Below are 115,343 nucleotides of genomic sequence, written 5' to 3' on the forward strand. Positions count from 1 at the left end.
TCCCACAAGGGGAGAGGGGAGAAAAAAGCTGAATCACTCACCCTTCGGGCCAGCCTGCGGCTGTTCTGCGCTTCGCTGGTCTCACAAGGGGAGAGGGGAGCAAGAGCGCTTCGCGCCCCCTCGGGCCAGACCGTGGCTGTTCAGTGCAAAAGATCACGGAATCCAAAAATCTCACCGGTTAGTATTTTCCAAGGGCACATTGAAAGCTGGGCATCAGGACAATCTCCGCTCGATCAATTACACGGCAGAAAGGAATCAGCCACGGCCCGCTGCTATTTGCCCACAGCCTGCATTTTAGCCCCTCTCCCCTTGTGGGAGAGGGGTTGGGGAGAGGGGAGATTATGGCGGGAAATATACACTCGGCACTTGATCTGGAACGAAACTGGATAATACTAGGTATTTTTTTGGCTGTGGGATTTTTATAAAAATTTCTACTGAAGGTAAGTGAAAGTAGTGAAACAGGTAGCAGGTGTCGTGACAGCTGAAAGTTCGTCGCCCCCTCTCCCCAAACCCCTCTCCCACAAGGGGAGAGGGGAGAAAAAAGCTGAATCACTCACCCTTCGGGCCAGCCTGCGGCTGTTCTGCGCTTCGCTTGTCTCACAAGGGGAGAGGGGAGCAAGAGCGCTTCGCGCCCCCTCGGGCCAGACCGTGGCTGTTCAGTGCAAAAGATCACGGAATCCAAAAATCTCACTGGTTAGTATTTTCCAAGGGCACATTGAAAGCTGGGCATCAGGACAATCTCCGCTCGATCAATTACACGGCAGAAAGGAATCAGCCATGGCCCGCTGCTATTTGCCCACAGCCTGCATTTTAGCCCCTCTCCCCTTGTGGGAGAGGGGTTGGGGAGAGGGGGCGGTCCTGGCACCAGCCTTCCCGATAGCTCTGATTCCAAAACGGAATCATAAAAAAACAAAATCTACTCACACCCCCAATTCAGATAAAAGTCACAGAATAAAAAAACTCTACCCGGTAATATTTCCCAAGAGGACTTCGGAAAAGTAAGTGCCCAACCAACCCCTCAAATAATTCCCCAGCCGAAAGATAACCCGCCATGGCAACTCTCCTGCACCACGGCGCCGTAGACGGCGTTACTGGCTCAGCACATGAGCTTGTGTTCGATCAGCACAACAGCCTGCTGATTGACTGCGGGCTGTTTCAAGGCAGCGATCGCTCGGCCAGTGGCAACGCCGGCGCCGCCAATCTGGCTATTGATTTCGATACAAGCCGCATCCAGGCTCTGATCGCCACCCATGTGCATATCGATCATGTAGGCCGCATCCCCTGGCTACTGGCCAGCGGCTTCGAAGGGCCGATCCTGTGCAGCATACCGTCAGCGAAACTGCTGCCCATCGTGCTGGAAGATGCATTCCGGCTAGGCTTCAGCCGCCATCCTGGCGACGTGGCCCGCTACCTGAAAATCATCGCAAGCCGGCTCGTGCCACTGGCCTACGACACCTGGCACACCGTGCTGGATAGGAAAGAGGTGCAGGCACGCATCCGGCTGCAACGCGCCGGCCATATCCTTGGCTCCGCGTACGTCGAATGCGATATAACCTACGGCGCCAACACGGCAGGCAGCGGCTCAGGCAGTAGTTCGAACAGCAAATCGAACAGCGGCACACAGGCAAACCACCGCGTGGTGTTCAGCGGCGATCTCGGCGCGCCACACGCGCCACTGCTGCGCCCACCGCAGCCGGCAGAGTTTTGCGATAGGCTGGTGATCGAGAGCACCTACGGCGACCGCAACCATGAATCCCGCGAGCACCGCCGCCAGCGGCTGGAACGCGTGCTCGAGCGCGCCCTGGCCGACAAAGGCACTGTGCTGATCCCGGCCTTCAGCATCGGCCGCACCCAGGAGCTGCTCTACGAGCTGGAAGACATCATTCACCAGCACCAAGGCAGCCCCATCGGCGACACCGGGCTGAGCTGGAACGAGCTGCCAATCATTCTTGATTCACCGCTGGCCAGCCGCTTCACCGAAGTCTACCGCAGCCTCAAACCCTACTGGGATGAAGAGGCCATCGAGCGCGTGCTGGCAGGCCGCCGCCCGCTGGCTTTTGATCAGCTGCTCACCGTCGACGAACACGACGCCCACCTGCGCATGGTGCGCCACCTGGCCGACAGCGCACGCCCGGCAGTGGTAATCTCCGGCAGCGGCATGTGCACCGGCGGGCGCATCGTCAATTACCTCAAAGCCATGCTGCACGACCCCCGCCACAACGTCCTGTTCGTCGGCTACCAGGGCGCCGGCACGCCGGGCCGCACCATCCAGCGCTTCGGCCCACGGGGCAACGGTTATGTGGAGCTGGACGGCGAGCGATTCGACATCAGGGCAGGGGTGGAGAGCATCGGCGGCTACTCCGCCCACGCCGATCAGGCCGGCCTGGTTGCTTTTGCCACCGGCATGCAACGCCCGCCGCAAGAAATCCGCATCCTGCACGGCGACACCGCCGCCAAACAGGCCCTGGCAGCACGGTTTGCCGAAGCCTTCCGCAGCCATGCGCCCCCGGTGCGCATCACCATACCGTGAGCGAACCAGCTGGTAATCAGGCGCTCTATTCAAGCCCTCCCGCACGAAGCCACCTTTCCCGTCGTGGAGGGTGGTTGGAGGAGAGCGTGGGGCGGCCGCAGTACCCAGCCCCCGGCAAACTGCCTCTTACTGATAAAAATGAGCTGTTCCGTGAATATATGCCACAAAAGACCGGTATAAGGGCGATTTGAGGCATATATTCACAGCTTGAGCATCTGGATGAGTAGCTCGCGGCCATGGGCAAACCGCAGGGCCGCAGAAAAATAGCACTTGGTGATGCCCCTTTGAGCCGGGAACGCATCCACCGGATATGCGGTTTACTCATATAAACCGGGCTATTTCGTGAATATATGCTACAAATTGCTGATTAAAGGCTAGTTTGAGGCATATATTCACATGCATTTGAGCGATCTGGGCAAGCAGTTTGCAGCCATGCGCAAACAGCATGGCCACAGCCAGCAGGAGGTTGCCACCCTGAGCGGCGTGGATCGCACCACTGTGTCGCGTTTCGAATCCGGCCGGCTCGCGGAGTTGGGCTTCAACAAGATCCAGCGGATGTTTGCTTTGTACGAACAGGAGCTGGCCCCGCGCACCCGCAAGCCACCCACGCTGGATGATCTGTTGAGGGAGCGCCAATGGAAGGGATGAGCGAGCTCGACGTACTTGTTGGCAGAGAACCGGCGGGTCGATTGGGTAAAGCCGTGCTGCCACACCGTCGTGAAGACTACGTATTCACCTACCGTACAGATAACCCCGAGCGGGCGATATCCGTAACCATGCCGTTGCGTGCCGGCTCCTATGACGCGCCCCAGTTACACCCGATCTTCGTCCAGAACCTGCCGGAGGGTTATCTAGGCGATATCATCCGACGTACCGTGAGCAAGCTTTACGGCTCCAGCGAACTTGCCCTGCTTGCTGCCCTCGGCCCATACCAGATAGGTCGTCTGAGCTATGAGCCTCCGGGCCAGGTTCGAGATGCGGAGCATTCCACAGAACAGTTGGAAACGCTCCTGAGCGCTGAGAATCCTGACTTATTCGCCGAGCTGGTGGAAAAATATGCGCTACATTCCGGCATATCCGGCGTACAACCGAAACTGTTGATCGCCGCGACCAGTGAGCCGCCACGGGGCAAGGCTGCTATTCGCTCCCACAAACTGATAGTAAAAGCCTGGGGGCAGGATTTTCCGCATCTGGCCTTGAATGAGTACTTTTGCATGTCCGTTGCCAAGGCGGCGGGGCTGCGGGTGCCGCACTTTGACGTGTCCCGCGATGCCCGCCTGTTCATCATGGAGCGCTTTGACGTGAGTGAGGCGGGTGGCTATCTGGGCTTTGAAGACGGTTGCGTAATGCAGGGCCGCGCACCTGCGGAAAAATACGACAGCACGTACGAGCGCTTGGCCAGGTCCATAAGTGATTATGTGTCGCCATTGCGCCGGCAAGCAGCGCTCGCTGAGCTGTTCGGCTCCATTGTCGTCTCTTGGGCCGTGCGCAACGGTGATGCGCATTTGAAGAATTTCGGCATACTTTACGACCGCCCCGGAGGCACAGTCGATATTGCGCCAGCCTATGACATCGTGACCACTACAGCCTACCTTCGTAACGACGTGCCTGCATTGCATATGGCGCGGAGCAAACGCTGGTGGCCAATCGGTTGGCTCGCTCGTTTCGGCACGAACCATTGCGGGCAGAGCCCCAACCAGACGAAGGTGATCATCAAGGCAGTTGCAGGAGCGCTGGTGAAGGTGCTGCCTGAGCTGACGCATGCTGCGCCACGGTTTCCCGACGTGGCGGAACCCATGATAGAAGCTTGGGAGGCGTCACTAAAAGAAATCAGCGCCTGGCTTTAGTGCCCGGCACGCCGGCTTGCAGGGTCATCATGCCGCTTAATGCACCTGGGAGTGGCGGCGTCACCGAATTACACTTAGGCACATCCCGCTGTGTCAGCAACAGACGTCGAGCACACTGCGTTCGCCGCAACGTGCGTACACACACCCAACCCAAACCACCCCTAGGTAAAACAACCGTAAAACCCCACCACAACCTTACTTGCCGCACAGGCTCTGCTCTGTCCAACCTCTAGACTTTGGCCCTTCGTTCAGGCGCCGTTTTGCGCCACAATATGGCGTTGTGATAGCTCGCGCTTTCATACAGAATTCACACAGTTGTTCAACGATTGAACGCCCCCTGCCGCAGGCCCGAACCGGGCAGTAGCAGGGTAGGGAAGCGGCCTGTATCGGCCTCGCCATCAGGGAAAGGCGGCAAATCCTGTGGCGGTAGCGTGCCTGAAGGCTGCCGGAGGGCGCCAGCGGCTCACCAGAAGTGGTTATTTTGTGACGTTCGTCAGTTCTTTTGTTGAAATGCGTCACACTTTGAAGCAGGATTCGCCTCTTCAAATGTTGCTGTGACCCACCCGTCACAAGCTGTCGCAGCGTCGCCCTCGAAGAATGGTTTGCTACTTCGGGGCGGTAGCGTGCGCGGCGCACAGGCTGAGGGCGATGGCTCGCGCCGTGCGCTCAAGGAAGGCTTCAACACGATAGGGGAAGTGAGGTGATGCAATTCACCAAGGCATCAGCGGAGCTGCTGAACAGTATAGCTGGCGCGAACCAGAATGCTCCCGGCGTCAGCAGGCCTGAGCGACGCGCCCCAAGCCCACACTACAGCAAAAGCCCCCACAGCCCAGCCGGCCTTGTCGCCGATAACCGAGCAGAAGCCTACGCCCACACCTTGAGCGGCGCCCCGCCATGGCAGCGGGCGCTCGCCGCTGACACAGTAGCAAAAACGTTTGCCGGCCGGTTTGCCCAGGCGCCGGCCACACGGCCCGCTGCCATGCCGGCCAAAGCCGCAGCACAGGCAAGGCCAGAACAAAAGAAGCACAAGAAACAGCGGTGCGCCAGCGCCGCAAAGCCTCAATGACTGAATCAGATATCAATGAACGCGAGCCAGCGCGGTATCGAGTGAGCTAGCCGCTCCACCCATGCCGGCAGGCGCTCTTAAGGCGTGTTGTGAGGGAAAAATAATGACAGAAGTAATTGCCACCGTTGAGCTACGCAAGAGCGATGGCGCTCTGCTCAGAACAGAGGAAATCCGCATTCCCACCGGCTCGACAAAAATTGAAGACATCGACCTCATCGCCAAGCTCTTCATCCGCAACGCAAACTTGTCTGATCCACGGCAAGAGCTTTGGTATTCGGGGGAGCACACGTTCAGGCCGGTAGAGGCGTAAGCCTAGCCACAAGCCCGTACCATGTGGCGTTGGCCGCCGCTACGGACAGCAACCCCAAAAGCAAACAACCGCTCAGGACCAAAACGTAATGCACAAAATGGAAGACATCCGCCTTGCAGTGATCGGCCTAGGCTACGTTGGGCTGCCATTGGCCGTGGAATTCGGCAAAAAACGCTCCGTGATCGGCTTCGATATCAGCCAGCCCCGGATCGATGCCCTGCGAGAAGGCCACGACAGCACACTGGAAGTGGAAGACGAAGAGCTGAAACAGGCCAGGCACCTGAGCTACACCGCCAACCCAGCGGATCTCGAGGCCGCCAACGTCTACATTGTCACCGTGCCCACGCCCATCGATGAGCACAAGCGCCCCGATCTCACCCCGCTGTGCAAAGCCTCCGAAACCATCGGCAAAACACTCAAGAAGGGCGATATCGTCGTTTACGAATCGACCGTCTACCCCGGCGCCACAGAAGACGAGTGCGTGCCCGTGCTGGAGCGCGTCTCCGGCCTGAAATACAACGTGGATTTCTTCGCCGGCTACAGCCCCGAGCGCATCAACCCCGGCGATAAAGAGCACCGCGTCACCAACATCAAAAAAGTCACCGCGGGCTCCACGCCGGAAGTGGCCGATCTGGTCGATGCGCTCTACAACGAGATCATCATCGCCGGCACCCACAAAGCCAGCAGCATCAAAGTGGCCGAGGCCGCCAAGGTGATCGAAAACACCCAGCGTGATCTGAATATCGCCCTGATCAACGAACTCGCCATCATCTTCAACAAGATGGGCATCGACACCGAAGCCGTGCTACAGGCAGCCGGCACCAAATGGAACTTCCTGCCATTTCGCCCCGGCCTGGTGGGCGGCCACTGCATCGGCGTCGATCCGTACTACCTCACCCACAAGGCACAGGCCATCGGCTACCACCCGGAAATCATCCTCGCCGGCCGCCGCCTGAACGACAGCATGGGCGGCTATGTGGTGGCCCAGCTGGTCAAGTGCATGATGAAAAAGCGAATTCATGTGGACGGCGCCCGCGTGCTTGTCATGGGCCTGGCCTTCAAGGAAAACTGCCCCGACTTGCGCAATACCAAAGTGGTAGACGTCGTGAAAGAGCTGACAGAGCTCAATATCCAGGTAGACGTATACGACCCCTGGGTGTCCCCGGCCGCCGCCGAGCACGAATACGGCATCACACCCGTGAACGAGCCGGCCATCAACAGCTACGATGGCATCGTGCTGGCCGTGGGCCATGAACAGTTCAAGGCCATGAGCGCCAGCGACATACGCCAGTTCGGCAAGGAAAGGCATGTGCTGTACGACCTGAAATACCTCTTGCCAGCAGAAGACACCGACCTGCGCCTTTAAGCAAGGCGCAGCAAGCAAGGCGTACCTAGTAAGACACGCCCAGTAAGGCGCGCCCAGCAAGACGCACCGCCACACTGGCGCCTGCCAGCCTGATTCAGGAAAACCAGATTAATGACCCGTTACGAACAACTGCTCCAGCAACTCCCGCAAAGCCCGAAGGTGTGGCTGGTGACCGGCGTCGCCGGCTTCATCGGCTCCAACTTGCTGGAAACCCTGCTCAAGCTCGATCAGCAGGTGATCGGGCTGGACAACTTTGCCACCGGCTACCAACACAACCTTGACGAAGTACAAGGGCTGGTAACGCCCGAGCAATGGGCACGGTTCCGGTTTATCGAAGGCGACATCCGCAACCTGGAAGACTGCCGCGCAGCGTGCGAAGGTGTGGATTACGTCTTGCACCAGGCCGCCCTCGGCTCAGTGCCGCGCTCCATCGATGACCCCATCACCACCAACGCCGCCAATATCGACGGCTTCCTGAACATGCTGGTGGCAGCACGGGATGCCAAGGTGGAAAGCTTCACCTATGCGGCCAGCAGCTCCACCTACGGCGACCACCCGGCACTGCCCAAAGTGGAAGACCAGATCGGCAAGCCGCTTTCACCCTATGCCGTGACCAAATACGTCAATGAGCTTTACGCCGATGTGTTCGCCAGAACCTACGGCTTCAACTGCATCGGCCTGCGCTACTTCAACGTATTCGGCAAACGCCAGGACCCGAACGGTGCCTACGCGGCTGTTATTCCCAAATGGACAGCGGCCATGATCAAAGGCGAGCCCGTGTTCATCAATGGCGATGGCGAAACCAGTCGCGACTTTTGTTATATCGACAACGCCGTGCAGGCCAACCTGCTTGCTGCCACCACTACCGACGAGAACGCCAGAAACCAGGTGTATAACGTGGCAGTGGGGGACAGAACGACCTTGAATGAGTTGTTCGAGGCGATTCGGGCAGCGCTGAAAGAGAATGGGGTTGAGTACGACGTTGAGCCGGTGTATCGAGATTTCAGGGCGGGGGATGTGAGGCATTCGCAGGCGGATGTGGGGAAGGGGAAGATGCTGCTGGGGTATGCGCCCCAATGGAAAATTAAGAACGGGGTTGCCTCAGCCATGGTCTGGTATTTGAAGTCATCAGATATAGTACAAAATATGGTCAAGTAGGCCAAGCTGGCTAGGGCCGGGATTCTGGACGTCAGCATCGAGCAGCGGTGAAAAAGAGATGAGACTTTGAAAGTTAATCTAGCCGTGAGAAAGCTTGGGGCATGGCGGCGTGGCTTTCTGTTAAGTAAATGTTTATAGACGGATTTTAGAGCCGAAGAGATTTTAATCGAAACAGGCTTATTCAATGCAAAAGAGAAAGATCATGTCTCAGGATAGCTCTTTTTGGCTCGTCGCTGCATCTATCCTGTCATTGCTTTTGGGTGTTGCAAGCGTGCCTTTTCTTAGTCGGTACTTTTCTGGCGAAGAGCTTGGTTTGTATCAAGAGTTCCTCTCGTATGGGTTGATTTTTGGCCCATTGGCATGTTTGAGATATGAAACAAGTATTGTTTCTGAAGAGGGTGCCGGCTTTTTCTATGAGGCTTACGCCGGAGCTGCCTTTGTTATGGCCGTTCTCTGTGGTCTCCTAATACTTCTTCTGCCCGTGGGATTTTTTTTTGAGTTGCCTTCTTGGGTTGCAAGTTTTCCCATATTTATTTTTTCGTATGGATTAATGATATTGGCTAGCGCCATTGCGTTGCGCGAGAAGAAATTCAGAAGCCTGGGGATATATAAGGTAATATATTTTTCTATATATATGGTGGCACCAATTGGCTTTCGGATTGGTTTTGATGAAAGTAGCTATATGTGGCTAATTTGGTTTATGATTCTCGGACAGTTGTGTTTTGTTTTTTTGCTCCCAAGGTCTAGGGTTATATCGATAAAACTTGCGACTGATTTTATTAGAAATAATCAGTCTTTTTTTATAACGTTGACTCCGTTGACATTGCTGAGTGGGCTTACGGTTCAGCTGCCCGTTCTATTCATGTCTCTCCACTTCGATTACAGATACTTGGGGGCATACTTGATCGCCTCTCGCTTTTTGAATTTACCTATAAGCTTAGTGGCGACGCCAGCGGGGCAGTATTTTCAATCTGTTTACCTGAATTCGGGAAGGTTGCATCTGAGAAAGATGCTTCTTGCCTGCTTGATGGCCGTCTTCTTGCTTTACGGCGCTATATTACTGCTCTCTGTTCTGGATTTGAGTCGCTACTTCGGGGCTGAATGGCGGTTGATTCAAGAGATAGTCTGGTTTCTTTCGATTGCAAAAATTTTGCAGGCGATTAATCTCCCACTAGCAAACATGCTAGCGCTTATAAAGACTAGGCGTGTGGGGCTTGGTATTGTGATTTTGTTTCTACCAGTCAGGTGGGTACTAATGGGGCTACTGGGGCCGGGATGGGAAGAGTTTTTGATAGGCACCCTGGTCGGAACTGCCCTTTTCTATATCACATATAGCTATTTTTCGTACCGCTTTACTATTGCGGAGGTAAAATGAACTTTTGGAAGATGGCAGGATTCCTTTTTTATCTGGTAGAGTACGTCAGAAACAAATCCTTAGGAGCGTACTGGTCTGATAGAATAAAAAAGCGGGCGGGACTAGTAGGCTCGATATCTATCAATGGCCCAGTCCAAGTTTATGGGTGCGAGAATATTCAAATCGGAGATAATGTACATATAGGTGGTGGTGCATTCATTGTCGGGGACGGTGGTTTGTCTATAGGAGACAATACACATATTTCTCGAAACCTTACTCTCTACACGCGAAACCATAATTATAAAGGGAAGAAACTGCCTTATGACGAGACGCAGATGCTGCGTGAGGTAGTTATTGGTAGAAATGTTTGGATTGGCATGAATGTAACAGTCCTTCCTGGGGCAAGGATTGGTGATGGCTGCATCATCGGTGCCGGTAGCGTAATTTATGGCGAGCTAGATAAATACTCTATCGTAGGTGCTGCCAGCTATAATAAGTTAGGCGCGCGCGATGAAGAACACTACAAAAAACTGGATTCCAATGGCTGCTACGGTAGACAAGATGGTAAGTGAGGAATGTCATGAGATTCAAGCAAGTGCTTGCTTTAAGCGCCGGTCGTGCCGGTAGCAAAACGTTTGCAAATGCGTGCTCTTATATAACCAACTACACGTCAGGCCATGAAACAAGACTGGCAATGCCTGCCGCGGAAAAAATAAATTATCCTGACTTTCACATTGAGTCGGACAATCGCCTTTCTTGGATGTTAGGTTTGCTGAACGAACGGCTATCAGATAGCGTCTTCTACGTTTATTTGTATCGTGATGAGGAGAAAATAGCAAGATCTTACAATAGGCGGTGGGCAGTAAAGAACGGGATTATGCCAGCCTATGCGCAAGGGGTTTTGATGATGCCAACTTCCCGAAATGATATCGTAACGTGCCGCGATTATGTAAGTTGCGTCCACGCTAACATAAAAATGTTTCTAAAGGATAAGCAGTATGTGGTTATTGATATTGATAACCCGCAAGAAGGATTTGAGTGCTTTTGGGAAAAGATATCTGCGCAAGGCGATAAGAAAAAGGCTTTGCAAGCCTTTGAACAGGCGGATAACACTTCTTCTAAAATGAATCTTTACCGGCGGTTGCGTTACAAAGCCCATCTTCTATTAGATAAGGCTGAACGCACTATTCGGTCGTAGGGCGCTGGATGAAATTTTCAATTGTAACGCCGACATACAACAGGGCTCATTTGATAAACCGAGTATACAGATCGTTGTGTGACCAAGGGTTTCGCGATTTTGAGTGGTTGGTCATCGATGATGGTTCGTCTGATAACACTGAGGAGAAAGTTACCGCCTTTTCTGAGGATGCGGACTTTCCGATTAAATACTATTGGAAAGAGAATGCAGGGAAGGCTGCGGCGCTAAACGATGCTCTCGATCATGCAGAGGGAGAATGGTTTGTAGTCTTCGATAGCGATGACTGGTGCGTGCCCAACGCTTTAGAAAGGTTGGCAACTATCATCCAAACTATCGCTCTAGATGATAGCGGAACAGAAGTTGCTGCTATCTCGGTACTCAAAGTTGATAGGAGCGGCAAAGTGATTGGGGACGAATATAAAAGGTATGGTGCGCGGTTGTCCAGCTACACCGACCGGTTTAACTTGTCGGTGAAAGGCGATAAGTGGGAAATAATCCGAACAGACGTTCACAGAGCTCATCGTTATGATATTTTTCCTGGCGAGAAGTATATGGCCCCCGAGTACGCGTGGCTAAAGATTGGCGTGAACTACCGCACTCTGTTCCTGGACGAAAGACTGAGTATTGTCGAGTACCAGAGTGATGGCATATCGCAGAATAATATCTTTCACAGGTCGAAAAGCCCGAACAATACGATGCGATTCTACCGCCTTGGATTTAGTCAGTCGCGCTCTTTATTAAAAAAAATGAAGATGATAACTAACTACTTTAGGTTCATGTTGCATAGGGGGAGGACACCCCTGGATTATCTTTCGTTCTTGTTTCTTCCTGCGTTTGTTTTTTATATTAAAGACTTGTATGATTTGAAGAAAAAGGCAAAGAAATAATGGAAGGCTTCGAAGAGAGATCAAGAGGAAGCCTTTTCTTTGCAATATCATTGCTTCTTTGTCTTCCAACAAATTTTCGTTTTTCCGAGAGCGTTGGATTTGGCGAGCTTGGTTTGCTTTTATGCATTTTGTTGTTCTTTTTTCGTTATTTTTCATTGAAACATAGACGAAGAGGTATGAGGGCAGCAGCCTCTATGCCAATGGCTTTGCTTTGCTACTTAATATTCGTACTTCTCCCGGTTACATTTTTCAATTCGTTATATGAAAACGGGGCTTTGTTCCGAGATTACTTGGCGTTCCTCTTTTGCGGGCTAGTAATTCTTTCTTGTGCGCTGTATGGCTTGGATGTTCGAAAGTCCATGCGTATATTTTGCTCGCTGTTGTTAGTTTATCTAGTGGCCACTTATTTTTTTGGAGGCGATGCTTTCTGGTACTCAGTCCGGTTTACGGGTGGAGCGAAGAACCCCAATCAGCTGGCGCTTTATATTGTGTGCGCAGTCTTCGCTGCGGTGATCTCCTACGATAGTAAGGCGGCAAGATATTTTTTTGGGTTTACTTTAGGGCTTATAGGCCTTGCCACTGTCTCAGACGCTTATTATTTATTCTTGGGCGTCATCTTTAGTTGCTATGCCGCTGTCGCCCTATTTCCCTATAGGTTTTTCTTTTTGACCTTTCCTATTGTTCTTTTGCTGTTGATGAGTGCTATATTTCTATTTTTCCCCGATTCATCAGAATACATCTCTGAAGTTTGGGAGACTGCGGATGAGGGTGGGTCAAGGGTCAGCTTGTATCTTCACGGGTTAATGGCATGGCTGAATGATTTTTACACGTTTATCTTGGGTAACGGTGCTGGAGCTTTTTCAGGAGCCTACATGCCTTATGAGGGAGCAGAGGCGCACAATACCCCAATAGACATGCTTTCGATAGGTGGTTGTGTAGCGTTTGTTTTATTTTACTCCTATTTTTTCTACATTGTCTGGAGCTACTATAAGCTGGGTCGCAAGATGGAAGTTTCCATTTTGATTGGGATTTTCGTCTTTTCATTTTTTCACTTCGTTCTGCGGCATCCGGTTTTTTGGGTAGCAATTTATCTTGCCGGACTAAACTTGACTGTTTATTTAAAGAGAAGTCGCGATTTATGTGTGGAATAGCATTGTTTATTGGAAAAAAATCCGGCGACGAAGTGAAATATGTTTTGACAGAAATGATTTCTACGCTCAATCACCGTGGGCCAGATGGTGCTGGCGTTTGGGTAGACCAGTCTTCGCGTTTTGGAATGGCGCACGCACGTCTATCAATCAACGATTTGACAGAAGCCGGCGCCCAACCAATGATCTCAAGGTGCAAGCGCTATGTCATTTCTTTTAATGGTGAGATTTATAATCATATCTCGTTAAGAGAGAAGTTGGGTTCGCGAGTTGGAGGTATACCTTGGGTTGGTCACTCGGACACTGAAACGCTACTGGAGTTATTTTCCGTTTTGGGGGTTGATCGAGCGTTAAATGAAATTAAAGGAATGTTTTCTATAGTTTTGTACGATGTTCTGGATAATGCGATTTATTTGATTAGGGATCGAATCGGTGAAAAGCCCTTGTATTGGGGTGCGCAAAACGGTCGCTTTTTCTGCGCTTCAGAGTTAAAGAGTATCATCAGGTCGCCTTTGTTTAAAGGTGAGATTAATAGAGATGCTTTGGAGCTGTATACTAATTATGGCTATGTTCCTTCTCCTTACTCAATATATGCTGATTTGCAAAAGCTTCCTCCGGGCTGCTACCTAAAGTTTAAAGTAACGGACATCGACTCGGGTATTACACCTAAGCTGACGCGTTACTGGGATCTCGTCGCTATATCCAAGTTGAAAAAGAAGGAGATGAGTGAGAAAAGCTTTACGCATATCTCCGGCGAGGTCGAGGAAAGGCTCCGGAACGCTGTCAGTTCACAGCTGATGTCAGATGTTCCCCTGGGTGCTTTTCTAAGTGGCGGTGTAGACAGCTCCTTGATTGTTGCCTTGATGCAGCAGGAGAGCCCGAACCCCATAAAGACTTTCACCATCGGTTCTTGCGACAAAGCATATAACGAGGCGGAGCATGCTAGGGAGGTCGCTAAATTTATTGGTACTGACCACACCGAGCTTTATATATCTGAAAAAGAAATGCTGGATGTTTTACCTGGAATTTCGGATGTTTATTGTGAGCCTTTTGCCGACAGCTCTCAAATACCGACTATGATGGTCAGTGAGCTGGCAAAGACTAAAGTTTCGGTTGCTCTCAGTGGGGACGGAGCTGACGAAATATTTGGGGGTTATAATAGATACTTGGAAGGTTATGCGCTTTGGAAGGCGACACAGTCCATCCACGGGAGCCTGAGACGATCTGGTGCGCGAATAATAGAAGCGTTGCCGCCAAAATTTATAGACCTCCTTTTCTCTAGACTTGGCCCTATGCTCCCTGCGAAGTTTCGAGTCAGGAATCCGGGCGACAAAGCGCATAAGCTTGCAGGTGCACTCTTGGCCGACACACTAGATGAATACTATTCTAGCCTTGTCTGTCATTGGGGGGCGGACTCAAATATATTTGTCAGCGGAAGGCAAGACTTCAGCTTTGGAAGCTCTTTTAGCGATTTCTCCGGATTTGACCCGCGGGAAATTATGATGGTAACCGATGCAATAACCTATCTGCCTGACGATATTATGACGAAGGTGGATCGTGCGGCAATGGCATACGGTCTTGAGGTCAGGGCTCCTTTTCTCGACCATGAACTGGTAGAGCTCTCTTTAGGAATTCCGTTGAAATTTAAGATTTCTGGCAATTGCGGAAAGGTCGTTCTGCGAGATATTTTGTACAAGCACGTCCCCAAAGCTCTCATTGAAAGACCGAAAACCGGGTTTGGAATTCCGCTAGCTGAATGGCTTAGGGGCCCGCTACGCGAATGGGCACATTATTGCTTGGACGATGAACGCATCCGACAGCAAGGGCTTTTCGACCCGCACATGGTTAGGAAAGCTTGGGAAGAACACCTTCAAGGAAAAAGAAACAACAGCCAGAAGTTGTGGAATATAATCTGCTTTCAGGCTTGGATGGAAGGAAAGGATTTTGGTTAAAGTCGGACGGTAGAGGTAAATGAAAGCACTGATAGTGGCAAGCTATGCCGACTCCCTTCGCAACTTTCGTGGGCCGCTCGTAGAGGCGCTGGCTGGAAAGTTGGAAGCCGTACATTTGGCCGCACCGATGGATGACGGCTGGAATTCTTTGGCTGAACACTTTGAAGCAATGGGCGTTGAGCTGCATGATGTAGCTATACAACGAACAGGCTTGAATCCCTTGCGGGACTTACAAGCGCTCTGGCAGCTTTATCGGTTGATGAGACGTGAAAGACCACAACTTATGTTGGCTTACACGGTAAAACCAGTTATCTGGGGTCTGCTAGCCGCATGGTTGGCAGGGGTTCCCAAGCGTTGCGCCTTGATTACAGGGCTCGGTTATGCTTTTACCAGCGGCCGAGAGGGTTTTACAAGCTACTTGGTGAGATTTTTGTATCGATTGGCGCTGAGCCGGGCAGAGAAAGTTTTTTTCCAGAATCCGGATGACGAAGCTTTATTCAAGGAGCTACACATACTACCGTCAAGCACGCCTTCTCTGGTGGTGAACGGATCAGGCATCGACTTAGATCAATTTGCAGTTGCGCCCAAGCCTGCTGAGCCGGTTTTCTTACTTATCGCACGGCTTCTAGGAGATAAGGGCGTGCGAGAATATGTGAATGCTGCACGAAAGGTCAAAGTTGCTCATCCAGACACTGTTTTTAAACTGGCGGGTTGGATCGACGAAAATCCTAATGCAATTGAGCAGTCTGAGTTGGATTCCTGGATTGATGAAGGGATAGTGGAATATCTTGGTAAGCTGGCCGATGTGCGACCGGCGCTCGCCACGTCTTCTGTCTATGTTCTACCAAGCTACCGCGAGGGCACGCCAAGAACTGTGCTGGAGGCCATGGCTATGGGTCGGCCGATCATAACGACTGATGCGCCGGGTTGCCGTGAGACCGTGGTCGAAGGCGTGAATGGCTACCTGGTGCCGGTGAAATCCGTAGACTGCTTGGCGGGTGCAATGCTGCGTTTTGTAGAAGATTCTTCGTTGATCGAATCCATGGGGCGCGCTTCTCGAAGGATTGCGGAGGAAAAGTATGACGTGCATAAAATCAACGAGATAATGCTGACCGAAATGGGAGTTCGGACTTCGGCCAGATGAACTGGCGGTCTTTTCAAGCAGAATGATGCTGGCCTTGGGAAGGCGTGAACGCAAGATCTATAGATGGCTCATGCTAAGATCAGGGGTGAATATAGGCTGTCATTTATCGCTAAGCGGCACGAAAAGTCAAATTTACCTCATTGAGAACCCTTCTCTCTCGGTGGGCACAAGGCCGCTTTCCCGGCGCATCAAGGGTGCGGTTTTCTGTGGTAATGCGGGGCGCCTTCAACGGATACCACTGTTGGTTTCCGCTATACGCGATTACTTAGACGCGGGCGGAATATTACGGTTCACATTCGCAGGCGGGGGAGTGTATGCGCAAGATATTCGGATTCTTGCAGAGCAGTATGAGGAAGTCGAATACCTAGGAGTTATCTCTGCAAGCGACGCGGCAGCGTTGGTGGCCGAGCATTGGTGGGCCTTGTTACCAATTGACGATGAAGTTACTCGGTATGCGTTTCCGAGTAAATCATCTGGTTACGCGCTAGCGGGGGCTGCGGTTGCTGCCATATGTGGGGATGAGACGAGTGTTGCTCGCTGGGTGAAGAGAGAGGGTGTCGGGCTGGTCTGCCCGCCACATAAATCCGCTCTCGTGAGATTTTTTTCAGAGCTGGAAGATATTTGCATAGAGAAATTCGGCGCGTCCGATCAATTGAAGAAAAGGTTGGCAATATCTTCTTTCTCTGCTTCGCTTCGTGAGGTGGCAGATAAATTGTCTTCGGCATGAGCAAAGCGTCTTATATTTGGCCCTGATATTGTCTATTTGTCGGTTTCGGGATGAGAAGATATAGGCTGCGGCTGTTTAAGGGAGTTTCCTGTGAAAATACTTGCGATGCTAGGCGCCAGTGGCCACGGCAAAGTCATCGCCGATCTCGCCGAGTTGCTTGGCTACCAGGTGACGTTCTTCGACGCACGCTGGCCGCAAGTCAAGCAGAACGGCTGCTGGCCTGTTGAAGGCGACGAGCAGGCGCTCGTTTCCCGCCGCGCCGAGTTTGCCGCTCTCGTTATCGCCATTGGCAATAACCAGGTGCGCGCAGAGCGCCAGCTACACCTTGAAAAAGAGGGCTTTCCCCTCGCTACTCTGATACATCCCTCAGCCGTTGTTAGCCGCTACGCCAAAGTTGCCCCTGGCTCCGTTGTGTTTGCCAATGCGGTTATCAATGCCGATGCACAGATAGGTAAGGGCGCGATAATCAATACTGGCGCTACCGTGGATCATGATTGCCAGTTGGGTGATTTTGTCCATATTTCCCCTGGTGCTCACCTTGCGGGCAATGTGGTCGTGGGCGCAGGCTCCTGGGTCGGTATCGGCGCTGCGGTGCGGCAAGGCATCACCATAGGCAAAGATGTGATGATCGGCGCCGGCGCGGCTGTGGTGAGTGATATACCAGATGGTTTATGTGTGGTCGGTGTTCCCGCTCGGCCCTTGGCTCGTTAACTTCTTTCGGATGTCCCTTTGTGAAGCGCCTTTTTGATACCTTGCTTATAGTACTGTCGCTCCCGGTTCTTCTACCGGCATGCCTTTTGCTCGCTCTGCTTGTTTCCATCAACCTCGGCCGCCCCGTGCTGTTCATCCAGACCCGCCCAGGCAAGGATGGCAAACCCTTCCGCATGTACAAGTTCCGCACCATGACAGATGAGCGTGACGAGCACGGCCAATTGTTGCCGGATGATGTGCGGCTCACTCGCTTCGGGCAGCTATTGCGTTCCACCTCGCTGGATGAGCTGCCCGAGCTGCTTAACGTACTGCGTGGCGAAATGAGCCTGGTCGGCCCGCGCCCGCTGCTGATGCAATACCTGCCCCTGTACAGCCCCCACCAGCGACGGCGCCACGAAGTGCGCCCCGGCATCACCGGCTGGGCACAGGTGAATGGCCGCAACGCCATCAGCTGGGATGAAAAGTTTGATCTGGATGTGTGGTACGTCGATAACCAGTCCCTCTGGCTGGATATCCGCATCCTGTTCAAAACCATCTGGAAAGTGGTCAAGCGCGATGGTATCAGCCAGGACGGCGAAGCAACCGCAGCGCCGTTTGCGGGGAGTGAGCGAGGGGTGGGGGAGCGGGATTGAGGTGGAGGCCTGGACGGTAGGAGAGAAACACCGCGCATCCCTCCCTCAGCGCGTGGCGACCGAGGCAGAAGGTGATATGAGCGGTTGTGTCGGGTATGGTCTAGTGTCGAGCCGCATGGGACGGCGGTGCAAGGTGGTGGCGTTTTGCTGTCGCGTTGAAAGATAGTTCACATTTGGGGAAGGGGCAGCAGAGATTCTGCGCGCCCTCACGTAATGGAAATGGACATACCATTATGGTAAGCGGTAGAATTCATAGCAGGTATCAAGGGCCGCCGCCTCCACCAGCCGAGAGCGACGGTGACCGGACCATATCGACGCGTGAGCCTCTGTATCAGGAAAGTGAGATTGCTCAAGCGCTGGAGGCGCCTCTAGCGTTCACCTCTGACAAATGCCGTAGTGGCTGGCAGGGGCTGATGGAAACACTAGAGAAGCAGGAGCCTCCAATCGATTTTCCCAGTTTTTTGCGGGATGCAATAAAACGTGGCGACTGGAAAAAAGCGGAATGGTGCCAAGGCAGCGCAGGCGGCTGGTTCGCATCAGATGTGTATCTTTATGAGTTCAGTTACGAAAGAGCCGTGGGCCGTTCCTGGCAAGAGTTCTCTGTGACCTATTATCTGAAGTTCTGCATAGGGGCCAAACACGTGCTGATCCACATGGTTTCTTGTCATACTTCTTCGTGAGGCTGCATATGACAATAAATAAATGCCTGGTATGCGACAGCGATCAGATCGCCGAGATGCTGGATGATGTGCCGCTGAGGGTGGGGGAATTTGAGCGCACGATGCAGATGCGTGTTACGGCCTGTGCATCGTGTGGATGTAGCTTTCATACGGCTGAGCAGGAGCGCCATAACAAGCGGCAGCGCTTGGCTTTCCGCAAAATGGTGGAAGGACTACTGACTGGCGCAGAGATCAGAGCTATTCGGCAGCGCCATGGCTTGAGCCAGAAGCAAGCCGCGGAAATATTCGGTGGCGGCCCGGTGGCTTTTTCGAAGTACGAAGCGGACGATGTGGCCCAATCGCAGGCAATGGACCGCTTATTGCGAGTGTTTGATGCAGTGCCTGAAGCGAAGGCAGCCTTGTTGGGGGAGAAGGTCGAAGCTCTACCTGTCGAGAGCCTTTTTGAGGACGAGAATTGGCGGCTAGTTTGCCTTGATATGGGCCATAGATTGACCACTCGCTCCAATGACACTCATGCCTATGCTTTCATGCGCGTCCTCAGGCGTTCCCTGGTTGATGAGGAAGCGCTGAAAGAGCCCCTTTCTTCCGTGTTGAAGCAGCACGAAGCTGGCACCGCAACACGCGATGTTGAATGGCGGCCGGCGACGCACAACGCGCCGGAGTGGAGGCACTGATGCAGTTGAGCCTGATAGATATTGCTCTCCGTCGCCATTCACTGAACATGCAGAACGACTTTTCTCCTGCGGTGGTGGATTGGTCGGACTATGTGGTTGAAATGAAAGCGGGGGTGGCCTCCTGCACGCTGTTGCCCAAGGAGAAGGGGCGCACCCTCGTTCGCTATATAGTCACTACAGGGCTTAGATGGAAGCTGGCCGCAGATACAGAGAGCGTCGCTGTTACCGTAGAGGCCGAATACGGCTTGGTTTTTGCGGGGCCGGAGGATTTTGATATCCAAGCCCAGGGTGAGGGGACGCTACGCGAAGCGCTGTGCGCAGCCTGGCCCTACTGGCGGCAAGATTTCTTGCAGATGGCCACCAAAGCTGCGTTGCCCGCGATCCCCATTTCCGCTTACCCCGACTTTGAGAAGGGAATTTTTTAACGTGTGACCTTTGGCGTTGAGATCAACGGTGTGGCGCTTCTGCAAAGTCAGATCAGGCATATGAAGTAAGTAAACATGCTCTCTGGCAGGCCTTCATGTGGCGCGTTTTACACTCAGCAAATGAGCCTGGTCGGCCCGCGCCCCCTGTTGATGCAATACCTGCCCCTGTACAGCTCCCACCAGCAACGGCGCCACGAAGTGCGCCCCGGCATCACCGGTTGGGCACAAGTGAATGGCCGCAACGCCATCAGCTGGGATGAAAAGTTTGATCTGGATGTGTGGTACGTCGACAACCAATCCCTCTGGCTGGATATCCGCATCCTGTTCAAAACCATCTGGAAAGTGGTCAAGCGCGATGGCATCAGCCAGGACGGCGAGGCAACCGCAGCGCCGTTTGCGGGGAGTGGGCCGGAGGGGCAGGGGAGCGGGATTGAGGTATCGAGTCTAGGGCACGCGGGGGTGAGGTGGCGCGGATGGTGTCGCCTAAGCTATTGATTTTACGTGTGGTTGATGTGGTTTTTTGTTATATAAAGGAAAAGATGTGAACTGTGTTGCTCGTCAGGCTGCATATTTCCTAAAATGGCGCGGCATTTCGGGTATAAGATAGAAGCTGCGCCGGGAAAGGGCGCAGTGATGAAGCCTTCGGAACACGCAGTATTCGCATAATAAATATCGTGGCGCCGGATAGGGATTATGGCGTAGCACCGTGGCTAGGGTGGAATATGATAAATGTAATTTATTTTGTTCTCATTGCTTTAGGAGGCTGCGTGTTAGCCTCGTTAGCAGCTTTTTTCTTCGTATTAGCAGTCAAGACAAGCAGGGTTAATCCCGCTGAGTATGAACGCCTGAGAGAGCTTACCGGCAGCTATCGCGACGCGCTCAACGGTACTGTGGGTGGCTTGAGCGGGGTCGCTTCAACCGCCGAACTTGAGAACGATGATCGCCTCCAGGCAGGCATTGCTTTTGATCGGCGGCGAAAGGTGCTGGTTGCGCAGGCTGCGATCTCTGACGATACCATTTCTGCCGTTTTCAAATAAATTAAGCCGGCGGTAAGTGAGCCTCACTACAGTCTTGGCTCGGGGCATTGGTTGATACCGTACTAGGGAAGGTTGATTAAATGCGGTTGAGAGGGTGGGTCCCGACAGTCGGGGGGAGGCTGTCGTTCTCCGTTATTGGGCAATTCGAGCACCTGAAGCCTGGATGCTATAACCACGCCTCCCATGGTGTCCGCACTATCATTTGCCAACAAGTCCGTGAAAATACTGATATAGCGCTTCCCGGTGGAGCGGTGAGAAGGTTTTATGCTCGCTATCTGCAAAAGAGCGATCTGCCACTATTGCTGAAGACAGCGCATTGTTTACGCCCTGAACATTCGCTGCTGTCGCCGGTTATCGCTTACCTTTTCATGCGGCAAACGCTTACAGATTGTAGCTGCACTCGCTGACAGACAGCCCCGTTCTCCCCCTGCATGATGATCGCTCTTGAAATGGAGATGGAGCGATCATGGACGATCATGACCACGGCTATCGTTTGTTGTTTTCGCACCCGCAGATGGTGCGTGATCTGCTGCTGGGCTTTGTGCCCGGCGAGTGGGTGCAGGAGCTGGATTTCAGCTCGCTGGAGAAGATGAACGGCAGCTACGTCACGGATGATTTGCGCAGCCGCCATGCGGATGCGATCTGGCGGGTGAAGTGGGGCGGCCAGTGGCTGTATGTGTATCTGCTGCTGGAGTTTCAGTCCACGGTGGATGGCTTTATGCCAGTGCGTATTTTGTCATACACCAGCTTGCTGTATCAGGATCTGATCCGGCAGAAGGCGTTGGGTGAGAGGCGCAAGCTGCCGCGGGTGATGCCGATCGTGCTGTACAACGGCAAGGCGCGCTGGCGGGCGCCGACGCGGGTGTCCGACTTGCTCGAAAGCGGCCCACCGGGGCTTGAGGGGTTTCAGCCGGAGCAGTCGTTTCTGCTGCTGGATGAAGGGGCCTTTGATCTGGATGCCCTGTCGCCGCTGCATAACCTGGTGGCGGCGCTGTTTCGGCTGGAGCACCAGCGCTCGCTGGATGAGCTGACGGAGGTGCTGGGGCTTTTGGTAGACTGGCTGAAAACACCGGAACAGGCCAGCTTGCGCCGTGCGTTTGCAGAGTGGCTGCGCCGTCGGTTGCGCCACTGGGTGCCAGAGGCGAATATCTCCCACATGCATGATCTGCAGGAGGTGCATGACATGACACAAAGCATGGTAGAGATCTGGAAAGAGAAGCTCCGCCAACAGGTGGTTCAGGAGGTGCTTCAGGAGGGTAGGCTGGAAGGCCTTCAGGAGGGCCGTCAAGAAGGCCGCCAAGAGGGCGAATTCAGCCTGCTGCTGCGTCAGCTGACACGGCGATTCGGGCCTCTGCCGGATGCTGATATCGCTCGCATGAAGCGAGCTGGTCTGGATGAGCTGGAGCTTTGGGCTGACCGGGTGCTGGATGCTGCTTCGCTGGAAGACGTGTTCCGCTGAATAGCCGTGTGGTGCCTTTTGATCCCTTGTCGCTGGGTGAGGGCACCTCGGCTCAGGCTCGGGATGGCCGCTTTTTCTGGATCAGTTGGCCGCTTGGCTGGATACACTTTCATATGACAAGAAGTGCCGTTCTTTTATTCGGCACTTTTTTACCCGGCAAAGGCTGATATTGCCGTGCGGGTGGACGGCAGTTTCGAGGTGGTGTGTGAGGCTGGCTGCGAGGCTGGCGTTTCGTTGATTTGATTATGCCCGACGGCAGATGGATTAATTTATGTTGAATACCGCCTTTTCTCCCTGGCCTTCTTTCACACAGGAAGAGGCTGATGCTGTTTCCCAGGTGCTGCTTTCCAACAAGGTCAATTACTGGACGGGGCAAGAGTGCCGCGAGTTTGAAAAGGAGTTTGCAGCTTTTGCCGGCACAGAATATGCCATTGCACTGGCCAACGGCACCGTAGCGCTTGATGTGGCGTTGCAGGCCATGGGCATCGGTGCTGGTGATGAGGTGGTGGTTACGCCACGTACTTTTCTGGCGTCGGTATCGTCGGTGGTGAACATCGGCGCTGTGCCGGTGTTTGCAGAGGTGGATCGCGCTTCACAGAACATCACCGCAGAAACCATTCAGGCCGTGCTCACGCCGCGCACGCGTGCCGTAATCTGCGTGCATCTGGCGGGTATGCCCTGTGATATGGAGCCGATCATGGCGCTTGCCGATCAATATGGCTTTTATGTGATCGAGGATTGCGCACAGGCCCATGGCGCTCGCTATCAGGGCAAGCCGGTGGGGAGCATTGGTCATGTGGGCGCGTGGTCGTTCTGCCAGGACAAGATCATGACCACGGGCGGCGAGGGCGGCATGGTCACCACCAATGATCGCGACTTGTGGTCGCGCATGTGGAGCTTCAAGGATCATGGCAAGAGCTGGGAAGCCGTTTACGAGCGTGAGCACGCGCCGGGCTTCCGCTGGCTGCATGAAAGCTTCGGCACCAATTGGCGCATGACAGAAATGCAGGCGGCGATAGGGCGCATTCAGTTACGGCGAATGCCCGCCTGGCTGGCTGCTCGCACTGCCAACGCCGAGCGCATCTGGAATACTGCTGCTGCGCTGCGCGGGTTGCGCGTGCCCCGTGCGCCACAGAGCATGGTGCATGCCGCATATAAATGCTACGTGTTCGTAGAGCCTGAACAACTCAAGCCCGGCTGGGATCGTGATCGCATCCTCAACGAGATCAACCAGCGCGGTGTGCCGTGCTATTCCGGCTCCTGCTCCGAGGTGTACCTGGAAAAAGCCTTTGACGGCACCCCGTACCGCCCCGCGGAACGCCTGCCCGTCGCCCGCGAACTGGGCGAAACCAGCCTCATGTTCCTGGTGCATCCGACACTCACCGACGCCGAGATCGCGCTGACCTGTGAGGTGCTGCGGGACGTCATGGCGTTAGCCGCTTGAGGGGCCGCTCGCGGCGATTGACACCTGGCGCGTGGCTGCCACGCGGCGCTGGAATGGCGAGATCGCTTGCTCGTATCAGGCTGGCCGGACGCTCACCAAACTCAATATTCAGGATCAAAATGGTTTGGAAGAAGCTTAGTGCGAGACCACCGAAGTTGCGTGACCGGGCGCTGTCAGTTTTGTTCTGATGTGGGGCAATTGGGGCGTTGGTTGCCGTGATCTCCCCCCTCTCCCCAACCCCTCTCCCGCGAGGGGAGAGGGGCTAAACTTGCTATATTCGTTGTGCGCCGCTCACCCTTCTGTTCAGCTGGGCGCTTGCTAGTGGCGGAGGCTGGGCGTGGCCGGCCGGATGTTTTGGCGCGCACGGCGCCGAGTGATCTTGATTTTGCACTTTCCTTTGATCTGTTGCGGAGGGGCCTGGTTCTCTAGAGCCACTGCCCGCTATCGCGCTCCTGCTTTTACTTTCATGCTTGGCTGAACTTCATGACATTTGAAATAGCCGTTTCGCTTTTTACTGTTGTTGCTGTGCTGGTGTTACTGGCTACCAACCGCTTGCCCGCTGATGCGCTGATGATGTCTGCGCTGGCGCTGTTGTTGCTTACGGGTGTGGTGTCGCCGAGTGAGGCCCTTTCCGGTTTTGCCAACCCTGGGTTGATGACTGTTGCGGCATTATATGTAGTGGCGGCGGCGCTGCGTGATACGGGCGCGATCTACTGGATGGCAAGCCGCTTGCTGGGGCAGCCTTCCACCTCTGGTCGCGCTTTGGGGCGGGTGGTGATGCCGGCGTCGCTGCTCAGTGCTTTTTTGAACAATACCACTGTGGTGGCGATGATGATTCCTGCGGTGCAGGAGTGGGCGCAGCGGTTACGTCTCTCGGTGTCGCAGTTGCTGTTGCCGTTGAGTTACGCGGCGATTCTTGGCGGCACTTGTACACTGATTGGCACCAGTACCAACCTGATTGTGGATGGCCTCGCCCAGAAAAGCGGGCTGCCGGCCTTTGGCATCTTTGATATTTCTGTGGTGGGTGTGCCGCTGTTGCTGGTTGGTGGCGCCTACCTGGTGTTGCTTGGGCCGCGCCTGCTGCCCGCTCGTGAAGGACTGGTGGAGCAATTGGAGCGGGCGCGGGAATACCGGGTTGAGATGAAGGTGCCGGTGAAAAGCCCGCTTGCCGGGCGGACTATTCGCGATGCGGGCCTGCGTAATCTTGGCCATGGTTATTTGACTGAAGTGCGGCGCGGCGATCAGCTTTTTACGGCGGTGGCGCCGGATATGGTGCTGGCCGAAGAAGATCGGCTGGTGTTCATTGGTGCGCCGGATTGCGCTCGCGAGCTGCAACGCATCAACGGCCTGGTGGCGCCCAGCGGTGGGCACAAGTTGAAGCTGCGGCACTCGCAACGGTGCTTGGTGGAAGTGGTGTTGGGCAAGGAGTTTCCCAGCCTGGGCAAAACTGTGCGGGATGCGGCCTTTCGCACCCACTATCAGGCGGCGATCCTGAGCGTTAACCGGCACGGTGAACGCTTATCGGGGAAGGTGGGCGATATTGTGCTGCGCATGGGCGATACGCTGCTGCTGGAGACGAGCCATACTTTTGTCGAGCAATACCGCTACCGCCGCGATTTCATGCTGGTGAGCCCGTTGCAGGATTCATCCCCGCCGGATTTCCGCAAGGCGCCGGTGGCGGTGGCCATTCTCGCCGGCATGGTGCTGGTGAATGTGGTGGGTTGGCTGTCGGTGCTGGAATCTGTTTTTGTGGCCTGCGGCGCGCTACTTGCGACGGGCTGCGTCACGGTGAACCGTGCCCGGATGATGGTGAGTGTCAATTTGCCGGTGCTGGTGGTCATTGGTGCCTCATTTGCATTAGGCGAGGGCATGACCAATAGCGGCGCGGCGCAGTGGGTGGTTGAAGGGGTCTTCGGGCAGCTCCCGGTTTCCCCCTTGGCGGCGCTGATCCTGATCTACCTGATGACGGCGATGGTGACGGAGCTGGTGACCAATAATGCCGCTGCTGTGCTGATGTTTCCGCTCGCGGTGAGCGTGGCAGAAATGGCCGGGGCAAGCCCGCTACCCTTTGTGGTCGCTGTGATGATCGCCGCGTCGGCCAGTTTTCTGACGCCGCTGGGCTATCAGACCAACATGATGGTGATGGGGCCTGGCGGCTATCGGCTGTGGGATTATCTGCGGCTGGGTATTCCGCTGAATATCATAGCCGCCATCGTGACAATCAGCCTGACCCCGCTGTTCTGGCCCTTTTGACGTGTGATGTTTTGTCAAACCTCCGGGTGTGGCACTATGCCGGCACTCTCTACGTAGACTACATGGATCCGTAAATATGAGCACTCCTTACGAGCGACGTGAAAACGCGAGCGAGGCAGAGGTCGTCTGGCACCGGGCAAGCGTAACCCGTGCAGACCGAGCAAGGCTGAAAGGCCAGCGTGGTTGTTGCATCTGGCTGACCGGGCTTTCAGGTTCGGGGAAATCCACCATCGCCAACGCGCTGGAAGTTGCTCTGCACCAGGCTGGCCGACATACCTACCTGCTGGATGGCGATAACGTGCGCCACGGGCTGAACAAGGATCTGGGTATGTCCGACGATGACAGGACCGAGAATATCCGGCGTGTGGGGGAGCTCTCCCGTTTGATGGTGGATGCGGGTCTGATCGTCATCAGCGCTTTCATCTCGCCGTTCCGCGTGGATAGGGAATCCGCACGGGCATTGTTTGAAAGTGGCGAGTTTATCGAGGTTTACGTCAATGCCTCCCTCGACAAATGCGAAGAGCGCGACCCGAAAGGCCTCTACCGCAAAGCCCGTGCCGGGCTCATTTCTGATTTCACAGGCATCGACAGCCCCTACGAAGCCCCCGAGCGCCCCGAAGTGCAGGTCTGCACCGATACCAACTCGGTGGACGCCTGCGTCCAGCAAATCCTCGCCTACCTCACAGACTGCCGCCGCCTGACAGCGTGATAGCCGAGCGGCGCGTTGCGCCAGTGGGGCTTGGCGGCAGGCAGTCGTAGCCTATCCCCCCACACCCGCCCCCCAACGGCCCCGATCACATTCGGGGCTGCGGCGCGGCCTGCCTTCCAGGTTAACCATCAGGGGCTGCAATCTCGGGTTGACCCCGTGAGCTGCCTTCCGCGCCACTGAATTCAATCGTATTCGAAAGCGTGCGCCTGCCCGCGACGTTTTGCTTTTCGCGAGATAGTAAAAGAGCTTGCGACCAGCCCGCGTTCACCATCGGCTGGAAACGAAAGCCGCTGAGCAGAAACTGAAATGCCAGAATAGGCAGGTTGTGGGTTGCGCCGGAATCCAGTCGAGGCTGCCTTGCCGGCATGCTCAAGGCCGCTCGACTCGGCACATGGTGACAACTCAAACGGCTCAAGCTCTCGCAGATGCCGTGCTTGCACCTCGCCTCGTTTGCCGCCCACCCGGTGGGCCGTTGGTTTTCACTTACCTTTTCATACGGCAAACGCTTACAGATTGTAGCCGTACTCGCTGACAGACAGCCCCGTTTTGCCCCTGCATGATGATCGCTCCTGAAATGGAGATGGAGCGATCATGGACGATCACGACCACGGCTATCGTTTGTTGTTTTCGCACCCGCAGATGGTGCGTGATCTGCTGCTGGGCTTTGTGCCCGGCGAGTGGGTGCAGGAGCTGGATTTCAGCTCGCTGGAGAAGATGAACGGCAGCTACGTCACGGACGATTTGCGCAGCCGCCATGCGGATGCAATCTGGCGGGTGAAGTGGGGTGGCCAGTGGCTGTATGTGTATCTGCTGCTGGAGTTTCAGTCCACGGTGGATGGCTTTATGCCAGTGCGCATTCTGTCGTACACCAGCTTGCTGTATCAGGATCTGATCCGGCAGAAGGCGTTGGGTGAGAGGCGCAAGCTGCCGCGGGTGATGCCGATCGTGCTGTACAACGGCAAGGCGCGCTGGCGGGCGCCGACGCGGGTGTCCGACTTGCTCGAAAGCGGCCCACCGGGGCTTGAGGCGTTTCAGCCGGAGCAGTCGTTTCTGCTGCTGGATGAAGGGGCCTTTGATCTGGATGCCCTGTCGCCGCTGCATAACCTGGTGGCGGCACTGTTTCGGCTGGAGCACCAGCGCTCGCTGGATGAGCTGACGGAGGTGCTGGGGCTTTTGGTAGACTGGCTGAAAACACCGGAACAGGCCAGCTTGCGCCGTGCGTTTGCAGAGTGGCTGCGCCGTCGGTTGCGCCACTGGGTGCCAGAGGCGAATATCTCCCAAATGCATGATCTGCAGGAGGTGCATGACATGACACAAAGCATGGTAGAGATCTGGAAAGAGCAGTACAAGCAAAGCTGGCGTCAGGAAGGCCTTGAGGAGGGACTTGAGGAAGGTCGGCAAGAAGGTCGGCAAGAAGGCGAACTCCGCCTTCTGCTGCGGCTGCTGACACGGCGATTCGGGCCTCTGCCGGATGCTGATGTCGCTCGCATGAAAAGTGCTGGGCCGGATGAACTGGAGCTGTGGGCTGACCGGGTGCTGGATGCTGCTTCGCTGGAAGACGTGTTCCGCTGAATAGCCGTGTGGTGCCTTTTGATCCCTTGTCGCTGGGTGCGGGCACCTCGGTTCAGGCTCGGGATGGCCGTTTTTTCTGGATCAGTTGGCTGCGTTAGCTGGATACACTTTCATATGACAAGAAGTGCCGTTTTTTTATTCGGCATTTTTTTTACCCGGCAAAGGCTGACCACCGGGGCTTGAGGGGTTTCAGCCGGAGCAGTCGTTTCTGCTGCTGGATGAAGGGGCCTTTGATCTGGATGCCCTGTCGCCGCTGCATAACCTGGTGGCGGCACTGTTTCGGCTGGAGCACCAGCGCTCGCTGGATGAGCTGACGGAGGTGCTGGGGCTTTTGGTAGACTGGCTGAAAACACCGGAACAGGCCAGCTTGCGCCGTGCGTTTGCAGAGTGGCTGCGCCGTCGGTTGCGCCACTGGGTGCCAGAGGCGAATATCTCCCAAATGCATGATCTGCAGGAGGTGCATGACATGACACAAAGCATGGTAGAGATCTGGAAAGAGAAGCTCCGCGAACAAGTGGTTCAGGAGGTGCTTCAGGAGGGTAGGCTGGAAGGCCTTCAGGAGGGCCGTCAAGAAGGCCGGCGAGAGGGCCGTCAAGAAGGCCGGCGAGAGGGCCGCCAAGAAGGCCGGCGAGAGGGCCGCCAAGAGGGCGAGTTCAGCCTGCTGCTGCGTCAGCTGACACGGCGATTCGGGCCTCTGCCGGATGCTGATATCGCTCGCTTGAAGCGAGCTGGTCTGGATGAGCTGGAGCTTTGGGCTGACCGGGTGCTGGATGCTGCTTCGCTGGAAGGCGTATTCCGCTGAAATGGCGTGCCGGGCCTTTTTCAAGGCCATCGCAGGTTGGCGAGAAGGCGTTATTGCTGTTGGTGATTGAGCGGCCGCCCGAGAGCGGCCGCTTTTTGATGCACAGGCTGACGCTCCTGCCTGTCGCTGGCGAAGATGCTCGAAACCGGTGGGGTGTAGGGCGGTAGCGGTATTTCCCAGGCAGGCCGGGGGCGTGGTGACGCCGGTGGTGATGAGTATTGAGTTTCACCGCGACTTTCACTTTCACTCTGTCCGCTGCGCACCGGCGAAGTTACAGGCCGAGCATTATCTGGAAAGCCCCGATTTACTCGTCTGGCTGTACTCAGGCTACATTATTGGCTGCCCGAGCTGAAATCAGTCAACGTCAGCGCTATCCAGAGCCTTGAGAGCGCGGAAGCCGGGCCCGGTCAGTTGATCAAGCACCAGGCCGTTTGCCCATCAGTCATGTTCTGCCCGGCCGGCTGTGAAGCAGGTGTGGCTGGCTGATGATATCAGCCGCTGCGGGGCCGATGCGCAGGCGGGGTGTGAGCAGTTGAATCGGTGGCTGCTTGCCTTGCTGGCAGGTAGCCGCTGGCCCGGTTTGAGTTCAACCTGCTTGCTTGATCCCCAAACGGCGCCCACGGGTTTTGCCCGGCTGGGCGCGGTTCCTGATCTCTTCCTTCCTTTGGTGGCTGGTTTGCCTGACGCGGCGGATCTGAGTGCGTCGTGTTGGGGCGGAGCCTTTCTCTTCGTTGCCGCTCTCTTTTTGCTGGCACCCTCTCGTTACTTAAGTTTTTACAGCGTTTTATTAAACAATTTCAGTGCTGTTTGGCGAGTGCGTTTGCGCTGAAGGGGCTTTTTTTTGCGGTGCGTGCCCGGCGAGCGAGACGTTAGCGCCACGGCTGGCATTTTACATAGCTTTGGTTACGCCAGTGGGGTGCGTTGACAGCTTTTCTTGTGGCGCACAAGGTTCGGATGTGGGTGGCAAGGATGCTGCTTGAGGGAGCAGGGCGCAGGATGCGCCCGCAGCGGTCCGCAATCTTGTTGCAAGGAGATGACATATGCTGGGTTGGGCTCTGATATTTCTGATTGTTGCCATTATCGCCGGCGTGGCCGGTTTTTCCGGTGTTGCGGGCACGGCATCCTGGATTGCTCAGGTGCTGTTCGTGATTTTTATCGTGCTGTTGATTGTGTCTTTGATAACAGGCCGCAAGCGACCGTGACATGGACGAAAGCGGGCCGATGCCCGCCGCCGGCCTGACGCAGTGGTCGGCTGATCGCATGGCCGGTGTTGTAGCCGGCATGTGGTTTTTCTCGGGTTTACAGGAGGTTATGGATTATGTCGAACAAGGGTTCTTCTCACGACACCACGGACAAGGTAGCAAAAACAGCTCACGAGGTGGTTGATACGGTTGCGGAGCGTGCTGCACCCGCGGAAGAGCGGGTGCGCGAAAGCGCAGCCAAGGCAGCAGAGCGCGCCAGGGAAGGCGCTGAATATGCCCGAGCGCGAACGCACGACATGACAGAACGCGTCTGCGATTACGTGAAGGAAAATCCGCTCATGGCGCTCGGGATCGCCTTTGCAGCGGGCACCGTCGTCTCTTCAATCTTGCGCCGTCACTGATGCCTGCGGAAGAAAGACGTACCTCGGACCGGGCTGCGACGGATCGCGTTTCGGCTGCTGCGGAGGCTGGGGGTGGGCCCCATGACACGGCGGCCGAAGAGCCGGTTTCTGATGCAACGCGACAGGCGGCTGAAACGCGGGTTCAGGAAGAAATTGCGGCGCTGGGCCAGTTGGGTGGTGATGCGCTGAGCTGGCTTCAGGGCAGCGTGAAGCTGATGGGCACGGAAGCTCGCTTGTTTCTTGCGTCTTTATTGCTGGTGGTGGCGCTGGCGGCGATGGTCGGGTTGCTGATTGCCGGAGCGTTCATTTTTCTGGGTGCTGCGGCGGTGCTGATGTTGGTGCGTGAGGGTGGCATCAGCCCTCCGCTGGCTGCTTTTATCGGCGCACTGGCGTTGTGCGTCAGTGCGGTGGCGGCGTACGCCTGGATCAGGCGCGTGGCGCGCGAAATGGGTTTCACCCGCACCCGCAAGAGCTGGGCCGCACTGTTTCGCTCTTCAGGCTCCTCAGCCTCAGACAGTACCGATAACACTGATGCCAGCGTACCGGCAGGGAGGCGAGAATGATCATGCGGCAACGGCGCTTGCGCCGGGCGGCGGACCAGGTCGAGTTGTCGGTGGCGTTGCGGCGGGCCGAGCTGGGGCAACACGCAGCTGATATGGCGGAGCGCTGGCAGGCGCGGCTGCGCTCGCCTTTGGCGGTGCCGGTGGCGTTTGGTGCCGGGGTGGTGTTCGGGCAGTTGCGCGGTGCGATGTCGTTGAGTGCGTCGGCGGTACGGCTCACTGCTGCGCTGGTGCGCTTTGAGCGCATGGCGGCGACGTTTACATTATTGGCCGCCTATGCTGCGGATCGCGTGCATCTTACTGTGGAGCACCTCGCGGCAGTGCGGGGTGATACGCCTCGGTCGGATTGATTCACTTCCATTGATATCTCCCTCCATCGCAGCGGCCACGGCAGGCTGCAATGTCAGTCTCCTGCGTCTGGCTTGAGGCCAGGCACTCACAGCGATGGGCGCCTTGCCAGAAGTTGCGTGTGGGCGGGCTCTCCAGCGGCGATAGTGCCTGTGCGTGGTGCGAACAAGAGGCAAATATGCCGTGGTAGCACGCAGAGCGTATTTTCCTGCACGGGCCGCATTCTCAATCCGGTGCGCAGGGTTTAACGTTGAACCAGAGCGGTTGCAGTGGCTTCGCCACAGGTGTGGCGGGGCTGGGCAGCAGCCGAGGTGGAGTGGGAGTGCGCTATGAGTGGCAGGCAGGAGTATATTGATCGGGTGCAGCGCAAGCTTGCTGAATGGGACGATGAGATTGATCGTCTGGAGATGAAGGCGCGCGAGGCCAACGAGGTGTTGCAGCAGCAGTGGGCGAGCCGGCGGCTTGAGTTTGAAGAGCGGCGGGCAGAATTGCGGCAGCGTTTGGCGGCGCTGCGTGCGGAGGCCGACGATGCCTGGGCCGAGATGAAGAAGGGTGTCGAGGACGCCCGCGAGGCGGTGGCAAAAAGTGTCCGGGAGATGAAGGACAAGCTGTTGGGCTGATCAGCCGTTCGTTAGCCTTTTATTGCGCCTTGCATCAGCGGCTGTAGCCAGCGGATCAGATCCCGGTGCACTTGAGCCCGGCAGCAATCATTGAGAATTTCATGGCGGCCGCCGGGGTATTCGCGCAGCGTGACGGACTGGTTGCCGGCTGCTTTCAGTGCGCGGGCCAGGGCTGGCACGCCTTTGCCGCAGCGGCTCATGGGATCGCTGTCGCCGGCGATCAATAAAATGGGCAGTTGCGGGGGCAGTTGTCTCATGGCAGCTTTGCTGTGTGAGGCGGCGAGGCCGCCGAGCAGATCGAGCCACAGCTGAGTGGTGCAATCGTGGCCGCACTGGGGGTCGCTCAGATATTGCTGGACGTGCGCTGGTTCTGCACTGAGCCAGTCGAAGTCGGTTTTTCTGTCCGGCACTTGCCTGGCCCAGCTGCCGAACGTGAGCTTGCGCATCAGCGCGCTGGCGCCGCGTGGTCCACGGAGCATTTTCTCCAGTAACACGGGCAAACGGCCCAGCCGGAATATCCAGGATGGGCTGTGATCACTCCCGCACAGGATCAATCCATCCAGTGCCAGCATGTTGGCGTGGCGTTCGGCCCAGGCCAGCGCAGCGAAGCTGCCCATGCTGTGCCCGGCAAGCACCTGTGGCAGCGCCGGAAAACTGTCGCGCAGATACTGTTGCACTTGCGTAATGTCGCCGAGCAGCTGTTGCCAGCCGTCCTGATCACCAAAATGCCCTCGCGGGCTGACGTCCGAGACGGATTCACCGTGGCCGCGGTGATCGTGCACGCACAGATGCCAGCCGGCGGCATTCACTGCCTCGGCCAGCGGGCCATAGCGGCCGCCGTGTTCCGCCATGCCATGCATCCAGTGCAATACGCCCTGCGCGGGGACGCTGGCTTGCCACAGGCGCACGCCGATGCGGTGGCCGTCGGGCGTATCAAGGTGGGTCAGGGCCGGTTGCGTCATGTTGTCGTTCCCGTGGCGCGCCGGAGCGCGGGCAATGCCGGGTCTTTTGTGGCATCTGTTGCGGCCCGGCTTGCACGCACGTTGCAGCATTCGTGAGATACGGTCAAGGTGGCGCGGGGATTTCGGTATACTGTCTTTCCTGGCGTTATCGAGCGCCGGGTTATATGCCCAGTTATTGAGGAGCCATCGTGATTCACTACCGCATCCAGCCGTTGCGCCCTGAAGCTCATTTGTTTGCCGTGGAAGTACGGGTGCCGGAGCCGACCCCGGAGGGCCAGGCGTTTGCGATGCCGGCCTGGATTCCGGGCAGTTATATGATTCGGGATTTTGCCCGCCATGTGGTGGCCTTTGAGGCGACCGCCAATGGCGAGCCGGTGGGTTGGCAGAAGCTGGACAAGCACACCTGGCAGCTGGAGCCGGTCGATGGTGAAGTGCGGGTGCGCATCGAAGTGTATGCGTGGGACTTGTCGGTACGCGGTGCGCATCTGGATACCACGCATGGTTATTTCAATGGCAGCTGTGTGTTTCTCGCGGCCAAGGGCCATGAAGACCAGCCCTGCGAGGTGGACATTCTGCCGCCGGAGGGTGCGGCTTATGCAGGCTGGCAGCTCGCCACGGGTATGCCGCGCATCAGTGGCAATGAGTTGGGTTTCGGGGTGTTCCGGGCGGAAAACTATGATGCGCTGATTGATTACCCGGTGGAGATGGGCGCCTTTACCCATGCCAGTTTCGATGCCTGCGGTGTGCCTCATCGGGTGGTGCTCAGTGGCCGCCATCAGGCGGATATGGCGCGCTTGTGCCGCGACCTGGCGTTGATCTGCGAGCAGCATATCAAGCTGTTCGGTGAGCCGGCGCCGATGGAAGATTATCTGTTCATGACGCTGGTGACCGGCGATGGTTATGGCGGGCTTGAACACCGGAATTCCACCAGCCTGATGTGCGCGCGGGCGGATTTGCCGCGCCGCACGGATGCACCGGATGTGGTGCGCGATGCCTATCGCAATTATCTGGGGCTGTGCAGTCACGAATATTTCCACACCTGGAACGTCAAGCGCATCAAGCCGGAAGCGTTCACGCCTTTTGATCTGAATCAGGAGGTGTATACCGAGCTGTTGTGGGCGTTTGAAGGCATCACCAGCTACTACGATGATCTCGCGCTGGTGCGTGCCGGGCTGATCACACCGCAGGCGTATCTGGAGGTACTGGGGCAGACTATTTCGCGGGTGCAGCGTGGCAGTGGCAGCCGCCGCCAGACGGTGACGGAATCCAGCCTTGATGCCTGGACCCGGTTCTACAAACAGGATGAAAACGCGCCCAATGCAATTGTCAGTTACTACGCCAAAGGCGCGCTGGTGGCGTTGGCGCTTGATCTGACATTGCGCGATCTCACTGGCGAGCAGAAATCACTGGATGATCTGATGCGGTTGCTGTGGCAGCGCTACGGCAAAACCGGGCTGGGCGTGCCGGAACACGGCGTGCAGGCACTGGCGGAAGAGCTGGCCGGGCAATCCATGGCGGCATTTTTCGATCTGGCGTTATACAGCACCGAGCCGCTGCCCCTGGCGCAGCTGCTGCAATCCCGTGGTGTGGCGTTGCAGTGGCGGGCGCCGGCCAACCATGGCGACAACGGCGGCAAACCGGCTGCCCACGCGCCGGTGAATCTGGGTGTGCGGGTGGCGGATGATGTGCTCGGTGCGCGGGTGGCGGTGGCCTATGACCAAGGCCCGGCGATGGCGGCAGGGCTGTCTGCGGGTGACGTGATTGTGGCGCTGGACGGCCTGAAAACCGATGCGCGGAAATTCGATGAACAATTGGCGGCGTATCAGCCGGGCGAACGGATTACCGTGCATGCGTTTCGCCGTGATGAGCTGATGCAATTTACCGTCGCGCTGGAGGTGGGCGAGGCGAGCCTGGCGTGCCTGAGCATTGTGCCGGAGGGCTTGACCCCGGCCGGCCTGGATTGGCTCGGCCAGCGCCGTTGATCGCGCCTGCATGATGGAATCTGCTCCCGTTTCTCCCGTTTCTCCGGCGGCCCTGCTGCGCTCGCTCAGTGCCCGGCTGGATCAGGCGATGCTGGCGGATCAGCCGCGTCTTGCCCGGCGTCTGGCTGGCCTGCGCAAGCGTTTTGATGCCCGTGCGGCGCAGCAGGTAGAGGCGGCGCTGGCGGCTTCTGTGGCGCTGCGCGAACGGCGCGCTGCGCTGACGCCGCGCATCGACTGGCCGGATTTGCCAGTGGTACATTCGCTGGATGCGTTGCAAGAGGCGATCGAGTCCCATCAGGTGGTGGTGGTGGCTGGCGAAACCGGCTCCGGCAAGACCACGCAGTTGCCGAAGTTGTGCCTGGCGTTGGGCCGTGGCCGTGCCGGCATGATCGGGCACACGCAGCCTCGGCGCCTGGCGGCGCGGGCGGTGGCGGCGCGGATTGCGGAAGAGATCGGCTCCAGTGTCGGCGCCATGGTCGGTTTCAAGGTGCGGTTTCAGGATCAGGTGGGGCCGGAATCGCTGGTCAAATTGATGACCGATGGCACCTTGCTGGCGGAGATTCAGCAAGATCGGTTGTTGCGACAATACGACACGCTGATCATTGATGAGGCGCATGAGCGCAGCCTCAATATCGATTTTTTGCTGGGCTACCTGAAACAACTGCTACCACGGCGGCCCGATCTGAAAATCATCATTACCTCGGCCACCATTGATCATGAGCGGTTCGCGGCGCATTTTTCCGGGGCCCCGGTGCTGGAAGTGTCCGGCCGCACTTACCCGGTGGAGGTGCGTTATCGCGACAGCGCCGACGAAGGCGAGCGTGATCTGCGCCGTGAAGTGGAACTGGTGCTGCGCGAGATCGAACAAGAGGAGCGCGGCCAGCTCCCCCCGGCGCGAGACGTGCTGGTGTTTCTCAGTGGCGAACGGGAAATCCGCGAGTTGCATCACCATCTGCGCCGCTGTGAATTTCGCGATACGGAATTTCTGCCGCTGTACGCGCGCTTGAGCCAGCAAGAACAGCATCGGGTTTTTTCACCTCACCGTGGGCGCCGGGTGGTGCTCACCACCAACGTGGCGGAAACTTCGCTGACTGTGCCGGGCATTCGTTACGTTATTGATGCGGGCACGGCGCGCATCAGCCGCTACAGCGTGCACAGCAAGGTGCAGCGCTTGCCGGTGGAGGCGATCTCCCAGGCCAGTGCCGAGCAGCGCAAGGGGCGCAGCGGGCGGGTGATGCCGGGTATCTGTTATCGCCTTTACAGTGAAGCTGATTTTCTCTCCCGCCCGGCATTTACCGACCCGGAAATCCGGCGCACGAATCTGGCCGCCGTGATTTTGCAGATGGCCGATCTGGGCCTGGGCGAGCTGGAAGATTTTCCTTTTATTGATCCGCCGGATGGGCGCCTGGTGCGCGATGGCTATCGCTTGCTGGAAGAGCTGGGTGCCATTGAAGGCCGCACCCTGACGCCAGTAGGCCGCGAGCTGGCGCGGCTGCCAGTAGACCCGCGCCTGGCACGAATGGTGTTGCGCGCAAGCGAAACCGGCGCGTTGCGTGAGGCGCTGATTATTGTCGCGGCGCTGGCGGTGCAAGATCCGCGAGAGCGGCCGCACGAGCAACAGCAGCAGGCGGATCAGGCGCACCAGCCGTTTGTGGACAAGCAATCGGATTTTCTGCTTTTCCTCAAGCTGTGGGAGTGGGCGGAGGCGCAGCGTGTGGCGCTGACGCGCAACCAGTATGAGCGCCTGCTGAAGAAAACTTTTTTGTCGCCCACGCGAATGCGTGAGTGGCGCGATACGCACCATCAGCTGCTGCTGTTGTGCAAACAGATGAAGCTGCCGTTGTCGGATGTCCCCGCCAGTTATGACGCGCTGCATCGGGCGCTATTGTCGGGTTTGTTGGGCCACGTTGTGCGGCGCACAGACGAAGGCGAATGGTTGTCCACTCGCAATCGCAAGCCAGTGGTGTGGCCGGGTTCGGCGCTGGCCAAAACGCGGGCGAGCTGGCTGATGGCGGCAGAGCTGATCGACACCAGCCGGCTGTTTGCCCGTTGCGTGGCGCAGATTCAGCCCGAGTGGATCGAGCAGGAAGCCGCGCATCTGGTGAAACGCCAGTATGTGGAGCCGTACTGGTCGAAAAAACATGGCGCTGTCTGGGCGCGAGAGCAGGTCAGTCTGTTCGGGCTGCTCCTGGTAGCAGGGCGCCGGGTCAGCTTTGGTGCCCATCAGCCGGCGCTGGCGCGAGAGCTGATGATTCGTGAGGGGCTGGTGGCCGGCGAGTTGCCTCGGGAGCCGGATTTCGTGCGCGCCAATCGGGCGTTGCGCGCGCAGCTGGAAGAGTATGAGCACAAGCTGCGCCGCCGTGATCTGCTGGCGGATGAAGAAGACTGTTTTGCGTTTTACGATGCACGCTTGCCAGCAGAGGTTTACAGCCTCAAACATCTGGAAAGCTGGTATCGCCGCGCAGCGGAGCCCGAGCGCAGGGCGCTGTTCATGACGCAGGAAGACCTGCTGGTGCGTGAGCCTGAGCTGGGCCAGGAAGCGTTCCCGGATCATTTGCAGATTGGCGAATTGCGGCTGCCGCTTTCCTACAGTTTTGATCCCAGCGGCAGCCACGATGGCGTGACGCTCACGTTGCCGGTGGCAGCCTTGAATCAGGTATCGCCCGAGCGGCTCGATTGGTTGGTGCCAGGCCTGCTGCGGGAAAAACTGGAGGCGTTGCTGCGCGGTTTGCCGAAGGCGCGCCGGCGCCATTTTGTGCCGGTGCCGGATTACGTCAGCGCTTTGCTGGATGTGCTGGTGCCGGGCGATACACCGCTGATGCCTGCTGTCACTCGCGAGCTGGCGCGCATCACCGGCGTGCGAGTGGAGCTTGAGGAGTGGCAGGCGGTGCAGTTGCCGCTGCATCTGCAATTCAATTTGCGCATCACCGATGGCGATGCGTTGCTGGCCGAGGGCCGTGATCTGGCGGCGCTGAAGGTGCGCTTTGCCGATCAGGCGCTGGCGGCAATCACGCCTGCGGCCGATGAGCCTGAGCGAGCGGGTACGGACTGGGTTTTTGGCGAGCTGCCGTTGGTCAGGGAAATGCCACGGGACGGGATCGTGGTGCGGGCCTGGCCGGCGCTGCAAGATCGCGGCAAGGACGTGGCGGAAACCCTGTGCGCAGACGCCGAGGAAGCTGGCTGGCAGCACCAGTGGGGTGTGGCGCGGCTGCTGTTGTTGCGGCTGGCGGAGCAGCAGCGGCTGCTGCGGCGCTTTGCCGGCCAGCAGCCGGGTTTTCAGAAAATGGCGGCGGAAAAATCTGCGCTGGGGCGGAGTGTGCTTGAGGATGTATTGCTTCAGGTGACCGCGCAGCACTTCGGCGATTTACAGCCTGTCCGTGATGAAGCGGCGTTTCGTGCCTGCCTGGATCGGGGTCGCGGCAGTTTTGTGAAGGCCGCCGAAGCGGCACTGAGCGGCTGGAGCGGTGTGCTGGCGAGCTACCGGGATATCGCAGCGCGGCTGGATCGGCAGTTTCCGCTGGCCTGGGCGCACGCCCACCGGGACATCAAGCGGCAATTGGGTGAACTGATGTTTCCCGGTTTTCCGCTTCAGGTGCCGGCCCGGTGGCTGGCGGAATACCCGCGCTATTTCAAGGCATTGGCCCATCGGCTGGAGAAGCTGGGTGGCCAGATTGGCCGTGATCGGGCGCTGGTGGCTGAGCTTGAGGCGCTGTGGGAGCAGTATCAGACGCGTGCCGGCGAGCAGCCGTTGTGGCAGCAGCCGGAGCCGTTACAGTTGTACCGTTGGATGTTGGAAGAGTACCGGGTAAGCCTGTTTGCCCAGCAGCTGGGGACGCGGATGCCGGTGTCGGCGAAACGTCTGCGCCAGCAGTGGGAGCTGTGTTGACCGAATAATACGCTTTTCCGTCTTGTGGCACTTTGCCTGCCGGGCCGCAAGCGGTGATAATCACCGGTTAAGATTCCCGCCAGTGGCTTTTTGCGTGCCGCTGGCCTTCACGCGAGGAGCGATTTGTGACCCAGCAGGCAGTAGTCATCAGCGGCACCGGTCTGTGGACACCGGAGCTGGTCATCACCAATGAGGAGCTGGTGGCGTCCTTCAACCAGTATGTCGATCAGCATAACGAGCGCTACGCGGCGGAGATCGACGCTGGCGAGAGACAGGCCCTGCAACACTCCAGCGCGGAATTCATCGAAAAGGCATCTGGCATCAAGCAGCGCTATGTGCTGGACAAGGAAGGCGTGCTGGACCCGGCGCGCATGGCGCCGCGTATCGCGGAGCGCAGTGACGACACTATTTCCGTGCAGGCCGAGATGGCGGTGAAGGCGATCCAGGATGCGCTGAAGCAGGCCGGCCGCACGCCGGCAGATGTGGATGCAATTCTGGTGGCATGTTCCAACATGCAGCGCCCGTACCCTGCGATGGCGGTGGAGATCCAGCATTATCTGGGTATGGAGCGCGGCTGGGGCTACGACATGAACGTGGCCTGTTCGGCGGCGACATTCGGATTGCAGGCGGCCTCGGATGCGATTCGCTCCGGCAATGCGCGCTGCGTGGTGGTGGTGAACCCGGAAATCTGCTCCGCGCACCTGGCGTGGGAAGATCGCGACTGTCATTTCATCTTCGGCGATGTGGCTACCGCGCTGGTGCTGGAAGCGGCTGATGCGGCCACCTCGGAGAATCAGTGGGAAATTATCGGCACGCGGCTGCAAACCCGTTTCTCGAATAATATCCGCAACAATTTCGGTTTCCTCAATCGGGCGGATGAAAGCGGCGTCGGGGCGCGCGACAAACTGTTCCGGCAGGAAGGCCGCAAGGTGTTCCGGGAAGTTTGCCCGATGGTGGCCGAGCAGATCACTGATCACCTCGGCGAATTGTCGATAGCGCCGGATTCGCTTGATCGCATGTGGCTGCACCAGGCCAATCTGGGCATGAATCAGTTTATTGCACGCCGGGTGCTCGGGCGGGATGCCACGCGGGAAGAGGCGCCGGTGATTCTGGATGAATACGCCAACACCAGCTCGGCCGGCTCGATTATCGCGTTTCATAAATACAACGCAGATCTGCAAGCGGGCGATGTGGGCGTGATTTGCTCCTTTGGTGCCGGTTACTCCATTGGCTCCATTGTGGTGAAAAAACGCTAAAGGTTATTTGATCACGCTAAAAAAAGCGGTTCATTGTCGATTTCCGTGGAGGCATTCCGGTTGTCCGCGAAAGCGCCAATAGATTTTCCAGAATACCGATCATTTTTATCCCCCTCTCCCCCAACCCCTCCCCCGCAAGGGGAGAGGGGCAAAAAAGACCATCGTCAATTCCCGTAGAGCCGTTTCCGCTGTCCGCGAAAGTATCAATGGGTACCCAAAATATCGGCTTTTTGCTCCCCTCTCCCCTTGCGGGACAAGCGAAGCGCAGAACAGCCGCAGGCTGGCCCGAAGGGGGAGCGAAGCGAATAAGGGGTTGGGGGAGAGGGGAGATTATGGCAGGAAATATATATGCGGCACTTGATCTGGAACGAAACGGACTGGCGCCAGGTGTTTTGGGGCTGTGGAATTTTCAAGAAAATTTCTTCTGGAGATAATTGGAAGTAGTGCAACATGTAGCTGGTATCGTAACAGCTGCATATTCGTCGCCCCTCTCCCCAACCCCTCTCCCACAAGGGGAGAGGGGCTAAAAAAGCCCATCGTCGATTTCCGTGGAGGCATTCCGGTTGTCCGTGAAAGTATCAATGGGTGCCCAGAATACCGGATTTTTTGCTCCCCTCTCCCCTTGCGGGAGAGGGGGGAAAAGCTGATTCGCTTGCCCCACGAGGGAGAGCGGCTAAAGGGATCGGTATTTTTGACAACCCCCTAGGTGCTTTCACGGACAACCGGGGTGAAGCGGGGGTGGTCCGGTGGGGGCACGGGCGGGCAGTTATGATGCGCGTATTGCCGCAAAGAGTGCGGGAAGGGCCAGGTGTTTGCGCCGGGGAGGCGGTGCAGTGTGTCTGGCAGTGATGCGGCCAACGGGTTGTGGCCGTGGCAGGTGTGATGGCGGTGGCAATCCTGGTGGTTGTCGTGGGTGGTTTCGTGCGTGCTTCTTCGATGAGCGCTGTCGTTTGTACCTGCGTCCGCACTGTCACTTGAATATGCGTTGGTATACGCGTCCGTACTTGCGTCGGCGTTTCTGTTTTTATTGGTACTTTGGTTGAGGTGCCTTTCGCTCTCGTCTTCGGGAAGGTGCGTGCCGCTTTGCACGATGCTTCCTGTAACGTTGATGCTGGCGACGTGCCTGGCCGCAGTATATTTCTCTCCGGCGCGCTGGTGCCATCGCAGATGCTCGCTGCTGATCGCCCAGGCTGGCTCCATGGCGGCCAGCACAGTATTAGCCAGCATCAGCGCTGCCAGTATCAAGGCGGTCAGTAATCGTGTCGAGCGGCCCATCGGCATTGCGTCGTCGCTATGTGGTGTTGAAGCTGACCGCCGGCAGCTCTGGTGAATCGTGAGGCGGTTTGCGGTAGCTGGTCATAATGCATGGCACAGCCGCTACTGTGAAGGCTCAGGCAGGTGGAGGTTCAATAACCTGGCAGGAAAATTTACAGATTTGATATTGGGCGCGCGACCGGAACGTTTCTGCGGTTGGTGTGAACTGAGCAACTATCCCGAAAAAAACCGCCACAGGCCGGGAGCAACATCGGAACGTCACGGCTTCCTCTCTGACAAACATTACGCAAGGGATGATTTTGTTCGCTCATGGCAACCAAGGAGATATATATGAATACGATCAAACGCTTCAGCCCGCTGGCGCTGTTTTCTGCTTTTGCTCTGGTGATGTCGATGCTGGCCGCGCCGGTTCATGCGGCGACTGGTATGAACACGGCAGCCGGCGCTGATCAGGTGCTGCACGCCAATGATCACGATAAGGACCGGGACGATCGTCGGGATGATCGCCGTGATGATCAACGAGATGACCGTCGTGGCGATGGTATGGGCACAGGGACTGGTACTGGCACTGGCACAGATGGCCGTGGGGGCCAGGGCGGCACCGGGCAGCCAGGCTGGTAACACGAGCCTGATGCCTGCCGCAGCGGCCTGCCTGTAGGTGGCTGCGGTACGAAGGCCCGGCAGGGATGCCGGGCCTTCGTTGTTTTCGCCGTGCTTTGCTAGCGATGTGACATGGCGGTGCTATACTGCGCCGACCACCCATCTAGCTGGAGGCGGCGTGTCGGCATTTTTGCAAGGGTTCAAGGAAGAGCAGCGCACCCGGAGCAGCACGGGTATCGGGCGCACCGCGAGCATCAGCCTGGCGCTTGGCAGCCTGCTGTTGGCGCCGCTGGCCTCTGCCGATTACAGCCAGGCTGCGCAGGCCGCTGAACGAGGTCAGACCTACCAGGCGCTGGAGCATCCACGCGATCCGTGGGAGGGGTGGAACCGCAAGGTGTTCAGTTTCAACGAAACTGTCGATACCTATACGGCAAAACCTGCCGCCCAGGCTTACCGTAAGGTGACGCCGGGCTTTTTCCGTCGCTCGGTCGGTAATTTTTTCAACAATCTGCGCGATCTCCGCAGTGGTGTGAACAATATCCTTCAGTGGCGCTGGGGCGACGCCGGGCACAATCTGGGCCGTTTCGGGCTCAATACGACGCTGGGTGTGGCGGGGCTGTTCGATGTGGCCACCTCCGCCGAGCTGGATAAACGGGACAGTGATTTCGGTATCACGCTGGCTCGCTGGGGCGCGCCGCAGGGGCCTTACATGATGCTGCCGCTGATGGGGCCGTCTACCGTCCGCGATACGGTGGGGATGTTCCCCGACGATTATCTCGCCTTCCGCCGCTATGTGGATCACGATCTGACATCCTGGACGGTGCTCGGCCTGTATGTGCTTGATGTGCGGGCCACAGTGCTCGATTACGAGGCCGCGATCACGGGTGATCGCTACGTGTTCATTCGCGACTTTTATCTCAGCAGCCGTGACCGGCTGGCAGGCCAGAGTGATGCCGAGGCGGATTTCGAATTCGGTGACGATCTGGATGAAGATTGGGACGACGCCTGGTAATCCGGGAACGGCTATTTGCTGGTGCTGAGATGCCTTGCGCGAATGAAAGCGCTGTGCGGCACATAGAGTAAATCGGCCACTTTGCGGATCACGAATTCTTCCCGAGGATGGGCGCTGCCATCGGCGTGCGCGATGGCCCACATGTCTTCGATCAGTGCGGCGCGTTGCTCCGCTGACCAGTGGTTGCGCAGGGGCAGGGTGAACTGGAAATAGTCGGTCGCTTCTTCAGCTTCCTTGCGCGCTGCTTCGATCAGCTCGCGCACGGTGGCGTCGTCCATTTCCCAGCGTCGTTGCAGGCCACGCATCAAGGTGTCCAGTTCGTCATCGGCCAGGTGGCCGTCGGCGCGAGCCACTTCATACAGCAGCGCGGCGGCAGCACGGTGCAAATCTTCACGCGTGGCACCAGCATCGGCAGCCCGCCCGAACAGGGAATCAAGCAGTGGTTTCAGCATAATATTACCCGGCGCCGGGGAGCGGCCGGCGCTATGATCTGGTTCAGTTTTCAGCCTGCAAAAGCGCTTCCAACGCTTCCTGGTCCCGAGCAAAACGGCGGATGCCGTCAGCCAGCAGGTCGCAGGCCATGGGATTGTCATTCAGCGACCAGCGGAAGCTGGCTTCGTTCATTTGCGGCTGCTCGGGCACCAGCTCGATATCGGTGGCATCAAGGTGGCGCGTCAGAGTGCCGGCATCGTCAGCCAGTTTTTCCAGCAGCGCGGGGCTGATGGTCAGGCGATCACAGCCTGCAAGGGCTTCGATCTGCCCGGTATTGCGAAAACTTGCGCCCATCACGATGGTGTCCAGACCCAGCCCTTTCAAGGTGCGGAAAATGGCGCGTACGGAGATCACACCCGGATCTTGCTCGGGGCTGTCGATGACCATGCCACGGGAGGCGTACCAGTCGTGAATGCGGCCCACGAACGGAGAGATCAGGGTGGCGCCACGCTGGGAGGCAGCCAGCGCCTGCTCCAGGCTGAACACCAGTGTCAGGTTGCAGTGAATGCCTTCCTGCTCAAGAATCTCGGCAGCACGGATGCCTTCCCAGGTGGCGGCGATCTTGATCAGCACTCGCTCGGTATCCACGCCCAGCTCGCGATAAAGTGCCATCAGCCTGCGTGCCCGCTCCACGGTAGCGGTGATGTCGAATGAGAGCCGCGCATCGACTTCAGTGGAGACCAGCCCCGGGATCAGCTCCAGCACGGTTTGCCCGGTGAGCGTGGCGAACGCATCGCAGCACAGTGCCGGGTCATCGTCACCTTCGAGCTGGCGGGCCAGACGGCGGGCTTCATCCAGCAGCGGGCTCCCCTGTTTTGCCAGCGCCAGTAACAGCGACGGGTTGGTAGTGGCATCTACCGGGCGCAGCGCCCGAATGGCGGCCAGCTCGCCGGTGTCGGCTACCAGCGTGCTCCAGGTTTCAAGTTGTTCGCGCTTGCTGCTCATGGTGTTGCTGCCCCGCCCTGTGATCGTTGCCTGATTGGCTGTTTTTTCCCTGAACCATCCAAGCGTGCGTCAATGCGGCACAAGCCGCAAGGCGTCTCGCAGCACTTGCGGGGTGGCATCGGCCAGATGCGCCCGCGTGCTCAGGTGGCGCCGGAAGGCACGCGCTCCTGGCACGCCCTGAAAAAGATTCAGCACATGCCGCAATACGTGCTTGGGATGGACACCTTCTGCGTAACGTTGTTCCAGATAAGGCATGAAGGCATCCAGCAATGCGTGCGGATCGGTAAACGGAGCGGGGCGGCCGAACAGCTCCGGGTCGGCTTGGGCCAGCACCCACGGATTGTGGTACGCCTCGCGGCCGATCATCACCCCGTCCACCTGCTGCAAATGCTCACGCGCTTCCGCCAGAGTGCGCACGCCACCATTGAGGATCACCTCGCAGTCGGGGAAATCCTGTTTCACGGCGTAGGCGCGCTGATAGATCAGCGGCGGGATCTCCCGGTTCTCTTTCGGGCTCAAGCCTTTGAGAATTGCCTTGCGCGCGTGGATGGTGAAACTGCGACATCCGGCGGCGCGCACGGTGTCGATAAAATGATGCAGGAAGGCGTAATCGTCCTGATCATCAATACCGATCCGGCTCTTGACCGTCACCGGAACATCGACGACCGCCTGCATGGCGGCCACGCACTCGGCCACCAGCGCAGGCTCGGCCATCAGGCAGGCGCCAAAGCGCCCGGATTGTACGCGGTCAGACGGGCAGCCCACGTTGAGATTGATTTCGTCATAGCCGTAATCGGCGCCAATGCGCGCTGCTTCGGCCAGTTGCGCCGGATCGCTGCCGCCCAGTTGCAGCGCCACCGGATGCTCCGCTGCATCAAAACCCAGCAGGTAATCGCGCGCGCCGTGAATCACCGCGTGGGCAGTAACCATTTCTGTGTACAGCAACGTATGCCGCGTGAGCAGACGCACGAGATAACGAAAATCCCGGGTCGTCCATTCCATCATTGGCGCAACGCTGAGGCGGCGCGCCAGCGGCAGCGAGGTTGCCGTGGGCATCAGCTGGCTTGCTGTCGTGTTGTGTTGAATGTGCATACTGCCTTTTCGCCTGTTGCTGGCTGGGTAGATAAATTTGTTGCGTCATGCGTATCCAGGCGGGCCTGCACCAGGCTCGCCCGTTCGCGCAATGCGCCTCGGCGTTGTGCACCGCTCGCGTGCCCGGTTTCATGCCTGTGCATCGCCCAGCAACAGGGCAGAGGGTGAAAAACGCTGCCCGCACCCGTGTGGGAGCAGATCAGGCCCATTAGCGTCACCAGGTTACCGCAAGCTTCCTTGAGCAGAGGTATTTTAACGTACTGCTGACAGCTTTGCGTCCTGGGCTGTGAGTTCAAGGCGATCAATATTGCCGGCGTCGCCTGTGGCTCATGCAGGGTAGACGTGGGAGCTGCTGGCAGGCAGCTCTGTTTTCAGAAGAACTTTACCGCCTATGGCCTCGTGGTATCGCGTGATCGGGCGTAACAGAAGATCACGGCCATCTATCAAGGAACGCATTCCATCAACACGGCGTGGGGGCGATCAAGATAAGCCCGCAGGGCGGCGGGGGCCTGGGCGCTGGTGGGGTAGGCGGCGGGGCGCGGGTGATGAAACTGCACGTTGCGAAAGCCGGCTTCCTGCATCGCCTGCCGCAGTGTCGCCTCGGGCCAGTAGTAGGCGGTGACTTCCGAGCGTTGTTCGCCTTCGTATAGCGCCAGCGTGACTTCGGCGCCATCGGTGTAAGGCTGTTGTGCGCTCAGGGTGAAGCCGTAGGAGCGATAGTAGTCGGGTTCGGTGGCGTAATCGGGGTGCAGCGGCAGGGTGAGCATCGGCGGCGCCGTTCTGTTTCAGCAAGCGCGAATAAGTGCCGGCGCCGCAGCCGTAATCCAGCACACAGAGGCCGCATATGTCACCGAGTCGGGCGAGTACGCAAGGGGTTTCGATATCGCGCCGGAACGGCCATTCGCTGATGTTTTCGTAAAGCGGTGCGAGCGTATCGAACTGGCTGGGGATGTTCGTCATGGTCAAGTGCCTCAGGCAAATTGCATGACGAAATTAGAGGCCAGATTCAGGCGTGGGGTAAGTCAACAAAGGGACAGCGGCAACTCTGCCACCAGCTGAATATCAGTTTGCCTGCCGTTGCTGTGCGGTTGCACAGCAACGGCAGGTGGGCGTTATTCGACGGTAATGGTGATGGCGTCGGACATCACGGGTGGGTCGTGTGGAATGTGCAGATGGTCGCCGAGCACCAGCTGCAGGCGGTATTCGCCGGGCGCCAGCTCAAGGGTGGCTTCTGTCTGGCCACCGCCGTAGTGGATCACTTGTTCGGTGGCGGGAAGCGGGAAATCCATCGGCGGCAGATCGGTGACATTGATCAGCAGATGATGGTGGCCGCTGTCAGGTTTGTTGGTGCCCGCGGGCACCACATCCATGCCCTCCAGGCCAAATTCGAGTGTGACCGGGCTGGTGACGCTGGCGCCGTCAGCAGGCTCGATAAAGAACACCCGAGCGTCGGCTGGCGCGGTGCTGCGTGGCAGGCCCTGTGGTTCAAGTGCGTGGCGTGCATGAGCATCATCGCCGCCAGTTTCAATCTCGACTGCGCTGGCGGGCGCCTGGGCAGGCTCCGGGCTGTCGGAGCAGGCTTGCAGCAGCAAGGCACTTGCGGCCAGTGCCAGCAGGGCAGCGGCGTTGCGATGGATCTCGGGCATCTGCGTTTCCTCCCTGGATTGGGTTGGGGGTATAAAGGTGGCCTGATGGTAGCAGAAGATTCTGCGCCGGGCGGGATTGCTGCGCACAAGCTGCGTATAATGCGCGCATCCTGAATGCTTGACGGAGCCAGCATGACTGTTCGTACCCGCGTTGCCCCTTCGCCTACTGGCGATCCCCATGTGGGCACGGCTTATATCGCCTTGTTCAATGCCTGCTTTGCACGCCAGCACGGCGGGCAGTTTATTCTTCGCATCGAGGATACCGATCAGCAGCGCTCGACCGCCGAATCAGAGCAGGCGATCCTCGATTCGCTGCGCTGGCTGGGCCTGGCCTGGGACGAAGGCCCGGATGTGGGCGGCCCCCATGGCCCTTATCGGCAAAGCGAGCGGGGGGATATTTACCAGCGTTATGCACAGCAGCTGCTCGATAGCGGCCATGCGTTTCGTTGCTACCGCACCCCGGACGAGCTGGATCAGCTGCGCGACAGTTTGAAAGAGCAGGGTGTGCAGCGTGCGCTGAAGCCCTCTGATCTGGAGCTGCCAGCCGAGGAAGTGGCACGGCGCGAAGCCGCAGGTGCGCCCTCGGTAGTGCGCATGCGTGTGCCGGAGGAAGGCCGCTGCGAGGTTGACGACATGCTGCGCGGCACCATGGAGCTCGACTGGGGCCCGGTGGATGCACAGATACTGCTGAAATCCGACGGTATGCCCACCTACCACCTCGCCAATGTGGTGGATGACCACCTGATGGGCATTACCCATGTGTTGCGCGGCGAGGAGTGGATCAACTCCGCACCCAAACATAAATTGCTCTATGAATATTTTGGTTGGGAAATGCCACAGCTTTGCCATATGCCGCTGCTGCGCAACCCGGATAAATCGAAACTCTCGAAGCGCAAGAACCCCACCAGCATCACTTATTACCGCGACAAGGGATACCTGCCGGAAACGCTGCTGAATTATCTCGGCCGCATGGGCTGGTCGATGCCGGATGAGCGGGAAAAGTTTTCGCTTGAAGAAATGCAGGCGCAGTTCGATATTCAGCGCGTCTCGCTGGGCGGCCCGGTGTTCGATGTGGAAAAACTGGCATGGCTCAACGGGCAGTGGCTGCGCGAGCTGAGTGACGAGCAGTTTCTTGCCCGGCTGCAAGGCTGGCTTTTCAACCGCGAATACGCGTTGAAAGTCATTCCGCATATCAAGAGCCGGGTGGAAACGTTGAGCCAGGTGGTGGAACGGGCCGGGTTCTGTTTCGGCGACGCACCGGCTATTTCGGCGGCGTCCTTCGAGCATACCCAGCTTGCCAGCGAGGATATGAAGGAGTGGTTGCAATATCTGCTCTGGTCACTGGATGCGTTGCGCACCTGGGAGCGTGATGCGTTGTTCGGAGTTGCGCAATCACTAGCCAGGGCGCTGGGTGTGAAGGTGAAGGATTTCCTGCATCCGGTGTTTGTGGCGATTGCGGGCACGCCGGCGAGTTTTTCGGTGGTGGACGCCATGGCGATCCTCGGGCCGGATCTGACCCGTATGCGCCTGCGCAGTGCCATCGAGGCGTTGGGCGGGGTGTCCAAGAAGCAGACCAAACAGCTGGAAAAGCGCTGGCTGACAATGCAGCAGCCAGCAGGGTAACGGCTTGACAAGGTGTGGGCAGAGCGGCTGATGGCACCCTGCCTGCTCACACAACAAGCGATTGATTAGGAAAGATGTTTCACGCGCTTGACAGCCCTTTCGCGGCTGCTACAATGCGCAGCCTCGACGGGGCGTACCGCTTCATATAGAACGGCTGCCACCACCCAGGTCGAGAAGTTTCAAGGGGCCATAGCTCAGCTGGGAGAGCGCTACAATGGCATTGTAGAGGTCGGCGGTTCGATCCCGCCTGGCTCCACCAGGTTCCACAGCGGTCTTGTTTCCGAGATCGAGTTCCAGGAAGGTTTAGTCCCCTTCGTCTAGAGGCCTAGGACACCGCCCTTTCACGGCGGTAACAGGGGTTCGAATCCCCTAGGGGACGCCATGAAGAGAAGCCCGCTGCGAAAGCAGCGGGCTTTTTTTATGTTGTCCCCTGAGGGGTTCGAACCGTCCTTACAGGGGTTTGACCGGCGGCTTGTCCGCCGGAACGCCGCGTAAGCGGCGGCCCGCAGGGCCAGCGGCGCAGCCGTGCAGTCATCCCCTAGGGGACGCCATGAAGAGAAGCCCGCTGCGAAAGCAGCGGGCTTTTTTATATTTTCCCCTAGGGGGTTCGAACCATCCCTGTTCAATCGCGAATAAGTTCTGAATGAGGCGCAAGGGGTCGCTGCAGATTGAGCCGCGCATCCCGGATGGCGACGCGGCGGCTCGGCAGCCGCCGCCCAGGTTGTTCACGCCTGCTTGTCCGCAGGCTTTCGTTGTGCCTGCATACGGCGCAACAGGCTGGAAGTATCCCAGCGGCCGCCGCCCATAGCCTGCACATCGCGATAAAAATCATTGACCATCTCGGTAAGGGGCAGGTCGCTGCCGTTGTGCCGGGCTTCTGCCAGGCAGATATCCAGATCCTTGCGCATCCAGTCAACGGCGAAGCCATGTTCGTACTCGTCGGCGATCATGGTGCGGTGGCGGTTCACCATCTGCCATGAGCTGGCGGCACCCTGGGAAATCACATCGATGACGCGCTGCACATCCAGCCCGGCGTTCTCGGCAAAGGCCATGCCTTCAGCCAACCCCTGTACCACTGCACCGACGCAAATCTGGTTGACCATCTTGGTCAACTGGCCGGCGCCACTGGGGCCCATCAGCGTGACAGCGCGGGCATAGTGAGCAAGCAGGGGCCGGGCGCGCTGGAACTCCTGCTCGGTGCCGCCACACATGATGGTCAGGCTGCCTTGTTCGGCGCCTTGCTGGCCGCCCGAGACAGGTGCATCCATAAACCCGCAGCCGTGTGCCTGAGCGGCCTCTGCCAGCTCGCGGGCGACTTTTGCCGAGGCGGTGGTATGGTCCACAAGCAAGCTGCCGGGAGTGGCGCCTTTGAGAGCGCCGTGCTCGCCGCTGACAACGGCGCGCAGGTCGTCATCGTTGCCGACACAGATCATGATCAGGTCGGCGTTGCGTGCGGCCTCTGCGGGCGTGGCGGCATGATGGCCGCCGTACTCTGCCGCCCATTGTTCGGCCTTGGCGGTAGTGCGGTTGTAGACGGTGACCGGGTGCCCGGCGCGTTGCAGATGGCCGGCCATGGGATAGCCCATCACGCCGAGGCCGATAAAGGCAATTCGCGTGCTCATGTGTGTTGTCCTTCGGTTGCGACGTGGTTCCGGCGTGGAACCTGAAAACGGAAAGACAGTGTACCCAACTGTGCCACATTGCGCTTGGCGCCAAAGCAGGCCGGAGCGCGGTGGGACAAGATCCGAGAGCCGGGAGGAAAGGCAATGGATATGCCGTTTGTGGCTGATGTGGCTGACGTGACCGGGCGCCTGCTGACGGCTCTGGCGTGCCAGATGATGGAGCGGGGCGAGTGCGGCGAGCGCGAGTGGCCGGTGCGGGTTGCCGGCACTGATTATCGCTTGCCTGATTATCGCTTGCCTGATTATCGGGTGCGTGCCACGCAGGCTTCCCCTGTAGCGCTACGGGGGCAGCGGCGGCCGGGTGCGCCACAGTGTGGCGCGGGTGCGACGGCGATCTCCGTGATTCAGGGGCGCTCGGACACGTCACCGATGGTTGGTAAGGCGCTCGAAGTGGAGGCGGTGGTGTCAGCCGTTTTTCCGGGCCTGAACGGTTTTTTCCTGCTCGAAGACGAGGCGGATCAGGACGACGATCCGCTTACGTCAGAAGGCTTGTTCGTTTATCTGCGAGAAGCTGCAGTGGCCCCCGGCCAGCGTGTGCGCGTGCGGGGCAAGGTGACGGAATACCACGGCCAGACGCAGATAAGCGCTGCGGCCATCCGTCAATGCGCTGCTGCGTTGGAGGCGGAGCCGCTGGCAGCGCTGCCATTGCGCTTGCCGCTTGAGAATCTTGAGGCGCTGGAAGGCATGTTGGTGCAGGTACCGGAGGGGCTCACGGTACTTGATGTCAGCGAGTGGGGGCGTTACGGCAGCGTGCTGCTCGGCACCGGGAGGCATATGGCACCGACGCAGCTGGCGCCACCGGGTAAGGCAGCTGACGCGCTGCACGCCGATGCTGCCCGGCAGCAAATTGTGCTGGATGACGGCAGCACGGCGGTGAACCCCTCATCAATTGCCTACCTGGCGGGCGGGCTGTCGCCGGGCGCTGCTGTACGAGCTGGCGATAGGGTGGCGGGCTTCACTGCGGTGCTCGGTTTCGGTTTTGATGCCTGGCGGCTGCACCCGGTAGAGCCGGTGCGTTTTCAGGCGCACAATTTGCGCCCTGAGCCACCTCCGCGACATGCGGAAGCAAACCTGCGCGTTGCCGCTTTCAACGTGATGAATTTTTTTAATGGCGACGGGCGTGGTGGCGGTTTTCCCACAGCGAGAGGCGCGCGCAGTGCGGCCGAGCTGAAGCGTCAGAAAGCGCAGCTGGTGGCGGCATTGCAGCAGCTGGATGCGGATATTGTGGCGCTCGCGGAGGTGGAGAACGATGGTTACGGCGAGCATTCGGCGCTCACCGAGCTTGCCGCTGCACTGGGTGCGCAGTGGCGCTTTGTGAACCCCGGTATCGCGCGCCTTGGCGGTGATGAGATTGCGGTCGGCCTGTTGTACCGCAGCAACGTGGTGGCGCCGGTGGGCAAGACAGCCTGGCTGGCCGAGGGCACCTTCAAGAGGCTGAACCGTGTGCCGCTGGCGCAAGGGTTCAGGTTGCGCGAGCAGGGTGGGGTGATCGTGGTGGTGGCCAACCACTTCAAATCGAAGGGCTGCCGGGGCGCCACGGGCGCAAATGCCGACCATGGCCAGGGCTGCTGGAATCCGGTGCGCGAGGCAGCGGCGGCGGAGCTGGTACGCTGGCTTGCGCAAGACCCTACCGGGCTGGGCGAAAGCGCAACCCTGATCGCTGGCGATCTCAACAGCTATGCGCGTGAAAGCCCGGTGCAGCGGTTGCAGCAAGCGGGCTACCGGGATTTGCTGGCGCGTTTTCAGGGCGAGCAGGCGTATACCTATGTGTATGCAGGCCGGGCTGGTTATCTGGATTATCTGCTGGCCACCGAGGCGCTCGCTGCGCAGGTGCTGACTGCCGCTACCTGGCCCATCAATGCCGATGAGCCGCGTGCGCTGGGCTATGGCTATATCTCGCAGGCCGCCTCGCAGGTGTGGTTGCCGGCAGGCAGTGCGGTATTTCGCTCCAGCGATCACGATCCTGTGTACGCGGATTTCCATCTTCGTGACGTGCCTTGAGCCTGTTGTCCTGCGCGTCGGCGCTGGGGCGGCAAAGTCTGTCGGAGGTGACAGGTTTCAGCAGGTCACGCTGTTTTTAAAGCTTTGTTTCGAGTTCTTGGAGCGTATAAAGTTTTTCCGGTAGGCGGGCAGAGCCATATGCGATGGAGTTAGATATAAAAAGGTTCATCGTCGATTTCGGTGGAGACATTTCCGATATCTGCGAAAGCACCAATGGGTTGTCCAAAATACTTTTTTTACTCCCCTCTCCCCTTGTGGGACAAGCGAGGCGTAGAACAGCCGTAGGCTGGCCCGGAGGGTGAGCGAATCAGTTTTGCCCCCCTCTCCCCTTGTGGGAGAGGGGTTGGGGGAGAGGGGTTGGGAGAGAGGGGCTGCGGACATGCAGCTGTCAAGATAGCTGCTACATGGTGTACTACTTTCACTTATCTTCAGTAGAAAATTTCCATAAAAATTTCACAGCCAAAAAAACCGAGCGCTAGCCAGTTTCGTTCCAGATCAAGTGCCGAGTATATATTTCCTGCCATAATCTCCCCCTCTCCCCAACCCCTCTCCCACGAGGGGAGAGGGGCTAAAAAAGGGTTCATCGTTGAATGCCGGGGAAGGCGGCACGGATTTTGAGGAAGAAATACTCCTGATCCCGGTAGCCGTAGGCCCTGCGTTTGATCATCTTGATGGTGTTATTGATGCCTCGACGATGCTGGTGTTCATCGGATGTCGGCAACCCGATAGCTGGCCCAGCCGCGCAGTGTCTCTATCGTCTTCCTGTCCAGCATGGCTCGCTCCAAAATCCATGAAATCTGGGCTTGAGAGTACGAATCCACCGATAAAGGCTCCACGGGAATCGACGATGAACCATAAAAAAGCCCCCGCAGATTGCGCCGCGGGGGCCTGTGCAAACCGCTGTGGAAAGCGATTTACTTGCGATCGCCCGCCGGGATGAACGGGCGCTCGGTTTCGCCAGTGTAGAGCTGGCGCGGGCGGCCGATCTTGTACGGATTGGAGATCATTTCGTTCCAGTGCGAAATCCAGCCCACGGTGCGCGACAGGGCGAAGATGACGGTGAACATGGAGGTCGGGATACCCAGCGCCTTGAGAATGATGCCTGAGTAGAAATCCACGTTCGGGAACAGTTTTTTCTCGATGAAGTACGGGTCGGACAGGGCGATTTCTTCCAGCTTCATCGCCAGCTCAAGTTGTGCGTCCTTGATGCCCAGCTCGGCCAGCACTTCGTGGCAGGATTCGCGCATGACGCTGGCACGCGGGTCGTAGTTCTTGTACACCCGGTGGCCAAAGCCCATCAGCTTGAACGGATCGTTTCTGTCTTTCGCCTTGGCAATGTATTTGTCGATGTTGGAGACATCGCCGATCTCGTCCAGCATGTTCAGCACCGCTTCGTTGGCGCCGCCGTGAGCAGGCCCCCAGAGTGCTGAAATACCCGCTGCGATGCAGGCAAACGGGTTGGCACCCGAAGAGCCGGCCAGGCGCACGGTGGACGTGGAGGCGTTCTGCTCGTGGTCGGCGTGCAGGATGAAAATGCGATCCATGGCGCGCGCCGCGACCGGGCTGATTTTCGATTCCTCGCACGGGGTACCGAACATCATGTGCAGGAAGTTTTCGGCGTAGCCGAGATCATTGCGCGGGTACATGAACGGCTGGCCCGCCGAATATTTGTAGCACATGGCGGCAATCGTCGGCATCTTGGCAATCAGCCGCATGGCGGTGATTTCGCGGTGCTGCGGATTCTTGATGTCGGTGGAGTCGTGGTAGAACGCCGACAGCGCGCCCACTACACCACACATGACGGCCATCGGGTGTGCATCCCGGCGGAAGCCACGGTAGAAAAACTGCAACTGCTCATGAACCATGGTGTGGTTCTTGATCGTCTTGACGAACTGTTCCTTCTGTTCCTGTGTCGGCAGCTCGCCGTGCCACAGCAGATAGCACACTTCCAGGTAATCGGAATTGCTGGCCAGTTCTTCAATCGAGTAGCCGCGATGCAGCAGCTGGCCTTTCTCACCATCAATATAGGTGATCTTGGACTCGCACGAAGCGGTGGACGTAAAGCCCGGATCGAAGGTAAACAGGTTCTTGGCAGTCAGGGGCGCGACGTCTACAACGTCCTGGCCCAGGGACGGGGAGTATACCGACAGCTCGATATCCTCGCGGCCGTCCACCTTGAGGATGGCTTTCTTCTCGGTCATGGAGTTCTCCTACACGGAGGCGGTTCAGGGAGCCCACCTGTGATATCGCGTGTGTTCGGGCGGCGAAGCACGCCGGGCGCGGGGGACGTTAAGGTTTTGGTGCTTTCTTGTCAACGCGAAGCGTCTTTCATCGGCGGATCATCAACTGCTTATCAGCCAGTGGCGACAAATCACCAACTAAACAGCATGTTACGCCAATCTCTCTGGAAATGCGTGGTTACATTCGCCTGCCGGATAACGTATCTGGCCCCCGGCTCGCCTCAAGCGGCCTTGAAAAACAGTATGTTGACCGGTTCCTCTCGCTTGAAGACGTTTGTTTTCATGCAGGCGCGGCGATATACTCGCTGCCCGTCGCGCGTCGGCTTACCCCGGCCTTCGTGCGGAGAACCCGCTCCGGTTATGACTTCCGAACTGTCTGCGGGTTCCGTTCCCGACAACCGCTCCTTTTTTGGAGCCCGGCTATAAGTGATGGCTACCGTGAACGATAAGCGACCTGTAAATCTGGATCTGACGACGATCAAGTTCCCGGTCCCCGCCCTGGCTTCCATCTCCCATCGCATTAGCGGTATTGCCATCTTTGTGGCCCTGCCGATTCTGCTCTGGATGCTGGATCGCTCTTTGGCGTCCCCGGAAAGTTTTGCGCAACTGAAGGCCTGTCTGGCCAACCCCTGGGCCAAGCTCGTGCTCTGGGGTGTGCTGGCTGCGCTGTCTTACCACCTCGTGGCAGGCACTCGACACCTCATCATGGACCTTGGCTTTGGTGACACACTGGAGGCCGGCCGCCGTGGCGCCGTTCTGGTGTTCATTATTTCCATTGTTCTCATTGTTCTGGCGGGAGTCTGGGTATGGTAACCAGCGTCACAAGTCTCGGCCGAAACGGCATCTCCGACTGGCTTGTCCAGCGTGTCAGTGCGGTGCTGCTCGGCGTCTATCTTATCGGCCTGGCCGGTTATCTGATCTGCACCGGCAGCGATCTGGAGTATGCCACCTGGCATGCCCTGATGACCTCGCTGCCGATGATGATCATCAATACTCTGGTGGTGTTTGCGATTGCCGCACACGCCTGGATCGGGCTCTGGATCGTAACGACTGACTATCTGACCAGCCTGCAACTCAAGGGTGCGGCAACCGGCCTGCGCCTGCTTGTGCAATCAGTGTTGGCATTATTGCTGTTGGTCTACGTCCTGTGGGGCCTGTGGATGATCTGGGGAGGCGCATAAGCCATGTCGATCAGAACCATTACCTTTGATGCCGTCATTGTGGGCGGCGGCGGCGCGGGCATGCGTGCTTCGCTGCAACTGGCGCAGTCCGGTTTCAAGACTGCGCTGATCTCGAAAGTCTTCCCGACCCGGTCGCATACGGTATCTGCCCAGGGTGGCATCACCTGTGCCATCGCGAGTGCCGATCCGAATGATGACTGGCGCTGGCACATGTATGACACGGTCAAGGGCTCCGACTACATCGGTGACCAGGACGCGATCGAGTATATGTGCTCCGTTGGCCCGGAGGCGGTGTTCGAGCTGGATCACATGGGCCTGCCGTTCTCGCGTACCGAAGAGGGCCGCATCTATCAGCGCCCGTTCGGTGGCCAATCGAAGAACTTTGGCGAAGGTGGCCAGGCGGCGCGTACCTGTGCGGCAGCCGACCGTACCGGCCACGCGCTGCTGCATACCCTGTATCAGCAGAACCTCAAGCACAACACGCAGTTCTATAATGAGTGGCTGGCGATCGAGCTGGTGAAGAACGCACGTGGCCAGATTTGCGGCGTGATCGCCATGTGCATCGAATCCGGCGAAGTGGTGTTCTTCAAATCCAAGGCGACTGTGCTGGCCACCGGTGGCGCCGGCCGCATTTACGCCTCCACCACCAACGCCCTGATCAACACTGGTGACGGTGTCGGCATGGCGATTCGTGCCGGCGTGCCGATGCAGGATATGGAAATGTGGCAGTTTCACCCGACCGGTATTGCTGGCGCCGGGGTGCTGGTCACAGAAGGGTGCCGTGGTGAAGGTGGCTATCTGGTGAACAAGGACGGCGAGCGCTTCATGGAGCGTTATGCGCCGAACGCGAAAGACCTGGCCGGCCGTGACGTCGTTGCCCGTTCGATGATGATGGAAATCCTCGACGGCCGTGGCTGTGGCCCCAATGGCGATCACGTTTACCTGAAGCTTGATCACCTGGGCGAGGAAGTGCTGCATAGCCGCCTGCCGGGTATCTGTGAGCTTTCCATCACCTTTGCCCACGCCGACCCGGTGAAAGAGCCGGTGCCGGTTGTGCCCACCTGCCACTATATGATGGGTGGCGTGCCGGCCAACATTCATGGCCAGGCGCTGCGCCTGAGCGGCGGCCACGAGGGTGATGCCGAAGTGATCGACGGGCTGTTTGCCGTCGGCGAGGTCGGCTGCGTGTCGGTACACGGCGCCAACCGTCTGGGCGGCAACTCGCTGCTGGATCTGGTGGTGTTCGGCCGTGCTGCGGGTCTGTTCATCGAAGATGCGCTGCGCCAGGGCATGGAACAGCCGGAGCCGGGCCGTGACGATATCGAGCAGGCCATGAGCCGCTATCGTCGCTGGGACGATTCCACCAAGGGCGAGTCCGTCACCGATCTGCGCAAGGAGCTACAACAGACCATGCAGAATCACTTCGGTGTATTCCGCAAGGGCGATCTGATGGCGGAAGGGGTTTCCATGCTGGCCGATCTCCGTGGCCGGATTGCCGAAGCCCGTCTGGATGACAAATCTGCCACCTTCAATACGGCACGGGTCGAGGCGCTGGAGCTGGATAACCTGCTCGAAGTGGCCGAGGCGACCGCGATTGCCGCCGAGGGCCGCAAGGAAAGCCGTGGCGCGCATTCCCGCTACGATTTCCCGGATCGTGATGATGAGAACTGGCTGTGCCACTCGATCTATGATCCGACCACCAAAAAACTGGGCAAGCGGGCGGTGAACTTTGCGCCGAAGACCGTGGAAGCCTTCCAGCCCAAAGTGCGGACCTATTAAAGGAGGCCGGGATCAATGAAAGTCAGTATCTATCGCTACAATCCTGAGACCGACCGCGAACCGTACATGCAGGAATACGAGGTCGATACCCAGGGCAAGGACCTGATGGTGCTGGATGTCCTGGCGCTGGTAAAAGAGCAGGACTCCACGCTGGCCTACCGTCGTGCCTGCCGTGAGGGTGTGTGTGGCTCCGATGGCCTGAACATGAACGGCAAGAACGGCCTGGCCTGCGTGACGGCGCTGTCGAGCGTGGCGCCGGGCGTGCTGGAAGGCCGCAAGACGCTGGTGATCCGGCCGCTGCCGGGGCTGCCGGTGATCCGCGACCTGGTGGTCGATATGGGCATGTTCTACGAGCAGTATGAGAAGGTGCAGCCGTACCTGATCAACGATACGCCGGCACCGGCCATCGAACGCCTGCAAAGCCCCGCGGAGCGGGAGAAGCTGGACGGCTTGTACGAGTGTATTTTGTGCGCGTGCTGCTCGACCAGCTGCCCGTCGTTCTGGTGGAACCCGGAGAAGTTCCTGGGCCCGGCCGCGTTGTTGCAAGGCTACCGGTTCATGGCGGATAGCCGTGACACCGCGCTGGAAGAGCGTCTGGCTGGCATGCAGGACCCGTTCTCGCTGTTCCGCTGCCGCGGCATCATGAACTGTGTGGCGGTGTGCCCCAAGGGGCTGAACCCGACCCGCGCCATTGGCAATATCCGCAATCTGTTGCTGGACAGAGCCATCTAAGGTGCAAAAAAGCGGCCTCCGGGCCGCTTTTTTTTGGCTTCGAGCCGGGCAGAGTGGCTTGCAGCGCTGCGGAACAAGCGTGCCGGCACCGTTACGCCAGAGCAGAAGGGTGGCGAGCGCCATGAAGTGGGCACGGGCGTTTCTGCTGAAAGACCGCCAGCAAAGCAGCACGATGGCGAAGGGCATTCCGGCCCGGTTGCTTGCGCCGCCCCGCTATGGCGACGGGCGAATCGCTGTCAGTGTGACGCTGCACGAGACAGGTTCCGACAGACGGGCGGCAATAGCCCTTGTAAATTCGACGGGTGCCCCCATGACACTAAGGTGGACGCTGGCCTGATACTGGCGTAGGTTCACCTTGAGTAACAAGTGGTTGTCAAATTTTTTGCCTTTTGCGTCTAACAATCCGGCGCCAAAGTGGCTACACTGAGGGCCGTCTGGGGTCATCCCCCGGACGCAAAAAATGTATCGGGAGAGTCGGCGCTTACAAGGCGCCGTCTCTGTAATCTAAACGCGGGAAACGGGCGATCCCCCTGCGAACACCTGGCCAGGGGGCCGGCTCCTTCTCCCGAGAAGGAACAAGACACGATGCAAGACAGTTCCATGCAGCGCCAGTTGGCGTCCTCTCACATCGGGGGCAGCAATGCGGCCTATGTTGATGAACTGTACGAAGCCTACCTGACTGATCCCAACGCGGTGCCGGAGGACTGGCGCGCGTACTTTGAAAAATTGCCGAGCGTCGAGGGCAGCGTCGAATCCGACCTGCCGCACAGCGCGATTCGCGAATACTTCCTGTTGCAAGCCAAAAACCGTTCCCGTGTGCAGAAGTTCGGTGCCGGTGCTGTCAGCACTGAGCATGAGCGGCGCCAGGTGCGGGTATTGCACCTGATTGCGGCATACCGCAACCGGGGCCATCAGGTCGCCAGCCTCGACCCGTTGGGCCTGATGGAGCGGGAGCAGGTACCTGATCTGGAACTGGCCCACCACGGCCTGAGCCAGGCGGATCTGGAGACGGTATTCCAGACCGGTAACCTGTTCATCGGCAAGCCGGAAGCAACTCTTCGCGAGATCGTCGATTGCTTGCGCGGCACCTATTGCACCTCAGTCGGTGCCGAGTACATGCACATCGTCAATACTGCGGAGAAGCGCTGGATCCAGCAACGGCTGGAGAGCGTGCGCAGCCATCCGCAGTATGGCGCCGATATTCGTACCCATATTCTTGAGCGTCTGATCGCCGCCGAAGGGCTGGAAAAGTACCTGGGCAGCCGTTATCCGGGCACCAAGCGCTTCGGCCTCGAGGGCGGTGAGTCGCTGATCCCGCTGGTGGATGAAGTGATTCAGCGTGCCGGTAGCTATGGCGTGAAGGAGATCGTTATCGGCATGGCCCACCGGGGCCGCTTGAACGTGCTGGTGAATACCCTGGGCAAGAGCCCGGCGGATCTGTTCGGCGAGTTCGAAGGCAAGACCTTCAACGAGCGTGGTTCCGGCGACGTGAAATATCACCAGGGTTTTTCTTCCAACGTGCAAACACCGGGTGGCGAAGTTCATCTGGCGATGGCGTTCAACCCGTCGCACCTGGAAATTGTTTCGCCGGTGGTGGAAGGCTCGGTGCGGGCTCGTCAGGACCGCCGCAGCGATGCCAATGGCGATCAGGTGGTGCCGTTGCTGATCCACGGTGATGCCGCGTTTGCCGGCCAGGGCGTGGTGATGGAGACATTCCAGATGTCCCAGACCCGCGGCTTCAAGACCGGTGGCACTGTTCACGTGATCGTCAACAACCAGGTGGGCTTTACCACCAGCCGCCGCGAAGATGCACGTTCCACCGAATATTCCACTGATGTGGCAAAAATGGTGCAGGCACCTATTTTCCACGTCAATGGCGATGATCCCGAGGCGGTCTTCTTTGTCACGCAGGTGGCAATGGATTACCGGATGCAGTTCAAAAAAGATGTCGTCATCGATCTGATCTGCTACCGCCGCCTGGGCCACAACGAAGCGGACGAGCCGTCGGCAACACAGCCGCTGATGTACAAAAAGATCAAGTCGCACCCGACTACGCGTACGCTCTACGCAGAGCGGCTGATCAAGGAAGGCGTGCTGAGTGAAGACGCAAGCACGGAGATGGCCGAACAGTACCGCAGTATGCTCGACCAGGGACTGCACGTTGTGCAGGCGCTGGTGCGCGAGCCGAACAAGGCGTTGTTCGTCGACTGGTCTCCTTATATCGGCCATGAGGTGGTCGATGACTGGGACACCGGTTTCCCGCTGAAGAAGATGCAAGCGCTGGCGGCGCAACTGGAAACCTTGCCGGAAGGCATGGTGGCCCAGCGCCAGGTGAAGAAAATTGTCGAAGACCGCAGCAAGATGACAGCCGGCGCGTTGCCCATCAACTGGGGGTATGCCGAAACCATGGCATACGCCACACTGCTCGACCAGGGCTTTCCGGTACGCCTGACGGGTCAGGATGTGGGGCGTGGCACTTTTTCACACCGCCACGCAGTGCTGCATAACCAGAAGAATGGCGAATCGTATGTGCCGCTGAAACACCTCTACGAGGATCAGCCGCGCTTCGAGATTTACGACTCGCTGTTGTCCGAGGAAGCAGTGCTGGCGTTCGAATACGGTTACGCCACCACCACGCCGAAGGCGTTAGTGATCTGGGAAGCCCAGTTCGGTGATTTCGCCAACGGTGCGCAAGTCGTGATCGATCAGTTCATTTCGTCCGGCGAGGCGAAGTGGGCACGGATCTGCGGTTTGACACTGTTGCTGCCGCACGGTTACGAAGGGCAGGGGCCGGAGCATTCTTCTGCGCGTCTGGAACGTTTCTTGCAGTTGTGTGCCGAACACAATATGCAAATTTGTGTGCCCACCACGCCGGCACAGATTTTCCATCTGTTGCGGCGCCAGGTGATCCGCCCGTTGCGTAAGCCACTGGTGGTAATGAGCCCGAAGAGCCTGCTGCGCCACAAGCGCGCCACTTCTTCGCTGGAAGAGCTGGCAGAGGGCCGCTTCCAGACCGTGCTGGGCGAGCAGATTCTGGTGGACGATCCGGCCAGCATCAAGCGGCTGATCCTGTGCAGCGGCAAGGTTTACTACGATCTGCTGGAGAAGCGAGAAGCCGACGAGATCACTGATACCGCCATCGTGCGGGTGGAGCAGCTCTATCCGTTCCCGGAAGAGAAGCTTTACGAGGTGATCGAGCAATATCGTAATCTGGAGACGGTAGTCTGGTGCCAGGAAGAGCCCATGAACCAGGGCGCCTGGTATTGCAGCCAGCATCACATGCGTAATGTGATCGGGCGACTCAATCCGAAGCTGAGCCTGCGTTATGCCGGCCGTGTTTCGGCGGCAGCACCAGCAGCGGGGCTGATGTCACAACATGTGGCGCAGCAGCAGAAGCTGGTACAGGACGCTTTCGAGCAGTAACAAGCAGAATCAAACTCGGGACCAAGGGCAGAACATGTCAATCGAAATCAAGGCGCCACAATTTCCGGAATCGGTAGCAGACGGCACCGTTGCCACCTGGCACAAACAGGAAGGCGACGCGGTGAAACGCGATGAGCTGCTGGTCGACATTGAAACGGACAAAATCGTGCTGGAGGTGGTGGCTGCCTCGGACGGCGTGATGGGCAAAATTCTCAAGGGCGAAGGCGAGACCGTTGAGAGCGAAGAAGTACTCGGCATTCTGGAGGCGGGCGGCGCCAAGCCGGCTGCTGCTGCCGCCAAACCTGCCGCTGAAGCGCAGGGTGAGCAGGCAGCGAGCGCAGATGCGGACGACGCCGGCGCAGAGGCGGACGCTGTTGCCGGCCCGGCCGCACGCAAGCTGATCAGCGAGCACGGCCTGGATGCGGCAGCGATCAAGGGCTCCGGCAAGGGCGGCCGGATCACCCGCGAAGATGTTGAAAAGGCGCTCAAGGAGCGTGAAGACGCGAAACGTTCGAGCGCGGCTTCGCCGGCCCCGCAGTCAGCCGCCGCAGAAGCACCGGCTGCACCGGGGCAGCGTGAAGAACGCCGCGTACCGATGACGCGGTTGCGCAAGCGTATCGCCCAGCGTCTGGTGGAAGCGCAACAGACGGCCGCCATGCTCACCACCTTCAACGAAGTGAACATGAAACCGATCATGCAGATGCGCAAGGATTACCAGAGTGCATTTGAAAAGGCGCACGGTGTGCGGCTGGGCTTCATGAGCTTCTTTGTGCGCGCCTGTGTGGAAGCACTCAAGCGCTACCCGGCGGTGAATGCCTCCATCGACGCCGACGATATCGTTTATCATGGCTTCTACGATATCGGCGTCGCGGTTTCTTCCGAGCGCGGGCTGGTCGTGCCAGTGCTGCGTGATGTGGACCAGAAAGGCCTCGCCGAGGTGGAAACGCAGATCATCGAATACGGCAACAAGGCGCGTGACGGCAAGCTCTCCATCGACGAGATGACCGGCGGCACCTTTACCATTTCCAATGGTGGTGTATTCGGTTCGCTGCTGTCGACGCCGATCCTGAACCCGCCGCAAACAGCAATCCTGGGGATGCACAAGATCCAGGAGCGTCCGATGGCGGTAGACGGCAAGGTGGAAATCCTGCCGATGATGTACCTCGCCCTTTCCTATGACCATCGTCTGATTGATGGCAAGGAAGCGGTGCAATTCCTGGTCGCAGTGAAGAACTTCATCGAAGACCCGGCACGCCTGCTGCTGGATATCTGATAGCCGCGGCTGACTTCTGATGACCCGCCGCGCCGTCCTGGCGCGGCGCTGGATCGCAAGGACAAGATGATGAGCGAGAAATACGACGTAATCGTGATCGGAGGTGGCCCCGGTGGCTACGCAGCGGCGATTCGTGCTGCGCAGCTGGGCCTGAAAACCGCCTGTATTGAAAAGCGCATCAACAAGCACGGCAAGCCGGCCTTGGGCGGTACCTGCCTCAACGTGGGCTGCATTCCCTCCAAGGCGCTGCTGGATTCCTCCTGGAAGTATCTCGAAGCCAACGAAAAGCTGGCCGCGCACGGCATTGAAGTGGGCAAGGTGAAGCTTGATGTCGCGCAGATGCAAAAGCGCAAGGATGACGTGGTGGTGCAACTCACCAACGGCATCAGTGCGTTGTTCCAGGCCAATAAAGTGACCTGGCTGCAAGGCACCGGGCGGCTGCTGGCAAACAAGCAAGTGGAATTTACCGCCAACGACAAGGAAGAGGCGGAAATCCTCGAAGCCGAGCACGTCATTCTGGCGGCTGGCTCCGTGCCGGTGAATATCGGTGTTGCGCCGCTGAAAGATGATCTGGTGGTGGATTCCACCGGTGCGCTGGAGTTCGACAGTGTGCCCAAGCGCCTCGGCGTGATCGGCGCTGGCGTCATCGGCCTGGAGCTGGGTAGTGTCTGGGCACGGTTGGGCGCGGAAGTGATCGTGCTGGAAGCCGTGGACAAGTTCCTGCCGGCAGTCGATGCGCAGGTGTCGAAAGAAGCGCTGAAAATTTTTCAGAAGCAGGGCCTGGATATCCGCCTCGGTGCACGGGTAACCGGCAGCGAAGTGAAAGGCAAGAAAGTCACGGTGTCCTATTCCGATGCCAAGGGCGATCAGCAGGAAACCTTTGATCGCCTGATCGTTGCGGTGGGTCGTCGCCCTGTGACGGAAGAGCTGCTTTCGGCCGACGCAGGCGTATCGCTGGACGAGCGCAATTATATCTACGTGGATGGCCAGTGCCGCACCAACGTGCCCGGCGTGTATGCCATCGGCGACCTGGTGCGTGGCCCGGCGCTGGCGCACAAGGCACTGGAAGAAGGTGTGATGGTGGCGGATGTGATCGCGGGTGAGCACACCCAGATCAACTACGATGCCATTGCCTCCGTGATTTATACCCACCCCGAAGTGGCCTGGGTCGGCAAGACCGAAGAAGAGGCCAAGGCATCCGGTGAAGCGTACAAGACAGGCGTGGTGCCGTTTGCGGCCAATGGCCGGGCCCTGGCTGCGGCGGATGCCGAAGGGCTGGTCAAGTTCGTGGTGGATGAGAAAACCGATCGCGTGCTGGGTATGCATGTGGTCGGCCCGCAAGCCTCCGAGCTGATCCAGCAGGGGGTGATCGCCATGGAATTCGGCTCCACCATTGAAGACTTGCAGTTGATGGTCTTCAGCCACCCGACACTGTCGGAGACAGTGCACGAGGCAGCGCTTGCTGCGGATTATCGGGCTATTCACATCGCCCAGCGGCGGCGCAAGAAGTAATCCGGGAAGCCGGGCGCGCTGCCGCAAGGCGGGCGCGGGCCGGCTTGTTTTCAACGTGTTTATGACGACGGAAACTGCACATGAACCTGCACGAGTATCAGGGCAAGCAGCTATTTGCTGAATACGGGCTGCCGGTGTCCAAAGGCTATGCCTGTGACACGCCTGAAGAAGTAGCGGCCAAGGCGAAGGAAATTGGCGGCGATCGCTGGGTGGTAAAAGCCCAGGTACACGCGGGCGGCCGAGGCAAGGCTGGTGGCGTGAAGCTGGTGGAGAGCCCTGAAGAAGCGGCTGAATTTGCCAAGAAGTGGCTGGGCCAGCGCCTGGTCACCTTCCAGACCGATGAGCACGGCCAGCCCGTCTCGAAAATTCTGGTGGAGAGCTGCACCGATATTGCAGATGAGCTGTATCTGGGTGCGGTGGTAGACCGCGCCACGCGTCGCGTGGTGTTCATGGCATCTACCGAAGGCGGCATGGACATTGAAACCGTCGCGGAAGAAACACCGGACAAGATTCTCAAGGCCACCATTGATCCGCTGGTAGGCGCGCAGCCGTTCCAGGGCCGCGAGCTGGCGTTCAAGCTCGGCCTGAAAGGCGATCAGATCAAGCAGTTCGTGAAAATTTTCATGGGCCTTGCAAAGCTGTTCGAGGAAAAAGACCTGGCACTGCTGGAAGTGAACCCGCTGGTGGTGACGCCGGAAGGCAATCTGCATTGCCTGGATGCCAAGATCGGCATCGACGGCAGTGCACTGTATCGCCAGCCGGCACTGCGCGAAATGGATGATCCCACTCAGGAAGACGCACGCGAGCGCCGTGCTGCCGAATGGGATCTCAACTATGTGGCGCTGGAAGGCAACATCGGTTGCATGGTGAACGGCGCCGGGCTGGCGATGGCCACCATGGACATCATCAAGCTCAAGGGCGGTGCCCCGGCCAACTTCCTGGATGTGGGCGGCGGCGCTACCAAGGAGCGCGTTACCGAAGCCTTCAAGATCATCCTTTCCGATGATCAGGTGAAGGGCGTGCTGGTGAATATTTTTGGCGGCATCGTACGCTGCGACCTGATCGCTGACGGTATTCTTGCTGCAGTGAAAGAGGTTGGCGTGCAAGTGCCGGTCGTGGTGCGCCTGGAAGGCAACAATGCCGAGCTGGGTGCGAAGAAACTCGCAGAAAGTGATCTGAACGTGATTGCGGCCAGCGGCTTCGATGACGCCGCCGAGCAGATCGTCAAGGCAGTCGGGGGTGCAGCGTGAGCGTACTGATTAACAAAGATACCAAAGTCATCTGCCAGGGTTTTACCGGCTCGCAAGGCACCTTCCATTCCGAGCAGGCGATTGCTTACGGCACCAGGATGGTTGGCGGAGTCACGCCGGGCAAGGGCGGCCAGACGCACCTCGGCCTGCCGGTGTTCAATACCGTGCGTGAAGCGGTGGAAGCCACTGGCGCAACGGCGTCGGTGATCTATGTGCCGGCTGCATTCTGCAAAGACTCCATCATTGAAGCGGCTGACGCGGGTATCGAACTGATTGTTTGTATCACCGAAGGTATTCCGTCACTGGATATGCTGTATGTGAAGGAATACATCGAGCAGAAGGAAGGCGTGCGCCTGATCGGGCCGAACTGCCCCGGCATCATCGTGCCGGGCCAGTGCAAGATCGGCATCATGCCGGGGCATATCCACCAGCCGGGCAAAGTGGGCATCGTGTCGCGTTCCGGCACCCTGACCTACGAAGCGGTACACCAGACCACCGCGCTGGGCTTTGGCCAGTCCGCCTGTATCGGTATTGGCGGTGACCCGATTCCGGGCACCACCTTCATTGATGCGCTGAAGCTGTTCCAGGATGACCCGCAAACCGAAGCGATCATCATGGTGGGCGAAATCGGTGGCACTGCCGAAGATGAAGCCGCGGCTTACATCAAGGAGCACGTCACCAAGCCGGTAGTCTCCTACATCGCCGGTGTGACGGCCCCTGCTGGCAAGCGCATGGGCCACGCGGGTGCCATCATCGCGGGTGGTAAAGGTACGGCAGATGAAAAGTTTGCCGTGCTGGAAGCCGCCGGTGTGAAGACTGTTCGCAACCCGGCGCAGATCGGCCTGGCACTGAAAGAACTGACAGGCTGGTAACAGCGTCTGCTGGCCGGCAACGGCCAGCCTGCGTACGAGAACCCTCCGCCTGCTAGCCGGGCGGAGGGTTTTTCATGCCTGACTTGTTCGTGCGGTCACGTCGCCTGACGCGGGCTGCCGGCCGAGGGGACGCCATCCAGTCGCCACAAGCTGAGCCCATAAAAAAACCGGCACGAGGCCGGTTTCTTCTGTCGGGAAAGACGGAGCGCGCTATCCTGGCGCGCTGGCTACGACCCGTTCAATGGAGCGTGTCGTCGTCGTCCAGATCAAAGAATTCATAATCACTGAGTTCTCGCGCAAGGCGGCGTTGTTCCAGCCGATCCTCGATGCGGTGTCTCATGTCGAGGTTGAAGGCACGGCTGCGTGGTGCCGGTTCGTCCCGCTCTTCCTCGGAGTCATCTTCGTCAAGAAACTCGATATCGTCGTTCATCAGCGCATCATCCGTTTCATCATCATAATCCCGGTCAGTGTGATGATCGGCCATTGCAGACCCTCCTGCGTTGCCCACTCAACAACAAGCGTGACTGTGTGATTGCCAGCTACCTGATCCAGGTTCCGGCAGAGCAATCGGTATTGCCGTGGGCTCCCGCAGGGAAGCCCACAGCGCCTGTATACCGTCGGTTTTCCCTTCTGACAAGCACTTTTTCCCCGGTGCCGGACAGTTCGTGAGCAATGGCTCGCTGTAGATGCGGCATACACCATAGCGGGCGAGTGTTTTGCGGGATATTGTTGCCGGCCAACGGGGTACGATGCAGGATGCGTTGCCGTGCAAGCACTGCGTTTTTCGGTGATGGCAGGGTGCCATGAGGGTGTCATGACAGGCTGCATGGCGCTGCACTGGCGCCGCCCGGTGCGAGCAATTCTGGCCAGCGCCGGCATTGCTTTGTAGAGTGTGCCGGAGAGCGGCCTGACTCTTGTCGATGCCGGCGCTGAACAAGAATAGAAACGAGACAAAGCAGGCTGAAGCAGGCATGGGGGGAACGTCGTTGATGGCCGGAGCAATGCTGCTGGTGGGGATAACGGGGCTGCTGCTCGGTACGGCTGCGCTGATGCGCGACGCCGCCGGCCGGGGCTACTCGCCGCTTTGGTTTCTGTTGCCTGGTGTGGGGCTGGGCTATGTGCAGGAAAACTGGGCAGAGATCGGCTGGGCTGCGCTGCTGCGCGTGTTGGGCCTGGCCTTGATACTGCTCGGCGCGGGGCTGATGGTGGCGCGTGACCCGCTACTGCTGAGCCATCCGCAGCGGTTGTTCGGCACCCCGACCTCCGCAACGATGGCGGGTAGCCAGCACGCGGAGCTGAACTCCTATATTGGCTCCGAGGAGGCCATCCTGCTGGCTATCCGCAATGACGCCAATCCGCATTTGACCGGACGTGTGAACGGCCAGCATTTTCATTACCAGCGGGTCGAGCTGGTAGACGGAGTGCTCAGTGCTCAGCAGGGTGAAGGTTTTATTCCCGAACTTGAGGTGCGTGTGTTGCTCCCGGAAGACCCGCTGCCGGTGCACGAACGCAAAACGATTTATGTGCGGCCGGGTGACGAACAGGCCCCCGAAATCCACTTGTCCTGGCTGCCAGCGGGGCAGGAGTTACCGGAGACGCGCATCATCACAGGCGGCTATCGCATGGAGCTGCATCTGGCGCCGCTGGATCGTTATCAACTGAAAGGTTTTCTGCAACTGCTGCTACCGGATATCGAGCGCAGTTTTCTCTCGGGTGAATTCATCGCGCACACCAACCGCCTGCGCTATGTGGATGGGCAGGTGGACTTGCGTTTTGATCATCCGGATACGCTGGATTATCTGGCAGAGCAGTACCTGGCAAGCCAGTTTCCGGCCGGCATGATCCGCCAGACGGAGCTGCTCGGCACGACCATGCGCCGCCGGGAGGGTACAGGCACCAGCCATGTGCGAATCGCTTTGACGAACGGCCGTGTGGAGGAGCGCACATTGCACATGGAGCGCACGGAAGTGGGTTGGGTGATGCGGCCTGGCAATGTGGCGGTGGTGGTGCTGGAGCCGGGCGAGACGGCAGACGTGCGCGCACCGCAGGTGCGTCGGCCGGAGCGCCGCGACGATACGCCGGAGGTGCCGGCTTCGATCACGGTGACGTTTGCTGAGCTGGGGCGTTACAGGGGCCAGCAGGTGACGGTATTGCGAGAGGCTGCGGCCCCGCAACAGCAAGGCATCGTGCGCGGCCTGGAGCGCAATCGCTTGCTGTTGGAAACAACCCTGGGCAGCGGCACGCTGGAATATTTCGTCGAGCAGCCGGAGCTGTACGGGCTGCGCCTGGCGAACGGCCAGCAGGTGCTGATCAGCGATGGGGCGCGGCGCCCGTCCACTGACGCCAGCCCAGCCGGGAAAAACGCCGGTGAGAGCACCCGTGGAAATATCAGTGGAAACGCCGGTGAAAGTACCGACGACAGTGCGCTAGCGGAGCCGTCCCCCTACGCCGGGCTGATCGGCCGGATGGTGCGCATAACCGGGCACGACGGCCGTAGCCGCACTGGAGTGTTGAGCCGCGTCACCGCTGCGCATCTCACGCTTGAGGTTCCAGTCGGTTCCGGTACGCTGGAATACTACTACCGGCCCGAGGAGGTCGCTGCGCTGGAGCAGGTGGTTCGCCCATGAACATCCTGGTTACTGGCGGTACGGGTTTGTCGGCCGCCAGCGGTGTCTATAACGCGGTGGCGCAAGGCCGGTAACTCGCGCTCGGTTCTGTCGGGCGCTGGCCGCGCCGGCCAAACGGGCTGCGCGAGCCGGCGTTGCCGTTGAAGCTGGCTCCGGGCGAGATGTCAGGGCTGTTGCCTGGTGGTCAGAAAGTGCTTCCGGCAAGGCTGCCGGAACAGGGTTTTGCCTTTCGTTTTCGCGAGATCGAGCCTGCTCTGGCCGATCTGCTGGCGGCGAGCACTTGATTGCGAGCCAGCCAGGGGATACCTATGATGCGCGCTGGTGGCGAAGCCTGATAGCCGCACGTGCATATCCCGGCGCAGGGCTTCGCAAAGGGCATCGGCCCGATTCCAGCCCGATTTCAATCTGAAGAGGCAGCGCCCGCTCATGACACAACAACCGGAAGTCGCGGCAGTTCTCGGGGGTGGCAGCTTCGGCACGGCCATTGCTTCAATCCTGGTGCAAAACGGGCATCAGGTGCGGCTGTGGGTGCGCGATCCCGAAACAGCGGCGGTCATCAATAACGAGCGGGAAAACCCGCGCTACCTGCCGGGCACGGAGCTGCCCGAAGGCATGCAAGCCAGTGAAGACCTGATCGAGTGCCTGACCGGCGCGACCATGGTGTTCATGGCAGTGCCGAGCAAGGCGTTCATGGAGGTGCTGGACCAGGCGCGGGACCATATCCCCGAAGGCACGCTGGCGATCAGTTGCACCAAAGGCATTCACGCCGATGGTTTTCTGCTGATGAGCCAGCTGTTGCAGCGCGAATGGCCGCATACGCGGGTGGGTGTGCTCAGTGGCCCGAATCTGGCCCGCGAGATCGCCGAGCGAAAATTCACCGGCACCGTGATTGCCAGCGCCGATGCGGAGCTTTGCAAGCGCGTTCAGGACGCGCTCAGTTGTGATTATTTTCGCGTCTACGACAGTAGCGACATGTTCGGCGTGGAGCTGGGCGGCGCGCTGAAAAACATTTATGCAATCGCCACTGGCATGGCCGCAGCAGTGGGCGTGGGCGACAACACCCACGGCCTGTTGATTACGCGCAGTCTGGCCGAAATGAGCCGCTTTGCGGTGCAGATGGGCGCCAGTCCGTTAACGTTTCTCGGCCTTGCCGGGGTGGGCGATCTGATCGTCACGGCGTCTTCCAGCCTGTCGCGCAATTACCGGGTGGGCTATCAGATCGGCCAGGGTAAATCACTGGACGAGGCCGTGGCGGCGCTGGGGCAGACCGCCGAAGGTGTGAATACCGTGCGGCTGGTGGCCGAACGAGCCCGGCAGCAGGGCATTTATATGCCGCTGGCCACCGGCCTTTACGCGATCCTGTTCGAGGGCCAGCCACTGGAACAGGTGATCGCGGGATTGATGCGTGGCGAACATAATCATGATGTCGAATTCACCATGGGCGGAGATTGATCCCTATGCGTCTGTATGTGGTACGGCATGGCGAAGCGGAGCCGGCAAGCCGCTCCGATGCAGAGCGCCCGCTCACGGAGCGCGGCCGCCGTGATGTGCGCGGCCTGTGGCAAGCGCTGGCGGCGAGGGGCGAAGCACCCACCACCATCATCAGCAGCCCCTATGTGCGTGCGGTGCAGACAGCCCAGGAAATCGCCGGCGTGTTCAACGGCAAGGTGGCACGCACGACAGAGCTGCTGGTGCCGGAGGCCCGACCGCAAGAGGTGTTCGACTGGCTGCTGAGCGAACCACTGCGTGATGGCATGATGCTGGTAAGCCATATGCCGCTGGTATCACTGCTGGTGGGCAGGCTGGTGGATGGTGCCGAGGCACGGGTGCCCATGAGTGTGGGCGCAGTGGCGCTGCTGGATATCGACGTGCCGGTCGCGGCTGGTGGCCGGCTGGTATGGCTGCGCTCGCCCGGTGAGGCGCTCTGAGGCAGCCGCGGAAAGGAGAAGGCAAATGGCAATCTGGCGTGTGCCGGTGGATATCGACCGTATCAATGCCTGGCAGGCCGAGACGATCAACGGCGTGCTCGGGATCACCGTGACGGAAGTGGGGGAGGACAGCATCACTGGCACCATGCCCGTGGACCGGCGCACCCACCAGCCGATGGGCATCCTGCATGGCGGGGCCTCGGTGGTGCTGGCGGAATCGCTGGGCAGCATGGCGGCAAATTATTGCGTTGACCCCGCCACGCACTACTGTGTGGGCCTGGATATCAACGCCAACCACCTGCGCTCGGTGCGCGCCGGGCTGGTCACGGGCGTCGCCAGCCCGATCCACATCGGGCGCACCACCCAGGTGTGGGAAATCCGCATTAGCGACGAGGCAGCCAAGCCGGTCTGTATTGCGCGCCTGACGTTGGCAGTGCTGGCACATGACCGCTCGTCGCCCTGAGCCGCCCGGCGGCAAGGCAAAGCGGGCAATTGTGATACGTTTGGCATGCCAAGGGCTGAGCCATTGTATTAGTATTGGTACTTAATCATTAGTGGGCGGGGCGCCAGCAGGCTTCCATCATGGCGATCAGGACAGAGCGAATCAGCACTGCGGATTTACAGCTGGGCATGTATGTGGCCGAGCTGGATCGCCCATGGATCGAAACCCCTTTTCCGCTGCAAGGCTTTCACCTGCGCACCCGTGAAGAACTCCAGCAGTTGCAGCACTGGTGCCGCCACGTTTATATCGACCGCCAGCTTGGTAAAGTTGCCCTTGATCCGGTGACGCACCCCCGTGCGGCGGCCCCCGCTACACCCGTACAGCAACAGCCGCGCATTCGCGGCGGGCTGGGCAAGTTCACTCCGGTGAAATATGCAGTAACGCAGCCACTGAAACAGGAAGTAGTGGCGGCGACCCTGTATCACCGGGAGATCACCCGTGCTGTCATCCACCTGTTCAACGATTTGCGCGCCGGCAAAGGGTTGAACGTGCGCGTGGCACGCAAGGCCGCCACGGTGATGGTGCAGAGCATCCTGCGCAACCCTGATGCCATGGTCTGGCTGGCGCGGATCAAGGATGCCAGCAGCTACGGCTATGCCCATGCCATTCGTAGCTCCATTCTCGCTACGGTGTTTGGCCGGCATCTCGGCTTGCCGAAGGATGTGCTGGAAAATCTCGCCACCGGCGTGTTGCTGATGGATGTGGGCAAGACACGCTTGCCGCGTGCCATGCTGAACAGCCCCGAGCCGCTTGATGAAGCAGGTTGGGCCGCCATGCGTCGCCACGTGGATTACGGTGTCGAACTGCTCCAGCACAGCGCGGGCATCAATGAGCAAATGCTGGCGGTGGTGCAGTATCACCACGAGCGGCACGATGGCAGTGGCTATCCGTTTGGCCTCAGCGGCACACAGATTCCGCTGCTGGCGCGTATCGCCGGGATCGTCGATAGCTACGACGCCATCACCAGCGAACGCCCCTGGGCGCCGGCGCGCACCGCTACCGAAGCAGTGTCGTTGCTGTACGAGCAACGCGACACCGGCTTCCAGGGTGCGTTGGTGGAGCAGTTCATTCAGGCTATCGGCGTGTATCCGACCGGCACCGCCGTGGAGCTTTCCACCGGGCAGACGGGGGTAGTTGTCGCGCAGAACCCGGCTCGCCGGTTGCGGCCACAGGTCATGGTGGTGGCCGAGGCCAATGGGCAGCCACTGGCAAGGCCCAGGATTATTGATCTGCTGGCTGTGCAGCAGGACGCCGAAGGCCGGCCGCTGTCAGTGGCCAGCTGCCTGCGCCGGGGTGGTGCGGGCATGGATCTGGCGAATGTGCAGATCAACGCCGTCTGATCGCCGCGCCGGCTGAGGCTGCGCGCTTGCCACGCTCATGGTTTCTGTGCTGATTTTTATTTCCCGGTGATGATCTGTTTCGCTGCGGCGGGCTTTGGCTCCCGGCGGTGTTTTCCATGCGCCGCCATTTCCCCTGAAGCCTCCGCAGGCCGTGTGCTGCTTGCATTTGGCTCCGCTACTTTTTATTTATTGTCAGCGCGTGTTTTATTTCCTGCGGTACATTTATTCCCGTCGATACTTTTTATTCCCTTCGGTTTGTTTCCCTCGGTGCGTCCCTGATTCTGTGGTACTTTCCTTCCGCTGCGGCGCTATCTCAATCGCTCGCGCAAAGGGCGCGGGATGCTCGTACAGTGGTGCTGTGCTCAGGCGCCGGCTCAGGGCTGAAAATCGCGCTCGGCACCTTCCGGCAACAGATCACCGTAGGCGGCGAACAGGGCCTCGCGGGATGCGCGGCTGCGTGCCAGCTTGGCTTCCAGGCGGCGCTTTTGCTGATCCAGTTGCAGGAAGAAATTCACTTTTGCCCGCAGCACGTCCGGGGCCAGGGGCTTGAACAGATAATCGACCGCGCCGGCAAGATAACCTTGCCGGATGAAGCGTTCTTCCTTGGAAATGGCGGTGACAAAAATGATCGGCACCGTGCTGGTGCGCTGATGGCTGCGCATCAGCTGGGCGACTTCAAAGCCATCCATGCCGGGCATTTGTACGTCGAGCAGCACCAGCGCGAAGTCACGCTTGAGCAACTCACGCAGCGCGGCCTGCCCTGAGGTGACACTGACAGGGTCGCAATCGAGGTCTTCCAGCACCACTTCCATGGCAACGAGGTTTTCCGGCGTATCGTCAACAAGCAATACGCAAGCGCGGGGCAGGGGAGTATTGTCCTGCTCCGCCAGTAATGTGTTATCCATCTCAGACATGGCCCATCCGAATGCAAGGCGGCAGGGAAATTGCGACGTGCGTGCTCATTCTACGCCGGGCTCGGCCGGATGCCCTGTGATCTGCTGCTCATCCAGCTTCCATTGCTTCACAGCCACTTCTTTTTTCACTTCTTCCAGGATGTCGATCAGGGTTGCGCGCACCAGGCTATCCAGACTGCCGTCGCGGCGTGCAGCAACATGGCCGATCAGATCGCTGGTCAGCTGATCCAGTCGGGCGCGATGCGTGGGTGCAGTGAGGTCGTCGATAAACTGATCCACCAGTGCGGTGCCGATATCGCGCACGCTCTCGCCGAGCAGGGCAACGGCTCGTGGCCCGGCAACCGGTATGGCGGCCAGCCGTGCGCCGGCCCGAGTGCGTGTCAGGGCATCATCGGTAAGCCGGCCCAGATAATTGCCAAGCGCCTGACGATATTCGCCATGCGTGGCTTCCGCCGCATGGGTGATGCGATCTACCAGAAATTCCACCAGATCGGCTTTGCGCGGTTGCAGCACGCTGTGCTCGATACGCTGCACCAGTGGGCTGCCTTGACTGATTTCCCGCTGCGCGCCTTCCAGCACGTTGATAACCACACGGTCGGAAACTTCTTCCACGAGCACGCGGTAATACTTGATCACGGTCTGGCCCAGCAGCGTATCGCGCAGATCGATAATGCCGAGCCGTTGCAGGCGATAGAGCAGGCTGATCAGGCGCAGTATGCGCAGCCAGCGGAAACCGCCCACCGGAATGCAGCCCAACAGGTCGTACCAGCGCACAAACGGATAGAAGAACCAGCGATGGTACGTGCGCCGGGAGACGGCAACTGCCCAGCTGATCAGAAATTCAGCCAGATAAACGCTCACAAACAGCAGATCATAAAAAACAAAATCCGCATGAATGGTGTCGCGATAAAAGACAAAAAATCCCGGTGCGTGGCGCTCCAGCACCGCCTGAATCAGATGAACTGCAAACAGCCAGTCGAACAGGATCAGTGCCAGATTGGCGATCACCAGTGCGACCATACCCACGTCCAGCAGGAAGCCGAGGCGGTCAAGCAACGGTGAGTGCTTCAGCTTCTCCGGGTGGACGTGGATAGCCATTCAGCGCGCCTGCAGATCGAAGCTTGCCCACACCGGGCAGTGATCGGACGGACGCTCCATGGCGCGAAGGTCGTAATCAATGCCGGTTTCCTGCAGGCGTTCGATCATCGGTGCAGTGGCCAGCACGGTATCAATGCGCAGGCCGCGCCGGGGATCTCTCTCGAAACCGCGCGAGCGGTAATCGAACCAGCTGAAACGATCCGCGCTTTCCGGGTGTTGTACGCGGTAGCTGTCGATCAGCCCCCAGCCGAGCAGGCGCTGAAACCACTCACGCTCTTCAGGCAGGAAGCTGCATTTGCCTTCGCGCAGCCAGCGTTTTCGATTGTCTTCGCCAATACCGATGTCGGTATCCTGCGCGGAGATATTGAAATCGCCCATGACTACCAGCCGTTCGTCGGCGGTGTGGTGGTTGTCGAGATAGGCTTGCAGATCAGCGTAAAAACGCTGTTTGGCCGGGAACTTGATCGGGTGCGCACGGTTTTCTCCTTGTGGGAAATAGCCATTGAGCACCGTCACCGTTCCGCCGTCAGCTGCTTTCAGCCGGCCAATGATCATGCGGCGCTGGGCGTCTTCCTCGTCCGTGGGAAAACCGTACTGGACATCCAGTAGCGGCTCACGGGTCACTAGCGCAACGCCGTAATGGCCTTTCTGGCCAAAATAATAAGCGTGATAACCCAGGTCAGTCACGCTTTCCAGTGGAAAGAGTTCATCAGGTACCTTGGTTTCCTGGAGCCCGATCAGATCCGGTTGGTGTAGCTTGATGAGTGCCTCAAGTTGATGAGGCCGTGCCCTGATCCCGTTGATATTGAAAGAAACCAGCTTCATGCCTTCCTCCATAGTTGCGCGGCTATTGTAGGGACCATCTGCGCGGGCGGCCACCTGGCCGGATTGCTCAGCTGCCGCCCGGCGGGTCAGGGCTGGCGTCCGGCGGGTATTGTTATACTGCTATCACTGGAGGTGATCATGACAGTACGCCCGACCCTGATTTTTTCTCACGCCAATGGATTTCCCGGTGGCAGCTATCGCACTTTTCTGGAGCCTTTCAGCGCGCACTTCGAGCTTGAGGTGGTGGATCGCATTGGGCATACGCCGCAATTTCCGGTCGATCAGGGCTGGATCGGCCCGTCGCGTGAGCTGGAAGCGCTGATGGAGCCTTTGCCCAAACCGCTAGTGGGCATGGGCCATTCCCTGGGGGGCGTGCTGACCTTCATGGTTGCCCACCGGCGCCCGGAATGGTTCAGTGCGCTGGTGATGCTTGATCCGCCGCTGGTCAACGGCTGGCAGGGAGCATTGTTCAATCTGGGCCGGCGGTTGGGCATGATCGACCGCGTATCGCCCGCCGGACGCAGCCTGGGCCGACGTGCACACTGGCCCGACTGGGCCGAGGTGGAGGGTTATTTCAATCGGCGGCCATTCTTTCAGCGGCTGGACCCTCGTTGCCTGGCAGATTATCTGGACGCTGGTCTCGAAGAAGGTGCCGATGGCTGGCGCTTGCGTTATGCTCCGGCCACAGAAGTGGATATTTTTCGTACAACACCGGGCGATATCGGTCGCCTGGCACCATTACGGGGGGTGCCGGGACTGGTGGTTTCCGGCGCATCGTCTGAACCAGCATTCCGACAATGCGCGCTCCGGCATGTGCGCCGCCATGGAATGGTTCATCGAATGGCGCCGGGAGGGCATATGTTCCCGCTGGAACAGCCTGCAGCGGCGTCTGCGATCATTCTTGAAGCGTTGCTGCCGATGTTGGAGGGTGCTACGGATGCGAACTTCGGAGGAACGGCGGGTTGAAGCCTGGGGGCTACCGCTCGCCGGTCGTTACTGGCCGGGGGAAGGGCTGCCGATGCTGGCCTTGCACGGCTGGCTTGATAATGCCAACTCCTTCCTGCCACTTTCAGCCCATCTCTCCCGGCCGCTGTTTGCGCTGGATTTCTCGGGGCATGGCAAATCTGCTGCCCGGCCGTTGAACTCGGTCGTTCATTTCGTTGATAACGTGCGTGATGTGCTGGCCACCGCCGATGCGCTGGGGTGGCCACGCTTTGTGCTGCTCGGGCATTCCATGGGCGCAGGTGTAGCAACCATGTTTGCTGCCACCTTTCCTGAACGCGTGGCATCGCTGGTGCTTCTGGACGGGCTCGGCCCGGCGAGCACACCGGCGGAGGAGGCACCCGCGACACTGCGCAAGGCGGTCCAGGCGATGCAGGGTTTCGGCGCCAAGCGCAAGCCGCGCTATTCGCGAATAGAGGATGCAGTGGCGGCACGTTGTCAGGGCCTGGGCGCGTTGTCGGAAGCGTCATCGCGGCTGTTGTGCGAGCGCGGCCTGGAATCGGGCTTTGGTGGCTGGACATGGCGAGCGGATGCACGCCTGCGGCTGCCGTCGTCGTTGCGGTTGTGCGAGGAGCAGGTGCACGGGTTTCTACAAGCGATCGAGGCGCCAACCTTGCTGGTGGGTGCCGCCGATGGTCTGGAAGGAAGTGGTGCCTTCGAAAGTCGCATTCCCCACGTGGCTGATATCCAGGTAGTGCGGGTGCCGGGCGGGCACCATGTGCATATGGATGACGCGGCCACGGTGGCAGCCGCCATCCGCCCGTTTCTGGCGCGTTGACCGGATTAGTCCCCGCCTCCCGTGTCAGGTCATGGAGGCGGCAGCAAGGCGGGTTATTATCCGCGCTGGATATTGACAGTAACTTTCATGAGTTCGCCGCGATAAAGGCGCCGTGCGTGCGCCCGGCGGCCCATTGCCAGAGGACGTGCCATGAAACTCATCGACGCCGTTGATCTGCCCAGCTATGTCGGCCAGGAGCTGGGTGCTTCCGAGTGGTTCCAGATTGATCAGGCGCGCATCAACGCCTTCGCCGATGCCACCCTGGATCACCAGTTCATTCATGTGAACCCGGAGATGGCGAAACAGACGCCATTTGGCACCACTATTGCCCACGGTTATCTCACCGTGGCATTGCTGCCACATCTGCAAGGCACGATCGAGGGCTTCGTGATGCCCAAAGGCCTGAAGATGGGCATGAATTACGGCTTCGACAAACTGCGCTTCATGGCGCCGGTGAAAGTGGACAAGCGGATCAGAGCGCGCGCGACTCTGCTTGACGCGACCGAGCGCAAGCCGGGCCAGTGGCTGCTGAAGCTGGAATACGTGATTGATATCGAAGGCGAGGACAAGCCGGCGATGATCGCCGAATGGCTGGTGATGTACTTCGTTTGATAAAACGCGGCGCGGCGTCAAAAAGCAGGAGGCGGCGCCGTAACCCGGCACCGGCAGGCGCTGCCACGGGCCAGCGCGGCCGGAAACGCCGAGCTGACTATCGGCACGAGCGGGCGGGGCAGCACAGGGCGGCCAATTTTGTCTCGCTTCGGCCGTTTGCCGTGTTGACGCCATTGCATGTGCACTGGAGGCAGAGATGACCCGCCAATATCGTATTTACGGCCTGGAAATGTCGCCGTATTCGATCAAGGTGCGCAGCTGGTTTCGTTACAAGCAGCTGCCCCATGAATGGATCGGCCGCAGCATGGAACGGATGCCGGAATTTCAGTCGCTGGCACGCCTGCCGCTGGTGCCCTTGGTGCAATGTCCCGATGGCGAGGTGATGCAGGATTCCACCCCGATCATCGAATGGCTGGAGGCCCGCCACCCCGCGCCGCCGACACAGCCGGCATCACCGCTGCTGGCTTTTCTGTCGGCGCTGATCGAAGAATACGCCGACGAATGGCTGAACAAGCCGATGTTCCATTACCGCTGGAGCCGGCCGGCAGATTGCGCCTCCGCCGCGCTGCGGATTGCACGAGAGCAGCTACCAGGCCAGCCGGATGAGCAACTGGCGAATATGGTCGCCTTTCTCCAGCAAAGAATGGTGCCCCGGTTGTCGCTGGTGGGCAGCAGCGCCGAAACCGGCCCGCTGATCGAGCAGTCATTTCGGCAATTGCTGGTGCGGCTGGAGCCGTTGTTGGCGAAACGGGCATATCTGTTCGGAGCACGCCCTTGCCTCGCGGATTTCGGGCTTTACGGCCAGCTGCAACAACTGGCCAGTGACCCCACACCAGCGGCACTGATGAAGGAACATGCGCCGGCCACGCTGGCGTGGCTGGCGCGGATGGACAGCCCGCCAGCGGGAACAGACACAGGCGGCTCGTCGGCACCAAAAGACAATCCACACGCCGACACGGAATTTGATAGCGAAGCGGCGTTGCTGGCCGATCTTGAGCCGCTGCTGCGCGAGCAGGTGCTGGGATACTACCTGCCCTGGGCGCAAGCCAACGAACAGGCTGTAGCGGCGGGCGAGGAACATTTCAGTGTTGCGCTGCCGGGCGGCCTGTTTACCCAGCAGCCACAAAAATACCACGCGCGTTCTCTGGCCATGCTGCGGCAGCGGCGTGCGGCAGTAACAGTGCCACTACCGGATTGGCTGCCTGCGTTCTAGCCCGGCCCGCGGGGGCTGACGGCGGGCTGCGGACGTTTGATCCAGCCGCAGCCGCCTCTGGTCAGGCGCTCTTGGCACGGCCGCTGGCGCTTTGCATCAAGCGGCAGCGGCGCTCAGGCAAGTGAAACGCATGTCTGCCGCTTGCAGGCGTTCGATCAGCCGGTCTTCCAGCGCCATCACCGGGGTGACCACGCCAGTGCGGTGGGGCATACCGGGATCCAGCGCCAGTGACATGGCGGTTTCGGCCAGCATCTTTGCGGTTTCGGAATAGCCCGGATCACCGCCCGCGACTTCACAAACCACTTCCTTGCCCATGCCTTGAGCACGGAAACGTACCTTGAACCAGCTTTTTGCACGCTGCGATTCACTCGGCCCCTGGCCGGGTTCGTGCATCGCCAGCAGGCGCTTGCGCAGTGGTTTGATCTGCGCGCCCAGCACCAGCGCGGCAACGCCAGCGCTGCCGCCGAGCAACCGTGGCAGGCTGTCTGCGGCGGCAAAATGCCCGTAGCGGAAATCCGGGCCGAAATCGGTCAGCGCCCGTGCCGAGCGCCGCACCACCATCGGATCAATGGTCGGCAGCGGCATCAGCCATTGGCGGCTTTCCCCGTCGCGCCGTGGGCGCATGGGCAGTGAGCCAGCTCGCCGGGGATAGGCGTGATTGAGTACCTGGCGCGCCCGCTGTGCTGCTTCACGGTTGGGCCCGGGCCGGCCGAACGCGGTCAGCGCCGAATGCCAGGTGCCACCGGAGAAGCGAGCGGCGGCGGTGACCATGCCGATCATCTCTACCGGGCCGGTGATTTCTCCGCCCACGGCCTGTTGCAGCGCTCGCAACGTGAATAGCGCGCCGGCATCGTGCGGGATGGAATCAAAGCCGCAGCTGTTGACGATGGCGCAGCCCTGCCGCTCGGCTTCCACGTGGTAGTCGGCGATCAGGTTGTGCACGAATTCCGGCTCGCCGGTGAGATCGCAATAATGCGTGCCGGCCTGCACACAGGCGCGCACCAGCGGCTCGCCGTAGTGGACATAGGGGCCGACTGTGGAGATGACCACTTTGCTGCGTTGCGCCACAGCAGTGAGCGTGGCCAGCTGGCCGGCATCGGCCACCATGATGCGCGGCAAGCAGCCATAGCCTGCCTCGCGCAATTCGGCGCTGACGGCTTCAAGCTTCTGTTCACTGCGGCCGGCAATGGCCCAGGCCGTGTCAGGGGGCAAATGTTGCGCCAGGTAATGGGCGCACAGGCCGCCAGTGAAACCGGTGGCACCGAACAAGGTAATGGCAAAATCACGTGAGGATTGCGGCACGCAGGACCTCCTGTCTTGTGGGCGGGGTAGGCGCAAGTGTAACGGGTCGCCCGCACTGGCGCAGCAGATTACAGCGGCGGAGCCCGGCTGCTTGCTCCAGAGCTGGTGGCAAGGCTGCGGGCGGGCCAAAAACGCTTTCTTTTTAATATTTTGCGGTCTGGTCACATTCTGACGTTGGCGCAGGTACGGTATCCTTGCTGTTTCGATCACAGGCTCTCGTGGAAGGGAGCGCGCTTCATCCGCCGCTGGGTAAGCGGGTGAAGCAGAACAAGGGGTTTAGCATGAAACAATTACCCGGCCGCCCTGGGGGAAAGCCGCGTTTGCTGGTGGTCGATGATTCCAGAGTGATGCGCACAGCCGCCCACAAGATGCTCGGTGGCCAATTCGACGTGGTGGTGGCGGAGCACGGCAAGCAGGGCTGGGATGCAATTCGTGCCGATCAGAGCATTCAGGTGGTATTCACCGATCTGTCGATGCCGGAGCTGGATGGCTACGGGCTGCTGGAAAAAATTCGCACTTGCGATGATTCCGGCATCGCCGGGCTGCCGGTGATTGTGGTCACCGGTGCCGAAAACGATGAAGCGGCACGGGAAAAAGCGCTGCGCCTGGGCGCCACTGACTTTATTACCAAACCGTTCAACAGCACCGATTTGCTGGCACGCGCCAGCGCCCACGCGAGTTATCAGCGCGAGCGCCGCACGCTGGAAGCCGCGGTTACCATTGATCCGCTCACCGGCCTGGGTAATGCGGATTATTTCATGGGCCGGCTGAAACAGGATCTGGCGTTCGCGGCACGGCATCGCCATCCGTTATCGGTACTGCGCCTGGAAGTGGATCATTTCAACAAGTTATTTATCCGCGCCGGCAAGCAGGCGGCCGATGCCATGCTGATGCGGGTGGCCGAGGTGATATCTCGTCTGATTCGCAAGGAAGACACTGCGGCTCGAATCGGCGTGGCGCAATTTGCCGTGAGCCTGCCCAGCGCTGATGTTGATGGCGCCAGTGTATTTGCCAATCGGCTGTGGCGGCAGGTGCGCGAGGCGGAGTTGCTGCATGAAGGGCGGCGGTTGCCGCTGACAGTATCCATTGGCGTGCTCTCGCCATCGCCACATCCGGGTCAGACGGCACGCACGGTGCTGGAAGAAGCAGCGCTGGTGTTGCGCACCGCCCTCCAGGCCGGTGGCGATCAGGTAGTGACGCCCGCCGGCGTACGCCGCGGTTTGCCGGGACAGCCTTTGCAGCCGGCCAGTGAACCGTTCGCGCCGCCGCCGATCAGTGTCGAGCAGGCGCTGGCGATGCTTGCCAGTGGCCGCCGCGATGACGTGGCCCGGCATCTTTCGTCGTTGCGCGAGCAACTGGCGCCGTTGCTGGAAATGCTGGAAAGTAAACCGCAGTGAGATGAGCGGGAGCCACGCCATGCAATTGCAGCGATGCCGCAGCTTCGCGGTGCCGGCCACGCGCCTGTTTCAGGTGCTGACCAGCAAGCCGTTTTTTGATGCACGGCACGCAATGTCGGGGGCGAGCCAGTACCGTTACGACGCCTTCGGCCCCACCGAGCGCGGTTTGCTGGTGCGTATTATTCGCGAGCTGGATCTCTCGGCCAAGCCGTTGCCCGGCTTTGCGCGCCGCTTTGTCGGCGAATCTGCCGCGCTGACCATGGAATTTCTCTGGACGCACACCCAGGCGCCGCCTTACCGCGCCGAGCTGCGTTGCAGCATCGGACGTGTGCCGGTGCAGGTGCATGGCCATATGACCATCGCTGACGAGGGCGGCGAGGCGCTGCAAACGCTGGCGTTGACCATAGACAGCAGCGTGCCGCTGGTGGGCAGCAAGCTGGCCGCAATCGTGGCCGCGCAACTAGACAAAGGATTGCAGTCGGATTACCGCGCCACGCTGGCATACCTGCAAGCGAATCCCTGAAACCTACCGCCGTATTTTTTCTGCCAGCGGCAGCATGGCGCGCAGGGCATGGCGTGGCCGCCAGCGCTTGCGGCGCCAGAGGTGTTTCAGGCCGGGTTGCGGCAAGATCAGAAAGTCACCCGCGTCGATGCCGCGAAAAATCCGCGCTGCCACTTCTCCTGCGGTGTAGCCGTGCTGATCGAGCAAGTGTTCAAAACGCACACGGCTGACCGGGTCGGGCGAGCGCAGCGATTCGGTGAGGTTGGAGCGAAAAAACGACGGGCAGGCTACGGAGACACGAATCCCCAGCGGCGCCAGCTCGCTGTGCAGGCTCTCCGATAGCGCCACGATGGCGGCTTGCGTGGCGCTGTAACTGCTCATGCCAGGTGCAGGCGCCAGCGCGGTCATGGCGGCAATATTGATAATATGGCCCTTGCCCTGACGCTTCATGGCGGAGACGGCGGCGCGGCAGGCGCGCACCGTGCCCAGCAGGTTGGTGTCGATCTGTGCTTGCCAATCGCCCTCGGCCAGTGTCTCGAACAGGCCGGCGCTGGCGATGCCGGCATTGCTCACCAGCACATCCAGCTCGCCCCAGCGGCGCACCACACGATCCACCGCCTGACGCACGTCGCCATCGCGGCGCACATCGCAGGCCAGATGCAAGTGTTCGACCTGCAAGTCTGCGAGCATGCGGCAGACTTCTTCGCAGCGCACCGAATGGGTGTCGGCAATGGCGACGCGGTAGCCGCGCTTGGCTGCGGCTTCCGCCAGAGCGCGGCCCAGGCCGGAGGCGCCGCCGGTAATCAGAATGCTTGGCGCAGGGTGGCTCATTCACAGCGTCCTGTAGGCAAATTTAGGTGTTGGCGGCTTCGGGCTCGCGCATCAGCACATCCTGTTCCCCTTCGCTGCGGGCAATCAGCACCGCTGCCACGCCGTCGCTCCAGACGTTGACAGCGGTCCGGCACATATCCAGCAAACGGTCGGTCACCAATACCAAGCCGATGGCCTGCGCAGGCAGGCCGACGATACCGAGGATCAGTGTAATGGCCACCAGGCTGGCAGCGGGAATGCTGGCCACGCCAATCGAGGTGAGCAGGGCAGTAAAGACGATCATGAATTGCATACCGAAACTGAGCTCAAGGCCGTATGCCTGTGCGATGAACAGCACCACCATGCACTCGTACAAGGCGGTGCCGTCCATGTTGATGGTGCAGCCCAACGGTAGCACGAACGAGGTAGTACGCTTGGAGACCCCCGCACGGTGGCGAATGCTTTGCATGTTCAGCGGCAGCGCAGCAGCGGAGCTGGCGGTGGAAAATGCTGTCAATAGCGCCGGCGCCATGGCCCGCGCCAACCGTAGCGGCGACCGCTTGGCGAGCACCCGCACCAATAACGTAAGGGCCACAGCGGAGTGGAGCAGCAGAGCCAACAGCACGCACAGAAAAAACCATAACAGCGGCTGGATTGCCGCCAGGCCAGTGCGGGTTACCGTCGCGGCGATCAGGCCGAACACGCCAATCGGTGTGAAGCGAATGATGAACATGGTCAGTTTGATCATGGTCTGATACAGGCCGTCGATGGCGTCACGCAGCGCCTGCCCGGAGTTACCCGGCACCTGCCGCAGGAAGTAGCCGAACAACAGCGAAAAAACGATCAGGCCAAGTAGCTGCCCTTTGACGGCGGCTTCAAGCAGGTTGGCGGGAAGCAATTGCAGGATGACGCCGGCAAAATCACCAGCTCCCCGGCCTTCGATGCGCGCCAGCACTTCGGCGGTATTATCCGCCAGACCGAGACGATCACCGGCGGGCTCGCCGTTGATAACCCCTGGCGTGAAGGTATTGGCCACCGCCACCCCGATCAGGATCGCGATCAGGCTGGTGGTCATATAGTAAGCGACGGATTTGCCACCCAGACGGCCGAGATCCCGGCCTTCGCCCAGATTGGTCAGGCTGCTGATCATGGCGCTGGTGATCAGCGGCACCACGATCATTTGCAGGCCGTTGATGAATAACTGGCCGATGGTGTCGTAGACAGCGATGACTGGCACGCCGAAAATCTGGCTTTCGAGCGTGGTGAACGCACCGAAGAGCGCAGCGACGGCCATACTGATGAATATCTGGTTGTGCAGTTTCACCCACTGCTCCCTGTGCTGTATTTTTCGAATTCTCGCAGGCGCGGGGCGCTACCACGGTGTCCTGCGATGTTAAAACAGGCGGGGTAAGCATAGGCAGACCGTAGCGCCCCCCGCAACCGGCGATAACGCCCGGCAGGGTGTGACAGGAGCGTAACGATGCAGCAGGCACCCGCACTGGTGCGCCTTGATGAAAATATGATTCCCGCCTTGCAGCAGCTCGCTGCCGATATCTGGTGGGCGCATTATCCGGGCCTGATCAGCGACGAGCAGATCCGTTTCATGTTGGCGGAAATGTATTCGACGGTGCGCTTGCAGGAGGAAATGGCGGCCGGTGTGTACTACGGCGGTGTGCAGGCCGATGCAGCACTGTGCGGGTATTTCAGTGTCCGGCTGGATGCCGAGCACCGGGCGCAGGCATGGCTGGACAAGCTTTATCTGAGCCCGGCCTGTCATGGCCGTGGCTGGGGCCAGTGGATGTTGCAGCAGGCGGCGGCCTGCGCGTGGCAGTTGGGGGCTGATCGCCTTGATCTGCGCGTGAACCGGCATAATAAGCGGGCCATCGTTGCGTATGAGCGGGCTGGCTTTGTGAAGGTTGGCGAAGACTGTGCCGAGATTGGTAACGGCTTTGTGATGGATGACTTCCTGTTTGCCCTGTGTCGCCCGGGGCTGGCGCTGTCCCGCTGACGGTTGCAGTGCGGGGGGGGCGCCTGCTATTCCAGTTGTGACAGCAAATGGCGCGCGGCGGCCGGCTCGACTTTCTGAATGGACAGGCGGCTGCGGTTGATCAGTTCCATATCACTCAGCGCCGGGTCTGCCTTGATGGCGCTGAGCGGCACAGGGTGTGGAAAGTGCCGCAGGTAGCGCAGGTCCACTCGCAGCCAGCGTGGCGCGTCAGCCGGGCTGCGCGGGTCATGGTAGGGTGACTCTGGATCGAACTGGGTCGGGTCCGGGTACGCTTCACGGCTTATCTGGGCCAGGCCGACAATCGCCGGCACCTTGCAGCTGGAATGGTAGATGAACACCTTGTCGCCTTTCCTGACCTCGTCGCGCAGCCGGTTGCGGGCCTGGTAATTGCGAATGCCTTCCCAGGGGGTCTGGCCGTCGCGCTTGAGGTCATCGATGCTGTAGGCATCAGGCTCGGTCTTGAACAGCCAGCGAGGCATGGGGGTTTCTCCGACGGTGAGGAGAGCCCATGATAACGCAATGGCGCCGGGCTGCGTGGCGTCACGGCGAGTGGTTTGTGTTACGCTTGCGCGCGCCGGTTTTGCAATCACCGGCGCGTTCTCACACACCTTGATTTATCCTGACCGGCGACCAGACGATGACTATCTGCGCAGAGGAACAACAGCAGGCCAGCCAGGTGCTGGCCACCGTGCGTGATTGCCTGCGCTGGGGGGAATCGGCACTGCGGCGCGGCGAGGTGTTTCTGGGCCACGGCACCGACGATTACGGCGACGAAGTGCTCGGCCTGCTGCTGCATGTGCTGGCGCTGCCATGGGACTCCGATCCGCGCCTGCTGGATGCACGCTTGCTGCCGGCGGAGATCGAACGCTTTGTCACGCTGATGGTGCAACGCGTGAATGAGCGGCGGCCGGCGGCCTACCTGACCGGCCGCGCCTGGTTTTGCGGCCTGGAATTCAAGGTGGATGAGCGCGTGCTGGTGCCGCGCTCGCCCCTGGCCGAGTTGATCGAGCAACGCTTCGAGCCCTGGCTGGTGCCGGAGCAGGTAAGCCGGGTGCTGGATCTGTGCACCGGCAGTGGCTGCATTGCGATTGCCACCGCGTTTGCCTTGCCCCAGGCAGAGATTGATGCCACGGATATCTGCGAAGAGGCGCTGGCGGTTTGCCGCGACAATATCGAGCGTCACGGGGTGGAGCAGCAGGTACGTGCCCGGCAGGGCGATGGGCTGGCGGCGGCGAAAGGCCAATATGATCTGATTATTTCAAACCCGCCTTATGTGGACGCCGCTGACATGGCCAGCCTGCCTGACGAGTATCGGCATGAGCCGGTGCTGGCGCTGGCGTCTGGTGCCGACGGACTGGATTTTACCCGGCGCCTGTTGCGTGATGCGCCTGATCACCTCAGCGAGCAGGGCATCCTGATTGTCGAAGTCGGCAACAGCTGGGAAACCATGCTCAATATCTGGCCGGAAGTACCGTTCTTCTGGTTTGAATTCGAGCGCGGCGGGCATGGCGTGTTCATGTTGACGCGGGAACAGCTGCTTGCGCATCGGCACAGCTTCAGCGCGCAAACGCCGGTACAATAACGGAACAGATTTTACCTTGCGATCCTGTGGCAGCACCACAGCGCGCACTGACAGACGGATACGGAATATTATGGCAGGCAACAGCTTTGGCGAACTGTTTCGCATTACCACCTTTGGTGAGAGCCACGGCCCGGCACTGGGTGCCATTGTCGATGGCTGCCCACCGGGGCTTGAGCTGAGTGAAGCCGATCTGCAAGGCGAGCTGGATCGGCGCAAGCCGGGCACCAGCCGCTACACCACCCAGCGCCGCGAACCGGATCAGGTGAAAATACTCTCCGGCGTGTTTGAAGGGCGCACCACGGGCTGCCCGATCGGCCTGCTGATCGAAAACACCGATCAGAAATCGAAGGATTACTCCGATATTGCTCGCACTTTCCGGCCGGGCCATGCGGACTACAGCTACACGCAAAAATATGGCGTGCGCGACTATCGTGGTGGCGGCCGTTCGTCTGCCCGCGAGACTGCCATGCGGGTTGCCGCCGGGGCCATCGCTCGCAAGTTTCTGGCCGAGCGGCTAGGCGTGAAAATTTACGGTGGTGTAGTGCAGATCGGTGATGTTCGCGCACAGCAGTTCGACTGGAGCAGTGTCAACGACAACCCGTTTTTCTTTCCTGATGCGGCGCAGGTGCCGGCACTGGAAAGCCTGATCAATACGCTGCGCAAGCAAGGCTCTTCCATCGGCGCACGGGTGACGGTGTTTGCCGAAGGCGTACCGGCCGGCTGGGGCGAGCCGGTGTTTGACCGCCTGGATGCGGATCTTGCCAAGGCGATGATGAGCATCAACGCGGTGAAAGCGGTAGAGATCGGTGACGGCTTTGCGGTAGTGGAACAGCGCGGCGAACAGCACCGCGATGAAATCACACCGGACGGTTTTCTGAGCAATCAGGCGGGCGGTGTGCTGGGCGGCATTTCCAGCGGGCAGACCGTGCGCGTGTCGATGGCGTTGAAACCGACCTCCAGTATTCTGATTCCGGGGCGCTCCATCGATATTGACGGCGTGCCGACGGACGTGGTCACCAAGGGCCGCCATGATCCTTGCGTGGGCGTGCGCGCCACGCCGATTGCCGAAGCAATGCTGGCGCTGGTGCTGATGGATCATTATCTGCGCCAGCGCGGCCAGTGCGGCGAGGCACCCCCGGCGCTGACGCCAGTGCCCGCTGGCCAGGAATAAACACGGGCCGGCGCGCCTGCGCCGGCTGGCTGCCGTATTGCTTGCAGGCGCACTGCCGTGAATGACATGCCTTATTACTGGCGCCTCTCCGGGTTTTACCTCTGCTATTTCGCGTTGCTTGGCGTGCTGGTGCCTTACTGGAGCCTGTACCTCAAGGAAGGCGGCTTCTCGGCGGCTGAAATCGGCTTGCTGATGGCTCTGCCGCAGATCACCAAGATCGGCGCACCGAATCTGTGGGGCTGGCTGGCGGACGCGACCGGGCAGCGGCTGCGCATTATTCGCGCCGGCAATCTGCTTGCTGCGCTGCTGTTCACGGGCGTGTTCTTCGCGGATACGTTCTGGCGCATGTTCGCTGTGCTGGTGGCGTTCAGTTTTTTCTGGAATGCGGTACTGGCGCAATTTGAAGTCATCACCCTCAGCGCGCTGGGGCGCCACAGCGACCGTTACGGCCTGGTGCGGCTGTGGGGCTCGGTGGGCTTTATCGTCACCGTGGTGGTGCTGGGCCGCGTGCTCGACAGCGCGCCGGTGTCGCTGGTGCCCTGGGTATTGCTGGGGCTGCTGTGGGCCATCTGGTTGTGCACCTTGAGCGTGCCGGATCAATCCGCTGCGCAGGCCGCCACGCAGCGCGAGCCGCTGCTGGCCGTGCTGCGCCGGCCGGGGGTGCCGATCTTCTTTCTGTGCGCTTTTCTGATGCAGGCGTCGCACGGGCCTTATTACACCTTCTACACGATTCATCTGGTGGACATGGGTTTCAGCCGTGCGCTTGCAGGGCAGCTGTGGGCCTGGGGTGTGGTGGCCGAAGTCGGCGTGTTTCTGCTGATGCATCGGTTGCTGGCGCGCTTCTCGCTGGTGGCGCTGATCCGGGCCAGTTTGCTGCTGGCTGCGCTGCGCTGGCTGATGATCGGCACACTGGCAGAGTATCTGCCTGCGCTGGTGCTGGCGCAGCTGCTGCATGCGGCCAGCTTCGGCAGTTTCCATGCGGCCGCGATGGCCTGGCTGCATCGCAGCTTTCGAGGTGGCCAGGCGGGGCAGGGGCAGGCGCTTTATTCCAGCCTCGGGTTCGGCGCCGGCTGGGCAGTGGGCGCGACACTGGCCGGGCTGCATTGGGATGAGCTTGGCGGGGTGAGCTTTTTGCTGGCGGCGGCTGCCGCGTTGCTGGCCGCCGTACTGGCATGGTGTGGCTTGCGTGAGCCTGCGGCGCAGCGAGCGTCGGTTGAGCGCGAGCCTCTTGAAACGTAAGCCCCCTGAATATACGCCCTGAGCAAGGCCCGTTCCGGTTTAGTCCTTGCGGCGTGGCAGCGCCAGGCGCCGCAGCGCTCGCAGCTGATAGATCAGGCGGGTGCCGAACCAGTACCAGAACTGTTCGCGCCATCGCCGCCAGCGTTGGCGGCGGCGCCAGCGTTCGGGATCGATGCGCTGGCTGTCGCCCGAGAGCCGCGCTTGCAGCCCATGAAGCTGGCGGCAGAAATCCAGATCAATGATTTCGATATTGGCCTCCAGGTTCCAGCTGCTGTTCCAGCGGTCGTAGTTGAACGAGCCCAATGTGCACCAGTGATCCACACGTGCTGCTTTGAGATGCAGAAAACGCGGCTGGTATTCTTCAATGCAAACGCCGGCATGCAGCAACCGCTGATATAAATGTTGCGCGGCGTGCCGTAGCACGGCGTGATCGGTGCTTGCACCGGGCACGGTCAAGCGCACATCCACACCCCGGCGGGCGGCCAGCAGCAATGCTTTGTGAAGCGAGCGGGGCGGCAGAAAATAGGGCGTGCACAACCATACCTCCCGCTCGGCACGCAGCACATGGTGCACCAGCGTGCGCAGCATCGGATTGTTGCGCCCGCCGCGCGCTGCCTGCACCCTGGCCCAGCCCTGCGGCTGCTCGGTGGCGGGCAGCGGCGGAACAGTATGGCGGTGGAGCCGCCAGCGCATCGCGTCACTGATCGGGCCGAGGCCGGCCAGCGCCCAGGATTGCTCGAATAACTCGGTGAAGTCATCCACGACCGGGCCACGGCAGGCCACCATGCCGTCAAACCACGCCTGATCTCCGGCGATACGCGGATCGCTCTCGTCATTGAGGCAGAAGCCGCCGACCCAGGCGCGCTCGCCGTCCACCAGCACCAGTTTGCGGTGATCGCGCACCAACGCCGACAGCGGGTGGCGCCATTGCAGCGGGTTGAAACGCCGTACTTCGATGCCGGCCATGTCCAGGCGTTGCCAATCCTCGCTGCGCAGCTCATCGCAGCCGATTGCATCCAGCAGCATGCGTACCTGTACGCCGGCAGCGACGCGTTCACCGAGCACGCGCAACCATTCATCAAAGAGTGCGCCGGAGGCGGCCAGGTAAAGCTCGATAGCAATGCTGTGGCGCGCACTCTGCATGGCGGTGCGAATGGCTGGCAGAAAGCGCATCCCGCCGGCTTGCAGCCGAAGGTGGCAGCTCTCGCGCCAGGGCCAGGTGAGCTGGCTGGGGGGCAGGGGCCGGTGGCGGGCGGTCACGGCTGCTACCTCAGCGTAGCGCGTGCAATAACCTGACCAGCCGCGTGCCGACCCAGAACATCAGGCTTTCCCGCAAGCGCGCCAGGCTGCCTCGCTGGCGCCAGCTGTCAGACTGAATGTGGTGGGATTCCTGCTCAAGTTGCTGGCGCAAGCCATCCAGCTTCCGGCATAAGTCACTGTGCTGCCACTCGGCGTTGGCCTCCAGATTCCAGCTGCTGTTCCAGCGGTCGTAATTGAACGAGCCGAGCGTGCACCAGTTATCTACGCGGGCCGCTTTCAGGTGAATGAAGCACGCCTGGAATTCATGGATATGCACTCCGGCGCGCAGCAGCCTGCTATAAAGATACTGGCCGGCAAAGCGAATAATCTGGTGATCGGTACAGGGGCCGCTGACCAGCAGGTGCACACGCACGCCACGCCGGGCGGCCTGCTTGAGAGCCCGATGCAAGCTGCGCGGCGGCAGAAAATACGGCGTGCACAGCCAGATTTCATGACGCGCCTGCCGGATACGACGCACCAGGGTGCGCATCAGCGGGTTGTGCTGGCCGCCTCGGGCAGCGATCAGGCGCACGCATTCGTTTTCGGTGGGGCTGTCATCGGTATGGCGCACATGCCAGTGCAGGCGCCAGCGCAGTGCGCCGCTGATGCTGCCTTCGCCAGCCAGCGCCCAGGCCTGCTCGAACAATGCCAGCCAGTCGGCCACGATCGCGCCCTCGCAGCGCACCATGAGATCACGCCAGGCGTCGTCGCCGCAGAGGCGGGCCGAGTAGTTGTCATCCAGCCCCATGCCGCCGGTCCAGGCTTGCTCGGCGTCGATGATGATCAGCTTGCGATGATCGCGGATCAACGCATTGACCGGGTGGCCAAAGCGTAGTGGATTGAACCAGCGCAGGGCGACGCCGCTGTCCGCCAGGCGCTGGCGATCTTCTTTCGCAAGCTGATGGCTGCCGACGTCATCGAGCAACACGCGCACCTGCACGCCACGGGCTACAGCTTGCGCCAGCACGCCGAGCCATTCCTCGAACAGAGTGCCGCTGCTGCACAGATAAAGCTCGATGACGATGCTCTTGCGAGCCTGGGTGAGGGCGGTGGTGATTGCTTCGAGAAACACGTCTCCGCCCACGTAGAGGCTGGCAGCGCAGGATTCGCGCCAGGGCCAGCTCAACCGCGCGGGCGGAGCGTGGCGGCTCATGCCGGTTGCTGCGCCTCGCCGGCCAGGCCCAGGTGGCGGGCATGATAGCGCAGGTGATCGTCGATCAGGCTGGCGATGAAGAAGTAGCTGTGATCGTAATGCTCGTGGCGGCGCAGCTGGAGCGGGTGATCGTGTTCGGCACAGACCTTCTCCAGCCGCTCGGGATGGAGCTGACTGTCGAGAAAGTTGTCCGCCAGGCCCTGATCGACCAGCAGCGGTTGCCGCGATTTGCCCTCTGCCACCAATGCGCAGGTATCCCAGGCCAGCCAGGCACTGCGGTCTTCACCCAGATAGCCGGTAAAGGCCTTGATGCCCCAATCACAATCAGCCGGATTGACGATCGGTGCAAACGCCGACACGGAATCGTAACGGCCAGGGTTTTTCAGTGCGCAGACCAGCGCGCCGTGGCCGCCCATGGAATGGCCGCTGATGGCCTCGCGCTCGCTGACCGGGAAGTGCTCGCGCACCAGCGCCGGCAGTTCGCTGACAACATAGTCATACATGCGGTAATGCGACGCCCAGGGTGCTTCGGTGGCGTTGACATAAAAGCCGGCGCCGGAGCCGAAATCATAGCTCTCGTGCTCGCCCGGCAGATCTGTACCACGGGGGCTGGTATCCGGGCACACGATGGCCATGCCCAGGCGTGCGGCCAGCCGCTGCGCCCCCGCTTTGGTGACAAAGTTTTCATCGTTGCAAGTGAGCCCGGAGAGCCACCAGAGCACCGGCACCGGGCCTTTTTCCGCTTGCGGGGGTAGGTAGATGGCGAAAATCATGTCGCAGTTGAGCACCTCCGAACGGTGCTTGTAGCGGCTTTGCCAGCCGCCGAAACTGCGCTGCCTGGCAACAAGCTCCAGGGTTTCTGTGGTCATTGCTGATCCCCTCCATTGACGACTTCGAGCATGGCAAGCGTCCCTTCGAGTGTCGAGGGACGCAGGCCAACTTTTATTCAATCATTACATCTGCCTGGCCATGTGCTACCGCGCTTCATGGACGTGCTTTCAGCGCCTCATGCATGTGCTTTCAGCACCTCCAGAAAGTGCCGACCGGCGTTGGACAGGCTGCGCGCCGGGTGGGCCACATAACCCAATTGCCGCTCCGGCAGCCGGGTGGGTACCGGCAAAGCCAGTACCGCGCCGTCGAGCATGGTGGCAGGCAGTACACTCCAGCCCAGACCGATGGACACCATCATATGGATGGTTTCCAGGTAGTTGGTGGACATGGATATATTCAACGCCAGCCGATGGTGGTCGAACAGCCCCTCGACAATACGTCGGGTAAAGGTGACGGGCGAGGGCAGGATGGCGCTGTAGTGAGTGAGCATTTCCAGTGTCACCACCGGCTCACTGGCGAGCGGATGTTCCGGCGCAGCCATGAAGACCAGTGGATCATTCCAGATCACCTCTGTAGTGACACGGATATCCGGCTCGGGTGGCAAGGTTACCACACCCAGCTCCAGGTTGCCGTGCAACACCCCGTCCCAGGCTTCTTCGGAGTCAATGAAATCAATATCCAGCTGCACTTGCGGATAGCGGCGTGAAAACTGTCGTAATACCGGCGGCAGGCGATGCAGGCCGATATGGTGGCTGGTGCCGATGCGCAGCGTGCCGCCGACCTCGCCAGAGAGATTGCTGATGGCGCGCACCGTGTCGTCCATGTCGCGCAGGATCGCCCGTGCCCGTGGCAGCAAGGCGCGCCCGGCCTCGGTCAATTGCACCTGCCGGCCGATGCGGTCGAACAACCGGGCGCCCAATTGCTCTTCGAGCTGCGCCATGCGCTTGCTGATCGCAGGTTGCGTCAGAAACAGCCGTTCTGCGGCGGCCGAAAAGCTGCCGGCTTCGGTCACGGCGAGAAAGGCTTGCAGGCTGTTGGTATCCATAATATCCGGGCATCCCGTGTAGCTTGGCGTGACGATGGCTCGCCGTGCCCCGGCGAGCACGTCCAGGCGAGCGCCACGCACTCTCACTCATTCCTGGCTGGAATCATTCGGATAAATAATATGAATTGGATTTATAGATGGCAAGCTCCTAAAATGGCTCGCGATCATGCCCGTGTCGTTTCCGGGCCCGTAGTCACAGGGGAGAGCACCGATGAGAGCACCGATGGTGGCCAAGACGCTTTACGACAAACTCTGGGATGCGCACCTCGTCACTGAACGTGATGATGGTTCCGCCCTGATCTACATTGACCGGCAGATTATTCACGAAGTGACCTCGCCGCAGGCTTTCGAAGGGCTGCGTCTGGCCGGCCGCACACCGTGGCGGGTGGGCGCCAATTTCGCCACGCTGGATCACAACGTGCCGACCACGCCGTTCCGGAGCGCCGCCGACATCGAAGACGAAACCTCGCGCATTCAGGTGCAGACGTTGCAGGACAATACGCGCGCATTTGGCATCCGCGAATTCGGCATCGGTGACGTACGGCAGGGCATTGTGCATGTGATGGCGCCGGAGCAGGGAGCGGTGCTGCCGGGCATGACCGTGGTGTGTGGTGATTCCCATACCTCCACCAACGGTGCACTCGGCTGCCTGGCGCACGGCATCGGCACCAGCGAAGTGGAGCATGTGCTGGCCACGCAGTGCCTGGTGGCGAAAAAAATGAAGAACATGCAGATTCGCGTCGAAGGCGAGCTTGGCCCTGGTGTAACGGCGAAAGATGTGGTGCTGCATATCATCGGTGTGATCGGCACGGCCGGCGGCACTGGCTACGCCATCGAGTTTGCCGGCAGCGCGATCCGCTCGTTGTCGATCGAAGGTCGCATGACGGTGTGCAATATGTCCATCGAGGCCGGCGCGCGTGCGGGCATGGTAGCGGTGGATGAGAAGACCATCGATTACTGCAAGGGCCGTCCGTTTGCGCCCACCGGTGCGCAGTGGGAGGCAGCAGTGGAATACTGGCGCACGCTGGTGTCGGATGACGGCGCGCACTTTGATGCCGTGGTAGAGATCGATGCCGCCGATATTCAGCCGCAGGTGTCCTGGGGCACCTCGCCGGAGATGGTGTTGCCGGTGGATGCCACCCTGCCTGATCCGGCCCGTGAAGATGATGCGGTGAAACGTGCCGGGATGGAGCGGGCCTACGAATACATGGGCCTCACGCCGGGCATGAAGATCAGCGATATCAAGGTGGATCGCGTGTTTATCGGCTCCTGCACCAACTCGCGCATCGAGGATTTGCGTGCCGCAGCGGAGATTGCTCGCGGCAAACGCAAGGCGGATTCCGTCAAGCAGGTACTGGTGGTGCCCGGATCGGGGCTGGTCAAACAGCAGGCTGAAGAGGAGGGGCTGGACAAGATTTTCATCGAAGCCGGCTTCGAATGGCGCGAGCCGGGTTGCTCCATGTGCCTGGCGATGAACCCGGATCGCCTGCAACCAGGCGAGCATTGCGCCTCCACCTCGAACCGTAATTTCGAGGGCCGGCAGGGCAACGGCGGCCGCACGCACCTGGTCAGCCCGGCGATGGCAGCGGCGGCAGCAGTGGCCGGCCACTTTGTCGATATTCGTCAGCTCTGAGCGAGGACACCAATATGGAAAAGTTTGTAACGCATACTGGCCTGGTGGCGCCGCTTGATCGGGCGAATGTGGACACCGACCAGATTATTCCCAAGCAGTTTCTGAAATCCATCAAGCGCACCGGCTTCGGGCCGAACCTGTTTGATGAGTGGCGCTACCTGGATGAAGGGCAGCCGGGGCAGGACAATAGCCAGCGGCCGTTGAACACGGAATTCGTGCTCAACCAACCGCGTTATGAAGGTGCCAGCGTGTTGCTCACGCGGCGCAACTTCGGTTGTGGCTCAAGCCGGGAGCACGCGCCCTGGGCACTACAGGATTATGGGTTCCGCACCATTCTGGCGCCGAGCTTTGCCGATATCTTTTTCAACAACTGCTTCAAGAACGGTATGTTGCCGATCGTGTTGCCGGAAGAAGAGATCGAGACGCTGTTTCAGCAGGTCGAGGCCCAGCAAGGTTATCAGCTCACGATTGATCTGAACGAGCAGGTAGTGGCGCGGCCGGACGGCGTGAAAATTCCCTTCGAGGTGGATGCGTTTCGCAAGCATTGCCTGCTCAACGGCCTGGACGACATCGGTCTGACCTTGCAGGACGCCGATGCGATTCGTGCCTACGAAAGCAAGCGCCAGCAGAGCGAGCCGTGGGTGTTTGTGCAGTGATCTGTCTCAAGCCGGGTGCGCCCGGCTTTCTCAGCCTGTAAAGAAAGATGGAGCAAGAGAGCGTGAAAAAAATTCTGATCATGGCCGGCGATGGTATCGGCCCTGAAATTGTGGCTGAAGCAATCAAGGTGCTGGATGTGGCCAAGGCCCGCTTCGGGCTGGAGATCGAGACAGATGAAGCGCTGGTTGGCGGGGCTGCCTACGATGCCAGCGGTGATCCCCTGCCCGAAGAATCACTGGCCAAGGCGCGTGCTGCCGACGCTATTCTGTTCGGCAGCATCGGTGGCCCGAAATGGGACAATATCGAGCGTGACAAGCGGCCCGAGCGCGGCTTGCTGCGGTTGCGTTCGTCGCTCGGTCTGTTCGCGAATTTACGGCCGGCCATCCTGTTCCCGCAACTGGCTGATGCTTCGAGTCTGAAGCCGGAAGTGGTCAGCGGGCTGGATATCCTGATCGTGCGCGAGCTGACCGGCGGCATTTATTTTGGCCAGCCGCGCGGCATTCGCGAAGAGAGCGGCGAGCGCGTCGGTTTCAATACCGATGTGTACAGCGAAAGTGAAATTCGCCGTATTGCACGGGTTGCCTTCGAGCTGGCCATGGCACGGGGCAAGCGGCTGTGTTCCGTGGATAAAGCCAACGTGCTGGAAGTGACCGAGCTGTGGAAAGAAATCGTCACCGATATGGCGAGCGAGTATCCGCAGGTCGAGCTGTCGCATATGTACGTGGATAACGCCGCAATGCAGCTGGTGCGGGCACCGAAGCAATTCGATGTGCTGGTGACAGGCAACCTGTTCGGCGACATCCTGTCCGATGAGGCTGCGATGCTCACCGGCTCCATCGGCATGCTGCCGTCGGCGTCACTGGATGAGCAACGCAAAGGGCTGTACGAGCCGTGCCACGGCTCGGCGCCGGATATCGCCGGGCAGGGCATTGCCAACCCGCTGGCGACTATCTTGTCGCTGGCGATGCTGCTGCGTTACAGCCTGGATCGCGGCGATATCGCCACAGCGATCGAGCAGGCGGTGGAAAAAGTGCTGGAAGACGGCCTGCGCACGGCGGACATCTACACCGACGGCTGCCGCAAGGTCGGCACCGCAGAAATGGGTGATGCCGTAGCCGCGGCCCTGCGTGCCTGACGGCGCGCCGAACAGATTGAAGCCCGCACGAGCGGGCGTTGACGCTGCGATGGCAATCACGCGGACGCAGCCTCAAACGGGAGAATCACAATGAGCAAGCGAGTCGGTTTTGTTGGCTGGCGCGGCATGGTGGGCTCTGTGCTGATGGAGCGCATGCGTGCGGAAAATGATTTTCAGGATATCGAGCCGGTCTTTTTCACCACCTCACAAGTTGGTCAGGCGGGCCCGGATGTGGGCAAGGATATTCCTGCACTGAAAGACGCAACCGCGATCGATGAGCTGAAAACGCTGGATGTCATCGTCACCTGCCAGGGCGGGGATTACACCAATGAGGTGTACCCCAAGCTGCGTGCGGCCGGCTGGAATGGCCACTGGATCGATGCGGCCTCGGCGTTGCGTATGAACGACGATGCGGTGATCGTGCTGGACCCCGTCAACCGGCGGGTCATTGATGAAGCCTTGCACAAGGGCGTGAAGGATTTCGTCGGTGGCAATTGCACTGTCAGCCTGATGCTGATGGCGGTCGGCGGGCTGTTCAATGCCGGCCTGGTGGAGTGGGCCAGCGCCCAGACCTATCAGGCCGCCTCCGGTGCCGGCGCGCAGAATATGCGAGAGCTGCTGGCGCAAATGGGCAAGTTGCACGCCGATGTGGCAGAGCTGCTGGCCGACCCGCGCAGTGCCATTCTGGATATTGACCGGGTGGTGGCCGACACCATGCGCGGCGATGCACTGCCGAAGGACAATTTCGGCCATGCACTGGCCGGCTCGTTGCTGCCCTGGATCGACCGCCAGCTGGACAACGGCCAGAGCCGGGAAGAGTGGAAAGCGCAAGCGGAAACCAACAAGATTCTGGGTAGCAGCAGCAATCCGGTGCCGCTGGATGGCACCTGTGTGCGTATCGGTGCGATGCGCAGTCACAGCCAGGCGCTGACACTGAAACTGACGCGGGACGTGCCGCTGGATGAGATCAGCGATATCATCGCTGGCGCCAACGATTGGGTGAAAGTGATTCCCAACGAGCGTGAGCAGACCCTGCGCGAGCTGACACCCACCGCAGTGACCGGCACACTGGCTATTCCTGTAGGCCGTCTGCGCAAGCTGAACATGGGCCCGCAGTATCTCAACGCCTTCACTGTCGGTGATCAGCTGCTGTGGGGCGCGGCCGAGCCGCTACGTCGCATGTTGCGTATCCTGCTCGAATCCTGACACGCACCCTAAGGGACTTAATGCAAAACCAGTTTGATATTGCGGTTGTAGGCGCCACCGGCCTGGTCGGTGGCGCCTTGGTGGAGCTGCTTGGCGATGCGCCCCTGCCGTTGGGGCAGGTGGTATTGCTGGCGACCGAAGAATCCGCCGGCAAGCGATTGAGTGTAGGTGGCCGGCACATTGCCGTGCGCCCACTGGCCGGCTTCGATTTTTCGGAAGTTCAGATCGCATTTTTCGCTGTGCCGGAAGCCGTGGCGGCCGAGTTCGCGCCGCAGGCAGCAGAGGCGGGCACCACGGTAATCGATTGCAGTGGTGCTTTTGTGGCAGACCACGAAGTGCCCCTGATCGTGCCCGAGGTCAATCCGGAAATGCTGGCGGATTACCGGGAGCGGGGCATTATTGCCAGCCCGTCGCCCGGTGCTATCCAGCTGGCACTGGCGCTCAAGCCGCTGCTGGATGTCGCCGGGCTGCAACACATCAATGTCACGCTGTGTGAGCCAGTATCGGCCTCCGGCCGTGAAGGGGTTGATGAGTTGGCCCGGCAGACTGCCCGGCTGATGAATGGGCAGGGCGTGGAGCCGGGGCTTTACGGCCGGCAGATCGCCTTCAATACCTTGCCGTTGGTCGGTGACTTGCTGACCAGTGGTGCTTCGCGTGCCGAGCTGTGCCTGGTGCTGGAAACGCTGCGTCTGCTTGGTGATCCCGCATTGCGCATCAATGCCAGCGCCATGCGCTTGCCAGTGTTTTTTGGCACCGCTTTGACCGTACAGCTGGAAACCGTGCACCCGCTGGATGTTGGCGAGGCCGCATCGTTACTGGCGCAGGTGCCCGCACTGATGCAGGCCGAGGAAGCCCGGGGCTACGCCAGCGCCATCCCGGATGCCATCGGTGATGATCACGTCTGGGTCAGCCGCTTGCGGCGCGACTTGTCACGAGAGCATGGCCTGAACCTTTCGCTGGTCACTGATAACCTGCGCAAAGGGGCGGCGCTCAACTGTGTACAAATTGCACAGTTATTGATAAAAGACCATCTGGGATGAATACTTACTGGCATTATGTGACATAGATTCTAGGTTCCTGATAGGGTTTTGCGGCAGAATCGGAGCCTGATGGGTGGGGAGTTGTCTTCCGCTGTGCTGTCAGAGTGCCTTCACGGCAGCCGGGTGCGGCAGGAGCCATAATAAATAATGCGGGATTCAGACATGGTGCGAAGACTCATGTTGAGAGGAATGGGGATTGTCATTACCACCTGGGCACTGGCCATGCCGGGCCTTGCTACAGCCTTGGCGGTGGGGGAGCACGAGCTCCATTCTTATCTTAACGAGCCCCTCGATCTGCAAGTGTCACTGTCGGACATGGGCGATCTGACAGAGGAGCAGCTTCGTGTCAGCCTCGCCAGCGATACCGACTACCAGCGCGCCGGGCTCGATCGCGAGGCGCTGCATGGTGACCTGCGTTTCAACGTGGAGCTGCGCGGCGATGGCACGGGCATCTTGACCATCAGCACCCGGCAGCCGGTGCGCGAACCGTTTCTGAGTTTCCTGGTGGATTATCACTGGCCGGCTGGCCGGTTGTTGCGCGAATACACGGTGCTGCTGGACCCGCCCAGCTACGCAGCCGGTTTCCGTTCGCCAACTGTTTCCGCACCTGGCAGCAGCCAGGCCAGCGCCGCCGCGGCGCCCGCACCGATGGCGTCTGCGCCGCCCGTCTCTGAAAGTGGTGCTACTACAGCAGCAACCCCACGCCCCTCCGCGCCCGCTGCCAGCGGCCCTGCCCGGCAGGCCAGCCGTCCGGCCGGCCCGCGCCGCACCCGCACCGTGCGGGCGCAGGACACCTTGTGGCGAATTGCCTCGGAAAGCCGGCCCGACAGCAGTGTTTCCGTGCAGCAGATGATGATCGTGATCCAGGAAATGAACCCGGATGCCTTCATCAATGGCAATCTCAATCTGGTGCGCGAAGGCGCGGTGCTGGAACTGCCGGGCGAGCAGGAAGTACGAGAGATTTCCACCCGCGAGGCCTTGTCGCGTGTGGCGGAGCAAAACCGCCAGTGGCGCGACATGTTACAGGCGCAGGGCCTGGCCGTGCCGGCCCAGCGTCAGCTGGATGGTACGCCACGCACAATCGAGCGCGGCACCGCTGGTGCTGCACCCGATGCTGGCCGCGTGACGCTGGTAACGCCGGATGCGGCGTCTGGCGAAGGCAGTGGTGCGGGCAGCAGCGCTGCTGGCCGCGCCGGCGGTTCGGCCAGCGGCAATACCGCTGCGCTGCAAAATGAGCTGGCGATCCGCGACGAGGGGCTTGACCAGCTGCGCCGCGAAAACGCCGACCTGGGCGCCCGCCTGGATGAACTGGAACAGCAACTGCAAACCAGCGAGCAGATACTGACGCTGCGCAATGACCAGATTACTCGCCTGCAGGACGAACTGCGCCGGCTGCAAGAAGAGCGTGGCGTGTCTGTTAGCGCGGACCTGCTGGCCCCGGCACCGGCACTTGAAGGATTTGATCAGGCACCTGCCGAAACCGCCGACAATGATGGTGCTGCCGAGGCCGCCGCAGGCAGCACCTCGGGCGATGCCGTCACAGCCACCACCGCACCGGGCACCGCGGCAGGCGGCACCGATGCGGATGCAGATGCTACCGAAAGCGTGACCGAAACAGCGCGTTCGGCCCGGCCCGCGCCACAACCAGTGATTCCGCCGCAGCCTGCGTTGCTGGAACAACTGCTCGGCAATCCATTGCTGCTGGGCGGTCTGGGGCTGCTGTTGTTGCTGCTGATCCTGTTGGCAATCCGCGCACGCCGCAACAAGGCCGCAGCGGTGGCGGATGAGGCTGATCTCGACGCGGCGGCTTTCGCGGAAGAAGATTTCGGCGACGATGATGATTTCCTGCCCGCCCTGGGTGCCGATGACGATGACGCACCGTTGATGGATGAGCCGGCAGAGCCGGAGCAAGACCCGCTTGAGCAGGCCGATGTCTTCATCGCCTATGGTCAGTATCCGCAGGCGTTGAGCTACCTGCGCAGCGCGATCAATACCGAGCCGTCGCGCATCGATCTGAAAAAACGTCTGCTGGATGTGCTGGCGGAGAGCAATGACACGGCCGGGTTCCAGCAGGAGGCGACCAAGCTTGCCGGGTTGAACGACGAGCTGGATCAGCATATTGCCGAGCTGCGCGCACGTAATACAGCGCCTGATGCGGCAGAAGAAGATATCAGCTTTGATGATCTGGCCATGGATCTCAGCGATACCGGCCCGGCAACGCCGAGTGCATCGGGCAATCAGCCAGGCACCACGGCAGATGACGAGCACGGCGCGCTGGATTTCACCGCTGCAGGGCTTGCAGACGAGGGTGAGCCGCTGACGCTGGGCGATGATGAACTGGCGGATTTCGAGCTGGAGCTGCCGGAAGTTGAAGAGCAGGGGACCGAACTGGAGGATGAGACGGATGATTTCTCGTTCTCGCTCGACGACACCCCGGCCCCTGCCAAAAATGACTACAGCCTTCAGGATGATGGTCTTGTCGAGGACGGCGGGCTGTCAGATGAAGAGCTGTCGGCTGGCCTGAGCAGCCAACCGGTGCTGGATCTGGATGCCGAGCTGGGCACCTTGGACGATGATGGCAGCCTGGATTTCGGTGAGCTGAGCCTGAGTGGCGATAGCGATGGCATCTCTGTTGGCGGCGACGTGGAGGACAGCGAGGCAGAAAGCATCGAATTGTCGCTGGGTGAGCTGGCATTTGATGATGAGCCGGCTGCGACCGCCGAGGCGGCAGACGACACGCTGGAACTGACACTGGATGAAGAACTGAGCCTTGATGATCTGGGCTTTGAGGAAGCCAGCCTCGACAGCGAAGGCCTTGTTGGTGACAGCCTGGATAATGCAAGCCTCGAAAACAAAGGTGCTGGTGATGATAGCCGCGATGGCGAGCATTTGGATGACACGCTCAGCCTGAGCAACGATCTGACGCTGGATGACAGCGCACCGGCAGTCGCGCCGGCGATATCCAGCAGCACGCAGGCGGCACCCGCCGTGGCACTGCCCGACGAAGCCGGGCTGGGTGATGATGACGATTTCGACTTTCTCGGTGAAACCGACGAAAATGCGACCAAGCTTGATCTTGCCCGCGCCTATATCGACATGGGCGACACCGAAGGTGCCCGCGATATTCTCACCGAGGTGCTTGCAGAAGGCAGCGAGCAGCAGCAGGCCGAAGCACAGGAGTTGCTCAGCCAGGTGGGCTGATGTGCTGTGGCAAGTTGTACCAACACAGGGGCGGCGCCGGTATCGGTGCCGCCCCTGGCATTTCAGTCACCGCTGAACAGAGTAGCGCAGCTATGACACGAATCGCCCTGGGCGTGGAATACGATGGCAGCCATTACCACGGCTGGCAGGCGCAGCAGGCGGGGGTTGCCACCGTCCAGGCGGAAGTGGAGCGGGCGCTGTCGCAGGTGGCCGATCACGCTGTTTCGGTCGCGTGTGCCGGGCGCACGGATACCGGCGTGCATGCGCTTGGCCAGGTCATTCATTTCGATACCAATGCCGAGCGCAGCGAGCGAGGCTGGGTGTATGGCGCCAACAGTGCGCTGCCCGCGGATATCGCGATTCGCTGGGCAAAGCCGGTGAAGAAGGATTTCCATGCCCGCTTCGGTGCTATCGCACGCCGTTATCGTTATGTGATCTACAACCATTCGATCCGCCCCGGCCTGTATAACCGCCAGTTGACCTGGAATTATCGGCCCCTGGATGTGGCACGCATGCGAGAGGCGTTGCCGGCCCTGCGGGGCACCCACGATTTCACCTCCTACCGGGGTGTGCATTGCCAGGCGAAATCACCGGTCAAGACGCTGCATTATCTGGAAGTGTTTCAGCGGGGGCGCCTGATCGTCATCGAAGCGGAAGCGAACGCCTTTCTGATGCACATGGTGCGTAACATCGCCGGGGTGCTGATGGCCATCGGTGCCGGCAAGGCCGAGCCTGGCTGGGCCGGAGAGGTGCTTGCTGCCCGTGATCGCCGTCTGGGTGGCGTGACGGCACCGCCATACGGCCTTTACATGGTCGGTGTGCGCTATGCCGAAAGCCACGGCTTGCCGCAAGAGCCCTTCGGGCCGCAGTGGTTGCCTGATGATCTGTCAGCCTGGCGTTGAATCGGGGTGGAAGCGGGCGCTGAAATGATTGCGCCCGGCGTGTGGTAATCCTGCACGCCAAACCGTTTTTTGCTAGCATGAGCGCGCATGTCTGACATTGATGCCCTATGGCTGCCCGCGCCTTGCGAGAGGGTGCCGCCGGGCCTTGCAAGATCACGCTTCCCGTATCAGGAGACCGTCGTTGCGCACCCGCGTGAAGATCTGTGGTATCACTCGTCCCGAGGATGGCCGCGCCGCTGCGATGGCGGGTGCCGATGCCATCGGGCTGGTGTTCTACGGCCCCAGCCCCCGTTGCGTGACAGTGGCGCAAGCGCAGGCAATTTGTGCAGCACTGCCGCCATTTGTGACCGTCACCGGCTTGTTTGTGGATGCGCCGGCGGCACAGATCAGCAGCGTGTTATCTCAGGTGCCGCTGGATCTGTTGCAGTTTCACGGTGACGAATCGCCAGAAGACTGTGCCGGCTTCGGCCGCCCCTGGATGAAAGCGCTACGCATGCGTGAAGGCATTGATGTGGCCGCCGAGGCGGCGCGTTTTCACGGTGCACGTGCGTTGCTGCTGGATGCCTATGTGCCGGGCGTGCCCGGTGGCACAGGCGAGCGCTTCGACTGGTCGCGAATTCCGGCGGCATTGCCATTGCCGGTAGTGCTGGCCGGCGGGCTGTCGCCGGATAACGTGGCGGAAGCGGTGCGCCAGGTACAGCCCTGGGCGGTGGATGTCAGCGGTGGTGTGGAGGCACAGGATGCACAGGGTGCCCGGCAGCCACGCATAAAATCTGCCGCCGCCATGGCGGCACTGATCGAACAGGTAGCGCGGCATTGCTGAACGCGCTCGGCCGGCGTCGCCACAGCGGCGCCCAACATTGAGGAGTTGAAGGTGTCTGAACGTCCTGATTACGCAGCCTTCCCGGACGCCGGTGGCCATTTTGGCCAGTTCGGCGGCCGCTTCGTATCGGAAACACTGATGGCGGCGCTGGCGGAGCTGGAGCAGACCTATCTGGCGCTGCGCGATGATCCGGTGTTTCTCGCCGAGTTCGATCGCGATCTGGCCAACTATGTCGGCCGGCCGTCGCCGCTGTATCTGGCCGAGCGCTGGTCTCGGGAGCTGGGGGGGGCGCAGATCTTCCTCAAGCGGGAGGATCTCAACCATACCGGCTCGCACAAGGTCAACAACACCGTGGGCCAGGCGCTGGTGGCCAAGCGCATGGGCAAGCCGCGTGTGATTGCCGAGACGGGTGCCGGCCAGCACGGTGTGGCTACGGCCACGGTAGCGGCGCGTCTGGGCCTGAAATGTCAGGTGTACATGGGCGCGGAAGACGTCGAACGCCAGAAGCTGAACGTCTATCGGATGAAACTGCTGGGTGCTGAGGTGATTCCGGTGAGCGCTGGCTCGGCCACTTTGAAAGATGCCATGAACGAGGCGATGCGTGACTGGGTCACCAACGTGGACGATACGTTCTACATTATCGGCACTGTGGCCGGGCCGCATCCGTACCCGATGATGGTGCGCGATTTTCACCGGGTGATCGGCCGCGAGGCGCGGGCACAGCATCTGGAGCAGACCGGGCGTTTGCCGGATGCGTTGCTGGCCTGTGTCGGCGGTGGCTCCAATGCCATCGGCCTGTTTCATCCGTTTCTGGAAGATGAAAGCGTGGCGCTGTATGGCGTCGAGGCCGGCGGTGATGGTATCGAAACCGGCCGCCACGCGGCACCGCTGGGCGGTGGCCGCCCCGGCGTGCTGCATGGCAACCGCACTTATCTGATGGAAGATGCGGATGGCCAGATCATCCCCACCCATTCGATTTCGGCCGGCCTTGATTATCCCGGTGTCGGGCCTGAGCACGCCTGGCTGAAAGATATCGGGCGCGCAAGTTATGTCTCGGTGACGGATGCGGAGACGTTGGCGGCGTTTCGTGAGCTGACACTGGTGGAAGGCATCATGCCAGCACTGGAATCAGCCCACGCGCTGGCTTATGCGCGCAAACTGGCGCCCACGATGGGCAAGGAGCAAAGCATCATCGTCAATCTGTCCGGCCGTGGCGACAAGGATATTCATACTGTCGCCGCGATCGACGGCATCAACTTCTGAGGAGCGGTCGTGAGTCGTATTGCGAGCTGTTTTGAAGCATTGGCCGCACAAGGCCGCAAGGCACTGATCCCGTTTGTCACTGCGGGCGATCCGTCGCCCGCAGTCACTGTGCCGTTGATGCATGCGATGGTGGAGGCGGGCGTCGATGTGATCGAGCTTGGTGTGCCGTTCTCCGATCCGATGGCGGATGGCCCGGTCATCCAGCTGGCCTCGCAGCGGGCGCTGGCTGCGGGGGCAAGTTTGCAGGGCGTGCTGGACATGGTGGCGGAGTTTCGCCAGCGTAACACCACCACGCCGGTGGTGCTGATGGGTTATCTGAATCCGGTGGAGGCAATGGGCTACGAGACGTTTGCCCGCAACGCCGTGGCCGCAGGCGTGGATGGCGCGCTGCTGGTGGATTTGCCGCCGGAAGAAGCCGAAGCCGTCGCGCCGGTGTTTCGCGAACAAGGGTTGGCGCAGATCTACCTGATTGCGCCAACCACTACCGAAGAACGAATGGCGCGTATTGCCGAAGCGGGCAGTGGCTATCTCTACTATGTGTCTCTGAAGGGCGTGACCGGCTCGGCGGCGCTGAATGTGGATGAAGTGGCCGTGAAGGTGGAAACAATTCGCAAACATGCCAAATTGCCCATCGGTGTGGGCTTTGGTATCAAAGACGCGGCTTCGGCACGTGCCATCGCCAAGGTGGCCGATGGTGTAGTAGTGGGCAGTGCGCTGGTGCAGCGCATTGCCGATTATGCCGATCAGCCGGATCAGATTCCGACACAGGTGGCGGGCCTGCTGGCCGAAATGCGCGCTGCCATGGACAAGAGCGACTGAGCATGAGCAGTAACAGCTGGCTGGAAAAAATTCTTCCGGCCATTCGCCGTACCGACGGTGAAGACCGCAAATCCACAGTGCCCGAAGGGCTGTGGCGCAAGTGTCCCCGTTGCGACGGGGTGCTCTACCTGCCGGAGCTTGAGCGCAATCTGGATGTGTGCCCCAAATGCGGCCACCATCTGCGGCTGGGCGCCCGCAAACGGCTGAAGCTGTTTCTGGATGAAGGCGGCCAGGTGGAAATCGGCAAGGATCTGGTGCCGGTGGATCGTCTCAAGTTTCGTGACTCGAAGAAGTACAAGGATCGGCTGACGGCGGCGCAGAAGGAGATTGGCGAAGAAGACGCGCTGATCGTATTGCGTGGCAAGCTGTTCGATTTGCCTCTGGTGGCAGCTGCCTTTGAATTCCGTTTCATGGGCGGCTCCATGGGCTCCGTGGTCGGCGCGCGCTTTGTGCGTGCCGTGGATGTGTGCCTGGAGCGGAATCTGCCGCTGGTGTGCTTTGCGGCCAGTGGTGGCGCACGCATGCAGGAAGCCCTGTTTTCGCTGATGCAGATGGCGAAGACCAGTGCCGCCTTGCAGCGTATGCGCGAAGCGGGGCTGCCGTTCATTTCTGTGCTGACTGACCCGGTTTATGGCGGTGTCTCGGCGTCACTGGCGATGCTCGGTGATATCAACGTGGCCGAACCGAATGCACTGATCGGCTTTGCCGGCCCGCGTGTGATCGAGCAGACAGTGCGGCAGAAACTGCCGGAAGGTTTTCAGCGTAGCGAATTCCTGCTCGAACACGGGGCCATCGACATGATCGTGCACCGTCACGAGATGCGCACCACACTGCATCGTCTGCTCGCCAGCCTCACCGATGCTCCGATGCGTGAAAAGGTCGAGGAGCAATAACAGCCCGCCCCGCAGCCGAAGCGCTTGCATCGCCCCGGCGCGTCATTGACGCGCATCGGGGCGCGGGCTGTGGTCAACGCGGTGAGCCGTGCTTTTTTACCGGCCAGCTCTCCCTGAGGCACGCTGCACCCGGTATCATGCCGCCATCGTTGTTGTGGAGCCGCAGGCATGTCGACATCTCTGGCCGATTGGCTGGGCTACATTGAATCGCTGCATCCGCGTGATATGGAGCTTGGCCTGGAGCGGGTTGCCGCCGTGGCGCGCCAGCTCGGGCTGCTGCCCTGGCAGGGGCGGGTCGTCACCGTCGCCGGCACCAACGGCAAGGGTTCAACAGTATCGCTGCTGGACCATCTGGCCCGCGCCAGTGGCTGGCGCACCGGTCTTTATACCTCCCCGCACATCCATCGCTTCAATGAGCGCATTCGTATTGACGGTGCCGAGGCGGCCGATGATGCGCTGTGCCGTGCTTTCGAGGACGTCGAGGCCGCACGCCGCAGTATCGACCTGCCGCTCACCTATTTCGAATTCACCACGCTGGCCGGGCTGCTGCTGTTTCGTGAGGCAGCGCCGGACCTGCTGATTCTGGAAGTCGGACTGGGCGGACGGCTGGATGCGGTCAATATTGTCGATCCTGATGTGGCGGTGATTACCTCGGTGGGGCTGGATCACACGGATTGGCTGGGCGACACACGCGAGGCCATCGCTTCTGAAAAAGCCGGCATCCGGCGCCCCGGCCGGCCGCTGCTTTATGGCGAGGAAGACATGCCGCCGGTCGTGGCGCAACTGGCGGCAGCCGATGGCGTGCCGCTGCTGCGTGCGGGCATTGATTTCGGCGCAGGCGCCGACGGCCTGTACTGGCAGGGCAGCACTGCCGTGGCCGTGGAGCGCGTATGGCTGGGGGAAGATAACCTGGCCACGGCTGCCCAGGTGCTGGCATTGCTTGGCCGGGCACCCGACGCCGGGGCACTCGCGTCCGCAGCCCGCCTGACCCTTCCCGGCCGCTGCCAGCAGCTGGCGCTCGGCGGGGTGGACTGGTGTCTGGATGTGGGGCACAACCGGGAAGCGCTGGCGCGTTTTCTGCGTCGTGCGCCAGCCGCGCCAAGTGGCCGCACGCTGGCGGTCTGCGCCATGCTCGGTGACAAGCCGGTGGCGGCACTGGCGCCGTTTGTGCCGGTGGTGGAGGCGTGGTTTCTGGCCGATCTGGATGGTGAGCGTGGCGGCACTGGGGCACGCCTGGCGGAGGTGTTGCCGGGCGCTTCAGACGGCTTTTCAGAAAGCTCTCCCGGCAATTCGCCGGCAGGTACTCCCCCAGGCTCGGTCGCCTGCTACACGTCGGTGGCGCAGGCAGTTGCCGCAGCGCGGGCACAAGCGCGGCCCGGCGATCGCGTGCTGGTGTTCGGTTCCTTCTATACTGTGGCGGATGCACAGGCCGCCTTGCTGGGCGAGGGCTGACAGTGGTCAAACAGACGAAGCAACGGATTATCGGTGCCATTCTGCTGGTGCTGTTGGCGGCGATCATCGCGCCTTTGCTGCTGCGCTCGCCGGATGAGGTGCGCGTGGCACTGGATATGTCCTTGCCACCACCGCCAAGCCTGCCGGAAATCGCCATCGAGCCGGTGGTAGATGAGCATGAACAGCGCCTGGCGCAAGCGGAGATCGAGGCCGACCGGGAAGCGATCCGCAAGGCCGGCGAAGAAGCGGAATTGCAGGCGCGGCAGCAACAGGGCAGGCCGGAACCCGCCGAGCCCGTGCCGCCCGCCGAAGCGCCGCCACTGTCCGGCTGGGCGGTGCAGGCCGGCAGCTTCAGCAACGCCGATGCCGCCGAAGCAGAAGCCCAGCGGTTGCGCGAGGGCGGCTACCGTGCTTTCACACGCGCTGTGGTGCAGGCCGACAAGACGCTGCATCGTGTGTTCGCTGGCCCTGAGCTGGATCGTGCCGCGGCCGTGACACTGCGCGAGCAACTTGCTGCCGACCAGCGTTTCGGCATACAGGGCCTGGTCATTTCGCTGGCGCCCTGATGGGTGTCGGTCAGCGGTGGAATGGGGGTAAGCGCTCTGCTACCATTCGCGTCCTCATCCATTCGGTGCGGCCATGAACCTCGCAGACGGCGCGATCCTGTTCATTATTGCCGTGTCGGCGCTGATCAGTGTCCGGCGCGGGTTCACACGAGAAGCCTTTTCGCTGATTACCTGGGTTGCTGCCTTTGTGGTCGCCAGGCTATTCAGCCCTGGTCTTGAATCGATGCTGGAGGCGTCCATCGACACGCCCAGCATCCGCATGGCTACCGCATTCGGTCTGTTGTTCGCGGGCACATTGATTGTCGGTGCCTTGCTTAATCATCTGCTCAGCGAGCTGGTGCGTGTCACCGGGCTCAGCGGCACCGACCGTCTTCTCGGCATGGTATTCGGGGCTATCAGGGGTATCGTGCTGGTCATCGTTCTGGTGGTGCTGGCAGCGCCGATATTTGCTGAAGATGCCTGGTGGCAGCAGTCAGTGCTGGTGCCGCAGTTCGCAATGATGGAAGACTGGTCGCGGCAACTTGCTAGTGAGTTTCTGGCGTTCGTAATGAAGTTTGGCAGCAATTCTTGAGAGGTACCCAGCATGTGCGGCATCGTGGGCATCGTCGGGCGTTCTTATGTGAACCAGAGCATCTATGATGCGCTGACGGTTCTCCAGCATCGTGGCCAGGATGCCGCGGGTATCGTGACCTGTGACGGCGATCGATTGTTTCTGCGCAAGGACAACGGCATGGTGCGGGATGTGTTCCGCACTCGCCATATGCGCAGGCTGGTGGGCAATATGGGGCTTGGGCATGTGCGTTACCCGACAGCGGGAACGTCGAGCTCGGCGGAGGCGCAGCCATTTTATGTGAATTCGCCGTATGGCATTACACTGGCCCATAACGGCAATCTCACCAATTCCGAGGCGCTGGCGGAAGATATTTTTCGCGCCGACCTGCGCCACATCAATACCACCTCCGATTCGGAAGTGCTGTTGAATGTGTTTGCCCATGAATTGCAGATTCTCGGCAAGCTGATGCCGCAGCCGGAAGATATCTTTGCGGCAGTACGTCGGGTACACGAGCGGGTCGAAGGCGCCTACGCAGTGGTCGCCATGATCACCGGATACGGCATCCTGGCATTTCGTGACCCGTACGGTGTGCGGCCGGTCTGTTTCGGCAAGCGCGAAACCGATCGGGGCACCGAATATATGGTGGCTTCGGAAAGTGTTGCGCTGTCGGGTGTCGGCTTTCACCTTGAGCGCGATCTGGCGCCGGGGGAGGCGATTTATATCACCGCCGAAGGCGAGGTGCATACGCAACAGTGCGCCGACAATCCCCGCCTCAACCCCTGCATCTTCGAACACGTTTACCTGGCTCGCCCCGACTCCATCATCGATAAAATTTCGGTCTACAAGGCACGCCTGCGGATGGGCGACAAACTGGCCGAAAAAATCCTGCGCGAGTGGCCGGATCACGATATCGACGTGGTGATTCCGATCCCGGATACCAGCCGGACTTCTGCGCTGCAACTGGCCAACACGCTGGATGTGAAATTCCGCGAAGGCTTTATCAAGAACCGCTATATCGGCCGCACTTTCATCATGCCCGGCCAGCAGCAGCGGAAGAAATCCGTGCGCCAGAAGCTCAACGCCATCGAGCTTGAGTTTGCCGGCAAGAACGTGCTGCTGGTGGATGATTCCATTGTTCGTGGCACTACCTGCAACGAAATTATCCAGATGGCACGCGAAGCCGGCGCCAACAAGGTCTATTTTGCTTCCGCCGCACCGCCGGTGCAGTATCCCAATGTGTACGGTATTGATATGCCGGCCGCCAACGAGCTGATTGCCCACGGGCGCACCGTCGAGGAAATCTGCACGCTGATCGGTGCTGATCGGCTGATCTATCAGGATCTTGTTGATCTGGTCGATGCCTGCCGTGAAGGCAACAGCAAGATCGAACAGTTCGAGTGCTCGGTGTTCGACGGCAAATATGTAGCCGGCAATATCAACCGCGACTACCTGGACTACCTCGAACGACTGCGCAACGATGCCAACAAGCACAAGCGTGATCGCGAGCGGGCAGCGGCGCTGGCCGAGAACGACATCATTGATCTGCATAATGCGGAATAACGGAAAAGGAACAGCGGCATGAGCGAGCGGCAGCTGCCGGACGACCTGAGCGTGGAAACATTGGCCATTCGTGCAGCGCAGCTGCATACCGACGAGATGAGCCATTCCGAGCCGTTGTTTCTGACCTCCAGCTTTGTCTACGACAGCGCTGCGCAGGCGGCAGCTCGCTTCGCTGGCGAGCAGCCGGGCAATGTGTATTCGCGCTTTACCAACCCCACTGTAGCGGTATTCGAGCAGCGGCTGGCGGCCATGGAAGGCGGCGAGCGCTGCGTGGCCTTTGCCTCCGGTATGGCGGCCATCACCGCGACCTTTCTGGCGCTGCTGAAGCCGGGCGATCACATCGTCAGCTCGCGAGGCGTGTTCGGCACCACCAACGTGATCTATGAAAAATACCTGAAGAAATTCGGTATCCAGACCACCCTGGTCGATCTCGCGGACATTGCCGCCTGGCGTGCGGCGCTGCGGCCGGAAACCCGTTTCCTGTATCTGGAAACACCGTCCAATCCACTTGCGGAAATCGGTGATATTCGTGAGCTGGCTGATCTGGCCCATGCTCATGGTGCGGAGCTGATCGTCGATAACTGTTTCTGCTCACCGGCGTTGCAGCAGCCGTTATCATTGGGGGCGGATATTGTCATTCATAGCGCGACCAAGTATCTCGACGGGCAAGGGCGCTGCCTTGGCGGTGCTGTGGTGGGCAAGGCGGAGCGGATGCAGGAGGTTTACAGTTTCCTGCGTGCCACGGGCGCAGCGATGAGCCCGTTCAACGCCTGGGTATTTCTCAAGGGACTGGAAACCCTGCCGCTGCGCATGAAAGCTCACTCCGCCAACGCACTGGCGCTGGCGCAATGGCTGGTACAGCAGCCCGGTATCGGCAAGGTGCATTATGCGGGCCTGAGCGACCACCCGCAGCATGCACTGGCGCAGGCCCAGCAGTCTGCATTCGGCGGCGTATTGTCGATCGAAGTGCAAGACAGTGACGGCCGCGCTGACCGACAAGCCGCCTGGCGCTTTATCGACGCCACCCGGCTGATGTCGATCACCGCCAATCTGGGCGATGCAAAAAGCACCATTACGCACCCGGCGTCCACCACCCACGGCCGCATCGACGAGGCTGAGAAACGGCGCTCAGGTATCACCGAAAGCCTGATTCGCATTTCCGTGGGGCTTGAGGCGATCGATGATCTGAAAGCAGACATGGCCAGAGGCATTGCGGCGCTCGGCTTGGCGGCGCGCTGATGGACAGCTTACGTCGTGCGCTGACGCAAGTCGGCAAGGTGGTGCTGGGCAAGGATGAGCAAATCCGGCTGGCCGTGGCCTGCCTTCTGGCTCGCGGACATCTGCTGATAGAGGATCTGCCGGGCATGGGCAAGACCACCCTGGCGCATGCTCTGGCGCGCATTTTTTCGCTGCACTATCAGCGGGTGCAGTTCACCAGCGACATGCTGCCAGCGGACATTCTCGGCGTGTCGATTTTCAATGCTGACAGCAAGAGTTTTGTGCTGCACAAGGGGCCGGTGTTTGCCCAACTGCTGCTGGCCGACGAAATCAACCGCGCCACCCCCAAAACCCAAAGCGCACTGCTGGAAGCCATGGAAGAGCGGCAAGTGACTCTGGACGGGGAAACGCATCCGCTGCCACAGCCATTTTTTGTGGTGGCCACGCAGAACCCGGTCGAGCAGGGCGGCACCTTCCCACTGCCGGAATCCCAGCTGGATCGTTTTCTGATGCGCATCAGCCTGGGCTATCCATCGCCGCAGGCAGAGCTGGCGCTGCTGGCCGCCGGCGACCGGCGCACCGAAGCACTGGATCTGAAACCCGCGCTGACGGTAGCCGAGCTACAACAGGCGATGGCGGCGGTGGAGCAGGTGCATGTGTCGGCGGATGTGCTGGGTTATCTGCAGCGCCTGCTGGAGCACAGCCGCGCCAGCGGGTTGTTCGTAGCCGGCTTGTCGCCCCGTGCCGGGCTGGGCATGTTGCGCGCCGCCCGTGCCTGGGCGCTGCTCGGTGGCCGCAGTTATGTGATCCCCGAAGACCTTCAGGCGGTGCTGGTGCCGGTGTGCGAGCACCGCCTGCAACCGGTGTCGGGTGGCGCCGCACGCAGCGGCGTAGTACGGCTGCTGGAAGCGGTGCCGGTGGTGCCCTGATGGCCCTCGTGCCCGCCTGGCTGCGGCGCTGGCATCGGCAGTGGCTGGCGCGGCGGATGCCGGCGTCGCGCAGCCAGCGGCTGACCCAGAAGCGTATTTTTATCCTGCCCACGGGCTACGGCCTGTTTTTCCTGCTGATCGCAGCACTGCTGTTTCTCGGCGGTATCAATTACGAAAACAACCTGATCATGGCACTGTCATTCCTGATGGTGAGCCTGTTCATGGTCGCCATCCTGCATACCTTCCGAAACCTCGCCGGCCTGCTGGTGCGTGCCGGGCGAATGTTGCCGGGGCACGCTGGCGCTGAAGGCGCACTGGAGCTGGTGCTGCACGCCGACGACCGCCACCCCCATCTGAGCCTGTGGCTGCACTGGCCGCAGGCGCCTCGTGAGCATGTTTCCGTATTGCCGGGCGAGGAAAAGAGTGTCTGGTTGCAACTGGCGCTGCCCCGGCGCGGCTATGTGCGGCCCGGTCGGCTGGTGATCGAGAGCCGCTATCCGCTCGGGCTGGTACGCGCCTGGAGCCAGCTGGACATGGCCCACCCTTGCCTGGCGTGGCCACGTGCCGTGCCGTCGGAGCAGCGCCCGGCCACCGGCGGGGAGGCCGATGCCGCGCAGCGTACGCGACAGCTGGCCGGCAGCGATGAGTTTCACGGCCTGCGCCGCTACCAGTCGGGTGATCCGCCCCGGCTGGTGGACTGGAAAGCCTATGCACGCGGGCGCGGCCTGCACAGCAAGGAGTTTGTCGATCCGGCAGAAGGCTGGCTGTGGCTGGATTGGCACACCATGCCGGGCGTCGATGCGGAAACACGCCTGAGCCGGCTGGCCTGGTGGGTGCTGCGTCTGGCAGAGAGTAATCAGCGCTACGGGCTCATCCTGCCGGGAGGCACCTTGCCGCCGGGGCAGGGGCCGGAGCAGCAGCGGCAGGCGCTGGACATGCTGGCATTGCATGGGCAGCCGGCCGAGGAACAATTCTGATGGCGCGGGTTTATCAGGTTCCGCATCACGCCTTCGGCTGGCTGGTCGCGGGCACTGCACTGGCCGCGCTGCCGCATTTGCTGCACGGGCCGTTCTGGTTGCAAGCGCTGCTGCCGCTGGCGGTCGCTGGCCGGCTAGTGATGCAGCGTGGCCGGTTGTCGGTGCCGGGGCGCGGGCTGCGGGTGCTGCTGCTGGGTGGTGTGCTGCTGGGCACCTTGTACAGCCACGGCACCGTGCTCGGCCCGGAGGCCGGCACCTGCCTGCTGGTGGGCGCCTTTGCGCTGAAGCTGCTGGAAATGGTGCGCTTGCGGGACGCCTATGTGCTGCTGGTGCTGGGCTATTTTGTGCTGGCCACCAGCTTTCTGTTTTATCAAGGGCCACTGGCCGCCGCCTATTCGTTGCTGGT

General features: G+C 60.0%; 105 protein-coding genes, 2 tRNA genes and 3 pseudogenes (1 of these 110 running past the window's edge). 88 read left to right on the forward strand and 22 right to left on the reverse strand.

What is annotated here, in order from left to right:
• The first annotated feature begins 1,051 nt into the window (after positions 1-1,051).
• The 34 genes and pseudogenes from MU846_RS00005 to MU846_RS00165 all read left to right on the forward strand — a co-directional run bounded on the left by MU846_RS00005 (position 1,052) and on the right by MU846_RS00165 (position 32,216).
• Entirely contained in the window at positions 1,052-2,530 is a 1,479-nt protein-coding gene (locus tag MU846_RS00005; protein WP_246946937.1) for an MBL fold metallo-hydrolase RNA specificity domain-containing protein, read from the forward strand.
• A 396-nt stretch (positions 2,531-2,926) separates the two neighbouring features.
• Complete coding sequence (locus MU846_RS00010) at positions 2,927-3,178, forward strand: helix-turn-helix domain-containing protein (RefSeq protein WP_246946939.1); 252 nt, start codon at positions 2,927-2,929, stop codon at positions 3,176-3,178.
• Positions 3,166-4,377, forward strand: a complete 1,212-nt coding sequence (locus tag MU846_RS00015; protein ID WP_246946946.1) for a type II toxin-antitoxin system HipA family toxin — start codon at positions 3,166-3,168, stop codon at positions 4,375-4,377. The genes MU846_RS00010 and MU846_RS00015 overlap by 13 nt, the downstream gene beginning before the upstream one ends.
• A gap of 1,169 nt (positions 4,378-5,546) precedes the next feature.
• Entirely contained in the window at positions 5,547-5,753 is a 207-nt protein-coding gene (locus MU846_RS00020; RefSeq protein WP_246946948.1) for a hypothetical protein, read from the forward strand.
• 88 nt (positions 5,754-5,841) lie between these two features.
• Positions 5,842-7,119, forward strand: a complete 1,278-nt coding sequence (tviB, locus tag MU846_RS00025; RefSeq protein ID WP_246946950.1) for a Vi polysaccharide biosynthesis UDP-N-acetylglucosamine C-6 dehydrogenase TviB — start codon at positions 5,842-5,844, stop codon at positions 7,117-7,119.
• A gap of 111 nt (positions 7,120-7,230) precedes the next feature.
• A complete protein-coding gene (locus MU846_RS00030) occupies positions 7,231-8,277 on the forward strand; it encodes an NAD-dependent epimerase/dehydratase family protein (RefSeq protein ID WP_246946952.1) in 1,047 nt (348 codons plus the stop codon).
• A gap of 202 nt (positions 8,278-8,479) precedes the next feature.
• Entirely contained in the window at positions 8,480-9,652 is a 1,173-nt protein-coding gene (locus MU846_RS00035) for a lipopolysaccharide biosynthesis protein (protein WP_246946954.1), read from the forward strand.
• Between the two features lie 11 nt (positions 9,653-9,663).
• Positions 9,664-9,903 (forward strand): annotated as a pseudogene (locus MU846_RS14700) (hypothetical protein); the annotation flags it as partial.
• A gap of 84 nt (positions 9,904-9,987) precedes the next feature.
• Positions 9,988-10,075: pseudogene (locus MU846_RS14705) on the forward strand (DapH/DapD/GlmU-related protein); the annotation flags it as partial.
• Positions 10,076-10,211: 136 nt separating this feature from the next.
• Entirely contained in the window at positions 10,212-10,829 is a 618-nt protein-coding gene (locus tag MU846_RS00045; protein WP_246946960.1) for a hypothetical protein, read from the forward strand.
• A gap of 8 nt (positions 10,830-10,837) precedes the next feature.
• Entirely contained in the window at positions 10,838-11,716 is an 879-nt protein-coding gene (locus MU846_RS00050) for a glycosyltransferase family 2 protein (protein ID WP_246946962.1), read from the forward strand.
• A complete protein-coding gene (locus MU846_RS00055) occupies positions 11,716-12,867 on the forward strand; it encodes an O-antigen ligase family protein (RefSeq protein ID WP_246946973.1) in 1,152 nt (383 codons plus the stop codon). The genes MU846_RS00050 and MU846_RS00055 overlap by 1 nt, the downstream gene beginning before the upstream one ends.
• Positions 12,855-14,816, forward strand: coding sequence for an asparagine synthase (glutamine-hydrolyzing) (asnB, locus tag MU846_RS00060; RefSeq protein ID WP_246946975.1), 1,962 nt, complete (start codon positions 12,855-12,857; stop codon positions 14,814-14,816). The genes MU846_RS00055 and asnB overlap by 13 nt, the downstream gene beginning before the upstream one ends.
• A 19-nt stretch (positions 14,817-14,835) precedes the next feature.
• Positions 14,836-15,960 (forward strand): glycosyltransferase family 4 protein, encoded by a 1,125-nt coding sequence (locus MU846_RS00065; RefSeq protein WP_246946977.1) that lies wholly within the window; start codon positions 14,836-14,838, stop codon positions 15,958-15,960.
• A gap of 310 nt (positions 15,961-16,270) precedes the next feature.
• Positions 16,271-16,687 (forward strand): hypothetical protein, encoded by a 417-nt coding sequence (locus MU846_RS00070; RefSeq protein WP_246946979.1) that lies wholly within the window; start codon positions 16,271-16,273, stop codon positions 16,685-16,687.
• A 90-nt stretch (positions 16,688-16,777) separates the two neighbouring features.
• Positions 16,778-17,398, forward strand: coding sequence for an acetyltransferase (locus MU846_RS00075; protein ID WP_371738450.1), 621 nt, complete (start codon positions 16,778-16,780; stop codon positions 17,396-17,398).
• Positions 17,359-18,030 carry a sugar transferase gene (locus tag MU846_RS00080; protein ID WP_246946980.1) on the forward strand — a complete coding sequence of 224 codons (672 nt, stop codon included), beginning with the start codon at positions 17,359-17,361 and terminating at the stop codon, positions 18,028-18,030. Before MU846_RS00075 ends, MU846_RS00080 begins: the two co-directional genes overlap by 40 nt.
• A gap of 413 nt (positions 18,031-18,443) precedes the next feature.
• Positions 18,444-18,710, forward strand: a complete 267-nt coding sequence (locus MU846_RS00085; protein WP_246946982.1) for a hypothetical protein — start codon at positions 18,444-18,446, stop codon at positions 18,708-18,710.
• 8 nt (positions 18,711-18,718) lie between these two features.
• Positions 18,719-19,384 carry a type II toxin-antitoxin system MqsA family antitoxin gene (locus MU846_RS00090; RefSeq protein WP_246946984.1) on the forward strand — a complete coding sequence of 222 codons (666 nt, stop codon included), beginning with the start codon at positions 18,719-18,721 and terminating at the stop codon, positions 19,382-19,384.
• A complete protein-coding gene (locus tag MU846_RS00095; protein ID WP_246946986.1) occupies positions 19,384-19,809 on the forward strand; it encodes a hypothetical protein in 426 nt (141 codons plus the stop codon). Before MU846_RS00090 ends, MU846_RS00095 begins: the two co-directional genes overlap by 1 nt.
• A gap of 150 nt (positions 19,810-19,959) precedes the next feature.
• A complete protein-coding gene (locus MU846_RS00100) occupies positions 19,960-20,304 on the forward strand; it encodes a sugar transferase (RefSeq protein ID WP_371738451.1) in 345 nt (114 codons plus the stop codon).
• Between the two features lie 227 nt (positions 20,305-20,531).
• Entirely contained in the window at positions 20,532-20,846 is a 315-nt protein-coding gene (locus tag MU846_RS00105) for a hypothetical protein (protein ID WP_246946988.1), read from the forward strand.
• A gap of 466 nt (positions 20,847-21,312) precedes the next feature.
• Entirely contained in the window at positions 21,313-22,305 is a 993-nt protein-coding gene (locus MU846_RS00110) for an Rpn family recombination-promoting nuclease/putative transposase (RefSeq protein WP_246946997.1), read from the forward strand.
• A gap of 271 nt (positions 22,306-22,576) precedes the next feature.
• The gene (locus MU846_RS00115) at positions 22,577-23,749 is read left to right on the forward strand and encodes a DegT/DnrJ/EryC1/StrS family aminotransferase (RefSeq protein ID WP_246946999.1); all 1,173 of its coding nucleotides are present in this window, start codon (positions 22,577-22,579) and stop codon (positions 23,747-23,749) included.
• A gap of 483 nt (positions 23,750-24,232) precedes the next feature.
• Positions 24,233-26,002: an SLC13 family permease gene (locus MU846_RS00120; RefSeq protein ID WP_246947001.1), complete on the forward strand. Its 1,770-nt coding sequence runs from the start codon at positions 24,233-24,235 to the stop codon at positions 26,000-26,002.
• 76 nt (positions 26,003-26,078) lie between these two features.
• Positions 26,079-26,711, forward strand: a complete 633-nt coding sequence (gene cysC / locus MU846_RS00125; protein WP_246947003.1) for an adenylyl-sulfate kinase — start codon at positions 26,079-26,081, stop codon at positions 26,709-26,711.
• Between the two features lie 591 nt (positions 26,712-27,302).
• Complete coding sequence (locus MU846_RS00130) at positions 27,303-28,283, forward strand: Rpn family recombination-promoting nuclease/putative transposase (protein ID WP_246947005.1); 981 nt, start codon at positions 27,303-27,305, stop codon at positions 28,281-28,283.
• 265 nt (positions 28,284-28,548) lie between these two features.
• A complete protein-coding gene (locus tag MU846_RS00135; protein WP_246947007.1) occupies positions 28,549-29,085 on the forward strand; it encodes a DUF4351 domain-containing protein in 537 nt (178 codons plus the stop codon).
• Between the two features lie 463 nt (positions 29,086-29,548).
• Complete coding sequence (locus tag MU846_RS00140) at positions 29,549-29,914, forward strand: hypothetical protein (protein WP_246947010.1); 366 nt, start codon at positions 29,549-29,551, stop codon at positions 29,912-29,914.
• Between the two features lie 211 nt (positions 29,915-30,125).
• Entirely contained in the window at positions 30,126-30,287 is a 162-nt protein-coding gene (locus MU846_RS00145; RefSeq protein ID WP_246947012.1) for a DUF1328 domain-containing protein, read from the forward strand.
• A gap of 116 nt (positions 30,288-30,403) precedes the next feature.
• Complete coding sequence (locus tag MU846_RS00150; RefSeq protein ID WP_246947018.1) at positions 30,404-30,688, forward strand: hypothetical protein; 285 nt, start codon at positions 30,404-30,406, stop codon at positions 30,686-30,688.
• Positions 30,688-31,251, forward strand: coding sequence for a hypothetical protein (locus MU846_RS00155; RefSeq protein WP_246947020.1), 564 nt, complete (start codon positions 30,688-30,690; stop codon positions 31,249-31,251). The genes MU846_RS00150 and MU846_RS00155 overlap by 1 nt, the downstream gene beginning before the upstream one ends.
• Positions 31,248-31,598 carry a hypothetical protein gene (locus MU846_RS00160; RefSeq protein ID WP_246947027.1) on the forward strand — a complete coding sequence of 117 codons (351 nt, stop codon included), beginning with the start codon at positions 31,248-31,250 and terminating at the stop codon, positions 31,596-31,598. The genes MU846_RS00155 and MU846_RS00160 overlap by 4 nt, the downstream gene beginning before the upstream one ends.
• 327 nt (positions 31,599-31,925) lie before the next feature.
• Positions 31,926-32,216 (forward strand): sll1863 family stress response protein, encoded by a 291-nt coding sequence (locus tag MU846_RS00165; protein WP_246947029.1) that lies wholly within the window; start codon positions 31,926-31,928, stop codon positions 32,214-32,216.
• Positions 32,217-32,227: 11 nt separating this feature from the next.
• Here the strand turns inward: MU846_RS00165 and MU846_RS00170 are convergent, their stop codons facing one another.
• Entirely contained in the window at positions 32,228-33,178 is a 951-nt protein-coding gene (locus MU846_RS00170; RefSeq protein ID WP_246947031.1) for an alpha/beta fold hydrolase, read from the reverse strand.
• A gap of 188 nt (positions 33,179-33,366) precedes the next feature.
• On the opposite strand from MU846_RS00170, the gene MU846_RS14710 reads away from it, so the two are divergent.
• The 3 genes from MU846_RS14710 to MU846_RS00185 all read left to right on the forward strand — a co-directional run bounded on the left by MU846_RS14710 (position 33,367) and on the right by MU846_RS00185 (position 40,302).
• Complete coding sequence (locus MU846_RS14710; protein WP_246947033.1) at positions 33,367-35,160, forward strand: M61 family metallopeptidase; 1,794 nt, start codon at positions 33,367-33,369, stop codon at positions 35,158-35,160.
• 10 nt (positions 35,161-35,170) lie between these two features.
• A complete protein-coding gene (gene hrpA, locus MU846_RS00180) occupies positions 35,171-39,046 on the forward strand; it encodes an ATP-dependent RNA helicase HrpA (RefSeq protein WP_246947035.1) in 3,876 nt (1,291 codons plus the stop codon).
• Between the two features lie 125 nt (positions 39,047-39,171).
• Entirely contained in the window at positions 39,172-40,302 is a 1,131-nt protein-coding gene (locus tag MU846_RS00185; protein WP_246947037.1) for a beta-ketoacyl-ACP synthase III, read from the forward strand.
• Between the two features lie 702 nt (positions 40,303-41,004).
• Here MU846_RS00185 and MU846_RS00190 read toward each other — a convergent pair.
• Entirely contained in the window at positions 41,005-41,577 is a 573-nt protein-coding gene (locus MU846_RS00190; RefSeq protein ID WP_246947039.1) for a hypothetical protein, read from the reverse strand.
• Positions 41,578-41,907: 330 nt separating this feature from the next.
• On the opposite strand from MU846_RS00190, the gene MU846_RS00195 reads away from it, so the two are divergent.
• Complete coding sequence (locus tag MU846_RS00195; protein WP_246947041.1) at positions 41,908-42,198, forward strand: hypothetical protein; 291 nt, start codon at positions 41,908-41,910, stop codon at positions 42,196-42,198.
• Positions 42,199-42,355: 157 nt separating this feature from the next.
• Positions 42,356-43,189 (forward strand): MlaA family lipoprotein, encoded by an 834-nt coding sequence (locus tag MU846_RS00200; RefSeq protein ID WP_246947043.1) that lies wholly within the window; start codon positions 42,356-42,358, stop codon positions 43,187-43,189.
• Between the two features lie 11 nt (positions 43,190-43,200).
• On the opposite strand, the gene MU846_RS00205 is transcribed toward MU846_RS00200, so the two are convergent.
• The 5 genes from MU846_RS00205 to MU846_RS00225 all read right to left on the reverse strand — a co-directional run bounded on the left by MU846_RS00205 (position 43,201) and on the right by MU846_RS00225 (position 47,364).
• A complete protein-coding gene (locus tag MU846_RS00205; protein WP_246947045.1) occupies positions 43,201-43,641 on the reverse strand; it encodes a tellurite resistance TerB family protein in 441 nt (146 codons plus the stop codon).
• 43 nt (positions 43,642-43,684) lie between these two features.
• Positions 43,685-44,626 carry a transaldolase gene (locus tag MU846_RS00210; protein ID WP_246947047.1) on the reverse strand — a complete coding sequence of 314 codons (942 nt, stop codon included), beginning with the start codon at positions 44,624-44,626 and terminating at the stop codon, positions 43,685-43,687.
• Positions 44,627-44,695: 69 nt separating this feature from the next.
• Positions 44,696-45,682, reverse strand: coding sequence for a tRNA dihydrouridine(20/20a) synthase DusA (dusA, locus tag MU846_RS00215; protein ID WP_246947049.1), 987 nt, complete (start codon positions 45,680-45,682; stop codon positions 44,696-44,698).
• Between the two features lie 479 nt (positions 45,683-46,161).
• Positions 46,162-46,485 (reverse strand): hypothetical protein, encoded by a 324-nt coding sequence (locus tag MU846_RS00220; protein WP_246947051.1) that lies wholly within the window; start codon positions 46,483-46,485, stop codon positions 46,162-46,164.
• 345 nt (positions 46,486-46,830) lie between these two features.
• The gene (locus MU846_RS00225; protein ID WP_246947053.1) at positions 46,831-47,364 is read right to left on the reverse strand and encodes a DUF4399 domain-containing protein; all 534 of its coding nucleotides are present in this window, start codon (positions 47,362-47,364) and stop codon (positions 46,831-46,833) included.
• Between the two features lie 132 nt (positions 47,365-47,496).
• On the opposite strand from MU846_RS00225, the gene gltX reads away from it, so the two are divergent.
• The 3 genes from gltX (at position 47,497) to MU846_RS00240 (ending at position 49,369) form a co-directional block, all read left to right on the forward strand.
• Positions 47,497-48,987, forward strand: a complete 1,491-nt coding sequence (gene gltX / locus MU846_RS00230; RefSeq protein WP_246947055.1) for a glutamate--tRNA ligase — start codon at positions 47,497-47,499, stop codon at positions 48,985-48,987.
• Between the two features lie 183 nt (positions 48,988-49,170).
• A tRNA-Ala gene (locus tag MU846_RS00235) sits at positions 49,171-49,246 on the forward strand.
• A 47-nt stretch (positions 49,247-49,293) separates the two neighbouring features.
• A tRNA-Glu gene (locus tag MU846_RS00240) sits at positions 49,294-49,369 on the forward strand.
• 343 nt (positions 49,370-49,712) lie between these two features.
• On the opposite strand, the gene MU846_RS00245 is transcribed toward MU846_RS00240, so the two are convergent.
• The gene (locus MU846_RS00245; RefSeq protein ID WP_371738508.1) at positions 49,713-50,822 is read right to left on the reverse strand and encodes an NAD(P)-dependent oxidoreductase; all 1,110 of its coding nucleotides are present in this window, start codon (positions 50,820-50,822) and stop codon (positions 49,713-49,715) included.
• Between MU846_RS00245 and MU846_RS00250 the strand changes: the two genes are divergently transcribed.
• Positions 50,754-52,670 carry an ExeM/NucH family extracellular endonuclease gene (locus tag MU846_RS00250; RefSeq protein ID WP_246947059.1) on the forward strand — a complete coding sequence of 639 codons (1,917 nt, stop codon included), beginning with the start codon at positions 50,754-50,756 and terminating at the stop codon, positions 52,668-52,670. The two genes, MU846_RS00245 and MU846_RS00250, sit on opposite strands and share 69 nt — an antisense overlap.
• 580 nt (positions 52,671-53,250) lie before the next feature.
• On the opposite strand, the pseudogene MU846_RS00255 reads toward MU846_RS00250, so the two are convergent.
• Positions 53,251-53,405 (reverse strand): annotated as a pseudogene (locus tag MU846_RS00255) (transposase); the annotation flags it as partial.
• 179 nt (positions 53,406-53,584) lie between these two features.
• Positions 53,585-54,871, reverse strand: coding sequence for a citrate synthase (gene gltA, locus MU846_RS00260; RefSeq protein ID WP_246947062.1), 1,287 nt, complete (start codon positions 54,869-54,871; stop codon positions 53,585-53,587).
• Positions 54,872-55,348: 477 nt separating this feature from the next.
• On the opposite strand from gltA, the gene sdhC reads away from it, so the two are divergent.
• The 9 genes from sdhC (at position 55,349) to sucD (ending at position 66,932) form a co-directional block, all read left to right on the forward strand.
• Entirely contained in the window at positions 55,349-55,723 is a 375-nt protein-coding gene (gene sdhC, locus MU846_RS00265) for a succinate dehydrogenase, cytochrome b556 subunit (protein ID WP_371738510.1), read from the forward strand.
• Positions 55,717-56,091 (forward strand): succinate dehydrogenase, hydrophobic membrane anchor protein, encoded by a 375-nt coding sequence (gene sdhD, locus MU846_RS00270; protein WP_246947064.1) that lies wholly within the window; start codon positions 55,717-55,719, stop codon positions 56,089-56,091. Before sdhC ends, sdhD begins: the two co-directional genes overlap by 7 nt.
• Positions 56,092-56,094: 3 nt before the next feature.
• On the forward strand, positions 56,095-57,870 hold the full coding sequence (sdhA, locus tag MU846_RS00275; RefSeq protein WP_246947066.1) for a succinate dehydrogenase flavoprotein subunit: 1,776 nt from the start codon (positions 56,095-56,097) through the stop codon (positions 57,868-57,870).
• A gap of 15 nt (positions 57,871-57,885) precedes the next feature.
• A complete protein-coding gene (locus tag MU846_RS00280; RefSeq protein WP_246947075.1) occupies positions 57,886-58,602 on the forward strand; it encodes a succinate dehydrogenase iron-sulfur subunit in 717 nt (238 codons plus the stop codon).
• Between the two features lie 585 nt (positions 58,603-59,187).
• A complete protein-coding gene (locus MU846_RS00285) occupies positions 59,188-62,025 on the forward strand; it encodes a 2-oxoglutarate dehydrogenase E1 component (protein WP_246947077.1) in 2,838 nt (945 codons plus the stop codon).
• 34 nt (positions 62,026-62,059) lie between these two features.
• On the forward strand, positions 62,060-63,298 hold the full coding sequence (odhB, locus tag MU846_RS00290) for a 2-oxoglutarate dehydrogenase complex dihydrolipoyllysine-residue succinyltransferase (protein WP_246947079.1): 1,239 nt from the start codon (positions 62,060-62,062) through the stop codon (positions 63,296-63,298).
• A gap of 69 nt (positions 63,299-63,367) precedes the next feature.
• Positions 63,368-64,810 (forward strand): dihydrolipoyl dehydrogenase, encoded by a 1,443-nt coding sequence (lpdA, locus tag MU846_RS00295; RefSeq protein WP_246947082.1) that lies wholly within the window; start codon positions 63,368-63,370, stop codon positions 64,808-64,810.
• An 80-nt stretch (positions 64,811-64,890) separates the two neighbouring features.
• Positions 64,891-66,060, forward strand: coding sequence for an ADP-forming succinate--CoA ligase subunit beta (gene sucC / locus MU846_RS00300; protein WP_246947085.1), 1,170 nt, complete (start codon positions 64,891-64,893; stop codon positions 66,058-66,060).
• Positions 66,057-66,932, forward strand: coding sequence for a succinate--CoA ligase subunit alpha (sucD, locus tag MU846_RS00305; RefSeq protein ID WP_246947087.1), 876 nt, complete (start codon positions 66,057-66,059; stop codon positions 66,930-66,932). Before sucC ends, sucD begins: the two co-directional genes overlap by 4 nt.
• A gap of 238 nt (positions 66,933-67,170) precedes the next feature.
• Here sucD and MU846_RS00310 read toward each other — a convergent pair whose 3' ends face one another.
• Entirely contained in the window at positions 67,171-67,416 is a 246-nt protein-coding gene (locus tag MU846_RS00310; protein ID WP_246947089.1) for a PA3496 family putative envelope integrity protein, read from the reverse strand.
• Between the two features lie 282 nt (positions 67,417-67,698).
• Between MU846_RS00310 and MU846_RS14565 the strand changes: the two genes are divergently transcribed.
• The 7 genes from MU846_RS14565 to MU846_RS00340 all read left to right on the forward strand — a co-directional run bounded on the left by MU846_RS14565 (position 67,699) and on the right by MU846_RS00340 (position 73,329).
• The gene (locus MU846_RS14565; RefSeq protein WP_306799165.1) at positions 67,699-67,821 is read left to right on the forward strand and encodes a hypothetical protein; all 123 of its coding nucleotides are present in this window, start codon (positions 67,699-67,701) and stop codon (positions 67,819-67,821) included.
• 100 nt (positions 67,822-67,921) lie between these two features.
• Positions 67,922-69,559 (forward strand): hypothetical protein, encoded by a 1,638-nt coding sequence (locus MU846_RS00315; RefSeq protein WP_246947091.1) that lies wholly within the window; start codon positions 67,922-67,924, stop codon positions 69,557-69,559.
• 140 nt (positions 69,560-69,699) lie between these two features.
• Positions 69,700-69,843: a DUF1731 domain-containing protein gene (locus tag MU846_RS00320; protein WP_246947094.1), complete on the forward strand. Its 144-nt coding sequence runs from the start codon at positions 69,700-69,702 to the stop codon at positions 69,841-69,843.
• A 142-nt stretch (positions 69,844-69,985) separates the two neighbouring features.
• Positions 69,986-71,011 carry an NAD(P)H-dependent glycerol-3-phosphate dehydrogenase gene (locus MU846_RS00325; RefSeq protein WP_246947096.1) on the forward strand — a complete coding sequence of 342 codons (1,026 nt, stop codon included), beginning with the start codon at positions 69,986-69,988 and terminating at the stop codon, positions 71,009-71,011.
• Between the two features lie 5 nt (positions 71,012-71,016).
• On the forward strand, positions 71,017-71,487 hold the full coding sequence (gene sixA, locus MU846_RS00330) for a phosphohistidine phosphatase SixA (protein WP_246947097.1): 471 nt from the start codon (positions 71,017-71,019) through the stop codon (positions 71,485-71,487).
• A 25-nt stretch (positions 71,488-71,512) separates the two neighbouring features.
• A complete protein-coding gene (locus MU846_RS00335) occupies positions 71,513-71,950 on the forward strand; it encodes a hotdog fold thioesterase (RefSeq protein WP_246947099.1) in 438 nt (145 codons plus the stop codon).
• 119 nt (positions 71,951-72,069) lie between these two features.
• Entirely contained in the window at positions 72,070-73,329 is a 1,260-nt protein-coding gene (locus MU846_RS00340; protein ID WP_246947103.1) for a cyclic di-GMP phosphodiesterase, read from the forward strand.
• Between the two features lie 374 nt (positions 73,330-73,703).
• On the opposite strand, the gene MU846_RS00345 is transcribed toward MU846_RS00340, so the two are convergent.
• From MU846_RS00345 to xthA, 3 genes are read right to left on the reverse strand one after another with little or no spacing between them, the layout of a single operon-like run.
• Positions 73,704-74,234: a response regulator gene (locus tag MU846_RS00345; RefSeq protein ID WP_246948234.1), complete on the reverse strand. Its 531-nt coding sequence runs from the start codon at positions 74,232-74,234 to the stop codon at positions 73,704-73,706.
• Between the two features lie 54 nt (positions 74,235-74,288).
• Complete coding sequence (locus tag MU846_RS00350; protein WP_246947105.1) at positions 74,289-75,341, reverse strand: ion transporter; 1,053 nt, start codon at positions 75,339-75,341, stop codon at positions 74,289-74,291.
• Positions 75,342-76,166, reverse strand: a complete 825-nt coding sequence (gene xthA, locus MU846_RS00355; RefSeq protein ID WP_246947107.1) for an exodeoxyribonuclease III — start codon at positions 76,164-76,166, stop codon at positions 75,342-75,344.
• 138 nt (positions 76,167-76,304) lie between these two features.
• Between xthA and MU846_RS00360 the strand changes: the two genes are divergently transcribed.
• The 4 genes from MU846_RS00360 (at position 76,305) to MU846_RS00375 (ending at position 79,771) form a co-directional block, all read left to right on the forward strand.
• A complete protein-coding gene (locus MU846_RS00360) occupies positions 76,305-77,132 on the forward strand; it encodes an alpha/beta fold hydrolase (protein ID WP_246947115.1) in 828 nt (275 codons plus the stop codon).
• Positions 77,104-77,946, forward strand: a complete 843-nt coding sequence (locus MU846_RS00365; protein ID WP_246947117.1) for an alpha/beta fold hydrolase — start codon at positions 77,104-77,106, stop codon at positions 77,944-77,946. Before MU846_RS00360 ends, MU846_RS00365 begins: the two co-directional genes overlap by 29 nt.
• 150 nt (positions 77,947-78,096) lie before the next feature.
• Positions 78,097-78,558 carry a MaoC family dehydratase gene (locus MU846_RS00370; RefSeq protein WP_246947119.1) on the forward strand — a complete coding sequence of 154 codons (462 nt, stop codon included), beginning with the start codon at positions 78,097-78,099 and terminating at the stop codon, positions 78,556-78,558.
• A 196-nt stretch (positions 78,559-78,754) separates the two neighbouring features.
• Positions 78,755-79,771, forward strand: a complete 1,017-nt coding sequence (locus MU846_RS00375; protein WP_246947121.1) for a glutathione S-transferase family protein — start codon at positions 78,755-78,757, stop codon at positions 79,769-79,771.
• 96 nt (positions 79,772-79,867) lie between these two features.
• Here the strand turns inward: MU846_RS00375 and MU846_RS00380 are convergent, their stop codons facing one another.
• On the reverse strand, positions 79,868-81,073 hold the full coding sequence (locus MU846_RS00380) for a saccharopine dehydrogenase family protein (RefSeq protein WP_246947123.1): 1,206 nt from the start codon (positions 81,071-81,073) through the stop codon (positions 79,868-79,870).
• Positions 81,074-81,354: 281 nt separating this feature from the next.
• Between MU846_RS00380 and MU846_RS00385 the strand changes: the two genes are divergently transcribed.
• Together MU846_RS00385 and MU846_RS00390 are read left to right on the forward strand one after the other, a co-directional pair.
• A complete protein-coding gene (locus tag MU846_RS00385) occupies positions 81,355-82,470 on the forward strand; it encodes a GGDEF domain-containing response regulator (RefSeq protein ID WP_246947132.1) in 1,116 nt (371 codons plus the stop codon).
• 19 nt (positions 82,471-82,489) lie between these two features.
• Complete coding sequence (locus tag MU846_RS00390) at positions 82,490-82,993, forward strand: DUF2505 domain-containing protein (protein ID WP_246947134.1); 504 nt, start codon at positions 82,490-82,492, stop codon at positions 82,991-82,993.
• Positions 82,994-82,996: 3 nt separating this feature from the next.
• Here the strand turns inward: MU846_RS00390 and MU846_RS00395 are convergent, their stop codons facing one another.
• Together MU846_RS00395 and MU846_RS00400 are read right to left on the reverse strand one after the other, a co-directional pair.
• A complete protein-coding gene (locus MU846_RS00395; protein WP_246947136.1) occupies positions 82,997-83,803 on the reverse strand; it encodes an SDR family NAD(P)-dependent oxidoreductase in 807 nt (268 codons plus the stop codon).
• 22 nt (positions 83,804-83,825) lie between these two features.
• Positions 83,826-85,106, reverse strand: a complete 1,281-nt coding sequence (locus MU846_RS00400) for a dicarboxylate/amino acid:cation symporter (protein WP_246947138.1) — start codon at positions 85,104-85,106, stop codon at positions 83,826-83,828.
• 156 nt (positions 85,107-85,262) lie between these two features.
• On the opposite strand from MU846_RS00400, the gene MU846_RS00405 reads away from it, so the two are divergent.
• A complete protein-coding gene (locus tag MU846_RS00405) occupies positions 85,263-85,790 on the forward strand; it encodes a GNAT family N-acetyltransferase (RefSeq protein ID WP_246947140.1) in 528 nt (175 codons plus the stop codon).
• Positions 85,791-85,816: 26 nt separating this feature from the next.
• Here the strand turns inward: MU846_RS00405 and MU846_RS00410 are convergent, their stop codons facing one another.
• A complete protein-coding gene (locus tag MU846_RS00410) occupies positions 85,817-86,269 on the reverse strand; it encodes an EVE domain-containing protein (RefSeq protein ID WP_246947142.1) in 453 nt (150 codons plus the stop codon).
• A gap of 158 nt (positions 86,270-86,427) precedes the next feature.
• Between MU846_RS00410 and prmB the strand changes: the two genes are divergently transcribed.
• The 3 genes from prmB to MU846_RS00425 all read left to right on the forward strand — a co-directional run bounded on the left by prmB (position 86,428) and on the right by MU846_RS00425 (position 89,782).
• Entirely contained in the window at positions 86,428-87,372 is a 945-nt protein-coding gene (gene prmB / locus MU846_RS00415) for a 50S ribosomal protein L3 N(5)-glutamine methyltransferase (RefSeq protein WP_246947144.1), read from the forward strand.
• Positions 87,373-87,442: 70 nt separating this feature from the next.
• Positions 87,443-88,543 (forward strand): chorismate synthase, encoded by a 1,101-nt coding sequence (gene aroC, locus MU846_RS00420; RefSeq protein ID WP_246947147.1) that lies wholly within the window; start codon positions 87,443-87,445, stop codon positions 88,541-88,543.
• A gap of 66 nt (positions 88,544-88,609) precedes the next feature.
• Positions 88,610-89,782, forward strand: coding sequence for an MFS transporter (locus tag MU846_RS00425; protein ID WP_246948236.1), 1,173 nt, complete (start codon positions 88,610-88,612; stop codon positions 89,780-89,782).
• 39 nt (positions 89,783-89,821) lie between these two features.
• On the opposite strand, the gene MU846_RS00430 is transcribed toward MU846_RS00425, so the two are convergent.
• The 4 genes from MU846_RS00430 to MU846_RS00445 all read right to left on the reverse strand — a co-directional run bounded on the left by MU846_RS00430 (position 89,822) and on the right by MU846_RS00445 (position 94,110).
• Complete coding sequence (locus tag MU846_RS00430; protein ID WP_246947149.1) at positions 89,822-91,042, reverse strand: phospholipase D-like domain-containing protein; 1,221 nt, start codon at positions 91,040-91,042, stop codon at positions 89,822-89,824.
• Positions 91,043-91,052: 10 nt separating this feature from the next.
• A complete protein-coding gene (locus tag MU846_RS00435) occupies positions 91,053-92,234 on the reverse strand; it encodes a phospholipase D-like domain-containing protein (RefSeq protein ID WP_246947150.1) in 1,182 nt (393 codons plus the stop codon).
• Positions 92,231-93,103 (reverse strand): S-formylglutathione hydrolase, encoded by an 873-nt coding sequence (fghA, locus tag MU846_RS00440; RefSeq protein WP_306799166.1) that lies wholly within the window; start codon positions 93,101-93,103, stop codon positions 92,231-92,233. Before fghA ends, MU846_RS00435 begins: the two co-directional genes overlap by 4 nt.
• Positions 93,104-93,240: 137 nt before the next feature.
• Entirely contained in the window at positions 93,241-94,110 is an 870-nt protein-coding gene (locus MU846_RS00445) for a LysR family transcriptional regulator (RefSeq protein WP_246948240.1), read from the reverse strand.
• Positions 94,111-94,333: 223 nt separating this feature from the next.
• Here MU846_RS00445 and leuC point away from each other — a divergent pair, with 223 nt between their 5' ends.
• The 19 genes from leuC to MU846_RS00540 all read left to right on the forward strand — a co-directional run.
• On the forward strand, positions 94,334-95,743 hold the full coding sequence (gene leuC, locus MU846_RS00450; protein ID WP_246948242.1) for a 3-isopropylmalate dehydratase large subunit: 1,410 nt from the start codon (positions 94,334-94,336) through the stop codon (positions 95,741-95,743).
• Positions 95,744-95,757: 14 nt separating this feature from the next.
• Positions 95,758-96,399: a 3-isopropylmalate dehydratase small subunit gene (leuD, locus tag MU846_RS00455; protein WP_246947151.1), complete on the forward strand. Its 642-nt coding sequence runs from the start codon at positions 95,758-95,760 to the stop codon at positions 96,397-96,399.
• 62 nt (positions 96,400-96,461) lie between these two features.
• On the forward strand, positions 96,462-97,535 hold the full coding sequence (gene leuB, locus MU846_RS00460) for a 3-isopropylmalate dehydrogenase (protein ID WP_246947152.1): 1,074 nt from the start codon (positions 96,462-96,464) through the stop codon (positions 97,533-97,535).
• 90 nt (positions 97,536-97,625) lie between these two features.
• Entirely contained in the window at positions 97,626-98,741 is a 1,116-nt protein-coding gene (gene asd, locus MU846_RS00465; RefSeq protein ID WP_246947154.1) for an aspartate-semialdehyde dehydrogenase, read from the forward strand.
• A gap of 20 nt (positions 98,742-98,761) precedes the next feature.
• Complete coding sequence (locus MU846_RS00470; RefSeq protein ID WP_246947155.1) at positions 98,762-99,781, forward strand: aspartate-semialdehyde dehydrogenase; 1,020 nt, start codon at positions 98,762-98,764, stop codon at positions 99,779-99,781.
• A gap of 162 nt (positions 99,782-99,943) precedes the next feature.
• A complete protein-coding gene (locus tag MU846_RS00475; protein WP_246947156.1) occupies positions 99,944-102,982 on the forward strand; it encodes a motility hub landmark protein FimV in 3,039 nt (1,012 codons plus the stop codon).
• A 92-nt stretch (positions 102,983-103,074) separates the two neighbouring features.
• On the forward strand, positions 103,075-103,884 hold the full coding sequence (gene truA, locus MU846_RS00480) for a tRNA pseudouridine(38-40) synthase TruA (RefSeq protein WP_246947157.1): 810 nt from the start codon (positions 103,075-103,077) through the stop codon (positions 103,882-103,884).
• A gap of 166 nt (positions 103,885-104,050) precedes the next feature.
• On the forward strand, positions 104,051-104,707 hold the full coding sequence (locus MU846_RS00485; protein WP_371738513.1) for a phosphoribosylanthranilate isomerase: 657 nt from the start codon (positions 104,051-104,053) through the stop codon (positions 104,705-104,707).
• Between the two features lie 51 nt (positions 104,708-104,758).
• Positions 104,759-105,970, forward strand: a complete 1,212-nt coding sequence (trpB, locus tag MU846_RS00490; RefSeq protein WP_246947160.1) for a tryptophan synthase subunit beta — start codon at positions 104,759-104,761, stop codon at positions 105,968-105,970.
• A 9-nt stretch (positions 105,971-105,979) separates the two neighbouring features.
• Positions 105,980-106,789 carry a tryptophan synthase subunit alpha gene (trpA, locus tag MU846_RS00495; RefSeq protein ID WP_246947162.1) on the forward strand — a complete coding sequence of 270 codons (810 nt, stop codon included), beginning with the start codon at positions 105,980-105,982 and terminating at the stop codon, positions 106,787-106,789.
• A 2-nt stretch (positions 106,790-106,791) separates the two neighbouring features.
• The gene (gene accD / locus MU846_RS00500) at positions 106,792-107,682 is read left to right on the forward strand and encodes an acetyl-CoA carboxylase, carboxyltransferase subunit beta (RefSeq protein ID WP_246947168.1); all 891 of its coding nucleotides are present in this window, start codon (positions 106,792-106,794) and stop codon (positions 107,680-107,682) included.
• Positions 107,683-107,850: 168 nt separating this feature from the next.
• Positions 107,851-109,134, forward strand: coding sequence for a bifunctional folylpolyglutamate synthase/dihydrofolate synthase (locus MU846_RS00505; protein ID WP_246947170.1), 1,284 nt, complete (start codon positions 107,851-107,853; stop codon positions 109,132-109,134).
• 2 nt (positions 109,135-109,136) lie between these two features.
• Entirely contained in the window at positions 109,137-109,700 is a 564-nt protein-coding gene (locus MU846_RS00510) for an SPOR domain-containing protein (protein ID WP_246947174.1), read from the forward strand.
• 73 nt (positions 109,701-109,773) lie between these two features.
• Positions 109,774-110,271 (forward strand): CvpA family protein, encoded by a 498-nt coding sequence (locus MU846_RS00515; RefSeq protein ID WP_246947175.1) that lies wholly within the window; start codon positions 109,774-109,776, stop codon positions 110,269-110,271.
• Positions 110,272-110,283: 12 nt separating this feature from the next.
• Entirely contained in the window at positions 110,284-111,813 is a 1,530-nt protein-coding gene (gene purF, locus MU846_RS00520; RefSeq protein ID WP_246947176.1) for an amidophosphoribosyltransferase, read from the forward strand.
• Between the two features lie 18 nt (positions 111,814-111,831).
• A complete protein-coding gene (locus tag MU846_RS00525; protein WP_246947177.1) occupies positions 111,832-113,052 on the forward strand; it encodes an O-succinylhomoserine sulfhydrylase in 1,221 nt (406 codons plus the stop codon).
• Complete coding sequence (locus MU846_RS00530) at positions 113,052-113,960, forward strand: AAA family ATPase (protein ID WP_246947179.1); 909 nt, start codon at positions 113,052-113,054, stop codon at positions 113,958-113,960. Before MU846_RS00525 ends, MU846_RS00530 begins: the two co-directional genes overlap by 1 nt.
• A complete protein-coding gene (locus MU846_RS00535; RefSeq protein WP_246947181.1) occupies positions 113,960-114,937 on the forward strand; it encodes a DUF58 domain-containing protein in 978 nt (325 codons plus the stop codon). The genes MU846_RS00530 and MU846_RS00535 overlap by 1 nt, the downstream gene beginning before the upstream one ends.
• A protein-coding gene (locus MU846_RS00540) for a transglutaminase TgpA family protein (protein WP_246947183.1) crosses the window boundary here: on the forward strand, positions 114,937-115,343 show its 5' portion. Its footprint extends 1,693 nt past the window's final position; only the first 407 of its 2,100 coding nucleotides appear in the window; the start codon lies at positions 114,937-114,939; its stop codon lies beyond the right edge, outside the window. The genes MU846_RS00535 and MU846_RS00540 overlap by 1 nt, the downstream gene beginning before the upstream one ends.

The organism is Alcanivorax quisquiliarum (assembly GCF_023051175.1).
Taxonomy (GTDB): domain Bacteria; phylum Pseudomonadota; class Gammaproteobacteria; order Pseudomonadales; family Alcanivoracaceae; genus Isoalcanivorax; species Isoalcanivorax quisquiliarum.

What these genes read in the sequence shown, in the direction of transcription:
- sdhD (WP_246947064.1), top strand. Translation starts at nt 55,717, where the DNA reads ATGGTAACCAGCGTCACAAGTCTCGGCCGAAACGGCATCTCCGACTGG.
- lpdA (WP_246947082.1), top strand. Translation starts at nt 63,368, where the DNA reads ATGAGCGAGAAATACGACGTAATCGTGATCGGAGGTGGCCCCGGTGGC.
- MU846_RS00310 (WP_246947089.1), bottom strand. Translation starts at nt 67,416, where the DNA reads ATGGCCGATCATCACACTGACCGGGATTATGATGATGAAACGGATGAT.
- MU846_RS00015 (WP_246946946.1), top strand. Translation starts at nt 3,166, where the DNA reads ATGGAAGGGATGAGCGAGCTCGACGTACTTGTTGGCAGAGAACCGGCG.
- MU846_RS00210 (WP_246947047.1), bottom strand. Translation starts at nt 44,626, where the DNA reads ATGAGCAGCAAGCGCGAACAACTTGAAACCTGGAGCACGCTGGTAGCC.
- MU846_RS00390 (WP_246947134.1), top strand. Translation starts at nt 82,490, where the DNA reads ATGCAATTGCAGCGATGCCGCAGCTTCGCGGTGCCGGCCACGCGCCTG.
- MU846_RS00155 (WP_246947020.1), top strand. Translation starts at nt 30,688, where the DNA reads ATGCCTGCGGAAGAAAGACGTACCTCGGACCGGGCTGCGACGGATCGC.
- MU846_RS00345 (WP_246948234.1), bottom strand. Translation starts at nt 74,234, where the DNA reads ATGGATAACACATTACTGGCGGAGCAGGACAATACTCCCCTGCCCCGC.
- MU846_RS00395 (WP_246947136.1), bottom strand. Translation starts at nt 83,803, where the DNA reads ATGAGCCACCCTGCGCCAAGCATTCTGATTACCGGCGGCGCCTCCGGC.
- tviB (WP_246946950.1), top strand. Translation starts at nt 5,842, where the DNA reads ATGCACAAAATGGAAGACATCCGCCTTGCAGTGATCGGCCTAGGCTAC.
- MU846_RS00250 (WP_246947059.1), top strand. Translation starts at nt 50,754, where the DNA reads ATGGATATGCCGTTTGTGGCTGATGTGGCTGACGTGACCGGGCGCCTG.
- MU846_RS00110 (WP_246946997.1), top strand. Translation starts at nt 21,313, where the DNA reads ATGGACGATCATGACCACGGCTATCGTTTGTTGTTTTCGCACCCGCAG.
- MU846_RS00035 (WP_246946954.1), top strand. Translation starts at nt 8,480, where the DNA reads ATGTCTCAGGATAGCTCTTTTTGGCTCGTCGCTGCATCTATCCTGTCA.
- MU846_RS00530 (WP_246947179.1), top strand. Translation starts at nt 113,052, where the DNA reads ATGGACAGCTTACGTCGTGCGCTGACGCAAGTCGGCAAGGTGGTGCTG.
- truA (WP_246947157.1), top strand. Translation starts at nt 103,075, where the DNA reads ATGACACGAATCGCCCTGGGCGTGGAATACGATGGCAGCCATTACCAC.
- MU846_RS00120 (WP_246947001.1), top strand. Translation starts at nt 24,233, where the DNA reads ATGACATTTGAAATAGCCGTTTCGCTTTTTACTGTTGTTGCTGTGCTG.
- MU846_RS00170 (WP_246947031.1), bottom strand. Translation starts at nt 33,178, where the DNA reads ATGACGCAACCGGCCCTGACCCACCTTGATACGCCCGACGGCCACCGC.
- MU846_RS00285 (WP_246947077.1), top strand. Translation starts at nt 59,188, where the DNA reads ATGCAAGACAGTTCCATGCAGCGCCAGTTGGCGTCCTCTCACATCGGG.
- MU846_RS00535 (WP_246947181.1), top strand. Translation starts at nt 113,960, where the DNA reads ATGGCCCTCGTGCCCGCCTGGCTGCGGCGCTGGCATCGGCAGTGGCTG.
- MU846_RS00505 (WP_246947170.1), top strand. Translation starts at nt 107,851, where the DNA reads ATGTCGACATCTCTGGCCGATTGGCTGGGCTACATTGAATCGCTGCAT.
- MU846_RS00020 (WP_246946948.1), top strand. Translation starts at nt 5,547, where the DNA reads ATGACAGAAGTAATTGCCACCGTTGAGCTACGCAAGAGCGATGGCGCT.
- MU846_RS00195 (WP_246947041.1), top strand. Translation starts at nt 41,908, where the DNA reads ATGAATACGATCAAACGCTTCAGCCCGCTGGCGCTGTTTTCTGCTTTT.
- MU846_RS00475 (WP_246947156.1), top strand. Translation starts at nt 99,944, where the DNA reads ATGGTGCGAAGACTCATGTTGAGAGGAATGGGGATTGTCATTACCACC.
- purF (WP_246947176.1), top strand. Translation starts at nt 110,284, where the DNA reads ATGTGCGGCATCGTGGGCATCGTCGGGCGTTCTTATGTGAACCAGAGC.
- MU846_RS00435 (WP_246947150.1), bottom strand. Translation starts at nt 92,234, where the DNA reads ATGAGCCGCCACGCTCCGCCCGCGCGGTTGAGCTGGCCCTGGCGCGAA.
- MU846_RS00370 (WP_246947119.1), top strand. Translation starts at nt 78,097, where the DNA reads ATGAAACTCATCGACGCCGTTGATCTGCCCAGCTATGTCGGCCAGGAG.
- MU846_RS00220 (WP_246947051.1), bottom strand. Translation starts at nt 46,485, where the DNA reads ATGCTCACCCTGCCGCTGCACCCCGATTACGCCACCGAACCCGACTAC.
- leuD (WP_246947151.1), top strand. Translation starts at nt 95,758, where the DNA reads ATGGAAAAGTTTGTAACGCATACTGGCCTGGTGGCGCCGCTTGATCGG.
- MU846_RS00145 (WP_246947012.1), top strand. Translation starts at nt 30,126, where the DNA reads ATGCTGGGTTGGGCTCTGATATTTCTGATTGTTGCCATTATCGCCGGC.
- dusA (WP_246947049.1), bottom strand. Translation starts at nt 45,682, where the DNA reads ATGCCCACGGCAACCTCGCTGCCGCTGGCGCGCCGCCTCAGCGTTGCG.
- MU846_RS00165 (WP_246947029.1), top strand. Translation starts at nt 31,926, where the DNA reads ATGAGTGGCAGGCAGGAGTATATTGATCGGGTGCAGCGCAAGCTTGCT.
- MU846_RS00315 (WP_246947091.1), top strand. Translation starts at nt 67,922, where the DNA reads ATGGCCGGAGCAATGCTGCTGGTGGGGATAACGGGGCTGCTGCTCGGT.
- sdhA (WP_246947066.1), top strand. Translation starts at nt 56,095, where the DNA reads ATGTCGATCAGAACCATTACCTTTGATGCCGTCATTGTGGGCGGCGGC.
- fghA (WP_306799166.1), bottom strand. Translation starts at nt 93,103, where the DNA reads ATGACCACAGAAACCCTGGAGCTTGTTGCCAGGCAGCGCAGTTTCGGC.
- MU846_RS00385 (WP_246947132.1), top strand. Translation starts at nt 81,355, where the DNA reads ATGAAACAATTACCCGGCCGCCCTGGGGGAAAGCCGCGTTTGCTGGTG.
- leuC (WP_246948242.1), top strand. Translation starts at nt 94,334, where the DNA reads ATGGTGGCCAAGACGCTTTACGACAAACTCTGGGATGCGCACCTCGTC.
- MU846_RS00225 (WP_246947053.1), bottom strand. Translation starts at nt 47,364, where the DNA reads ATGCCCGAGATCCATCGCAACGCCGCTGCCCTGCTGGCACTGGCCGCA.
- MU846_RS00280 (WP_246947075.1), top strand. Translation starts at nt 57,886, where the DNA reads ATGAAAGTCAGTATCTATCGCTACAATCCTGAGACCGACCGCGAACCG.
- odhB (WP_246947079.1), top strand. Translation starts at nt 62,060, where the DNA reads ATGTCAATCGAAATCAAGGCGCCACAATTTCCGGAATCGGTAGCAGAC.
- MU846_RS00130 (WP_246947005.1), top strand. Translation starts at nt 27,303, where the DNA reads ATGGACGATCACGACCACGGCTATCGTTTGTTGTTTTCGCACCCGCAG.
- MU846_RS00055 (WP_246946973.1), top strand. Translation starts at nt 11,716, where the DNA reads ATGGAAGGCTTCGAAGAGAGATCAAGAGGAAGCCTTTTCTTTGCAATA.
- MU846_RS00405 (WP_246947140.1), top strand. Translation starts at nt 85,263, where the DNA reads ATGCAGCAGGCACCCGCACTGGTGCGCCTTGATGAAAATATGATTCCC.
- asnB (WP_246946975.1), top strand. Translation starts at nt 12,855, where the DNA reads ATGTGTGGAATAGCATTGTTTATTGGAAAAAAATCCGGCGACGAAGTG.
- MU846_RS00005 (WP_246946937.1), top strand. Translation starts at nt 1,052, where the DNA reads ATGGCAACTCTCCTGCACCACGGCGCCGTAGACGGCGTTACTGGCTCA.
- accD (WP_246947168.1), top strand. Translation starts at nt 106,792, where the DNA reads ATGAGCAGTAACAGCTGGCTGGAAAAAATTCTTCCGGCCATTCGCCGT.
- MU846_RS00340 (WP_246947103.1), top strand. Translation starts at nt 72,070, where the DNA reads ATGGCGATCAGGACAGAGCGAATCAGCACTGCGGATTTACAGCTGGGC.
- MU846_RS00080 (WP_246946980.1), top strand. Translation starts at nt 17,359, where the DNA reads ATGTGTGGTCGGTGTTCCCGCTCGGCCCTTGGCTCGTTAACTTCTTTC.
- MU846_RS00525 (WP_246947177.1), top strand. Translation starts at nt 111,832, where the DNA reads ATGAGCGAGCGGCAGCTGCCGGACGACCTGAGCGTGGAAACATTGGCC.
- MU846_RS00410 (WP_246947142.1), bottom strand. Translation starts at nt 86,269, where the DNA reads ATGCCTCGCTGGCTGTTCAAGACCGAGCCTGATGCCTACAGCATCGAT.
- MU846_RS00350 (WP_246947105.1), bottom strand. Translation starts at nt 75,341, where the DNA reads ATGGCTATCCACGTCCACCCGGAGAAGCTGAAGCACTCACCGTTGCTT.
- MU846_RS00050 (WP_246946962.1), top strand. Translation starts at nt 10,838, where the DNA reads ATGAAATTTTCAATTGTAACGCCGACATACAACAGGGCTCATTTGATA.
- MU846_RS00515 (WP_246947175.1), top strand. Translation starts at nt 109,774, where the DNA reads ATGAACCTCGCAGACGGCGCGATCCTGTTCATTATTGCCGTGTCGGCG.
- MU846_RS00150 (WP_246947018.1), top strand. Translation starts at nt 30,404, where the DNA reads ATGTCGAACAAGGGTTCTTCTCACGACACCACGGACAAGGTAGCAAAA.
- hrpA (WP_246947035.1), top strand. Translation starts at nt 35,171, where the DNA reads ATGATGGAATCTGCTCCCGTTTCTCCCGTTTCTCCGGCGGCCCTGCTG.
- MU846_RS00105 (WP_246946988.1), top strand. Translation starts at nt 20,532, where the DNA reads ATGATAAATGTAATTTATTTTGTTCTCATTGCTTTAGGAGGCTGCGTG.
- MU846_RS00375 (WP_246947121.1), top strand. Translation starts at nt 78,755, where the DNA reads ATGACCCGCCAATATCGTATTTACGGCCTGGAAATGTCGCCGTATTCG.
- MU846_RS00090 (WP_246946984.1), top strand. Translation starts at nt 18,719, where the DNA reads ATGACAATAAATAAATGCCTGGTATGCGACAGCGATCAGATCGCCGAG.
- MU846_RS00100 (WP_371738451.1), top strand. Translation starts at nt 19,960, where the DNA reads ATGCAATACCTGCCCCTGTACAGCTCCCACCAGCAACGGCGCCACGAA.
- gltA (WP_246947062.1), bottom strand. Translation starts at nt 54,871, where the DNA reads ATGACCGAGAAGAAAGCCATCCTCAAGGTGGACGGCCGCGAGGATATC.
- MU846_RS00095 (WP_246946986.1), top strand. Translation starts at nt 19,384, where the DNA reads ATGCAGTTGAGCCTGATAGATATTGCTCTCCGTCGCCATTCACTGAAC.
- MU846_RS00335 (WP_246947099.1), top strand. Translation starts at nt 71,513, where the DNA reads ATGGCAATCTGGCGTGTGCCGGTGGATATCGACCGTATCAATGCCTGG.
- MU846_RS00325 (WP_246947096.1), top strand. Translation starts at nt 69,986, where the DNA reads ATGACACAACAACCGGAAGTCGCGGCAGTTCTCGGGGGTGGCAGCTTC.
- xthA (WP_246947107.1), bottom strand. Translation starts at nt 76,166, where the DNA reads ATGAAGCTGGTTTCTTTCAATATCAACGGGATCAGGGCACGGCCTCAT.
- sixA (WP_246947097.1), top strand. Translation starts at nt 71,017, where the DNA reads ATGCGTCTGTATGTGGTACGGCATGGCGAAGCGGAGCCGGCAAGCCGC.
- MU846_RS00160 (WP_246947027.1), top strand. Translation starts at nt 31,248, where the DNA reads ATGATCATGCGGCAACGGCGCTTGCGCCGGGCGGCGGACCAGGTCGAG.
- gltX (WP_246947055.1), top strand. Translation starts at nt 47,497, where the DNA reads ATGACTGTTCGTACCCGCGTTGCCCCTTCGCCTACTGGCGATCCCCAT.
- MU846_RS00190 (WP_246947039.1), bottom strand. Translation starts at nt 41,577, where the DNA reads ATGGGCCGCTCGACACGATTACTGACCGCCTTGATACTGGCAGCGCTG.
- MU846_RS00445 (WP_246948240.1), bottom strand. Translation starts at nt 94,110, where the DNA reads ATGGATACCAACAGCCTGCAAGCCTTTCTCGCCGTGACCGAAGCCGGC.
- cysC (WP_246947003.1), top strand. Translation starts at nt 26,079, where the DNA reads ATGAGCACTCCTTACGAGCGACGTGAAAACGCGAGCGAGGCAGAGGTC.
- MU846_RS00470 (WP_246947155.1), top strand. Translation starts at nt 98,762, where the DNA reads ATGCAAAACCAGTTTGATATTGCGGTTGTAGGCGCCACCGGCCTGGTC.
- MU846_RS00065 (WP_246946977.1), top strand. Translation starts at nt 14,836, where the DNA reads ATGAAAGCACTGATAGTGGCAAGCTATGCCGACTCCCTTCGCAACTTT.
- MU846_RS00010 (WP_246946939.1), top strand. Translation starts at nt 2,927, where the DNA reads ATGCATTTGAGCGATCTGGGCAAGCAGTTTGCAGCCATGCGCAAACAG.
- MU846_RS00115 (WP_246946999.1), top strand. Translation starts at nt 22,577, where the DNA reads ATGTTGAATACCGCCTTTTCTCCCTGGCCTTCTTTCACACAGGAAGAG.
- MU846_RS00425 (WP_246948236.1), top strand. Translation starts at nt 88,610, where the DNA reads ATGCCTTATTACTGGCGCCTCTCCGGGTTTTACCTCTGCTATTTCGCG.
- MU846_RS00045 (WP_246946960.1), top strand. Translation starts at nt 10,212, where the DNA reads ATGAGATTCAAGCAAGTGCTTGCTTTAAGCGCCGGTCGTGCCGGTAGC.
- MU846_RS00360 (WP_246947115.1), top strand. Translation starts at nt 76,305, where the DNA reads ATGACAGTACGCCCGACCCTGATTTTTTCTCACGCCAATGGATTTCCC.
- aroC (WP_246947147.1), top strand. Translation starts at nt 87,443, where the DNA reads ATGGCAGGCAACAGCTTTGGCGAACTGTTTCGCATTACCACCTTTGGT.
- MU846_RS00030 (WP_246946952.1), top strand. Translation starts at nt 7,231, where the DNA reads ATGACCCGTTACGAACAACTGCTCCAGCAACTCCCGCAAAGCCCGAAG.
- sucC (WP_246947085.1), top strand. Translation starts at nt 64,891, where the DNA reads ATGAACCTGCACGAGTATCAGGGCAAGCAGCTATTTGCTGAATACGGG.
- prmB (WP_246947144.1), top strand. Translation starts at nt 86,428, where the DNA reads ATGACTATCTGCGCAGAGGAACAACAGCAGGCCAGCCAGGTGCTGGCC.
- MU846_RS00085 (WP_246946982.1), top strand. Translation starts at nt 18,444, where the DNA reads ATGGAAACACTAGAGAAGCAGGAGCCTCCAATCGATTTTCCCAGTTTT.
- MU846_RS00205 (WP_246947045.1), bottom strand. Translation starts at nt 43,641, where the DNA reads ATGCTGAAACCACTGCTTGATTCCCTGTTCGGGCGGGCTGCCGATGCT.
- MU846_RS00365 (WP_246947117.1), top strand. Translation starts at nt 77,104, where the DNA reads ATGCGAACTTCGGAGGAACGGCGGGTTGAAGCCTGGGGGCTACCGCTC.
- asd (WP_246947154.1), top strand. Translation starts at nt 97,626, where the DNA reads ATGAGCAAGCGAGTCGGTTTTGTTGGCTGGCGCGGCATGGTGGGCTCT.